This is a genomic window from Hyunsoonleella flava, from assembly GCF_004310325.1.
Classification (GTDB): Bacteria; Bacteroidota; Bacteroidia; order Flavobacteriales; family Flavobacteriaceae; genus Jejuia; species Jejuia flava.
Map to the genome: position 1 here is coordinate 230,685 of NZ_SIRT01000002.1, position 115,343 is coordinate 346,027.

Annotated in this window: 120 protein-coding genes, 1 tRNA gene and 1 pseudogene (2 of these 122 cut by a window edge); 42 read left to right on the forward strand and 80 right to left on the reverse strand. The window is 35.0% G+C overall.

Features of this window, described 5'->3' with window-relative positions; translation table 11 throughout:
- A protein-coding gene (locus EYD45_RS04160) for a T9SS type B sorting domain-containing protein (protein ID WP_165453886.1) crosses the window boundary here: on the reverse strand, nt 1–1,474 show its 5' portion. The gene continues 1,202 nt to the left of window position 1, outside the view; the window shows 1,474 of its 2,676 coding nt (coding positions 1–1,474); it begins with the start codon at nt 1,472–1,474; the stop codon falls past the left edge of the window.
- A gap of 273 nt (nt 1,475–1,747) precedes the next feature.
- On the opposite strand from EYD45_RS04160, the gene EYD45_RS04165 reads away from it, so the two are divergent.
- Complete coding sequence (locus EYD45_RS04165; protein WP_130963096.1) at nt 1,748–2,008, forward strand: hypothetical protein; 261 nt, start codon at nt 1,748–1,750, stop codon at nt 2,006–2,008.
- A 63-nt stretch (nt 2,009–2,071) separates the two neighbouring features.
- Nucleotides 2,072–2,281: a hypothetical protein gene (locus EYD45_RS04170; RefSeq protein ID WP_165453887.1), complete on the forward strand. Its 210-nt coding sequence runs from the start codon at nt 2,072–2,074 to the stop codon at nt 2,279–2,281.
- A 45-nt stretch (nt 2,282–2,326) separates the two neighbouring features.
- Here the strand turns inward: EYD45_RS04170 and EYD45_RS04175 are convergent, their stop codons facing one another.
- Both EYD45_RS04175 and EYD45_RS04180 read right to left on the reverse strand, forming a co-directional pair.
- On the reverse strand, nt 2,327–3,511 hold the full coding sequence (locus EYD45_RS04175) for a pyridoxal phosphate-dependent aminotransferase (RefSeq protein ID WP_130963098.1): 1,185 nt from the start codon (nt 3,509–3,511) through the stop codon (nt 2,327–2,329).
- A gap of 27 nt (nt 3,512–3,538) precedes the next feature.
- The gene (locus EYD45_RS04180; protein WP_130963099.1) at nt 3,539–4,633 is read right to left on the reverse strand and encodes a fatty acid desaturase family protein; all 1,095 of its coding nucleotides are present in this window, start codon (nt 4,631–4,633) and stop codon (nt 3,539–3,541) included.
- Between the two features lie 138 nt (nt 4,634–4,771).
- Between EYD45_RS04180 and rsmG the strand changes: the two genes are divergently transcribed.
- The gene (gene rsmG / locus EYD45_RS04185) at nt 4,772–5,401 is read left to right on the forward strand and encodes a 16S rRNA (guanine(527)-N(7))-methyltransferase RsmG (RefSeq protein WP_130963100.1); all 630 of its coding nucleotides are present in this window, start codon (nt 4,772–4,774) and stop codon (nt 5,399–5,401) included.
- A gap of 6 nt (nt 5,402–5,407) precedes the next feature.
- Here the strand turns inward: rsmG and EYD45_RS04190 are convergent, their stop codons facing one another.
- The 5 genes from EYD45_RS04190 to EYD45_RS04210 all read right to left on the reverse strand — a co-directional run bounded on the left by EYD45_RS04190 (nt 5,408) and on the right by EYD45_RS04210 (nt 10,470).
- Nucleotides 5,408–6,391: a tetratricopeptide repeat protein gene (locus tag EYD45_RS04190; RefSeq protein WP_130963101.1), complete on the reverse strand. Its 984-nt coding sequence runs from the start codon at nt 6,389–6,391 to the stop codon at nt 5,408–5,410.
- 157 nt (nt 6,392–6,548) lie between these two features.
- A complete protein-coding gene (locus EYD45_RS04195; protein ID WP_130963102.1) occupies nt 6,549–7,499 on the reverse strand; it encodes a tetratricopeptide repeat protein in 951 nt (316 codons plus the stop codon).
- A 110-nt stretch (nt 7,500–7,609) separates the two neighbouring features.
- Nucleotides 7,610–8,863 (reverse strand): RNA polymerase sigma factor, encoded by a 1,254-nt coding sequence (locus EYD45_RS04200; protein WP_130963103.1) that lies wholly within the window; start codon nt 8,861–8,863, stop codon nt 7,610–7,612.
- Entirely contained in the window at nt 8,863–9,210 is a 348-nt protein-coding gene (locus tag EYD45_RS04205) for a YciI family protein (protein WP_130963104.1), read from the reverse strand. Before EYD45_RS04205 ends, EYD45_RS04200 begins: the two co-directional genes overlap by 1 nt.
- Before the next feature lie 468 nt (nt 9,211–9,678).
- Nucleotides 9,679–10,470 carry a hypothetical protein gene (locus EYD45_RS04210; protein ID WP_130963105.1) on the reverse strand — a complete coding sequence of 264 codons (792 nt, stop codon included), beginning with the start codon at nt 10,468–10,470 and terminating at the stop codon, nt 9,679–9,681.
- A 206-nt stretch (nt 10,471–10,676) separates the two neighbouring features.
- Here EYD45_RS04210 and EYD45_RS04215 point away from each other — a divergent pair, with 206 nt between their 5' ends.
- Nucleotides 10,677–11,363, forward strand: a complete 687-nt coding sequence (locus EYD45_RS04215) for a GNAT family N-acetyltransferase (protein ID WP_130963106.1) — start codon at nt 10,677–10,679, stop codon at nt 11,361–11,363.
- A 41-nt stretch (nt 11,364–11,404) separates the two neighbouring features.
- Here the strand turns inward: EYD45_RS04215 and EYD45_RS04220 are convergent, their stop codons facing one another.
- Both EYD45_RS04220 and EYD45_RS04225 read right to left on the reverse strand, forming a co-directional pair.
- Nucleotides 11,405–11,803, reverse strand: a complete 399-nt coding sequence (locus tag EYD45_RS04220; protein WP_130963107.1) for an endonuclease domain-containing protein — start codon at nt 11,801–11,803, stop codon at nt 11,405–11,407.
- A 98-nt stretch (nt 11,804–11,901) separates the two neighbouring features.
- The gene (locus tag EYD45_RS04225) at nt 11,902–14,325 is read right to left on the reverse strand and encodes a CehA/McbA family metallohydrolase (protein WP_130963108.1); all 2,424 of its coding nucleotides are present in this window, start codon (nt 14,323–14,325) and stop codon (nt 11,902–11,904) included.
- Nucleotides 14,326–14,475: 150 nt separating this feature from the next.
- Between EYD45_RS04225 and EYD45_RS04230 the strand changes: the two genes are divergently transcribed.
- Nucleotides 14,476–15,285, forward strand: a complete 810-nt coding sequence (locus tag EYD45_RS04230) for a DUF481 domain-containing protein (protein ID WP_130963109.1) — start codon at nt 14,476–14,478, stop codon at nt 15,283–15,285.
- Here EYD45_RS04230 and EYD45_RS04235 read toward each other — a convergent pair.
- A complete protein-coding gene (locus EYD45_RS04235; protein ID WP_130963110.1) occupies nt 15,261–16,496 on the reverse strand; it encodes a carboxypeptidase-like regulatory domain-containing protein in 1,236 nt (411 codons plus the stop codon). The two genes, EYD45_RS04230 and EYD45_RS04235, sit on opposite strands and share 25 nt — an antisense overlap.
- A 76-nt stretch (nt 16,497–16,572) precedes the next feature.
- Nucleotides 16,573–18,201: an L-glutamate gamma-semialdehyde dehydrogenase gene (pruA, locus tag EYD45_RS04240; RefSeq protein ID WP_130963111.1), complete on the reverse strand. Its 1,629-nt coding sequence runs from the start codon at nt 18,199–18,201 to the stop codon at nt 16,573–16,575.
- A 207-nt stretch (nt 18,202–18,408) separates the two neighbouring features.
- Here pruA and EYD45_RS04245 point away from each other — a divergent pair, with 207 nt between their 5' ends.
- Together EYD45_RS04245 and EYD45_RS04250 are read left to right on the forward strand one after the other, a co-directional pair.
- The gene (locus tag EYD45_RS04245) at nt 18,409–19,134 is read left to right on the forward strand and encodes an NRDE family protein (RefSeq protein WP_130963112.1); all 726 of its coding nucleotides are present in this window, start codon (nt 18,409–18,411) and stop codon (nt 19,132–19,134) included.
- Nucleotides 19,127–20,119 carry a DUF6695 family protein gene (locus tag EYD45_RS04250; protein WP_130963113.1) on the forward strand — a complete coding sequence of 331 codons (993 nt, stop codon included), beginning with the start codon at nt 19,127–19,129 and terminating at the stop codon, nt 20,117–20,119. Before EYD45_RS04245 ends, EYD45_RS04250 begins: the two co-directional genes overlap by 8 nt.
- A gap of 1 nt (nt 20,120) precedes the next feature.
- Here EYD45_RS04250 and EYD45_RS04255 read toward each other — a convergent pair whose 3' ends face one another.
- The 3 genes from EYD45_RS04255 to EYD45_RS04265 form a co-directional block, all read right to left on the reverse strand.
- Nucleotides 20,121–20,615: a hypothetical protein gene (locus EYD45_RS04255; protein WP_130963114.1), complete on the reverse strand. Its 495-nt coding sequence runs from the start codon at nt 20,613–20,615 to the stop codon at nt 20,121–20,123.
- Nucleotides 20,616–20,820: 205 nt separating this feature from the next.
- The gene (gene apaG, locus EYD45_RS04260; protein WP_130963115.1) at nt 20,821–21,207 is read right to left on the reverse strand and encodes a Co2+/Mg2+ efflux protein ApaG; all 387 of its coding nucleotides are present in this window, start codon (nt 21,205–21,207) and stop codon (nt 20,821–20,823) included.
- Between the two features lie 84 nt (nt 21,208–21,291).
- The gene (locus EYD45_RS04265) at nt 21,292–22,542 is read right to left on the reverse strand and encodes a type IX secretion system plug protein (RefSeq protein ID WP_130963116.1); all 1,251 of its coding nucleotides are present in this window, start codon (nt 22,540–22,542) and stop codon (nt 21,292–21,294) included.
- 153 nt (nt 22,543–22,695) lie between these two features.
- Between EYD45_RS04265 and EYD45_RS04270 the strand changes: the two genes are divergently transcribed.
- The 6 genes from EYD45_RS04270 to nqrF are packed head-to-tail and all read left to right on the forward strand — an operon-like array spanning nt 22,696 to nt 28,779.
- The gene (locus tag EYD45_RS04270; protein WP_130963117.1) at nt 22,696–24,051 is read left to right on the forward strand and encodes a Na(+)-translocating NADH-quinone reductase subunit A; all 1,356 of its coding nucleotides are present in this window, start codon (nt 22,696–22,698) and stop codon (nt 24,049–24,051) included.
- Between the two features lie 48 nt (nt 24,052–24,099).
- Nucleotides 24,100–25,308, forward strand: a complete 1,209-nt coding sequence (locus EYD45_RS04275; protein ID WP_130963118.1) for an NADH:ubiquinone reductase (Na(+)-transporting) subunit B — start codon at nt 24,100–24,102, stop codon at nt 25,306–25,308.
- A 3-nt stretch (nt 25,309–25,311) separates the two neighbouring features.
- Nucleotides 25,312–26,055, forward strand: a complete 744-nt coding sequence (locus EYD45_RS04280) for a Na(+)-translocating NADH-quinone reductase subunit C (protein WP_130963119.1) — start codon at nt 25,312–25,314, stop codon at nt 26,053–26,055.
- A gap of 2 nt (nt 26,056–26,057) precedes the next feature.
- Entirely contained in the window at nt 26,058–26,702 is a 645-nt protein-coding gene (locus EYD45_RS04285) for an NADH:ubiquinone reductase (Na(+)-transporting) subunit D (RefSeq protein ID WP_130963120.1), read from the forward strand.
- A gap of 48 nt (nt 26,703–26,750) precedes the next feature.
- Nucleotides 26,751–27,470 carry an NADH:ubiquinone reductase (Na(+)-transporting) subunit E gene (nqrE, locus tag EYD45_RS04290; protein WP_130963121.1) on the forward strand — a complete coding sequence of 240 codons (720 nt, stop codon included), beginning with the start codon at nt 26,751–26,753 and terminating at the stop codon, nt 27,468–27,470.
- A gap of 1 nt (nt 27,471) precedes the next feature.
- Entirely contained in the window at nt 27,472–28,779 is a 1,308-nt protein-coding gene (nqrF, locus tag EYD45_RS04295; RefSeq protein ID WP_130963122.1) for an NADH:ubiquinone reductase (Na(+)-transporting) subunit F, read from the forward strand.
- Nucleotides 28,780–28,874: 95 nt separating this feature from the next.
- Here the strand turns inward: nqrF and EYD45_RS04300 are convergent, their stop codons facing one another.
- Nucleotides 28,875–29,324 carry a Na(+)-translocating NADH-quinone reductase subunit F gene (locus tag EYD45_RS04300; protein WP_130963123.1) on the reverse strand — a complete coding sequence of 150 codons (450 nt, stop codon included), beginning with the start codon at nt 29,322–29,324 and terminating at the stop codon, nt 28,875–28,877.
- Nucleotides 29,325–29,432: 108 nt separating this feature from the next.
- Between EYD45_RS04300 and EYD45_RS04305 the strand changes: the two genes are divergently transcribed.
- Nucleotides 29,433–30,305 (forward strand): DUF4846 domain-containing protein, encoded by an 873-nt coding sequence (locus EYD45_RS04305; RefSeq protein ID WP_130963124.1) that lies wholly within the window; start codon nt 29,433–29,435, stop codon nt 30,303–30,305.
- On the opposite strand, the gene EYD45_RS04310 is transcribed toward EYD45_RS04305, so the two are convergent.
- The 6 genes from EYD45_RS04310 to EYD45_RS04335 form a co-directional block, all read right to left on the reverse strand.
- Complete coding sequence (locus tag EYD45_RS04310) at nt 30,298–33,180, reverse strand: CHAT domain-containing protein (RefSeq protein ID WP_130963125.1); 2,883 nt, start codon at nt 33,178–33,180, stop codon at nt 30,298–30,300. The two genes, EYD45_RS04305 and EYD45_RS04310, sit on opposite strands and share 8 nt — an antisense overlap.
- A 12-nt stretch (nt 33,181–33,192) precedes the next feature.
- Nucleotides 33,193–33,936 (reverse strand): tetratricopeptide repeat protein, encoded by a 744-nt coding sequence (locus tag EYD45_RS04315; protein ID WP_130963126.1) that lies wholly within the window; start codon nt 33,934–33,936, stop codon nt 33,193–33,195.
- A gap of 6 nt (nt 33,937–33,942) precedes the next feature.
- The gene (locus EYD45_RS04320) at nt 33,943–34,509 is read right to left on the reverse strand and encodes an RNA polymerase sigma factor (RefSeq protein WP_130963127.1); all 567 of its coding nucleotides are present in this window, start codon (nt 34,507–34,509) and stop codon (nt 33,943–33,945) included.
- Between the two features lie 103 nt (nt 34,510–34,612).
- Entirely contained in the window at nt 34,613–35,062 is a 450-nt protein-coding gene (locus tag EYD45_RS04325; protein WP_130963128.1) for a hypothetical protein, read from the reverse strand.
- A gap of 12 nt (nt 35,063–35,074) precedes the next feature.
- Nucleotides 35,075–35,857 carry a hypothetical protein gene (locus EYD45_RS04330; protein ID WP_130963129.1) on the reverse strand — a complete coding sequence of 261 codons (783 nt, stop codon included), beginning with the start codon at nt 35,855–35,857 and terminating at the stop codon, nt 35,075–35,077.
- A gap of 67 nt (nt 35,858–35,924) precedes the next feature.
- Nucleotides 35,925–37,082: a hypothetical protein gene (locus EYD45_RS04335; protein ID WP_130963130.1), complete on the reverse strand. Its 1,158-nt coding sequence runs from the start codon at nt 37,080–37,082 to the stop codon at nt 35,925–35,927.
- 98 nt (nt 37,083–37,180) lie between these two features.
- On the opposite strand from EYD45_RS04335, the gene EYD45_RS04340 reads away from it, so the two are divergent.
- Nucleotides 37,181–37,558 carry a Na(+)-translocating NADH-quinone reductase subunit F gene (locus tag EYD45_RS04340; protein WP_130963131.1) on the forward strand — a complete coding sequence of 126 codons (378 nt, stop codon included), beginning with the start codon at nt 37,181–37,183 and terminating at the stop codon, nt 37,556–37,558.
- Nucleotides 37,559–38,551, forward strand: a complete 993-nt coding sequence (locus EYD45_RS04345; RefSeq protein ID WP_130963132.1) for an FAD:protein FMN transferase — start codon at nt 37,559–37,561, stop codon at nt 38,549–38,551.
- Nucleotide 38,552: 1 nt separating this feature from the next.
- Here EYD45_RS04345 and EYD45_RS04350 read toward each other — a convergent pair whose 3' ends face one another.
- From EYD45_RS04350 to map, 3 genes are read right to left on the reverse strand one after another with little or no spacing between them, the layout of a single operon-like run.
- On the reverse strand, nt 38,553–39,317 hold the full coding sequence (locus EYD45_RS04350; RefSeq protein WP_130963133.1) for a class I SAM-dependent methyltransferase: 765 nt from the start codon (nt 39,315–39,317) through the stop codon (nt 38,553–38,555).
- Nucleotides 39,318–39,323: 6 nt separating this feature from the next.
- A complete protein-coding gene (locus EYD45_RS04355; RefSeq protein WP_130963134.1) occupies nt 39,324–39,641 on the reverse strand; it encodes a cupin domain-containing protein in 318 nt (105 codons plus the stop codon).
- Nucleotides 39,642–39,643: 2 nt separating this feature from the next.
- Nucleotides 39,644–40,462, reverse strand: coding sequence for a type I methionyl aminopeptidase (gene map / locus EYD45_RS04360; protein WP_130963135.1), 819 nt, complete (start codon nt 40,460–40,462; stop codon nt 39,644–39,646).
- Between the two features lie 122 nt (nt 40,463–40,584).
- Between map and EYD45_RS04365 the strand changes: the two genes are divergently transcribed.
- Nucleotides 40,585–41,850 (forward strand): acetyl-CoA hydrolase/transferase family protein, encoded by a 1,266-nt coding sequence (locus EYD45_RS04365; protein ID WP_130963136.1) that lies wholly within the window; start codon nt 40,585–40,587, stop codon nt 41,848–41,850.
- A 7-nt stretch (nt 41,851–41,857) separates the two neighbouring features.
- On the opposite strand, the gene EYD45_RS04370 is transcribed toward EYD45_RS04365, so the two are convergent.
- Together EYD45_RS04370 and gpmI are read right to left on the reverse strand one after the other, a co-directional pair.
- Nucleotides 41,858–42,268: a BT0820 family HAD-type phosphatase gene (locus EYD45_RS04370; RefSeq protein WP_130963137.1), complete on the reverse strand. Its 411-nt coding sequence runs from the start codon at nt 42,266–42,268 to the stop codon at nt 41,858–41,860.
- A 49-nt stretch (nt 42,269–42,317) separates the two neighbouring features.
- Nucleotides 42,318–43,835, reverse strand: a complete 1,518-nt coding sequence (gene gpmI / locus EYD45_RS04375; protein ID WP_130963138.1) for a 2,3-bisphosphoglycerate-independent phosphoglycerate mutase — start codon at nt 43,833–43,835, stop codon at nt 42,318–42,320.
- Between the two features lie 248 nt (nt 43,836–44,083).
- On the opposite strand from gpmI, the gene EYD45_RS04380 reads away from it, so the two are divergent.
- Entirely contained in the window at nt 44,084–44,479 is a 396-nt protein-coding gene (locus EYD45_RS04380; RefSeq protein WP_130963139.1) for an ankyrin repeat domain-containing protein, read from the forward strand.
- Nucleotides 44,480–44,548: 69 nt separating this feature from the next.
- On the opposite strand, the gene EYD45_RS04385 is transcribed toward EYD45_RS04380, so the two are convergent.
- Nucleotides 44,549–45,319 carry a M48 family metalloprotease gene (locus EYD45_RS04385; protein ID WP_130963140.1) on the reverse strand — a complete coding sequence of 257 codons (771 nt, stop codon included), beginning with the start codon at nt 45,317–45,319 and terminating at the stop codon, nt 44,549–44,551.
- 84 nt (nt 45,320–45,403) lie between these two features.
- Nucleotides 45,404–45,859, reverse strand: coding sequence for a GNAT family N-acetyltransferase (locus EYD45_RS04390; RefSeq protein ID WP_130963141.1), 456 nt, complete (start codon nt 45,857–45,859; stop codon nt 45,404–45,406).
- A 66-nt stretch (nt 45,860–45,925) separates the two neighbouring features.
- On the opposite strand from EYD45_RS04390, the gene EYD45_RS04395 reads away from it, so the two are divergent.
- Entirely contained in the window at nt 45,926–46,351 is a 426-nt protein-coding gene (locus EYD45_RS04395) for a GNAT family N-acetyltransferase (protein ID WP_130963142.1), read from the forward strand.
- Nucleotides 46,352–46,398: 47 nt separating this feature from the next.
- Nucleotides 46,399–46,471, forward strand: a tRNA-Gly gene (locus tag EYD45_RS04400).
- A gap of 212 nt (nt 46,472–46,683) precedes the next feature.
- On the opposite strand, the gene pepE is transcribed toward EYD45_RS04400, so the two are convergent.
- Nucleotides 46,684–47,391 (reverse strand): dipeptidase PepE, encoded by a 708-nt coding sequence (gene pepE, locus EYD45_RS04405; RefSeq protein ID WP_130963288.1) that lies wholly within the window; start codon nt 47,389–47,391, stop codon nt 46,684–46,686.
- A 150-nt stretch (nt 47,392–47,541) separates the two neighbouring features.
- Between pepE and EYD45_RS04410 the strand changes: the two genes are divergently transcribed.
- The 5 genes from EYD45_RS04410 (at nt 47,542) to EYD45_RS04430 (ending at nt 52,640) form a co-directional block, all read left to right on the forward strand.
- Entirely contained in the window at nt 47,542–48,345 is an 804-nt protein-coding gene (locus EYD45_RS04410; protein ID WP_130963143.1) for a carboxypeptidase-like regulatory domain-containing protein, read from the forward strand.
- A 183-nt stretch (nt 48,346–48,528) separates the two neighbouring features.
- Entirely contained in the window at nt 48,529–49,218 is a 690-nt protein-coding gene (locus EYD45_RS04415) for a carboxypeptidase-like regulatory domain-containing protein (protein ID WP_233702518.1), read from the forward strand.
- Between the two features lie 60 nt (nt 49,219–49,278).
- On the forward strand, nt 49,279–49,779 hold the full coding sequence (locus EYD45_RS04420; protein WP_130963145.1) for a DUF6702 family protein: 501 nt from the start codon (nt 49,279–49,281) through the stop codon (nt 49,777–49,779).
- A gap of 110 nt (nt 49,780–49,889) precedes the next feature.
- Entirely contained in the window at nt 49,890–52,193 is a 2,304-nt protein-coding gene (locus EYD45_RS04425) for a M1 family metallopeptidase (protein ID WP_130963146.1), read from the forward strand.
- A 132-nt stretch (nt 52,194–52,325) separates the two neighbouring features.
- Nucleotides 52,326–52,640, forward strand: coding sequence for a Sec-independent protein translocase subunit TatA/TatB (locus EYD45_RS04430; RefSeq protein WP_233702520.1), 315 nt, complete (start codon nt 52,326–52,328; stop codon nt 52,638–52,640).
- 196 nt (nt 52,641–52,836) lie between these two features.
- On the opposite strand, the gene EYD45_RS04435 is transcribed toward EYD45_RS04430, so the two are convergent.
- The 9 genes from EYD45_RS04435 to kynU form a co-directional block, all read right to left on the reverse strand.
- Nucleotides 52,837–53,481, reverse strand: coding sequence for an O-methyltransferase (locus EYD45_RS04435; protein ID WP_130963147.1), 645 nt, complete (start codon nt 53,479–53,481; stop codon nt 52,837–52,839).
- Nucleotides 53,481–54,566, reverse strand: coding sequence for an amidohydrolase family protein (locus tag EYD45_RS04440; RefSeq protein ID WP_130963148.1), 1,086 nt, complete (start codon nt 54,564–54,566; stop codon nt 53,481–53,483). Before EYD45_RS04440 ends, EYD45_RS04435 begins: the two co-directional genes overlap by 1 nt.
- Before the next feature lie 93 nt (nt 54,567–54,659).
- The gene (locus EYD45_RS04445) at nt 54,660–55,193 is read right to left on the reverse strand and encodes a 3-hydroxyanthranilate 3,4-dioxygenase (RefSeq protein ID WP_130963149.1); all 534 of its coding nucleotides are present in this window, start codon (nt 55,191–55,193) and stop codon (nt 54,660–54,662) included.
- Between the two features lie 177 nt (nt 55,194–55,370).
- On the reverse strand, nt 55,371–56,153 hold the full coding sequence (locus EYD45_RS04450) for an SDR family oxidoreductase (RefSeq protein ID WP_130963150.1): 783 nt from the start codon (nt 56,151–56,153) through the stop codon (nt 55,371–55,373).
- A 3-nt stretch (nt 56,154–56,156) separates the two neighbouring features.
- Nucleotides 56,157–57,596, reverse strand: coding sequence for an aldehyde dehydrogenase (locus EYD45_RS04455; RefSeq protein ID WP_130963151.1), 1,440 nt, complete (start codon nt 57,594–57,596; stop codon nt 56,157–56,159).
- 1 nt (nt 57,597) lies between these two features.
- Complete coding sequence (locus tag EYD45_RS04460) at nt 57,598–57,996, reverse strand: RidA family protein (RefSeq protein WP_130963152.1); 399 nt, start codon at nt 57,994–57,996, stop codon at nt 57,598–57,600.
- Nucleotides 57,997–58,112: 116 nt separating this feature from the next.
- Entirely contained in the window at nt 58,113–59,507 is a 1,395-nt protein-coding gene (locus EYD45_RS04465; protein WP_130963153.1) for an FAD-dependent oxidoreductase, read from the reverse strand.
- 3 nt (nt 59,508–59,510) lie between these two features.
- Nucleotides 59,511–59,924 (reverse strand): hypothetical protein, encoded by a 414-nt coding sequence (locus EYD45_RS04470; protein ID WP_130963154.1) that lies wholly within the window; start codon nt 59,922–59,924, stop codon nt 59,511–59,513.
- Nucleotides 59,917–61,188, reverse strand: coding sequence for a kynureninase (gene kynU / locus EYD45_RS04475; RefSeq protein ID WP_130963290.1), 1,272 nt, complete (start codon nt 61,186–61,188; stop codon nt 59,917–59,919). The genes EYD45_RS04470 and kynU overlap by 8 nt, the downstream gene beginning before the upstream one ends.
- 117 nt (nt 61,189–61,305) lie before the next feature.
- Between kynU and EYD45_RS04480 the strand changes: the two genes are divergently transcribed.
- On the forward strand, nt 61,306–61,725 hold the full coding sequence (locus EYD45_RS04480) for a (4Fe-4S)-binding protein (RefSeq protein WP_130963155.1): 420 nt from the start codon (nt 61,306–61,308) through the stop codon (nt 61,723–61,725).
- Nucleotides 61,726–61,862: 137 nt separating this feature from the next.
- Nucleotides 61,863–62,663 (forward strand): class I SAM-dependent methyltransferase, encoded by an 801-nt coding sequence (locus EYD45_RS04485; protein ID WP_130963156.1) that lies wholly within the window; start codon nt 61,863–61,865, stop codon nt 62,661–62,663.
- 37 nt (nt 62,664–62,700) lie between these two features.
- Here the strand turns inward: EYD45_RS04485 and msrA are convergent, their stop codons facing one another.
- The 3 genes from msrA to EYD45_RS04500 all read right to left on the reverse strand — a co-directional run bounded on the left by msrA (nt 62,701) and on the right by EYD45_RS04500 (nt 65,373).
- Entirely contained in the window at nt 62,701–63,360 is a 660-nt protein-coding gene (gene msrA / locus EYD45_RS04490; protein WP_130963157.1) for a peptide-methionine (S)-S-oxide reductase MsrA, read from the reverse strand.
- A 135-nt stretch (nt 63,361–63,495) separates the two neighbouring features.
- The gene (locus EYD45_RS04495; RefSeq protein WP_130963158.1) at nt 63,496–64,275 is read right to left on the reverse strand and encodes a zinc ribbon domain-containing protein; all 780 of its coding nucleotides are present in this window, start codon (nt 64,273–64,275) and stop codon (nt 63,496–63,498) included.
- A gap of 3 nt (nt 64,276–64,278) precedes the next feature.
- A complete protein-coding gene (locus EYD45_RS04500; protein ID WP_130963159.1) occupies nt 64,279–65,373 on the reverse strand; it encodes a Nif3-like dinuclear metal center hexameric protein in 1,095 nt (364 codons plus the stop codon).
- Between the two features lie 45 nt (nt 65,374–65,418).
- Between EYD45_RS04500 and lpxK the strand changes: the two genes are divergently transcribed.
- Nucleotides 65,419–66,432 (forward strand): tetraacyldisaccharide 4'-kinase, encoded by a 1,014-nt coding sequence (gene lpxK / locus EYD45_RS04505; protein ID WP_130963160.1) that lies wholly within the window; start codon nt 65,419–65,421, stop codon nt 66,430–66,432.
- On the opposite strand, the gene EYD45_RS04510 is transcribed toward lpxK, so the two are convergent.
- From EYD45_RS04510 to EYD45_RS04535, 6 genes are all read right to left on the reverse strand, one after another.
- On the reverse strand, nt 66,422–68,653 hold the full coding sequence (locus EYD45_RS04510) for an ATP-binding protein (protein WP_130963161.1): 2,232 nt from the start codon (nt 68,651–68,653) through the stop codon (nt 66,422–66,424). The two genes, lpxK and EYD45_RS04510, sit on opposite strands and share 11 nt — an antisense overlap.
- 78 nt (nt 68,654–68,731) lie before the next feature.
- Nucleotides 68,732–69,610 carry a lipoyl synthase gene (gene lipA, locus EYD45_RS04515; protein ID WP_130963162.1) on the reverse strand — a complete coding sequence of 293 codons (879 nt, stop codon included), beginning with the start codon at nt 69,608–69,610 and terminating at the stop codon, nt 68,732–68,734.
- Between the two features lie 49 nt (nt 69,611–69,659).
- Nucleotides 69,660–70,904 (reverse strand): NRAMP family divalent metal transporter, encoded by a 1,245-nt coding sequence (locus EYD45_RS04520; RefSeq protein WP_130963163.1) that lies wholly within the window; start codon nt 70,902–70,904, stop codon nt 69,660–69,662.
- Nucleotides 70,897–71,448 carry an RNA polymerase sigma factor gene (locus EYD45_RS04525; RefSeq protein ID WP_130963164.1) on the reverse strand — a complete coding sequence of 184 codons (552 nt, stop codon included), beginning with the start codon at nt 71,446–71,448 and terminating at the stop codon, nt 70,897–70,899. The genes EYD45_RS04520 and EYD45_RS04525 overlap by 8 nt, the downstream gene beginning before the upstream one ends.
- Entirely contained in the window at nt 71,439–72,554 is a 1,116-nt protein-coding gene (locus tag EYD45_RS04530) for a glycosyltransferase (RefSeq protein WP_130963165.1), read from the reverse strand. Before EYD45_RS04530 ends, EYD45_RS04525 begins: the two co-directional genes overlap by 10 nt.
- Nucleotides 72,555–72,557: 3 nt before the next feature.
- The gene (locus EYD45_RS04535) at nt 72,558–72,764 is read right to left on the reverse strand and encodes a membrane or secreted protein (protein WP_130963166.1); all 207 of its coding nucleotides are present in this window, start codon (nt 72,762–72,764) and stop codon (nt 72,558–72,560) included.
- Between the two features lie 152 nt (nt 72,765–72,916).
- On the opposite strand from EYD45_RS04535, the gene aqpZ reads away from it, so the two are divergent.
- Nucleotides 72,917–73,603: an aquaporin Z gene (gene aqpZ, locus EYD45_RS04540; RefSeq protein ID WP_207303288.1), complete on the forward strand. Its 687-nt coding sequence runs from the start codon at nt 72,917–72,919 to the stop codon at nt 73,601–73,603.
- Between the two features lie 98 nt (nt 73,604–73,701).
- Here the strand turns inward: aqpZ and EYD45_RS04545 are convergent, their stop codons facing one another.
- From EYD45_RS04545 to EYD45_RS04560, 4 genes are all read right to left on the reverse strand, one after another.
- Nucleotides 73,702–74,490, reverse strand: a complete 789-nt coding sequence (locus EYD45_RS04545; RefSeq protein WP_130963168.1) for an anti-sigma factor — start codon at nt 74,488–74,490, stop codon at nt 73,702–73,704.
- Nucleotides 74,491–74,502: 12 nt separating this feature from the next.
- Nucleotides 74,503–75,033 carry an RNA polymerase sigma factor gene (locus tag EYD45_RS04550; RefSeq protein ID WP_130963169.1) on the reverse strand — a complete coding sequence of 177 codons (531 nt, stop codon included), beginning with the start codon at nt 75,031–75,033 and terminating at the stop codon, nt 74,503–74,505.
- A gap of 69 nt (nt 75,034–75,102) precedes the next feature.
- Complete coding sequence (murB, locus tag EYD45_RS04555) at nt 75,103–76,116, reverse strand: UDP-N-acetylmuramate dehydrogenase (protein WP_130963170.1); 1,014 nt, start codon at nt 76,114–76,116, stop codon at nt 75,103–75,105.
- Nucleotides 76,116–77,306: a pyridoxal phosphate-dependent aminotransferase gene (locus tag EYD45_RS04560; protein WP_130963171.1), complete on the reverse strand. Its 1,191-nt coding sequence runs from the start codon at nt 77,304–77,306 to the stop codon at nt 76,116–76,118. Before EYD45_RS04560 ends, murB begins: the two co-directional genes overlap by 1 nt.
- Nucleotides 77,307–77,491: 185 nt before the next feature.
- Here EYD45_RS04560 and EYD45_RS04565 point away from each other — a divergent pair, with 185 nt between their 5' ends.
- Nucleotides 77,492–78,760: an aspartyl protease family protein gene (locus tag EYD45_RS04565; protein ID WP_233702521.1), complete on the forward strand. Its 1,269-nt coding sequence runs from the start codon at nt 77,492–77,494 to the stop codon at nt 78,758–78,760.
- A gap of 43 nt (nt 78,761–78,803) precedes the next feature.
- Here EYD45_RS04565 and EYD45_RS04570 read toward each other — a convergent pair whose 3' ends face one another.
- Nucleotides 78,804–79,229, reverse strand: a complete 426-nt coding sequence (locus EYD45_RS04570; protein ID WP_130963173.1) for a DUF1573 domain-containing protein — start codon at nt 79,227–79,229, stop codon at nt 78,804–78,806.
- A gap of 183 nt (nt 79,230–79,412) precedes the next feature.
- Here EYD45_RS04570 and EYD45_RS04575 point away from each other — a divergent pair, with 183 nt between their 5' ends.
- Nucleotides 79,413–82,046 carry a valine--tRNA ligase gene (locus tag EYD45_RS04575; protein WP_130963174.1) on the forward strand — a complete coding sequence of 878 codons (2,634 nt, stop codon included), beginning with the start codon at nt 79,413–79,415 and terminating at the stop codon, nt 82,044–82,046.
- A 69-nt stretch (nt 82,047–82,115) separates the two neighbouring features.
- On the opposite strand, the gene EYD45_RS04580 is transcribed toward EYD45_RS04575, so the two are convergent.
- The 6 genes from EYD45_RS04580 to rsfS form a co-directional block, all read right to left on the reverse strand.
- Nucleotides 82,116–82,382, reverse strand: coding sequence for an acyl-CoA-binding protein (locus tag EYD45_RS04580; RefSeq protein ID WP_130963175.1), 267 nt, complete (start codon nt 82,380–82,382; stop codon nt 82,116–82,118).
- Nucleotides 82,375–83,031, reverse strand: a complete 657-nt coding sequence (locus tag EYD45_RS04585; RefSeq protein ID WP_130963176.1) for a phosphatidylserine decarboxylase family protein — start codon at nt 83,029–83,031, stop codon at nt 82,375–82,377. Before EYD45_RS04585 ends, EYD45_RS04580 begins: the two co-directional genes overlap by 8 nt.
- Entirely contained in the window at nt 83,021–83,839 is an 819-nt protein-coding gene (locus EYD45_RS04590; protein ID WP_130963177.1) for a phosphatidate cytidylyltransferase, read from the reverse strand. The genes EYD45_RS04585 and EYD45_RS04590 overlap by 11 nt, the downstream gene beginning before the upstream one ends.
- Before the next feature lie 18 nt (nt 83,840–83,857).
- On the reverse strand, nt 83,858–84,466 hold the full coding sequence (locus EYD45_RS04595; RefSeq protein WP_130963178.1) for an LUD domain-containing protein: 609 nt from the start codon (nt 84,464–84,466) through the stop codon (nt 83,858–83,860).
- A gap of 110 nt (nt 84,467–84,576) precedes the next feature.
- On the reverse strand, nt 84,577–86,514 hold the full coding sequence (gene ftsH / locus EYD45_RS04600) for an ATP-dependent zinc metalloprotease FtsH (protein WP_130963179.1): 1,938 nt from the start codon (nt 86,512–86,514) through the stop codon (nt 84,577–84,579).
- Nucleotides 86,515–86,523: 9 nt separating this feature from the next.
- Nucleotides 86,524–86,895 (reverse strand): ribosome silencing factor, encoded by a 372-nt coding sequence (gene rsfS / locus EYD45_RS04605; protein ID WP_130963180.1) that lies wholly within the window; start codon nt 86,893–86,895, stop codon nt 86,524–86,526.
- A gap of 93 nt (nt 86,896–86,988) precedes the next feature.
- Between rsfS and EYD45_RS04610 the strand changes: the two genes are divergently transcribed.
- Nucleotides 86,989–87,720: a biotin--[acetyl-CoA-carboxylase] ligase gene (locus EYD45_RS04610; protein ID WP_130963181.1), complete on the forward strand. Its 732-nt coding sequence runs from the start codon at nt 86,989–86,991 to the stop codon at nt 87,718–87,720.
- Here EYD45_RS04610 and EYD45_RS04615 read toward each other — a convergent pair.
- Together EYD45_RS04615 and pyrE are read right to left on the reverse strand one after the other, a co-directional pair.
- Nucleotides 87,717–88,112, reverse strand: coding sequence for an SRPBCC family protein (locus tag EYD45_RS04615; RefSeq protein WP_130963182.1), 396 nt, complete (start codon nt 88,110–88,112; stop codon nt 87,717–87,719). The genes EYD45_RS04610 and EYD45_RS04615 overlap by 4 nt on opposite strands.
- A gap of 31 nt (nt 88,113–88,143) precedes the next feature.
- Nucleotides 88,144–88,788, reverse strand: coding sequence for an orotate phosphoribosyltransferase (gene pyrE, locus EYD45_RS04620; protein ID WP_130963183.1), 645 nt, complete (start codon nt 88,786–88,788; stop codon nt 88,144–88,146).
- 131 nt (nt 88,789–88,919) lie between these two features.
- On the opposite strand from pyrE, the gene EYD45_RS04625 reads away from it, so the two are divergent.
- Entirely contained in the window at nt 88,920–89,504 is a 585-nt protein-coding gene (locus EYD45_RS04625; protein WP_130963184.1) for an NUDIX hydrolase, read from the forward strand.
- Nucleotides 89,505–89,506: 2 nt separating this feature from the next.
- On the opposite strand, the gene EYD45_RS04630 is transcribed toward EYD45_RS04625, so the two are convergent.
- Nucleotides 89,507–91,231, reverse strand: coding sequence for a M14 family metallopeptidase (locus tag EYD45_RS04630; RefSeq protein ID WP_130963185.1), 1,725 nt, complete (start codon nt 91,229–91,231; stop codon nt 89,507–89,509).
- A gap of 178 nt (nt 91,232–91,409) precedes the next feature.
- On the opposite strand from EYD45_RS04630, the gene EYD45_RS04635 reads away from it, so the two are divergent.
- Nucleotides 91,410–93,023, forward strand: coding sequence for a SulP family inorganic anion transporter (locus EYD45_RS04635; RefSeq protein ID WP_130963186.1), 1,614 nt, complete (start codon nt 91,410–91,412; stop codon nt 93,021–93,023).
- Nucleotides 93,024–93,329: 306 nt separating this feature from the next.
- Here EYD45_RS04635 and EYD45_RS04640 read toward each other — a convergent pair whose 3' ends face one another.
- The 4 genes from EYD45_RS04640 to EYD45_RS04655 all read right to left on the reverse strand — a co-directional run bounded on the left by EYD45_RS04640 (nt 93,330) and on the right by EYD45_RS04655 (nt 96,207).
- Nucleotides 93,330–93,914: a hypothetical protein gene (locus EYD45_RS04640; RefSeq protein ID WP_130963187.1), complete on the reverse strand. Its 585-nt coding sequence runs from the start codon at nt 93,912–93,914 to the stop codon at nt 93,330–93,332.
- A gap of 161 nt (nt 93,915–94,075) precedes the next feature.
- Complete coding sequence (locus EYD45_RS04645) at nt 94,076–94,522, reverse strand: HEAT repeat domain-containing protein (protein WP_233702523.1); 447 nt, start codon at nt 94,520–94,522, stop codon at nt 94,076–94,078.
- Nucleotides 94,523–94,671: 149 nt separating this feature from the next.
- Nucleotides 94,672–95,127 (reverse strand): pantetheine-phosphate adenylyltransferase, encoded by a 456-nt coding sequence (coaD, locus tag EYD45_RS04650; RefSeq protein ID WP_130963188.1) that lies wholly within the window; start codon nt 95,125–95,127, stop codon nt 94,672–94,674.
- Between the two features lie 90 nt (nt 95,128–95,217).
- Nucleotides 95,218–96,207, reverse strand: a complete 990-nt coding sequence (locus EYD45_RS04655) for a D-alanine--D-alanine ligase (RefSeq protein ID WP_130963189.1) — start codon at nt 96,205–96,207, stop codon at nt 95,218–95,220.
- Between the two features lie 120 nt (nt 96,208–96,327).
- Between EYD45_RS04655 and EYD45_RS04660 the strand changes: the two genes are divergently transcribed.
- Together EYD45_RS04660 and EYD45_RS04665 are read left to right on the forward strand one after the other, a co-directional pair.
- The gene (locus EYD45_RS04660) at nt 96,328–96,882 is read left to right on the forward strand and encodes a PASTA domain-containing protein (RefSeq protein ID WP_130963190.1); all 555 of its coding nucleotides are present in this window, start codon (nt 96,328–96,330) and stop codon (nt 96,880–96,882) included.
- A gap of 25 nt (nt 96,883–96,907) precedes the next feature.
- Complete coding sequence (locus tag EYD45_RS04665) at nt 96,908–97,933, forward strand: RluA family pseudouridine synthase (protein WP_130963191.1); 1,026 nt, start codon at nt 96,908–96,910, stop codon at nt 97,931–97,933.
- A 45-nt stretch (nt 97,934–97,978) separates the two neighbouring features.
- Here EYD45_RS04665 and EYD45_RS04670 read toward each other — a convergent pair whose 3' ends face one another.
- From EYD45_RS04670 to EYD45_RS04685, 3 genes are all read right to left on the reverse strand, one after another.
- On the reverse strand, nt 97,979–98,674 hold the full coding sequence (locus EYD45_RS04670) for a hypothetical protein (protein ID WP_130963192.1): 696 nt from the start codon (nt 98,672–98,674) through the stop codon (nt 97,979–97,981).
- Nucleotides 98,675–98,683: 9 nt separating this feature from the next.
- Nucleotides 98,684–100,552 (reverse strand): hypothetical protein, encoded by a 1,869-nt coding sequence (locus EYD45_RS04675; protein WP_130963193.1) that lies wholly within the window; start codon nt 100,550–100,552, stop codon nt 98,684–98,686.
- A gap of 484 nt (nt 100,553–101,036) precedes the next feature.
- Complete coding sequence (locus EYD45_RS04685) at nt 101,037–101,660, reverse strand: hypothetical protein (protein WP_130963194.1); 624 nt, start codon at nt 101,658–101,660, stop codon at nt 101,037–101,039.
- A gap of 164 nt (nt 101,661–101,824) precedes the next feature.
- Here EYD45_RS04685 and yaaA point away from each other — a divergent pair, with 164 nt between their 5' ends.
- Both yaaA and EYD45_RS04695 read left to right on the forward strand, forming a co-directional pair.
- Complete coding sequence (gene yaaA, locus EYD45_RS04690; protein ID WP_130963195.1) at nt 101,825–102,583, forward strand: peroxide stress protein YaaA; 759 nt, start codon at nt 101,825–101,827, stop codon at nt 102,581–102,583.
- A gap of 55 nt (nt 102,584–102,638) precedes the next feature.
- A complete protein-coding gene (locus EYD45_RS04695; protein WP_130963196.1) occupies nt 102,639–103,361 on the forward strand; it encodes a TRAFs-binding domain-containing protein in 723 nt (240 codons plus the stop codon).
- On the opposite strand, the gene EYD45_RS04700 is transcribed toward EYD45_RS04695, so the two are convergent.
- Nucleotides 103,362–103,496 (reverse strand): 30S ribosomal protein THX, encoded by a 135-nt coding sequence (locus EYD45_RS04700; RefSeq protein ID WP_130963197.1) that lies wholly within the window; start codon nt 103,494–103,496, stop codon nt 103,362–103,364.
- A gap of 167 nt (nt 103,497–103,663) precedes the next feature.
- Here EYD45_RS04700 and EYD45_RS04705 point away from each other — a divergent pair, with 167 nt between their 5' ends.
- Nucleotides 103,664–104,341 carry a uracil-DNA glycosylase family protein gene (locus EYD45_RS04705; protein WP_130963198.1) on the forward strand — a complete coding sequence of 226 codons (678 nt, stop codon included), beginning with the start codon at nt 103,664–103,666 and terminating at the stop codon, nt 104,339–104,341.
- Between the two features lie 29 nt (nt 104,342–104,370).
- Here EYD45_RS04705 and EYD45_RS04710 read toward each other — a convergent pair whose 3' ends face one another.
- On the reverse strand, nt 104,371–105,354 hold the full coding sequence (locus EYD45_RS04710) for an aldo/keto reductase (RefSeq protein ID WP_130963199.1): 984 nt from the start codon (nt 105,352–105,354) through the stop codon (nt 104,371–104,373).
- A gap of 144 nt (nt 105,355–105,498) precedes the next feature.
- Between EYD45_RS04710 and EYD45_RS04715 the strand changes: the two genes are divergently transcribed.
- From EYD45_RS04715 to EYD45_RS04725, 3 genes are all read left to right on the forward strand, one after another.
- Nucleotides 105,499–106,776 carry a DEAD/DEAH box helicase gene (locus EYD45_RS04715; RefSeq protein WP_130963200.1) on the forward strand — a complete coding sequence of 426 codons (1,278 nt, stop codon included), beginning with the start codon at nt 105,499–105,501 and terminating at the stop codon, nt 106,774–106,776.
- 148 nt (nt 106,777–106,924) lie between these two features.
- Nucleotides 106,925–107,140: a DUF6500 family protein gene (locus EYD45_RS04720; RefSeq protein ID WP_130963201.1), complete on the forward strand. Its 216-nt coding sequence runs from the start codon at nt 106,925–106,927 to the stop codon at nt 107,138–107,140.
- A complete protein-coding gene (locus EYD45_RS04725) occupies nt 107,140–107,367 on the forward strand; it encodes a VF530 family protein (protein ID WP_207303289.1) in 228 nt (75 codons plus the stop codon). The genes EYD45_RS04720 and EYD45_RS04725 overlap by 1 nt, the downstream gene beginning before the upstream one ends.
- On the opposite strand, the gene EYD45_RS04730 is transcribed toward EYD45_RS04725, so the two are convergent.
- The 9 genes and pseudogenes from EYD45_RS04730 to EYD45_RS04765 form a co-directional block, all read right to left on the reverse strand.
- Nucleotides 107,364–108,155, reverse strand: coding sequence for a 3-keto-disaccharide hydrolase (locus EYD45_RS04730; protein WP_130963203.1), 792 nt, complete (start codon nt 108,153–108,155; stop codon nt 107,364–107,366). The genes EYD45_RS04725 and EYD45_RS04730 overlap by 4 nt on opposite strands.
- 59 nt (nt 108,156–108,214) lie before the next feature.
- Nucleotides 108,215–108,652, reverse strand: coding sequence for a DUF805 domain-containing protein (locus tag EYD45_RS04735; protein WP_233702525.1), 438 nt, complete (start codon nt 108,650–108,652; stop codon nt 108,215–108,217).
- The gene (trpA, locus tag EYD45_RS04740) at nt 108,645–109,412 is read right to left on the reverse strand and encodes a tryptophan synthase subunit alpha (RefSeq protein WP_130963204.1); all 768 of its coding nucleotides are present in this window, start codon (nt 109,410–109,412) and stop codon (nt 108,645–108,647) included. Before trpA ends, EYD45_RS04735 begins: the two co-directional genes overlap by 8 nt.
- Before the next feature lie 118 nt (nt 109,413–109,530).
- Complete coding sequence (gene trpB, locus EYD45_RS17065; protein WP_317127927.1) at nt 109,531–110,712, reverse strand: tryptophan synthase subunit beta; 1,182 nt, start codon at nt 110,710–110,712, stop codon at nt 109,531–109,533.
- A 33-nt stretch (nt 110,713–110,745) separates the two neighbouring features.
- A pseudogene (locus EYD45_RS17070) lies at nt 110,746–111,354 on the reverse strand (phosphoribosylanthranilate isomerase); the annotation flags it as partial.
- Nucleotides 111,351–112,136, reverse strand: coding sequence for an indole-3-glycerol phosphate synthase TrpC (trpC, locus tag EYD45_RS04750; protein WP_130963205.1), 786 nt, complete (start codon nt 112,134–112,136; stop codon nt 111,351–111,353). The pseudogene EYD45_RS17070 and the gene trpC, both read right to left, overlap by 4 nt.
- Before the next feature lie 242 nt (nt 112,137–112,378).
- Entirely contained in the window at nt 112,379–113,374 is a 996-nt protein-coding gene (gene trpD, locus EYD45_RS04755) for an anthranilate phosphoribosyltransferase (RefSeq protein WP_130963206.1), read from the reverse strand.
- A gap of 12 nt (nt 113,375–113,386) precedes the next feature.
- On the reverse strand, nt 113,387–113,953 hold the full coding sequence (locus tag EYD45_RS04760) for an anthranilate synthase component II (protein ID WP_130963207.1): 567 nt from the start codon (nt 113,951–113,953) through the stop codon (nt 113,387–113,389).
- A 1-nt stretch (nt 113,954) separates the two neighbouring features.
- Nucleotides 113,955–115,343, reverse strand: partial view of an anthranilate synthase component I family protein gene (locus EYD45_RS04765; protein ID WP_130963208.1) — the 3' portion only. The gene runs 18 nt beyond the window's last position; the window shows 1,389 of its 1,407 coding nt (coding positions 19–1,407); its start codon lies beyond the right edge, outside the window — the gene reads right to left on this strand; it ends in the stop codon at nt 113,955–113,957.

Here is a 115,343-nt window from a genome sequence, read left to right on the forward strand (position 1 = left end):
TTTTATTTAATACTCTATCTCCAATATTTTCTAGGTTGAATAGCGAAACACCATCAAAATCAGTATCGCATTGTGATAAAACTTCATTTGGATTCAAAATTGGTTTTGGGAAAACTTCAACAATTTTTTGAATGCGATAAGGCGTATTTCTATATGTAATAGTTGCGTTTACAAGAAAGTTGCCACTGGTAATATATTGATGTGTTGGTGATATTTCGGTAGAGGTATTGCCATCCCCAAAGTCCCAAAAAATTGAATCTACAGGTATGTATGAATCTGTTGTAAAATCAAAAAACTCATCCACACATTTATCTTCCGTTATAATTCTGTTTCTAAGAAAAGAAACCACAAAGTTAGGTAAACCTTGTAGTGATGCATTGGAGCTTAAATCAATTGCCAAAGCTTGATATTCCGAATTGCCATCCCCATTTTTATCTTCAGGATCATTAATAACACCTATTGAACTTATGGGGTTTGGAGGAAGGTTTTGACCAAAATTACTAATATCCCATGGTATTTTTTGATAGGTTGCTACATATATCTTGCCATTGCTGGCCAGTTGTAAATCACCATAATTATGGCTAGAAGATACATCTAAAGGTATCTTTTCATTTATAGGATTATTATCATATATCAAATATTTGTATAGAAAACCTATGTTGCCAAAGTTAACACCGGTGAAATATAATATTTGAGAATCTTGTGAGAACTCTACGCCATAGGAATAAAGTGGATCAAAAAGTAAGCCTGCCTTGATGCCAAGATCATAATTTATTTCTGAAGTATTTGCGTTAAAATTAAAAACATGAATATTGTCTCCACCAGTATCAGCAAGCGCTATTTTTTTTCCGTCTGGTGAAATTTTCATGGCGCCCTGGTCTGAAAGAATTTGTACATCACTTTCTGGAATGGTAATCGTTTCTGGAAATCTATTCAATCCGGTGTTATCAATAGTAAAAATGTAAAACGTATCATTTTTACTGCCAGGATCATCATTTAGTTTTCCAAACGTAAGCACTTTCATGGTATCGCTTTGAATGTCATGAATTGCAGAAACTCGACCTGAATTCGCATTTGAAATTCTTGATAATCGGGTAGTGACTTCTCCCAAAGGGTTTTGGTTTGAAAACTGTACTTGACCGTAGTAGAAACCAGAATTTAATAAAGGAGTGATCGTGCCATTGGTTTTTGTACAAAAAATATAATACCTGTTATCGTCTCCAGGTACAGGCACTATAATTGTAGATTGTATATTCTCAATTTCTCCAGCTAAACCTTCACCATTTTCCATTATCTCATGATTTCTATTCCAAACAGTGTGTCCATTAGTGTAAAATAAAAGGTTTCCATTTCTATCAGAAATACTAGAGCATCCAGCAGGCGTGTCCATAGCCCCATTGTTTAGGACTGTAAGGCGCGCATCTCTAAAACTTACACCAGCATTTTGACCAAAATACCAGTTTCTTGTTTCCATTTGAGAAAAGCAAAGGAAAGACCATAGCAATAAAGCCACTGTTAATATGGTTTTTCTTTGGAACATAAAAAATAAGAGAGTCGTTTTTATTTGCAATTTACGGTTTAGAAGGCTAAGTAGCTAATTTAATAGTTGAATACACCAGAAATCAGGCGTTTCAACGATTGTTATGTTTTTGTAACAAAATGTTTTATCAGTCTACTAATAATTTACTGGCACTGCGAGATTGGATAGCTTAATCTGTGCCTTTTTGAAAAACTTTATTCGAATATCATGGGTGGCGAAGGTTCAATGGCAGGAGCAAATGTTTCCTTAAAAAACAACAGAAATCAGTTATCTAAGCGAAAGCACAGAAAAGCTTTGGGAGGCAGCTATGCGGATATTGAACTGAAAGAATTTCCAAAAGCATCCGAAAAACAACTCAAGGAGATAAAAGAAAAAATTCAAAAAGAAAATAGGCGAGCAAGACTATGGCAGTTGATGGTATTTATGCTATTAATTATAATTATAGGCTTGTTAATTTTTAACCTCTAATTTATTTGTGCTATGCCATTTGTAGAATCTTTTTTGAGCACCGTAAAAAGTAACAAAAGCATAATGCTTGATAAGTCAAAGCATTTTAGAAAAACTATGGGAGGTTATAAATGGTCGGGAAAGGATCAGTTTAATTTTTCAGAAGCGACTCCAGAACAACTAACTGAGGTTAGAGACAAGTTACTAAAAGAGCGTAAAAAACGAAATATTAAATTGGGTATAGTTCTTTTGGTAATAGTAATATCAATTTGGATTATCCTTTCATTAAAATAAAAAAAGCCACTACGTAGTGGCTTTATTATTATATAAACTTTCGTTTTAACTAACAGCAGTCTTAATGCGTTTGATAGCTTCAATAATTTGCTCCTGCGAAGCTGCATAAGAAATTCTAATGCAATCAGGGTTTCCGAAAGCATCACCTGTTACTGTTGCAACTAAGGCTTCTTCTAATAAGAACAAAGAGAAATCTGTTGCGTTGTTTATTTTATGTCCTTTCAACGTTTTTCCAAAGAAATGGGTAACATCTGGGAATACATAAAATGCACCATCAGGCGTGTTTGAATTAAAGCCTTCAATATCAGATAATAGATCTAATATCAAATCTCTACGTACTTTAAACTCATCTATCATGTATTTGACGGCAGACGGATCTTCATTTAAAGCTGTGATTACTGCGCGTTGCGCAATACAGTTAGCACCACTTGTCATTTGACCTTGTAACTTATTGCAAGCGCGTGCTATTTTTTCTGGTGCACCAATAAAACCTATACGCCATCCCGTCATTGCAAAGGCTTTAGATACGCCGTTTACAGTTATAGTTCTGTCGTACATTTCAGGAAACTCTGCAATACTTGTATAGTCTATACCATAGTTAATATGCTCATATATTTCATCTGAAACTACATAAATGTCTGGATACTTAGCAAGAACATTTACAAGCGACTGTAATTCTTCTTTACTGTAAACAGAACCGCTTGGGTTGCAAGGTGAACTAAACCACATCATTTTGGTTTTTGGTGTGATGGCAGCTTCCAGTTGCTCCGCAGTCATTTTGAAATCGGTATCAATTGAAGTCTTTACTTCAACAGGAACCCCTTCATAAAGTTTCACGATGTCAGCATAACTTACCCAATACGGGCATGGTAAAATAACTTCATCGCCAGGATTTAGCATAACACCAGCAACATTAGCTAAACATTGTTTAGCTCCAGTAGATACTACAATTTGAGAGGGTGTATATGCTAAGTTATTATCACGCTTAAACTTCTTTATTACAGCATCTTTTAACTCTCCATACCCATCTACAGGTGTGTAAGAGTTATAGCCGTCATTTATAGCTTGTATAGCGGCTTCACGAATAAAATCTGGAACCTTAAAATCTGGTTCCCCAAGGCTAAGGCCAATGATGTCTTTTCCTTCTCCTCTTAATTCTCTTGCTTTTGCTGCCATAGCTAGTGTGGCAGACGTAGACATGTTTAAAATTCTATCTGATAATACTTGCATTGTTTGGTTAGATTTGTTTATGCGTATTTAAGCTAAGCTAGGTTTTTGTCCTAAAGCTTTTAATTGATTGTAATGTTCTGCAACGGCTTCCCAAAAGGTGTTATATTCATTATAAGGCAAGCTGAATTCTTTTGCAGTCTCTCTTACGATTTTAGCTAATTTACTATAGTGAATGTGACTAATATGAGAGAATAAGTGATGTTCTACTTGTCTGTTTAAACCGCCAGTATAAAACTCAACAAACCAACTTTTAGGAGAAAAGTTTGATGTAGTGAATAGTTGGTGAATAGCCCAAGTGTTTTTCATATTGCCTTGCTCGTCAGGAAGTGGCATTTCAGTATTTGGCATAACGTGTGCCAATTGGAAAATTACACTTAAAATAATACCAGCCGTGTAGTGCATGATTAAAAACCCGATAAGTACTTCCCACCACTTAAAGCCTAGAGATAATGGCAGCACTACCCAAATAGAGTAATACACTATTTTTCCAATAATAAGTTTCGTCCATTGTGTTGCTGGGTTTGGCATTTTACCATAAGCCAGCTTTCTTTTTAAATAACGGTATGTTTGAGTGAAATCAGTGGTAATAGCCCAATTTGCCGTTAATAAGCCATATAAAAAGAAGGCATAAAACCTTTGGTATTTATGAAAACTATACCACTTGGCATGCTTAGAAAATCTGATAATTCTACCCGCATCAATATCTTCATCGTGTCCTTGAATGTTGGTATATGTATGGTGCAATACATTGTGTTGTACTTTCCAGTTATAATCATTCCCAGCTAAAATATATATACTGCTTCCCATTAATTTATTGACCCATTTTTTACTGGAAAAAGAGCCATGGTTGGCATCATGCATCACATTCATGCCAACACCTGCCATACCAACGCCAACGATTACCATGCCAAGTATTTGAGCCCAACCAGGTAGATCTATAGTTAGAATTAAAACAACAGGAACAATCAATAATGAAAACATCACAACAGCTTTGAGATATAATTTCCAATTGCCGGTACGTTTAAGGTTATTTTCCTTAAAATAATCGTTCACACGCTTGTTTAAGGTCTTAAAAAATTTTGCAGGATCTTTTCTTGAAAATGAAAGTGCTTGCTTATTCATAATTAAATTTAGTTTAATCTTATCTGTATAAAACTATTATACACTGCGCAAAGATATATATTAATCAATTCAACAAAGAACGTTTTAATGTAAAAAAATATATGTGAAACCTCTATTTTTGTTCAAAATTTAACATTAATGAAGTTAATTCTTAAATATTTCCCTAACCTTTCAGAAGACCAAATAATTAAATTTCAAAGACTTGAGGCACTATATAAAGATTGGAATTTGAAGATAAATGTGGTGTCAAGAAAGGATATAGATGAACTCTATTTGAGACATGTGTTGCACTCGTTGGCGATAGCGAAAGTAATTGCTTTTAAGAATGGCTCAAGCATCATGGATGTTGGTACTGGTGGTGGTTTTCCAGGGATTCCACTTGCAATTATGTTTCCAAACTGTCATTTTCATTTGGTGGATAGTATTGCTAAAAAGCTTAAAGTGGTTAATGAAGTAGTTGAAGGTTTAGGGTTAGAAAATGTACGCACAACGCATACAAGAGTTGAAGACATTGACGAAACTTACGATTTTATTGTTAGTCGCGCCGTAGCTGCAATGCCTACTTTTGTACGCTGGACAAAAGGTAAAATAGCTAAAAAGCAAAAAAACGACTTAAAAAATGGCATACTTTATCTTAAAGGAGGGGATTTAACAGAAGAGTTAAAAGACTATATAACAACTTCAATTTATAATTTGACCGATTTTTTTGAAGAGGATTTTTTTGAAACCAAAAAAGTGGTACACCTGCCTATGAAATTCTCTAAATAGCTTAGTTTATAAAGCACTTAACCTATCAACGTAAGTTTCAAAAATACGACCATCACCCATGCTCCAAGATGTTTCACTAAATAGTGCAATCTCATTTTTGTATTTAAATAATTCATTTTCAGCTGCCAAAATATTTCGTGCCTTCTTAAAGCACAATTTTGCCTTATCATAATTTTCAGAATGATAACTTGCAATGGCTAAGGCCATAAGCGCTTCAAGATCTACAGCATTGAAGCTTAAAGTGTCTTCAAAACTTTTTGCGGCTGCTTCATAATTTCTAGAAAAAAGTTGGGTAATACCTAGATAAAAATGAGCAGAGTCGTTAGTTTTATCCAAGCTAATTGCTTTTCTAAAATCTGCAGCGGCTTTCTTAAAGTCCCTTAAGTTTAGGTAAGCTATACCTCTATTGTGGTAAGTGTCGCTATTCGGTTCAAGGGCGATACTCTTGTTAAGAAATATAATGGCTAATTCTTTTTGCCTAAGCTCAGTAAAAGATAAACCTAGTTGAATGTTGGTATTTACATCATTAGGAAAGTGTTTAAGTAAAAACATAAAGGATCGCGAAGCTTGCTTATATTTTTTTAAATTAAATTGAGTCATTCCCAAATTATAATACGCTTGAAAAAAATCACGTTTATATCTAATGGCCATTAGATAGTCCTCATAAGCACCTTCAAAATCACCTAATGCATATTTCGCATTACCACGATTGTAATAAGTGTCGGCATCAGGCTTTGTAAAAATGATATTTGTATAGTCTAAAATAGCGCCCCAATAATTTTCCAGATCAAACCTAGCTAAACCACGATAAAAATAGGCGTCTAAGTTTTCCTTATCCAATGCAATGGCTTCTGTAAATACTATTTCTTGTTGTTTGGGGTCTGCTAACCTTTTTCCTTGTCGTACCAGTTTTTTTGATTGTCCAATAGAGAAGGTTGTAGATAGAAGAAAAAAAACAATAAGCGTTTTTGTAAAAATTTGTTTATTCATAGCAACAGGAATAATAAATTTTAAAAGATTGAAAACATAAAAACAATGCAAATCGTTGACTTGTAATCTGTTTACACTCTTAAAGATACAAAATAGCTACAGTTTAGAACTCTGTTTTAAGAGAAATTTAGGGATTTACCGGTGTTCTGAAGATTTGCTAAAGAGCACTTAGTTTTTTAAATAATTCTGAAAAAAGCTGTTTTTCGTTTACTTCCCAGTATGTATCCTTAAATACAGGAAGTACGTCGTTACCTCTAGCACCTAATAAGTTTTTTGCACGCTCAAACTTAGCTTTGGCTTTTTCTAAATCATTAATGTAGTAGTAGGCCATAGCTAAACCAAAGTGCGCATCATAGTCCATTTGATCTTTATTTGTAGCAAAGGTTAAGCTCTTTATAGACTCCTCAAATTCACCCAGTAAAAATTGACTCACACCTAAATAAAAATAAGCAGGTGTATTGTTTGGGTTAACTTTTATAGCTTTCAAAAAATCATCTTTAGCTTCTTTGTAATAATTAATCTCTAGTAAAGCATAGCCGCGGTTGTAGTAAGACTGACTATTTGGCCTTAACAAAATACATGCACCAAAATCTTTAAATGCCGCTTTGTAATTTTTCAATTCCATGTAAGCTGAAGCACGTTGACTGTAAGACTTATAGTCATTAGGAAAAGCATGAATAACTTTAGTATAGGCATCTACGGCACCTTTAAAATCTTCCAAGTTAAATTTGGTGTTGCCTAAATTAAAATAAGCACCAATTAAATCAGGGTCAAGTGCAATGGCTTTTTCATAATCGAATAAAGCACCTTCATAATCCAATAAATTGAATTTACAATTTCCCCGATTGTAGTAACTATCGGCATCAGGTTCAAAGAAAATTATCTTGGTGAAATCTAAAATAGCCCCGTCATAGTCTTCCAGATTATATTTGGCAATACCTCTGTAAAACAAGGCGTCCAGATGCTTGTTGTCTATTTCTAAGGCCTGATTCAATAACTCTATTTGTGCTCTGGGATCATTAAGTCTCAGGGCTTGCCTCACAAACTTGGTAGCCTGCCCAATACTTAATAATGGCACAAATAGCAAAATTAGTAATGTCTTTTTCATGCTATTTCTAAACGTCAATTCTTTAAGTGTATTGTTTTTAACGTATTTAAATATCAAAAACTATTCCACGATAATTGAAGTATAAAACTAATGAAATTTTAAAGACGATTTTATTGCTTTCCGTTTTTAGATTGTATTTTCTGCTTTTTCTTTTCTAAATAGGCCTTTTCCAAATCGTTGCCAACACACTCCAATGCCAAATTAATAAAGCGCAATGCCTTTTTGGGTTTAGAAGTAGCCGTATATAAATCTGCCAAAGCGCCGTAATACAGATACGCCCGCTGTACAAAATCCTCAGGTTTCAATTGGGATAAATAACTTTCGGCCAATGTAAAATCCTTGGTTTGCAAACAAATTACTGCCATAGTCAATACATGAGAGAGCATAGGCTGTAGTGTATGCAAGCACTGGTACCAGCGTAATATTTTTTTCCAATTGGTATCCTCAAAAGTTCTGGCTTTTAAATGTTCTGCGGCAATGGCGGCTTCATAATGATAAAAAGAAAATTCAGAGGTGTCTACAGCTTTATACATCATGGAATTCCCTAATTGTATCAATGGAAAATGCCACAAACTACGGTCCTGGTGTTTTAAGTCTAGCAACTCATTGTCAGCGTTGGTTTTACTTTCAATGCGCGACGCATGAAAACACATTAGCGCACAAAGGGCATACGCATCAGGTGTGCGTGTTAAGGTGTTTTTTAAAAGCATTTGTGCGAGCCTTAACGCTTCACTGCACAATTCTTGCCTAATCAAGGTTTCCTTTCTATTGGAGTGAAACCCTTCGTTAAAAATCAGATACAACACTTCCAATACACTATCCAATCGCAAAGCCAAAGATTTTCCTTGCGGAATTTTAAATTGTATATCAGCCTGTTGAATCGCCTTTCTAGCACGAGACAATCGCTTTTTAATTGTTTCTTCTTTGGTTAACAATGCCGAAGCTATTTCTTTAATACTAAACCCCGAAACTGTTTTTAAAGCAAACGAAATACGATCACGTGGATCTAATTTTGGGTGGCATGCTGTAAAAATCATCCGCAGTTGTGCATCTTCAATTTCAGTATCGAGAAACAGTTCGTTTATAGCAATAGCGTCCGTTCCTTGATTGATGTTCGGTAGGTGTTTCTGCTCCGTTTTCAGTTTTCTAAAAATATCTAGAACCCTATTTTTAGCAGCTGTAGTTAACCACGCTTCGGGGTTTTCAGGTTGCTGTTTTCGCCAGCTTAAACTCGCTTTAATAAAGGTGTCTTGTACTGCATCTTCAATAATATCAAGATGTTTTAGTCCAAAAATCCGAGTTAAAACAGAAACCATCTTTCCGCTATGGTGGCGAAAAAGATGGTCTATCAATTGGTGTTCCATTAACGGTCAAATACCATTACTTCTCTAATTTCTACAGTACCATCCAAATCGTAATCCGGGAAATCCTGTGCAATTTTTTCAACCGCATCAAAGTTCTCAGCCTCAACGGTGTAATACCCGCCAATAACCTCTTTCACTTCAGCCGAAGCTATATCAGTTACCGTTCTGTTTTTCCCAGAAACGCGTCTTATTTGTGGTGTTAAAGCCTCACCGCCTCTTAAAATTCCGGCATCTTTCATTTTGTTACCCCAAGCAAACCACTTGCCCATGCGCTCCTGTAATTCTTCAGGTGAAAGACCTAATGCCGCGTAATCGGCTCCCGTAAAAATCATCATAAATTGTTTCATAACTAAATGTTTAAAGTTTATATCAATAAGACGGTTGCCAAAACGGAAAAGGGGACAGCTTTTTCAAAAATAATTAATTCAAGCGTAGTTTTTTATGAAAATAATTTTGGCGTTCCCCTAAAGGGTCAGGCTTTCCGCTATATCTTTTTAAATAAGACGTCATTGCGAGGAGTTTACGATGTGGCAATCTCAAACATTTTGGTTCATTATAAACTTGTCTTTTTAAAATTTTAAAAAGGATGCCGCTGCAATCCTTAACGCGGGGTATGTTTGCTTTGGCAAGTGCATAAATCATTCTAAAAGTTTTTTAGGGAGGTTCGTTTAACGGTCTAGTATAAGAATAGTTGCGGGTTTGAGTGAGAGGATTTTCCGAAGGAAAATCAGCTGAAACAAACGCGCAGCTGCTTTTGGTTAAGCCCAAAATTGAGCAATTATTTTTATATGTTGTTTACTTTTAGTTATTTAATATTATTGCCTTGTTGCATACCAAGACCCAATGGTTTCAGTATTATTAGAATCGATACTCATTATTAAATCATTTATTTCATTACTATTAGTTGGAAGTGTTCCAATTAATTTGCCTACAGGATAATTATTATTACCATCATCTGCCTCTAAGTAGGCATTTATTGTCAAATTACCATTTGAAAGGTTGCCATAAATTTTATAATCATAAGGGAATACATTTGAAGTAGCTGAGCCACCAATATTTCCGTCAACTCCAAAACACATAATAAGAGACCCACTATCATTTTGTGGTGTCATAAACTGAGGTTTAACTGTAGCCGAGTATGTTCCTTCCCAACACCCAACATATGGAAATGGATTAGTCGTAGTTACAGCATCAGTGTATGAAGATGTTCTATTTCCATTTTCATCAACTGCTATAACTTTAATTACCCAAGACTTATTTTCTTCTAGATTAAGAAAACGATAAGAAAATTTGTAATCTTGAGTTAAATCGGCGTATGGGATATAATAATTATAATTACCTATTATAATATTCCCACTACTGGTATATCTACTTTCATCTATATTAGCATCATAAAGTTGAAAATTTAATTCATTACCGTTTTCACTTATGTAAACTTCATAATGAATATTCGAATTGTCTCTTGATTTAGATTCTGTCCATCGTATATTAAGACTATTGTGACTATCTCCATTAGATTCAGTAATAACAGCGACATCAAAATAAGTCAAGTTTGATTTATCATCATCTTGATTACATCCTAAGATTATTATAATTGTTAATATCATAAAAAAATATTTTTTCATAAGTTGTGTTTTTCTAATTAAAAGTAACTGGATTAGCGGATATGCGCCGTTGGTATGGTTTATATCCGCCGTTAAACGAATATAGAAGAAATTTTTTACAAAGTCAAGTAGATTGTATCAAAACCAATCGACTGTTTTTTAAAATATTTCAATATTTCAAATTACATTTGATACATCAGTTTTTTAAAATGAATCATTTTCAGCAAACATTAGAAAATCCAGTTTGGCACGCGTTAAACGAAACACACCAAAACTTTGCTTTGGTATATGATACTGTGCAATTTTACAACCCAGAAATTTGCCCGTTTGGAGCTTTTACTAATGCTTCAAAAACCAAAGATGCATTAACTGCTTATTCAAAATTAACTAATGATTTCTTTCTGGTTTCAGAAAACGGCATGCCAACATTCGATGAAAATTATGTGGTTTTAAACAAAAAAATGGAAGGTTGCCAGATGGTAATGAATGACTTAATAGAAGTTGAAATTACTGAAACAATAGTACCGCTTAACGAAACTCATATTCAAGAAATTTACAATTTAATATGGCTTGTAATGCCAGGGTATTACCAAAAACGCACCTTTGATATGGGTGATTACTTCGGTATTTTTAAAAACGGAAAACTGATAGCAATATCAGGGCAACGCATGCAAACCAATGATTTTATAGAAGTAAGTGGCGTAGTAACTCATCCAGATTTTACTAGACAAGGTTTTGCAAAACAACTTATTACGCATACAACAAAAGAGATTTTAAAAACTGGGAAGCATGCTATTTTACACACCACTAAAGGTAATCCAGCTATTAGTTTGTACGAAAGCCTTGGGTTTGAATTAACACGCGATATGAATTGGTGGTTTTTTAATAGAAAATAAACAGCGTTGAGTTGTTTAGTGGTTGCGTTTGAGTGTCCCTCCTAAGAAGGAGGGAGTAAGGGAGGTGTAAAATCGTTTTCTTCAAATTCAAAAATATATCCCTCAATAGTTCTTATTACATTGTCAATATCATTCATAATCTGATAATCAGAAAATCTTAATACCCGAATGTCTAATGCATTCAAACGTTTAGTTTTCTTAATATCTTTCTCAAAAACTTCAACTATTTCATGGGAGTATCCGTCACACTCGATGGCTAATTGGAGTTTGTTGCAAAAGAAATCGACAATGTAATTGTCTATCGGTTTTTGTCTATGAAAATCATATCCATGCATCTGTTTTCTTCTCAAATATGTCCAAAGTTTAATCTCTGACTTTGTTGAACTATTTCGAAGTTGTCTTGCTAGAGCTTTTAGTTTTGGGTTGTAATATATTTTCATGTTTTAAACACACCCCTAAATCCCCTCTTTTTAGAGGGGACAGGATCCGTCTTGTTTTTTAAATTTTATCTTAACTATTGATGTTTGGGTTTTCTAAATCAATTATCTTCAACGAGTTTCTCCAAATATTCCTTAGCCTCTTCAAAATGCGCTTCCAACTTAGGAATTGGGTTATCGCCATAACCTCGCTTTAAGCGTTTTTTAGAAACGTTAAGCAAACGCAACAATGTTTCAGCAGAGGATTTCGAGGCATTTACATCGGTGCTTCCAATGGTATTAAACCAGATAGGACTACTTTCTGCGAAGGGATAACTATCCATTAAAGGCCATTCTGCAACACCACCGGAAACCCTAGCTGTTACCCAACCGCCTGAAGGTATTTCAATCTTGCCTTTATAGGTTTTAGAGCCTGCTTTTTTATTGCCTTTTCCTGTCCAAACCACGGCGCCGTTCACAAAAATTTCTACCGTGTTATAAGGTGTTGGGGAATGCACATCAAGTGTCCACTTCACAGTTTTACTTTTGGTATTTATCACGTCACCCACTTCTTTTCCGTCCACTTCAAAAAGTATCTGAGGCCCGTTGGTTACAAAACTTTTACCTTCTTTCAAGGCCTTTAAATAACTTGGGATTGAAAGTTCGCCATCAGGTTTTACATAAACTCTAGTAACACCAATAGCCATGGTACGGTATAAATCGTTCATCACATCACTTCCTGCGGAAATAGCCAAAGGTTCACCAATATTTAAAATTTCATGCCATAGGTTAGCGGTTCCAATTTCATCAGACCATAAACACCCAACCTCAATTAAATCACTTTTGCCTAAAACACAATCGGCTATAAGTTCAATCGGGATACGCTGCGCTCCATTATCGCTAAATGGATTTCTTACACTCACAGGATGCACATAGCCGCCCAAAGCGTTTTGATTTCTAGCAAACTCCAATGCTTCTGCGTTTAAGCGGTCATCACGCCCGTAAACATCATAATACGGCCCCCAAACCCAAGGCCAAAACAAATCTTGTGTGCCCAATAAACCCAAATGGCCTAAAAAGTGAGAACGGACTTCCTGTCCAAACTGAATCAAAGGCGTGCCTTCATGTTTCCATTCCCAAATATCACGTTGTAAAAATCGATTTCCGAGATTAGCTAATAAAGGAAAGGCAACATCTACATTTTCAGCCTTTAAATCCATTACGATATCTTTTGGGTCTAATTGGTTAGTGCCGCCATAATTCAAATGAAAATGGTTGTCACCAGAATACCAACCATTAGCTTGTGCATTCCAAATGGTATTCAAATTTATTTCTATGGTTTTGCTGTCAGAATCCAAAGTTGTGCTTGTAACATTTTTTATGGTTGATAACCCATGAACAGCTGTAATTGTAAGCTCTCCTAGAGGTGCTTCAACTTGAGTGCTTCCATCAGCATAGAAAAATACCACACCATTTTGTCCTTCAGAATGTATAATCCCAGTGTTTGGAACTATTGGGTGTCCTGACGCATCAGTAATACTCATGCGAACTGGTGCCTTTTTGCCATCAACGTTACTAATGATATTTACTTTTCCAGTAGGTGTATTCCAATTCCAAGTTTTAATAGCCAGGGTTTCTGGTGAACCTCCGTTAATGCTAATGCGCTTTAATTCTGAATGTTCTTCGTTATTGGTTTCATTGTAATATACCCATGTTCTGTCGTTGCTAAATTTCGGATTTAATGGCAGCTTATTGCTTTTAGTCAGCAGTAAATTACTTTCGGGATGTACCACGTCCAACAATCGTAATTCGTAATCGTCATCCTGCGGCCATGTATATACCAAAGTGCGTTTATCTGAACTTAGTGAAAACGATGCTTGGGACATGAAATTTTCCTCGGCTAAGGCAGTAGATTTGTCCTCGTCGAGATTTACTAGCTCAATCGAGTCATAAGAAAAGCCCATTTTCTTTAAGTAAATCATGTATTCAGTATTTATCGGAATCGGGAGGCGTTCTAGATTTCCTGATGAGGTTAAAACTGTTTTGGTTTTACTTGTTAAGTCAATGTTCCAGATATCCAAAGAGCCTTTATCTGCAGATGCATAATACACCGATGTTCCGTCTGAAGAAAAAATAGGATCTAGGTCCAATGCTTTGGTGTCGACTAAAACCGTTTCTATGTTTTCAGCTAAATTTAGTAGCATAATCTTTGTGTCTAAACCAGTATCACGGACAAACACGATACTTTTACCATCTGGAGACCAATTGGGTTTAAAATCCATAGCTCCTGAAGATGTGATTCTAGTTGCTACTTTCGTATTTAAATCTAGCAGCCATAGCCATCCTTTTGCGGAAAACGCTACTTCGTTTTTAGTTGGTGAAGGTGCGGGGTCTGTTGCGCCTGAATTCATTACAGGTAATTCATAACCTTCGAGATATACGTGGTGACCAAAACCATCCACTTTGGGATATCTGTTGCTCCATTGTGCGCTAACGGAATGTAAACAAAATAGGGTAAGTGTGGCAAATAGTACAAGATGCTTCATGGTAAATTGGATTAAAAAACAGATTCACCAAGATAAGAAGATTTTTGTTGTGGTTTTGTATGGTATTTTCTTGATTATCATAAATGAATGAAGTTGAATTGCTAATTATATTTGCAATGATTGAAAAGAGAAATTATATCGTGTATTATAATGAGAACGTATCTTTATTTTTTTCTACTATTTCCTGTTTTTATCTCGGCTCAAATTAATGAGAGTGATACGCTTAAGTTAAAAGCCAATTTAGGCATAACAGGTTTTTTTCAAGGGGGCAATGTAGAAACAGTAATTTTTAGAACGACCTCTGAAGTGAGTTTTAAACCTTGGAAAAACTGGATTTTTAAGACCAGAAACTCGTATGTGTATCAAGAGTTTGGAAAGGAAAAAGCAGATGAAGATATATTAAGTTTAAACTTTTTATATATCAATCCAGAACGAAAATTCTATCCGCTATTTTTAGGTTTTGTAAGCACTAATTTTAGAAGGGAGATTGATTTACGCTACATTTATGGCGCAGGTGTTACTTATCAAGCGTGGCGTAAAAAAGACAACTGGCTTAAGTTCTCCATTTCTAGTGAATACGAACGTACTAATTTTTCAGAAACAGATTTTAACCGAAATAACTACGATGGTTTGCAAACCATAAGCACACTTCGCGGGACATTTTGGGTTAATGGAAAATATACGTTGTTTAAAAAGAAATTGATTTTAAATCATGTAAGCTATTTTCAACCTTCACTTGAGGAAAGCGATAATTTTAGATGGCAAGCAGATGTAGGTTTAGAGTTGCCCGTATGGGATTTTTTAAACTTTAAAATAAACTATCTTCACACTTATGAAAGTATAGTTATTGAAGGGCAGCAAAAGGAAGATCGGTTTTTAACCTTTGGTTTTACATTAAAAACCATAGATAACAAGAAGACAAAAAAAGCTGCGACTCAATCCAAGGCGACTGGTTCATAATCCAAAGGCAAAGTATTGGCAAATTTTTCAAATGACCAATAGCCCTCTAAGGTTACATCTAAAGGGTTTACCAAAATGCCGATTTTATCTAAAACAGCATCTTGTTTTAAAGGAATTATAGCTGAGGTCTGTGCAACAGGTGCTCTTGGTCTGCTAAATGCATCTCTTCGGATATATGCCAATTCCTCTTTCTCCCTGGTGTAAACCACCGAAATATTGTCCTTAAAACCGAGCACAGGTACACCATTTTTTGGAGATATGATGTCAGAAGCTTTCAATCCAGATTTGTAGAGGTAGTCTTTAAATTTGGGCAATCGCTGTTTTCGTATTACAACTAGGGCAGAATCCACAACCGTTTTTGGTGTGTCAATTTTTTTAGAATATGTTATGGTATTTCGAGATGCCTTTAACACTGCTCGGGCTTTCGCAATTTGTTCGTCAGTTGGTCGTTCTTCATTCGGCACTCTCCTAAATTGATTTACAATGAAACCGGCTTCATCCAATTCATCATTTAGGGCAGACTTATAAAAATGAATATTGGAGCCATTATAGGCTACTAATCTGTTTTCTGCCCATTGCTTTTGTTTGCGTTTCCCACCTTTAAGAGGTTTAAAAAACGCATAGCCCAAATAGGTTAAGTAGTTCTCTATGATTTCAAAATGAACTAATTCGTAACTAATTTCATAACCCAAAGCTTCATTTTTTATTTGCAAATTGCCTCGGGCATCTGCAGTAAAGGTATTGGTGGTATTATCATAATCAAAATGTAAAATTTTCGGGTTTTGAATGTCGCAGTTTTTGGAGAATTCTGTTTTCCCTAAAAAGGCATCCTTAAAGTATTTTAAATTATGATGCCAAATGTCATCATATACTGTTTTTTTGATAACCACTTCATCTAATTGACCGGGTTGTTCTTTCAGTTTAAAAATTAAACTATCGTTTACCGTTTCTGTATAAAAAGGATAATTCACCGTTTGATATCCCAGAAAAGAAATTATCAAATCGTAATGCCCAGATTCTACTTCTAAAGTGAATTCACCACGCGAGTTGGTGATGGTGCCAGTAGTAGTGTTATTTAGATAAACCGAAGCACCTTCAAGAGGTGATTCATTATCTAGTACCTTCCCTTTTATGGTGCGTTGTGCAAATATATTAAAGCATACAAGAAGCACAAGCATTGAGGCGAAAATATGTTGATTTAGGTGTTGCATGAGTGTTTAAGAAACAAAAAAAGGCAGTTTCAATATAAGAAAACTACCTTTTTAACATACCAAAATTTAAATAGTATTATTCCCCCAAAAACGGATAACGATAATCAGTAGGCGTTACGAAGGTTTCCTTTATCAATCTTGGGGATACCCAACGCAATAAGTTTTGTGCACTACCTGCTTTATCATTTGTACCTGATGCTCTTGCGCCTCCAAATGGTTGTTGGCCAACAACAGCACCAGTAGGTTTGTCATTGATGTAGAAATTACCTGCACTGTTTTGCAATGCTTCGGTTGCTTCTGTAATAGCATACCTGTCTTTTGCTAGTATGGCACCAGTTAAAGCATATTCACTTGTGTTGTCAACTAATTTCAAAGTTTCAGGATAAGCATCGTCTTCGTAAACATAAATTGTAATTACTGGACCAAAAAGTTCGGTACACATGGTTGTGTATTTTGGGTTTGTAGTAACTAGAACGGTAGGTTCAATAAAATACCCTTTGCTTTTATCGTAGTTGCCACCAATCAATACTTCTACATCAGTATCCGATTTTGCCTGGTCAATATAGTTTGCCAGTTTATCAAAGGATCCTTCATGAATTACAGCCGTGATAAAGTTGCTCATATCCTCGGGAGAACCCATTTTGAATGATTTGACGTCTTCTGCCAGAAAATCTTTTACCTCATTCCAAATGCTTTTTGCGATATAGGCTCTTGAGGCTGCACTACATTTTTGACCTTGAAACTCAAAAGCGCCACGAGAAATAACTGTTGCTACCTGTTTTGGGTTGGCTGATTTATGAGCAACAATAAAGTCCTTTCCGCCAGTTTCCCCGACAATTCTTGGATAGGTTTTGTAATTGTGAATGTTATTACCTATTTGTTTCCAAAGCTCTTTGAATACAAATGTTGAACCAGTAAAATGCAATCCTGAGAAATCTGGACTAGCCATTACGGTATTGGTAATCATTACAGGATCTCCAAACACCACATTAATAACACCTGGAGGTACACCGGCTTCTTCAAATACATCCATAATTACCTTAGCAGAATACACTTGACTGTCGCTAGGTTTCCAAACCACTACATTACCCATGAGCGCCATACAAGCTGGCAAATTTCCTGCAATTGCCGTAAAATTAAATGGTGTTACTGCATACGTAAAGCCTTCTAGCGGACGGTATTCCACGCGATTCCAAGCATCGCTTGTACTTTCTGGCTGTTCCATGTAAATATCCGCCATAAATTGCACGTTAAAACGTAAGAAATCTATCAACTCACAAGCCGCATCAATCTCTGCTTGATGAATCGTTTTAGATTGTGCAATCATGGTAGCGGCATTTATTTTTGCGCGATAAGGTCCAGCAATCAGTTCTGCCGCTTTTAAAAAGATACCTGCACGCTGTTCCCAAGGGATTTGGCTCCACGTTTTTCTGGCTTCTAAGGCAGTTACAATGGCATCATCAATATGTTTTTGATCCGCTAAATGGTAAGTGCCAACTACATGTTGGTGATCATGAGGCGGTGACATGGTTCTTGTGTTTCCTGTAGTAATGTTTTTGCCATTAATGTAAAGTGGGACATCAATTTTGCTATTAAACATCGCTTTGTAAGCCTCTAAAACGGCATTACGTTCTGGAGTTCCAGGAGCATAAGATTTTACAGGTTCATTAACTGCAATAGGTATATTAAAAAAGCCTTTTCCCATGATTTATTGGTTTTTGATAAAAATTTTTCAGTGAATTGGCTACAAATTTAGGAATTATTAAATTACAAAGTGTTACTTGTTTACCTTAAAATCGCGTTAAATTTTACAAACAGCAGTTCTTTTAATTATGATTTTATCTGGGATAGCTTGAATTAGATTTTATTTATTTTTTGTAAGTTGGCAGTTCCATAAGAGACTACTGTTTTTATGTGTACAGTTACAATTATCCCAAAGGGCAATAATGATTTTATTTTAACCTCAAATCGAGACGAAGCACCAAATCGTGTGTCTCTTGCTCCTGAGTTTTATACCATTGAAACTACCGAAGTGTTGTTTCCCAAAGACGAACTTTCTGGGGGTACTTGGATTGGGGTTAGTGAAAAAAAACGAGTAATTTGTGTGCTAAACGGGGCTTTTGAAATTCATGAGCGGAAAGCGTCCTACCGACTAAGTAGAGGTATTGTGGCCAAACATTTTATGACAGCCGATTCCCTTTTGGAATTAGTAGATTCTTATAATTTTGATGACATTGAGCCTTTTACCATTATTATAGCCGATTGGATAGAGAAGCTGAAATTCTACGAATTGGTATGGGACGGTATCAAGAAACATTTTAAGGAATTACCCTTAGAACCCAAAATCTGGTCTTCTTCTACATTGTATGATAGTGCCATGAGAGATGAACGCGAGCAGTGGTTTGAAGACTATAAAGCGGTACATGTTTTAGATTCTGATAGCATTTTGAGTTTTCACGAAACAGCCGGTGCAGGCAATTTGGATTATGGGGTTATCATGGACAGAGGTTTTGTGAAAACAACCAGTACCACTCAGATAGAGAAAAATGCAGATAGCTTAGAGATGCGTTATGAAAATTTCATAAGAAACGAAATAACGTCTAATACCTTTAAATTTCCTCAGGCGGTTAATGGATAATACAGGACTTATCATAACTATGGCATATCCTGAAACCATTGTGATGGTTGCTGATGAATGGTATTCTCCTTTTTTAAGGTATTTGGGTGTTGGTAAGAAAAACTATTTACGTGCAGGTCATGCAGCGTTGGTGTTGATAGATAAGTCAACAGGAATTTTAGAGTACCATGATTTTGGTCGGTATATTACACCAGAACCTAATGGTAGAGTCCGAGGAAAAGACACTGATAATGAGTTGGATTTCCCGTTAGTAGCTAAAATTGAAAATGAAACTATAACAAATCTCAATGAAATTCTAGAGTTTTTAGGTACACATCCAAAATTAACTCACGGTGAAGGAAAATTGGTAGCTTCAGTTTGTAATGCTGTGGATTATAAAAAAGCACGAACTCATATCACCGAAATGCAAAACAAGCATTTTATTCGCTACGCTGCGTTTATAAAAGATGCTTGCAATTGCGCACGTTTTGTAACCGATAGTTTGATTGCTTCGGTTACCGATGTTAAAATCAAGAAAGACTTGGTACAATCTAAATGGTTTACACCAAGTACTGTTGGAAATGTGTTACTTGCTGATACTGAAAATTACGTATATGAAGTCTCTGAAACGGGAGAAATTTCAGAATTTAAAGGTTCTCAAAAAAGTGAGAATGTACGGTACTTTTTAGATAAGCTAAATGGACATGAAGTAAATTTTGTAGGAACTTTAGAGCCAAAACCTAATGATGTTATAGAAGAACATGCGCAATGGTTATCGGGTATTGCTGCAGGTGCTTGGTTTGAACTACATAAAAATGGAAGTATTGAGGTTTACAGGTTTAGACGAATTTCGCCTTATGGAAACATCGATTGCGATGCTGTTTTTAGGGTTGATAATACTTCTTTTAATTATGACCTACCTTATGAGTTTGTGCATTACTCCAACTGCAAATTTTTTAATGTGAGGCAGCAAGAGCGGGTTTTTAGATTTGATAGATTGATTTGATTCAATAAGAATATGTCTTTAAAAAATCTAAAAACGCATCTGAGCGTGATACAAACCCATTGTCAATGACATAAAAAGACAGGAACAATAAGGCAAACCCAATAGCCATTCCTCTGTAATATGCTGAAAACCTAAAAAATAAAGTAGCTATTGCTACAATTGCCAATATTGGATATATACGCATTAGCAGTTTTCCAGCTTTGTTGTCATTGATATGCTTGGTCTCTTCTTTCACTATGCCGTCAGTTTTGGATTCTTGAAAAAGTGCAATACTCTCTTTTGCATGAGCGGATCTGCTATAAAGGATATAGCTTCCATAGCCTATTAGTATAAAAATTAGCAATCCTAAAGGGATTAATGCGCCTCTTAAGAATTCATTTTGGCTTTTGATAATACTTATAAAAACAACTAAAATGAGTACACCAAAAGCAATCATTATTTTGCCTTGTATCAGTTCGCTTTTTACCCATGTGTTTATGTATTCTATGAAGTCCATTTTTTCTTTTTGAATTACAGTTAACAATGCAAAATAGTACTACATAAAATTACACATAATCCATTAATTATATTGGGTTTATGGTGTTTTTGTTCTGAATAATCAACATGTTTTTCGAATGTTTCTTCTGCGTTAGGGATTGAACGGCATGTTTGAGCTCCTCGAAGAGAGCGAGTAGTGAAAGCCCGACCCTTGTGGTAACGCCCTAATTAATAGCGAAAGGTGCGCTTAACTTAAACGTTGGGATAGCTACTTGAAATTTTTTGGTGGTGGTAAAGTTTACCATATTGTAATGCCCTTGCATTGCTCCAAAAGGTGAGGTAAGCAAACAGCCAGAAGTGTAGGTGTGCGATTCTCCAGGTTTCAGCACTGGTTTTTTTCCAACAACGCCTTCGCCTGTTACGGTTTCTATGTTATTTAAAGCATCTAGAATTTCCCAATGGCGTGCGTATAGTTGCACAGAATCCTTACTTTGGTTCTCGATAGTAATGGTGTAACCAAAGGCGTACTGTATTTTATAGTTTTTATAAAACGTGCCCTCGAAAGTGGTTTCTACCGAAATTTTTATGCCTTTTGTTACCTGTTGAACCATGTTAAGGATTGATATACAATACTTTTGCGTGGCTAAAATAGGGATTTTTAAATTTTGAATGCCTAAAAAAGCGTTAAATACGGACTAATTGGTAATATTTGTCGATGAAACTTCATTAAAACCAATAATTCTGTCGTATCTGGCGCCTAAATCGCGGTAGTAGACCAATACTTTATAGTTGTTTTCGGTTTGCCAGAAGTTGCCGCTAATGCGCCCTTCATCCAGAGAGCCATCCGCATTTATAACTACATATTTATAATTGTAGAATCCTTGTTTGAGTTTAAAATGGCCTTTGTAGATTTTGCCTTCAGGGTAATATACCATTTTGTTATAATCGTCTAAAGCATAATTGTTATAGTTGCCATATACATAAATACTTTCGCCATTAAGCATTTCTGGGTATGCCAAGGAAAAATGTACTTCAACATAATCTGCCTCTACTGAAACATCATCACGATCTATAGCCGTTATTTTAAACTGTCCATTAATATCAGGGTTGTAGGTGTATGGCAATTCTGCTCTTGAGCGATTTGTAAACAAATAACTGTGATAAATATCATTAAGTTCAATGAATTGTACGCCCATAGAGGCGGCTCGTACATCCTTGGTTTCAAAAAACAAGTACTCGTTGCCTCCGGGAAATGCTGTTTCGTTAACATAGCGATAAATTAACTTATTGCCAATGGTGTATTGAGGTTTGATATCTTTTATAGCTGTATTTAAATTTCTGTTTTGAATGATTAGCGTATTAATAGTTTGAAGCGGATTGTTGATTTCTGATGTTGCAGAAATTTCAATATCTACCGTTTGCATATAGTCTATGGTTTGTACATCTCTTGATCGTTTTATACTGATCCCAGGGGTTACAATATCTTCGTAAATCATTAATTTTCTTGAGAACACTAAATTATCGTCTCTGTCAAAAATAGAAATGAGGTAGTTTCCCGAAACTGTTAGAGCTCGGGTTTGCTCATTAGGGATGGATAACCTGTAGTGCGAATATATTTGGAAGGTGTTGAAAGAGTTCCGATAGTCTTGAATCCTAAAGTTATCAACCCCTAAAAGAAATTCGGTTCGTACTAAAACGGACTCTGTCCAATCGTAGTCGTAGTGTTCAATTTTATAATAAAAATCGGGTTCATTGGTCACTAGGGCGTCAAATTCTAGATAAAATGTTTCGCCTAACTTTATAATGGGCAGTTCTCCTAAAGCACTGCTAGTGCTTTTGAAAGTAATGGATTTAATATAGTCGGGTGGGTTTACTTCTTCTACTTGAGCCTGAAGACTTAAGCAAAGTAAAAACATTCCAATGAGTACAGAAATTTTATAGCGCATGCAACACATTTTTGTAAATATAATCAAAATTGATGCCTAAAACTTCAGATAAGTTAATAGTAATAAAATTATACTAATTTTTTGTGGTAACTGCTTTTTAGTTCGTATTTTTGCACAGATTTTTTTTAGACAACTAATTTCAACAAAGAAAATATGTCAAACGACATTCGCATTAAGAAAGGTCTAGATATTAAACTTAAGGGTGAAGCTGAAAAAACTACTGATACAGCGGTTTTAAGCAACTTTTACGTTTTAAGACCTGAAGACTTCCACGGCGTTATTCCTAAATTAATTCACAAAGTTGGCACAAAAGTAAAAGCAGGAGAGCCTGTTTTTTATGACAAATCAAACGAAGATATAAAATTTGTTTCTCCAGTTTCTGGCGAAATTATTGAAATATCTCGTGGTGCTAAACGTAGAATTTTAGAAATAAAAATTCAAGCTGATAAAACACAAACGTATCAAGATAATGGAAAGTTTGATGTTGATGCTTCAACTGCAGAAGCGGTTAAAGCACATTTATTGGCTAGCGGATTATGGCCATTTATAAAGCAGAGACCTTATGATGTTATTGCTAGCCCTGAAAAAGCGCCAAAAGCGGTTTTTGTTTCAGGCTACGCAAGTGCACCATTAGCTGCAGACTTAGATTACACCTTACAAGGAAAAGAGGCTGAATTGCAAGCTGCAGTAGCGGCTTTAGGTAAGCTCACCGAAGGCGGAGTTCATGTTTCTGTTGGAAAAAACTCTAATTCACCTTTGGCTGGATTATCTGGTGTAACATTACACAAAGTTTCTGGGCCGCATCCAGCGGGTAATGTTGGTACTTTAATTAATAAGGTAGATCCTGTAAATAAGGGCGAAACAGTTTGGACGTTGAATGCTCAGGATTTGGTGATTATTGGAGAACTTTTGTTAACTGGAAAGTTTAATGCCGAACGTACTGTTGCGTTGGTAGGTTCTCAAGTGCAGTCTCCACGTTATTTCCTTACCAAAATTGGTGCTGAAGTTGCAACAATGATTTATGATAAGGGTGTTGAAAAAGACGCGAATGCACGTGTTATATCAGGAAATGTGTTATCTGGAAAAGAAATAAGACCTGATGGCTATTTAGATTTTTACAGTAACGTTATTTCCATCATTCCAGAAGGAGACGATTATGAATTCTTTGGGTGGAATAAACCTGTTTTTGATAAAGTTTCAACATCAAGAGCACTTACGTTCTCTTGGTTGAACCCAAATAAAAAATACGATCTTGATACAAATACCAATGGTGAGCATCGTGCATTTGTAATTACTGGTAATTACGAAGAGGTTTTTCCTTTGGATATTTACCCTATGCAGATTTTAAAAGCCTGTATGTACAAAGATTTAGACGAAATGGAAGCATTGGGTATGTATGAAGTGGCTCCAGAAGACTTTGCATTGACAGAGTTTGTTTGTGTGTCTAAACAACCACATCAAAAAATTATAAGAGAAGGTTTGGATTTAATGCTTAAAGAAATTGGATAAGCGGATATCTCATAATTTTAGATAGACAAGAAATAAAAATTTAGAAAAATGGGTTTAAAACAAAACTTACATAATTTTAAAGTAAAAAACCAAAACAAGAAGTGGTTGCCAGCATTTAATGCACTGTTTACATTCTTGTATACACCAAATGAAACCACACATAATGGTACACACATTAAGGCGGCTGATGACTTAAAGCGTACTATGAATACGGTTATTATAGCTTTAGTGCCATGTTTGATATTTGGTATGTTCAATGCAGGTTACCAACACTATTTGGCTTTAGGTGAGATTACGCAGGCTGAAGGTTTTCTTGGTGCATCATTTTGGACGCTTGATAACTTATTAGTTGGAGCAGCAACGGTATTGCCTTTAGTGGTTGTGTCTTATGGTGTTGGGTTAGCAGTGGAATTTGTTTTTGCTGTAATTAAGGGTCACGAAGTAGAAGAAGGCTATTTGGTAACAGGAATGTTAGTACCGCTTATAGTACCTGTTGATATTCCGTTATGGATGCTTGCCGTAGCTGTAATATTTGGAGTGGTAATTGGTAAAGAGGTATTTGGTGGTACTGGGATGAATATCCTAAACCCAGCATTAACCATTAGAGCTTTCTTGTTTTTTGCGTATCCAACTTGGATGTCTGGAGATAAGGTTTGGGTGCATGGTGCTGTAGAACGTGCTGGAACTCCCGATGCTATTTCAGGTGAAACACTACTTGGAGCGTATGCACAAAACACCTCATTAGCTGGTATTGATTATTGGGATATGTTCTGGGGATTAATTCCTGGTTCAGTTGGTGAAACTTCAAAATTCTTAATTATAATCGGGGCTTTATTCTTGATTTTTACCAAAGTGGGAAGCTGGAGAATTATCATTTCAACATTAATTGGCGCATTAGCAATGGGATTAATCTTCAATGGCGTTGTAGATGCGGGTTGGATAGGAGAGTCAAGTAAATTTTATGGATTAATGAGTGTTCCTTTCTGGCAACATTTAATTATAGGAAGTATTTTGTTCGGGGCAGTTTACATGGCGACAGACCCTGTTACTGCATCCCAAACCAACAAAGGTAAATGGATATATGGTTTCTTAATAGGTTTTATTTCTATTATGATTCGCGTATTTAATCCTGCCTACCCCGAAGGTGTATTTTTAGCCATTCTTTTAATGAATGTGTTTGCACCAACCATTGATCATTATGTGGTTCAAGGTAATGTTAAGAGAAGAATGAAACGTTTAAAAGCTAAAGTAGCATAAGTTATGAGTAATAAAACAGATTCTAACGTATATACGGTTTTGTTTGCCATCGGAATGGTGGTTGTAGTTGGGGCTTTGTTAGCATTTACAGCATCTTCCTTAAAAGAAAGGATTACTGAAAATAAGCGACTGGAAAAGCAACAGAATATCCTGTACGCTATGGGGGTTAACGAGAACGAAGGCAATAGTGCCAATTTTGTTTCTACTGAGAAAGCACCTGAATTATTTAACAAATACATCAAGAAGCAGTTGGTAATTACCGACGGTAATGTTGAAGAAAATGATAAGGCCTATTTAATTGATGTAAAAAAAGAGCAAGACAAAGCAAAGAGTGGTGGTGAAAGACAGTTGCCTTTATTTGTTGGTGAGAAAGACGGTAAAAATTTCTATATAGCTCCGATTTATGGAAAAGGACTTTGGGATGCTATTTGGGCCTATGTAGCCATGGATGAAAACATGGTAGTGCAAGGTGCTTATTTCGATCATAAAGGAGAAACACCCGGTTTAGGAGCTAATATTAAAGAACGTTTTTTTATGGACGATTTTTATGGTGAGCATCTACTAACAGAAGCTGGAGTGTTTAAAGGCATTAACGTTTCAAAGAGTAATGCTGATCCAACAAACGAAGATAAAACAGATCACGAAGTTGATGCTATAGCAGGAGCAACGATAACAGGAGATGGTGTTGCTGCCATGATAAAAAACGATTTAGCATTATACGTACCTTACTTTAAAACATTGAAATAATTATGGGCTTACTCTCAAAAAAAGACGCAGCATTAATTACAGATCCGTTAGCGGATAACAACCCAATTACTATTCAAGTACTTGGTATTTGTTCTGCATTGGCAATTACAGCACAGTTAAAAGCTTCTATTGTAATGGCAATTTCAGTATTGTTTGTAATGGGAGTTGGTAATGTGGTTATTTCGGCCATTAGAAATATCATTCCTTCAAAAATTAGAATTATTGTACAACTTACCGTGGTTGCAGCACTGGTAATTATAGTGGATCAAGTATTAAAGGCTTTCGCTTATGAGTTAAGTAAGGAGCTTTCGGTATTTGTTGGACTTATTATTACAAACTGTATCATCATGGGGCGTTTTGAGGCTTTTGCATTAGGTAACGGTTTATGGCGCTCTTTTTTAGACGGTATTGGTAATGCTCTAGGTTATGGTGTAATTCTTATAATTGTTGGATTTTTTAGAGAATTACTAGGTTCTGGAACTTTGTTAGGTTTCCCAGTACTGGGAGATCCTATTGCAAAAACAGGATTATACAGTATTGGATACGAAAACAATGGTTTTATGCTACTATCTCCAATGGCACTTATTGTGGTCGGAATCATTATATGGGTACAACGTACTAGAAACAAAGCATTAATAGAAGATTAAAACGAAGTGTTATCCTGAACTTGTTTTAGGATCTCAAACTCAAAACATATGGAACACGTAGAATTATTTTTCAAATCGATTTTTATAGATAACATGGTATTTGCCACATTCTTAGGAATGTGCTCATACCTTGCTGTTTCAAAAAAAGTAAGTACAGCTGTAGGTTTAGGAGCCGCAGTAATATTTGTATTGGCAATTACTGTACCCTTAAACTGGTTATTAGACCAATACATATTACAACCTGGCGCATTATCTTGGATAGGGCCAGAGTTTGCTGAATATGATTTAAGTTTCCTTTCATTCATTATGTTCATTGCAACTATAGCAACCATGGTGCAACTAGTGGAAATTGTAGTAGAGAAGTTTTCTCCTTCGCTATATAACTCTTTGGGTATTTTCTTGCCCTTAATTGCGGTTAACTGTGCAATTCTTGGTGGATCGCTCTTCATGCAGTCACGTGAAATTGCAACGCTCGGTTTAGCACTTAATTATGGAATTGGATCTGGAATTGGATGGTTCCTAGCTATATTGGCCATAGCCGCTATTCGTGAAAAAATTAGATATTCAAGTGTACCCCCTGCATTAAGAGGATTAGGAATTACGTTTATTATCACCGGTTTAATGGCAATTGGATTTATGAGTTTTGGAGGTATGCTAACTGGTGGTGATGAAGAGGCAGCTAAAGAGGAAAAAACGGTACAAATTGAGTCTGTTGAAGATTCTAAGGAAGATAAAATAGTAGCTAACAACATAAAAGTAAATGAGTAATATGATTTTAGCAATAGATTTTGGAGTTATAACTGCAACCGTAGTAGCGTTCTTGGTAGTTACGCTGTTGTTGGTAGCGCTATTATTGTTTGTAAAACAGAAACTGTCACCGTCTGGTCCTGTAAAGATTACAATTAATGGCGAAAAAGAAATTGAAGTAGATTCTGGAGGAACTCTATTGTCTACTTTAGGAGGTAATAAAATTTTCTTACCATCCGCTTGTGGTGGAGGTGGCACATGTATTCAGTGTGAATGTCATGTTTTAGAAGGAGGAGGAGAAGCGTTACCTACTGAAACACCTCACTTTTCAAGAAAAGAATTGCAAGAAGGAGCACGTTTAGCTTGCCAAGTTAAGGTAAAGCAGGATATGAACATTACCATTCCAGAGGAAGTGTTTGGTATTAAAAAATGGGAAGCTACTGTTGTACGTAATTATAACGTGGCATCCTTTATTAAGGAGTTTGTTGTTGAAATTCCTGAAGATATGGGATATAAAGCAGGTGGTTATATTCAAATTGAAATTCCGCCATGCGAGATAAAATATTCTGACATTGATATTACTGCACACCCTGAAGAGCACGAAACACCAGATAAATTTCAGGCAGAATGGGATAAGTTTGGACTTTGGCCTTTAGTGATGAAGAACAATGAAACTGTTGAAAGAGCATATTCTATGGCTTCATACCCTGCTGAAGGTCGTGAAATTATGCTAAATGTGCGTATTGCAACGCCACCATGGGATCGTGCTAAAAACGGTTGGATGGATGTAAATCCAGGTGTGGCATCATCTTATATTTTTGCTCAAAAGCCAGGTGATAAAGTAACAATTTCTGGGCCTTATGGCGAATTCTTTATTAACGAATCAGAGAGTGAAATGCTTTATGTAGGTGGTGGAGCAGGTATGGCGCCAATGCGTTCTCACTTATATCATTTATTCAAAACTGTAAAAACGGGAAGAAAAGTAACGTATTGGTATGGTGGACGTTCTAAGCGTGAATTGTTCTACATTGACCACTTTAAGTCATTAGAAAAAGATTTTCCGAATTTTAAGTTCTACATGGCACTTTCTGAACCATTGGAAGAAGATAACTGGAAAGTAAAAAAGGATATTAATGATGAGGAAGGTGATGGTTTTGTTGGTTTCATTCACAATTGTGTAATCGATAACTATTTAAATCATCATGAAGCACCAGAAGATATTGAATTGTACTTCTGTGGACCTCCGTTGATGAACAAAGCAGTTCAAAAAATGGGTGAAGATTTTGGTATTCCAGATGAACACATCAGATTTGATGACTTTGGAGGATAGATATTAATTTGTCATACTGAACATGTTTCAGTATTTTATAAAATGGAAAAACCAACTCAATTGAGTTGGTTTTTTTATATTTGAATCTTAAGTTTTTATGCTAAAGCATACTTCGGTTTATCATTTTCTACTTCAAACAACTTGGTATAATCCATAACGTTATTAATACCATCTAGTTCGCATAAAAAACGTATTACAGCGCATAAACCATTAAACAGTATGTCTTTATCCGTTGGGTTTTCAGGTTTTTTGTTTTGATGATGAAGTGGTGTTTGAAATCCACAAGCGTTTAAAAAGGTTTGCTCAATTTGAAGTAATTCCAATGGGGAATAGCCATTGAATTTTCGTCCCAAATTTTGGTGTACGCTACCAACATAATTCAATACTAAGCTACCATGACTATCTGAAAGATATTTCCAACTATCCTTATTATCCAAAATATTACCTACCGCACATTGTTGACAACATTCTGGGTTTAAGGTGTTGTTATGGAAAGCAGTGTATAATTTTTCTATAGCCGATTCTAGTCGTTGTGTGGTTTTCATAAGCTAAATTTTATTTTAAATTACTAAAATTATCAGTTTTATCTGTGAAATTACTCTTAAATTTTTACTCACGCCATACGAAGTTAAACAGGAAGACGTTTTCAAAGCATGAAGAAGGTATTACTATTTGCTCTTTTTGTGTTAGCCGTTATTTGTTTGGCTTGTTTTAAGATTAAGCCTGTCATGCGTGTATCAAATGCATTAATGTCCGAGGTAAAACCATCAGGACTTCTTAATAGGGATAGTCTAACGATTACTTCGAGAGTTAACGTTCCTAACGGGTACAAAAGGGTGGTATACCTAAAAAGGTCGTTTCAAGATTATCTACGAAATTATAAACTAAAACCCTTCGGCACAAAAATCATTAATTATGATGATACGGAATATTTCTGGCAAATGGGACATATTGGAGTTCTAGAAATTTCAGTGCCTAAAAACGGATTGCAACAGTGCGCAGATGCCTTAATACGAATAAGAAGTGAGTATCTATGGGACAATGATAGAAAAGAAGAGATAGGGTTTAATTTCACCAGTGGACATTATTGTTCATGGCAAAAATATGCAGAAGGTTACAGACCAAAAATTAAAGGAAACAAAGTCTCATTTCATAAAACATCAGCTGCAAATCATTCAAAAGAAAACTTCTATAAATATTTGAATTTAATTTACATGTATTCTGGTACATTGTCACTTTACAATGAACTTCCCAAAATAAATGACGCTAAAAATTTAAAGATTGGAGACATGCTGATAAAAGGAGGTTCACCTGGGCATATTGTAATGATTTGTGATGAGGCCGTAAATGCTCAGGGCGACAAAATATATTTACTTTTTCAAGGTAATACACCAGCTCAAAGCGTGCATTTGGTTAAAAACTTAGAGGATTCTAAACTATCACCCTGGTATCGCTTGGAAAAGGATGCAGTAATCCCCGTGTCTAATTACACATTTTTTGATTCTAAATTTGTTAGGTTTAAGTAATGCGTTTTGTTTTGCGTTTTCTCAAAATGAAATAAGCAGCTAAAACAATAAGAAATCCTACTATAAAGCACCAAATAATCCCGGAATTAGATTGTAGCTCTATAGGCGAGGTATCACCAATAAGTACTAAACCTGCCCAGTATTGTGGGGCTAGGGTTCTACCTTCAGCCTTTTCAATGTATTTTAATTTTGCTTTTTGAAGCGCCTCATCTTTAGGTAAACCTCTTTTTATATTCTGATAGAAGAATTCAATAATTTCAGAGCTGGATTTTTCATCTATTTTCCAAAGACTTGTTAATATGCTCTCGCTACCAGCATAATTAAAAGCATGCGCCAAAGAAATCATGCCTTCCCCAGCTTGATATGTTGGTTTCCCTGTTTCGCAAGCAGTTAAAATGGCAAGATTGGAGTTTAGGTTTTCATTGTAAATTTCATAGGTGTACAGTGAATTATCATCATCTGGACTGTTTTTTGCAAATATTAGACGAGAAAGCTCAGGAGACACATTATTGGATTCCGCATGTGTGCCAATGTGGATTATTTTATGCTCGTTCGCTTCATTCTTAAAAATTTGCTTGGAGGCATTTTGGTTTATAAAATAGTCTCCACCAAATAATCTGGAATATTCTTTTGCTAGGTCAACGCTAAATGGTTGGGGTAGTAGGCTCAAATAAGTTTTATCCAAGGATAGCGAGTCGGTTATACTTATACTATAATCCTGTTTCATTTTATTGCTAAACTCTGGTGCAAAGGCAATGAAGTCTTTGCTATAGTTAATGGTTTTGTCGTCACTACCGTAAAGCAAAAGGCTGTAATTATATGAAATATTATATTTTGCTAATAAACTGTTTGTTGACAAATCTTTGAGGTTGTTTATTTTAGAAGGTGTTAAGCTCTCAAAGCTTAAGTTGAATAATTCACCATCGGGAATTATCACCACATTTTTTGTTGTTATTTCGGGAGCAAAAGGTGCCCATATAGATTCGTAAAGCTTATATAGAGATTCTGATGTTTTTTTTACATCAGAATCATGATTGGATAGTATTGATATATATTCTTTTAGGCTTTTGGTTTTTAATTTGAACAGCTTTTTATCGGCTTTATGTATAACTGTTGTATATAAAGTATCACTAATATATAAGTAGCGTACGAAAGTGGTATGCTGCGGTATGTTTTTGTGAAGGCTATCCAAAGGTTCTTCAATAGTGGCGTACCGCATTTTATAATATTTAGGATACTTTTGTTTAAGGGAATCCAAAAACACACTCCATTGTGCATTAGCATTGAAAAATGTATCAATTGAGGCATTTGTACCATTTAGTGCAGAAGACATGTTATCCTTCAAAAGCTTTTCTCTATTAATAATAGTTTCTGGAACATCCGAAAATTTGATCTTTTTAAGGTTTAGCCTAGATCTTATTCTATTGTACAAACTAGATTCGTGAAGCCCAACGAGATTATCGAGATAAGTTTTATCTTTTGTTTTCCCATAAAGGTCAAGAAATAGTTGTTTTCTAAAATCTATTAATTTTTGATGATCGGTAAGTAGTGTTTCTAGGTCGGAAGGTGTTTTAATAATAGTTCTCTTTCGCCCCAAAATATCCAAAGCTTCTTTGGTTTGTTTCAATAAACTGTCTAGCCCAGATATGGTATGGTTTTGCTTTAAAAAATATTCAGATTTTGTTTTTATAAGTAGGGATATTGGTTTTCTAGTTTCGTTCTGAATAGAATCCAACAGATTGTTCATTTTTAGGTTTTTATTTTCAAAAAATTGCAATGCCTCATGACTGCGCTTTAGGGCATTTTTGTAGTCTCCAATAGTGAAATTTACTGATGCTAAGTTTTGTATTTGATAAAAACGAAGTAATTCATTTTTATATGATTTTTTTTTCGTGTAGTTATACCCCTCTTTGGCAAGAGATAAAGCCTTATTGTTCATGCCGATTTTGGCATAAAAATTAGACATTTCTACCAGTCCATCTAAGAATGTATTTGAGTATACGCCATTAAAGTTTTCCCTATACACGGCTTCACACATTTCATAATATATTTTGGCGTTTTCAAAATCTTCTATATTTTCATAAATTGAAGCTCTTACCAAATAAGCGTAACTCTTAGCGAATGGTATTTTATCAATATTCCCAATGCCCTTATCTGTTATTTTTCCTGCTTTGCCATAATTTCTAGCTATTAAGTGAAGGTGCCCAAGAATAAGTTGCGATATGGTGAGTGCGCTATCATCAGAGGGCAGTATTTTTTGTTTTTTTTCGTACGAATACGTTGCTAAACTTATGGCGCGCTCATTATCACCCACACCACGATAAAAACCAGCAAGATTATCAATACAGGCCAACCGTTTTTTTGTAGCTTTTAGTTTTTCGGCATCATCTTCAACCCTAGTGCTGTAGTTATGTATGTGCGTTATAGCCTCATGTAAAACCGTAATGGAATTTTGGGTTTTGCCAGTATTAAAATAGTTGAGAGCCATACTATTTTTAATAATTCCCTGCTTATATTCCTTTTTTAAATCAGATAAAGGTGACTTGTGTAAATATTTAAGAGACTTGTTAAAATAGTAATTTGAACTATCTAATTTTTGTAAGTTCTTTTGTGTTAATCCTAAAAGGTTAAAAGATTTATACTTTAATTCAGGTAGGTTGTTAGAATCCTTATCAAATTGCTTAATAATTTGATGAAGCGTTGATTCTGCGGCTTGTGTTTTTCTAGATTTGAAAAGACTATCAGCAAGATTGTATTTAATTTCTAAGGGGTTTTTATTGGACGAAATCGAATCATTTTGCGCATTAATTGTTGAAATACTTAATGTTAGAAGCACCAATAATACGCCTCTAATAATATGTAGTAATTTCATCATTTTAATTAATGTTTAATCGGTAAGCTTCAAAACAACTTCCTTTGCTTTGTCACTTTTACTTAGGCTAAGGTTCTTTTTAGCAAGTTCAAGGTTTCCAGCTTTTAAGTAAGCTAGCCCTAAATAGTAGTAAGCATCATCTAAAAATTTAAAATTATCAGGAGCTTCAACTGTACGCTCTAGAAAGGGAATGGCCTGGGCTTCTTTTCTGTTTGCCATATATGCAATACCTAAAAAATAATTTATGGTATCGTTTTCAGGTTTTTCTTCGGCTAAAACCGTCCATTTATCAATAGCATCTTGGTAATCACCATGTTTATAGTCAACCATAGCCTCATAAAAATCATAATTATTGGTACTGCTCATAGTTGTGGGTAGCCCTGGGTCTGGTTTAAAGTAATTGGCGTATAGTTTTTCATTTTGTGGCGTACTGAAAAACCAAATACTACCCACGGCAATAATGATGGCAGCAGCAGCAGCAATTCTACTATATCTTAGAAAACGAACTTTTTGTTCGGGAGAACGTTCTTTTGTTGTTGCTTTTGGGACATCTTCATGAAACTCATTTAACTGCTCCTTTAAAGATTGGGCTTCAATACCAAAAAGCATTGTTCGAACATCTTCAACCTGCGCTCTAAAGTCTTCGTCGAGATCTAACAGTCTATTAAAGTCTTTTAGCTCTGGAGTACTTAAAGTGCCGTTTAGGTAACGTTCTATTGTTTCTAATAATTCTTCTGATATGTTATCGTTCTCTTTCAATATGTGCTATTTTGAGGCTAAAACCATAGCCCTTAATTTCTGCATACATCTGTATTTTTTGTTGCGGGCTGTGTTTTCTTCTATATTTAATTCTTCTGAGATTTCTTTTAATGATTTCTTTTCGAAATAAAATGTTTTTAATAGTTGCTTGCAAGGTTGTCCTAAAATTTCAAAAGCGGTCATTGTCAACTTTAGTTTTTTATCTTCTACTTCATTATATGTGTCATCTGCTTTCACTGTTTTTAGGGTATCAGTATTTAATGGTTTAAAATCCTTAAATGATTTTGATCTTAAAACATCGGTCCATTTATTTTTGCAAATTCTGTATAAATAACCTTGTAAAGCGCTATCATTTTGTGGCGTAAACTTGTCTTGTTTTACGTGTGTCCAAACTGTAATAAATGCTTCTTGATAAATGTCTTTAGCATATACCGAAGAACCACTGTTTTTTAATACCAAAGCTTCAACTTTAGGGTAATTTGCTGTGTACAATTCTTTTAGTACCCCTGCGTCATTTGCTTTAATAGCCTCAATTAGTTGAGACTGACTTAATAAATGTATTGTTTTCCCCATGAATTAATAGCTAGAGGAAAGATACAATTATTTCATTTTTCTTCAAATACTACATTGCTAAATGGTTAATAATTTGGTTATACAGTATTCATAGCATTATGGTTTAATTCATTCTTTCATAATTTTCTGTTGCAACAATAGTACTTGTACTGTTATTTTCCAGAATGAGTGTGGTGCTATTTAAAGTTTTTATTTTTTGTGAAAATCCAGTTTTTTCTCCAAAATCATCATAGTAAAAAACAGTATTGTTTTCAACACTATAGCATGTTGGTATTACTGTAAGCTCGTTACAACCTGAGCCAGAATAGTTATCCCAGATGAATTGCGATTCAGTAACTGTTAATTTGGTTTTAAGGTCGCAATCTTCAATTAGTAATTGTCCATCTACAGAGGTTCCTGTGAATATCCAATCTCCTAGTATTTCAGGTACTGATGTATTGGTTTCTGGGCAGCTATTTTCTTCTTCCATAGTCTCATCATCACGTTTATTACAAGAATAATTTATTGTAATTGCAAAGATTAAAATGAGTGCAATAATTATCTGGCTTTTCATAATGATGATTTTTTACTTTACGTTAGGGTTATCTGGTTCTGGATCAAAAACATCGGGTGTGCCATCACCATCTCTATCCGAAAGTGAATCTCTATCTGGAAGCAATAGTTCAAAACTTATTGGGAAAAACACATTCATTGCTAAACTATCATATTCATTAATAGGACCAGCAGAAATAGAAACAGCAACTGAACTTCCAAAAGGCGTTGGAGAAACGGCTACTGTAATAATAGCCCTGGTATTCCCAAACCTGATGGCTCTAGCACTAAAAGTTCTTGTAATTCCACCAAAGTTTGCTGTTTGTGTTGGAGGAGCACAATCTACTACTGGTGTTCCGTTGAAGCCATATTCGTTCACCATTAAATCGTTTATAAAAAAGGCTCTAATATCATCTATGTTCGCAGTTCCAGAAAATGAAGTAATAGGGTAATACCTCCAAAAGACCTTGTTTTGTGGGTTATTATTTGACCTTCTCATGTCTACACCAAAAGCGGTATTTGGTATTGAAAGTGGAGTAACAGTGTAGTTTTGCGGTACTGTAAACCTTATATTTGTAAACACATCTGGATGATCAAAAGTGCCTTGTGGGTTTGGTACCATAGGGATACTTGTAAATGGTGCTGGAATTCCGTTGGCATAATCCCAATACACTGCTGTTGGCCCAGTAAGATTATTTGTAATACATTGTGTTTGTGGTGTTGCACCTGCAAAATTCACTGCGTCATTATCATTTGAATTACAGGATACTACTAGGATAATAATTGCTAAAAGGCTATATATCTTAAATGCTTTCATAATTCGTGCTTTTTTAAATTGATTCGTTTGTTTATAACATCGATTTGAGTTTAAAATGTCATCACTTTTAATTTTCAATAGTGTATTGTGTCCAATCTTGATTATTTATAGAATTGTCTACATTCGGATTATAGAGTGAATTGTCCGTGCCTATATATTCGTTGTTTTGGTTCATCCAGTAATAGTTGTTTTGCCCTTCAACATAATATTGTTGACCAGTATTAGGACTAGAAACGGTTGTGCGTTCCCAAATACCATTGTTTATAGATTTTGAATGACCCGCATCGTTCATATTATTTCTGCGTTTCCAACTTTCAAAACTGCTGTCTGAAATTGAGCTGTATGTATTACCAAGATTTCTACTGGCTTGCCCTTGGGCATTAGTTGCAGCCATTCGTTGTTGGTGTTGTGCAGCCCCTTGTCTGGATTTTTGCGAATAAAAGTTATTATTGGTTTGTACCCATTGTGGATTAATTTGAAAATTTACAAGTGAATTGATAAATGCTTTTTTAGCGCTTTCGTATTTGTGCTCAGGAGCTCCCATAGCATTTAGAGTATAGCCCCAATCCATTCCGCCAGCAGTTGGATAATGATTAGTAAAATAGCGGATAATACCAATAGATTTATCGCCATTTTTATCTACCCATTCTGTTGCGATACATTGAAATTGTTTATTTTCTGGGATGCCTTTAAACAAGTAACTATCAAAGCGCTTATCAAATTGAGCTAAGGCAGGCAGTGGAAATTGATTTACTAATTTTAGTCCTTGAGATTTCGCATGTGGTAAAATATCTTCTTGAATTACCCTACTTATGTTTTTTACTGGAGCAACTGGTCTGCCACTTTGTTGGTTCATGTAATTTAGTTGTTGGTTGTTGGAAAAAAAGTAAGAGATAAATCGTTCTCCATATACTTTCACACCATCTTCAGACTCAAATAAAATACCGTCTTTATTTTTTTGTTTCACCATCCAGTCTTTTGGAATAGGCATTACACCAACAGGCAAGTTAAATTGTTTGCTCATCACCTTATAGCCCTTTAAGCTGCGATTAGTGTTTTGTGACCTCTCAGGTTTGGGTTCATTAAATTCAGCTGAAATATCTTCTTCAAAAATATCTTCGGAATCATAGTCAAATTCAGCAAAGTTATCGTTGTGCTTCTGGGATTGTCCGCAGGAAAAGAATAGTAAAATTAACATACTTAAGCAATACATCAAAGGTTTCATAATAAGGGTATTTAATAAGGTTTAACAAACATTTATATCATTACATCGAAAGTGTTTAAAAATGTCATCACCCTATTAAGTTTTAGTATTTTTGCAGCATGAGTAAACCGCTTTCAAAACAGGAATTACATAATTTGGCAATGAATCATGTTGGTAAAGATTTAGAACAGCGTGGTTTCGAGTTTGTGGCTATAAATAGTAAGTTAAAAAGGCATCCTCAGTTTGTGTGTATTGACAAGAACAGTCAGTATTATTTTGTGGTGGTGCGAGCTGTTCTCTTGCCGGAAAACCCCAACAATTATGATATTGTTTGGATGGAATCTTTTAAAAAGCACGCTTTTGAAAAAGACGCTAAAGTACTTTATGCCGGAGTTGGTTTGGGTAATCCTGATGGAGAAGATTTACCAGTTTACCTTAACGAAGATTATTTAATAGAATACAATGGTATTCAGTACATCGAATCAAACTTAAATTAGATGAAAAACATTACTGTGCTTTTGGTTATTCTATTGGTGTTTTCTTGTAAAAAGAATCAAGAGAAGACTGCTGATGTATCTCAAAATACTAAACTTTCTGGAGCTGTTTTTGGCACAACGTACAGTATTATTTATGATGATAAGACAGATTACAAAATTCAGATTGATAGCTTGTTTACCGTGATTAATGCATCAATGTCAACATATATAAATGATTCTGATATCTCTAAATTGAATAGAAATGAACCAGTTGAAGTAGATCATCATTTTAAAAACGTGTTTTCTGCCTCAAAAGAAATATACGAAGCAACGGGTGGTATTTTTGATCCTACCATTGGCGATGTGGTAAATGCGTGGAGTTTTGGAGCTGAAACCAATAAGTTTTTAACCGATGCTCAAGTTATTGATAGTTTGATGCAATTTGTGGGGTTTAATAGAGTAAAGCTTGAAGGAGAAAACGTAATAAAACCTTTAAATACGTATTTGGAGTTTAATGCTATCGCTAAAGGTTATGGCGTAGATGTTGTTGGGGAGTTTTTGGAAAGTAAAGACATTAACAATTATTTAGTTGAAATTGGTGGAGAAATACGTGTTAGAGGAAAAAATATTGAGAAAGATGCGCTTTGGCTTGTGGGTTTAGATGAACCTAGATTTGATGGTGGACAATCAGTTTATAAAGCTATTAGTTTGATTGATGAGGCCATGGCTACTTCAGGGACTTATCGAAAGTTTAAGGTGGATGAAAACGGAAATAAATATGCCCATATCATCGACACAAAAACAGGTTATCCTACCAAAACCAATATTTTAAGTGTTTCGGTGATAGCTAAGGAATGTATGGTCGCTGATGCCTACGCCACCGCTTTTCAGGCTATGGGAATCGAAAATGTGTCACGATTTCTTCAATCGCATCCCGAACTAAAAGCGTTCTTGATTTTTGAAAATGACGATAAAGAGCTGGAAACCTTAAATTTAAATGGATTTCCAAAGTAAACTATTTAGTGACCTTTGGAATAATTTCTCCCTCTGCTAAACAAAATTTTTCAATGATATCTGCTGAAAGTGTTACCGTATAATCTACTTCATCTACTTTAAAACCTATCTTTCTTAACTTATCAAAATAATCCCTACCGTACACCCGAACATGGTCGTATTGCCCAAAGATTTTAGCACGTTCTTTTTTGTCCGTTATAGAATCATCTTCAAAAGTGTTAGCTCGTGTTAAGTCTTGCGGAATTTGAAAGATACCCCACCCTCCAGTTTTCATAACACGATACAATTCTTGCATGGCTTTAGTATCATCAGGTATATGCTCTAAAACGTGATTGCACAGAATGACGTCAAACTCATCATTCTTAAAAGGTAAGTTGCAAATATCAGCCTTCACGTCTGCCAATGGCGAATTCAAATCTGTGGTTACATAATCAATATTATTCAAGCGTTTGAAGCGTTTATAAAATGCCTGTTCAGGTGCAAAATGTAGTACTTTCAGTTTTTCTGAAAAGAAGTTAGTTTCATTCTTAAGATATAACCAAAGTAATCGATGACGTTCTAAAGAAAGGGTAGAGGGAGATAATACATTATTCCGTTGTGTTCCATAGCCATAGGGCAAAAATGTTTTAAAACTTTTACCATCAATGGGATCAGTAAATGTATTACCTCTTAAAAAAATGGCTAAAATTGGACGTATAAGGTAGCTTAACCGAATTAATAAGGGTCTTGGGACTATATTCAATATGATTTTGAAAAGTTTTTTCAATGGAGATTATTTGTAATCTTCCCGAACCGGACAGAAGGTGTCAATTACAGTGCAATCTGTTAAAGCCTTTGCACTATGCATGGCATTGGGCGGTATAATGGTAATACTTCCAGGGTTTAATACTTCAGTTTTCCCATCAATAGTCATTTCAAGTTCTCCCGAAATTACTTGTGAAGTTTGTTCATGAAAATGCGAATGTAAAGGCATGATAGCGCCTTTTTCAATACTAACATAGCCTACTGTAAATGAATTTGAGTGCACATACTTTCCTGATACGCCCTCCACTAATATTTTACTTGGTATGTTAGATAAATCTTTACTCATGCTTATAAAACAAGAACTTCCTGTCTAAACTCATCTTCTTCATCACTTTTTATACCCAAGGCATCATAGATGTAGGCAAATGTAGAGAGTAATTCAGGTTTACCGTCAACCAGTGCAACATTATGTTCAAAGTGAGCAGAAGGTAAATTATCTAATGTGGTAATTGTCCAACCATCCCTATGTTGTCTAATGCGTTGCGTACCCATGTTAATCATAGGCTCTATAGCTACCACCATACCTTCTATAAATTTTTTACCTCGACCACGGCGACCATAGTTTGGCATTTCAGGATCTTCATGCATTTTCTCCCCAAGTCCGTGACCAACCAATTCTCTTACCACGCCATAGCCATGGGCTTCACAGTATTGTTGAATGGCATAGCCAACATCGCCAACGCGATTATTTAATTTAAACTCTCTAATACCAACATAAAGAGATTCCTTAGTCACTTTTAAAAGTTTTTCAACTTCAGGAGAGATGTCTCCAACAGGGAATGTGTACGCATGGTCTCCATAAAAACCATTTTTAAGTGCACCACAATCAATGGATATGATATCCCCTTCAACCAAAGGGTCGTTATTAGGAATGCCATGAACTACCTGAGAGTTTGGGCTCATACACAGCGTATTTGGAAAATCATATAGCCCTAAAAAGCCAGGTACCGCACCTTGATCCCTTATACATTCTTCAGCAATTTTGTCAAGTTGCAACGTCGTAACTCCAGGTTTAATTGCTTTCGCAACTTCGCCCAACGTTTTAGATACTATCAGCGCACTTTCGCGCATTAGTTCTATCTCTTCTCTGGTTTTTACTTTAATCATGTGCTCGTAAATATTGGCAAAGATACTAATTTATAGCACTATAATTATTTGCACTTAACTGACTTTTGACAGTCTTTTTATGATAACAAATTCATAATTTTAGTCAACTAAATTTTATTGAGATGTTTAAAGTTGTAAGCGCCGACGAAGCTGTAAAAACTATAAAGAGTAACAGTAGGGTGTATATACAAGCTGCTGCTGCTGCGCCCCAATTGCTTATTAATGCAATGAGTGACAGACATGACGAGTTAAGAAACGTAGAAGTGTGTCATTTACATATCGAAGGTAAGACACCTTACGCCAATCCAGATTTAAAAGATAGCTTTCATGTGAATTCATTTTTTATTGGTAAAAATGTGAGACACACACTGGCTGCGGGAAACGGATCCTATACCCCGGTTTTTTTAAGTGAATTACCATTGCTGTTTAAAAGAAATATTTTACCATTAGATGTAGCTTTAATTCATGTTTCTGTTCCTGATAAGCATGGTTACTGTTCATTAGGCGTTTCGGTAGAAGCTACTTTGGCTGCCATCGATAATGCTAAAATCGTCATTGCACAAGTGAATCCGCAGATGCCAAGAACCCATGGGGATGGAATTATTCACTTTTCTGAAATTGATTTATTTGTTGAATGTGATGAACCCATACCAACATTTCACTTGGGAGAGCCTACAAATATTGAAAACAAAATAGGCGATTATGTAGCTGGATTAATCGACGATAAAAGCACATTGCAAATGGGAATTGGCACGATACCAAATGCGGTGCTATCACGCCTTTCAAATCATAAGGATTTAGGATTGCACACCGAAATGTTTTCAGATGGCGTTATTGATTTGATATTAAAAGATGTCATTAATGGTAACTATAAAGGTATTAGTCCTGGTAGGGCGCTTACTACTTTTTTAGGTGGTTCAAAACAACTTTATGATTATGTGGACGACAATCCTTTTGTTGAACTTCGGGAATCAGATTATGTAAATGATGTTTCCATTATTAAACAAAACCCAAGAATGGTTGCCATCAATTCTGCCATTGAAGTTGATGTTACCGGTCAGGTTTGTGCGGATTCTATTGGTTCAAAAATGTATTCTGGCGTTGGTGGTCAGATGGATTATATCAGAGGTGCTTCTTTAAGTGAAGGCGGTAAAGCAATTATAGCCTTACCGTCAACAACAAGAAAGGGTATTAGTAGAATTGTACCTTCTTTAAATCCCGGAGCAGGCGTTGTTACAACTAGAGCACATGTACACTATGTTGTAACGGAATATGGTATAGCTAATTTATATGGAAAAACTATCAAACAACGTGTAAAAGCATTGGTAAATATTGCGCACCCAGATCATAGAGAGGCAATCGACAAAGCGTATTTTGAACTAATTTAACGGAAGCTTATCTGAAAAAATCTAAAAAACTTTTTTTCTTTTTATACTCAAGAGGTTTGGCATCACTGTTGGTTAACAATTGGTAAATTTCTCCCCAACCATAAAAACCACCAATGTTTCTGTCGTCGATAAATAAATCGGCATTTATTTTTCTGCTAATATCATTTGTGTACTCTTCTTCGGGAAAACTTTTATTTACAGCATAGAAACGAATGCCGTTGGCTTCACAGAATTTTACAGCTTCATCTAGTTTATCACCACATCTATAGGTCCATAAAATTAACCTATGTCCTTCTTCCTGTAACTTCTTTAAAGTTTCAAAAGCAAACATTTGCGGCTTTCCAATTCTAGGGTAAGCATCTTCTACAATGGTGCCATCAAAATCAACTGCTATAAGGAGCGTATCTGCAAAATTCATTCGATTTAGGGTTTGTTTTCTGCAAAGTTAAGTCTTTTTCTTTATCTCATTAAACCAATGGGTGTTGTGTCATTGCTTCTGGTTGCTCAATGCCAATAAGTTTTAAAACTGTTGGTGCTAAATCTCCTAGAATACCATCCTTAATTTCTTTTAAATCCTTATCAATTAAAATGATAGGAACAGGATTTGTGGTATGCGCCGTATTTGGAGAACCATCAGGGTTTATCATGGTTTCACAATTTCCATGGTCTGCTATTAATAAGGTAGTGTAATCGTTGTCCAGAGCAGCGGTAACCACTTCTTTTACACATTCATCAACGGCTTCGCATGCTTTTATTGCTGCTTCCATTACTCCGGTGTGTCCAACCATATCACCATTTGCAAAGTTTAAGCACACAAAATCAACGTCTCCTTTTTGTAGTTCGGGCACAAGGGCATCTTTTAACTCATATGCACTCATTTCAGGTTTCAAGTCGTATGTAGCAACTTTTGGAGAATTTCTTAAGATACGCTGCTCACCCTCAAAAGGTTCTTCACGCCCGCCAGAGAAGAAAAATGTAACATGCGGGTATTTTTCCGTTTCGGCGATTCTAATTTGTTTTTTATTGTGCTTTTCTAAAACTTCACCTAAAGTTTCGCTAAGGTTTTCTTTGTTGAAGATAACTTTTATGTTTCTGTAATCGTCGTTATAATTAGTAAGAGTAACATAATGCAAATTCAATTTCTTCATATTGAATTCAGGGAAGTCTTGTTGCGATAAAACCTCAGTTAATTCGCGTCCTCTGTCTGTTCTAAAGTTGAAGAATATAATAACATCTCCGTCCTTAACTTTTGTTAAAGGTGCGTTGTTATCATCAACCGCAATAATTGGCTTAATAAATTCATCTGTAACATCATTGGTATAATTTGCTTGCATAGTAGCCACAATATCTTTTGAAGCTTCCCCTTCGGCATTTACCAATGCATCATAAACTAATTTGATGCGTTCCCAGCGTTTATCTCTATCCATAGCAAAATACCGACCAGAAATAGTTGCGATTTTGGTATTTGTATTTGCAGTATGTTCTTGTAAATCTTTTATAAAACCAGCACCAGATTTTGGATCTACATCCCGTCCGTCGGTAAACCCATGAACATAAGAATTTTTAACTCCAGCCTCCTGCGCAGCATCTATTAAGCCCTTTAGGTGATTAATATGTGAGTGTACGCCACCGTCACTTAGCAATCCTAAAAAGTGAACATCCTTATTTTGTGTTTTTGCGTAGTTGAACGCATCAACCAAAACCTGTTCTTTATTTAAGCTTTTATTTTCTACTGCAAGGTTAACTTTTACCAAATCTTGATATACGATTCTTCCAGCACCAAGATTCATGTGTCCAACTTCACTATTACCCATTTGTCCTTCAGGTAAACCAACATGTAAGCCATCGGTTCTAAGAGAGGCGCTTGGGTATTTAGTATATAAACTATCTATAAAAGGTGTATTTGCGTTATCAATTGCAGAAACTTTTGGGTCGGGAGATTTGCCCCAACCATCAAGTATCATAAGGATGACTTTTTTGTTCATTGTATTGGTTTGATTTAAGGCGCAAATATAAGGATTTTAAAGGGATTAAAGGAGAAATTCATTTGCAAAAAACCATAAATTTTGACATCGGGTTTTACCTTAAATTTCTATCCATAAATCTTAAATTCTAGTGAAATAAACGTTAAAAAAATGTTATTTAAGAATTTCTAGTGTAACAAATTAAAATTTTAGTCGTCTCTTTAATATAATCAAAAAACAAATCATTAATCAAATTAAATTCTTTCATCATGAAAAAAACAATCATTATTTCTGCAATCGCATTATGCTTTTCAATTGTTAGCGTTAATGCCAAAACTTCATTTGAACCAACTAAAGTATTCAAAACTCAGGCTATTACAAATGTAAATCCGTTTTGTGTTTCTATCGCTAAAGGAGATATAGAAACTGTAAAAAAATTGATTGAGCTTGGAACGAATGTAAATGAAAAGTCCAATGGAATGACACCTGCAATGTATGCGGCGAAATTTAACCGATGCGACATTTTAAAACTATTAATTGCAAATGGTGCTAAACTAAAAGTAAAATCTACCAAAGGCATGACGGCAATGAAATATGCAAAATTGCACAAAGCTGTTGATGCTGAAAAGGTTTTAGAAGAAGCACTTGCAAAAAAGAAAAAATAATTATTAAAAGCTATTATAATTATTTTGATTTAGTCACGACAAAAAGCCCTCATATGAGGGCTTTTTTAATTATAACTGTGTACGGTATTTTTCTATAGCTTCTTGTATTTTTTCTATCCTGTTATCAGGATCAGGATGTGTACTTTGAAACTCTGGAACACGATTGGGGCCTGCCGCTTCTTTTAAAATTTTCATGACGCCAATCATCTCTTGTGGATTATATCCTGCTCTCATCATAAATCTTACTCCTAAGTCATCACTTTCTAACTCATCGTCTCTACCATTGGTAAGCAAGGTTTGTTGCCCTATACCACTTACCAAACCACCCATATCCGCACCTACAGATCCTGCGGTTGCTAAACCTTGCCAATATTCGCTTTCCGCAATTCGCTCCGCACTATGTCTGCCTAAAACATGACCTATTTCATGGCCTAAAACACCAGCTAATTGATCTTCGTTTTGCAACTTAGAGAACAGTGCATAAGTGATAAATACTTGTCCACCTGGTAATGCGAAGGCATTTATGGTTCTTGGATCATTCAATAAATGAAATTCGTATCTGTAAGGTGTCTCCCTAGCAATGCTGCTGTTTACAAGTTTGTTGCCCACATTATCCACCAATGCTTGATATTCGTTATTTGGGTGCAAACCTCCGTGTTGCTGTGCCATTTGAGGTGCACTTTGTAAACCGATTGCAATTTCCTTATCTGGTGTCATTGATATGGTCTGCATTCTTCCAGTATATGGGTTTTCTTCGCGTTGACTACAACGTTTCAAAACAAAAAATATGGCAATGGCAGCACCAATAAGTAGTCTTATTTTAAAATTTCTTCCTCTCATGTTTGATGGTTTTAGGGTAGTAAATTACAAAATTTTGGCGTACATGTTTAAGACACCTTTTGCAATAAAATGTCACATTAAAATTTATGTTAAAACTTTATACATTATATAATGCTGTCCAATATTAGGAATATCAAATGGAGTACCTTTTGTTTTATAACCTCTTCTTTTATAGAAATTTACTGCTATTATCCTTGCATTGCACCAAATTAAGTCAATACTTTGTTCCTTTAATAGGGTTTCCCCATGAGACAATATAATTTCTCCCAACCCTTTGCCTTGGAAGGGTTTTAGTATAGCCATTCCTCTTAATTGATATTGCGATTTTTCAGAGAATAGTTCATGTTTAGATTGCATAAAAGACGCTACGCCTATTATATTATCTTCGTTAAACAACCCAAGATGAATGGTAGATGATAAATCGTCCCCGCCAAAGGCACACGTTGCTACTGGCCTTCCTGACCGTAATACAGGATGCCTAACTGGGTAAGTATCCTTGGTTAATATTTGTTTAACTTGATATTCTTTTTTTAAATCCATTTTGCGAGTTGATAAGCGTATTCAAACTTATTAAATTTACTTATTATCTTCACGCTAAAATTAAAAATGAACTTTAGTTTCGATATTTTAGACGAATCCGACATTCTAAAAATAGTACCACTAGTTGAAAAATTAAACGATTTTAAAGTATCAAAGGCTGTTTTGGAGGAACGTTTTCTGGAAATGGCAACGCAAAATTATGAGTGCACTGTAATTTATGATGGCGATATTATTGTTGGGGTTTGCGGATTATGGTATTGTACACGACATTACACAGGTAAAAGTGTTGAGGTAGATCATGTTTATATTGAAGAAGCCTACAGGAGTAAGGGGCTTGGGAAACAGTTTTTTAAGTGGATTTATGATTATGTAGGTAAAAAAGGCTGTAAAACGGTGGAGTTGAATACTTATGTGAGTAACTATCCTTCGCATAAATTTTATTACAATGAGGGCTTTGAAATTTTGGGCTATCATTTTTTAAAGAAGCTTTAATTTTTTTTGGTGTTTTTGGGAAGTATTATATATTTGCCATCGCTAATGCGGGAGTAGCTCAGTTGGTAGAGCGTCAGCCTTCCAAGCTGAATGTCGCCAGTTCGAACCTGGTCTCCCGCTCTAGAAGCTTCGTTGTAAAACGAGGCTTTTTTTATAGGTGCATTTTAGCAAAAATGATATGGCATTTAGTTAGTCTTGGCATTAGCATATGTGTGCATGAGGGATTGAATACTTCTGCTACGCTCAGAAAAGACTCCATATTTGAAATCTCCGACCCTGATAGCTATCGGGAAGTGGCACATGCCGGCAGGCAGACGCCCAAAATTATTATTTTAATTTAAATGGTTGAGGTTTGTACCAGGATTGACCTCGTAAGGTGGTTTATTATGCTCAAAAATTCTTGCAGTAAGTGCTCCTCGTATTGTGATGTCGTCGTTTTGTACACTGAGCCAGCTTCCTTCGCGAAGCCCAATTACAGGTTGGGTGTTGTAATGGTGGAATTCTTTTATCCGCGTTTCGCGGGTTTCTCCCATGTGCTTACTGTTTTTATCAGGATCTAAATAATGTGGATTAATGTTAAATGGTACCGCGCCCAGGGCATTAAAACTTGGCGGGTAAACAATGGGCATATCGTTGGTGGTTTTTATGGTTAGCCCGCAAATATTGCTGCCGGCACTTGTGCCTAAATATGGTGTTCCGGTATTTATAGCTGCCTTAAGCGGTACTATTAAATCATTTTTATATAGTTGATCTACCAAAACAAATGTATTTCCACCTCCTGTAAATATGCCCTCAGCATTTTCGATAGCCTCTTTTGGGTTTTCAAAGGTGTGCAAGCCCACTGCGGTTTTACCTATTTTAGAAAAGGCATTATTGGCAATTTTGGTATAATCATCATGAGAAATACCACTTGGTCTTGCGTATGGTACAAAAAGAATTGTATTTGTGTTTTTAAAAAGATTGGACAGTTCCTCTAAAATATAGTCTAAATATCCACTTCCATGAACGGTGGAGGTGCTCGCGATGATAAGTTGTCGCATCATAAAAATGTTTTATGATAAAGCTAAACATTTTTTAATGATAATTGAATCCAGATGTTTTAAAAAATTCAGTTTTAAGTCGTATTTTTAAGAAAAAGAAAGAATTGCTTGCTTGAAAAAAGTAATGATTTTTGTAAAAGACCATACCTAATGAAAAAGATTATATGCTTATTACTAATTTTTGCTGCCTATAGCATCAATGCTCAAAACATTAAAAGAATCGATGTAAAGGGTAAGATTGTTGTAGAGCATAACGATGTCTCTGGAATTACCATTTTTAATTCATCATCAAATAAAGGTACTATTACTGATGATAAAGGAACGTTTACCATTGCCGTTGCAGAAAATGACGTAATAGAGGTTAGCGCACTACAATTTCAAAATTTAAATTTTAGAGTGAATGCGGATATCCTCAAGTCGAAAAGCATGAAGATATTCTTAATTGAAGAGATTAATAAGCTAGATGAAATTATAGTGAAATCTAAAGGGTTAACAGGAGATTTGATTGCGGATATTGACGGTTCTAAAACCTTTAACCCGAAGCTGGATGCGCTTTATTTCGCCGTAAAACATAGTAGTGAATATAATTTTGAAACCGATTATAAAACTGAAGTAAAAAATATAGGGGATGATATTCAGCGCAACAGGTTGTATAATGGCTTAAATGTAGTTAATGTAGTGGACCAACTTTTACTTCCAATCTTCAGGTCTGAAGCCAAACGTAAAAAAACTTCAGATATACCTGAAGTGCCTACAAGCGCTATCAAGTATTATTTTGCTTCAGAGTTTTTGGTGGATAATTTTAAAATCCCAGAGCATCGTGTGGAAGATTTCATTGCTTATGTTGAAAGTGGTGATTTTGACTTTACTTTGCTTAACTACGGGAGAGAGTTGGAGTTTCTGGATATTTTAAATCAAAAAAGTGTAGAATTCTTGAAGAAAGAGAAGAAATAACACTTTTTATTTAACAAAACTTTACAAGCGTTTTTCAATTTGTTTAAGACATTACTTCCGTTATTTATGACTTAAAACGGAAAGCTTTTGAAGTCAGTAATTGGTTTTATTGTGTTGTTTTCATTTCAATTTGCCTATACGCAATCCGTTAAAATTACGGGTAAAATTAAAAGTGGTACAAATGTGGAGAATATTCATGTTATTAATAAAACTGCTCAAAAATTTACGATTACTAATGCATCGGGTGAGTTTATAATTCCAGCGCGCTTAAATGATACCTTACGTTTTTCTTCAGTTCAGCATAAGCTAAAGGATGTTTTAATAACTCAAGAAATTATCACTTCAAAAACGGTTACCGTTATTTTAGAGGAAAAAATAAATGCTTTAAACCAAGTTACAGTAGGTAAAATTCTAACCGGGGATTTAAGTTCCGACATTGGTACTGTAAAAGGTGAGACACCAATTAATTTTTACGATGTTGGCATACCTGGTTATACAGGGAAAATTGCAACACAAAGCGAACGCAGGTTGGCAGAAGCTGGCGAATTTAAACCAAAGATGTTATTGGGCGCTTTAACGGGTAGCATTCCCCTAAATCCGATTTTAAACGGAATTTCAGGGAGAACAAAAATGCTGAAAAAACGAGTCAAACATGAACGTAATGAAGCCTTAATTACAAAATTACGACAAGAATTTTCAGAGAGTTTGTTTAGTATATATCCGCTCAGTGAGGAATTTAGGGCGGATTTTTTTTATTTCTGTGAGATGGATGAAAATTTTTACCAAACCTGTAATGGCAAATCAGATTTAGAGGTGTTAGAATTTTTAAAACATAAGCTAAAACAATACAAAGCCAACCAACAAGAAGATTAATTTTGGAATGCTTTTTGAAACTTTGAAAATAATTACTTTAGCAGCAATTTTATAACTGTTATGAAATTATTGAAAACAATTATTGTATTACTTGTTGTATTAGCAGCATCTTCGCATACTTTGGAGCATAAGTATTATATTAGTAATACACAGATTGAATATGTTGAGGAGAAGGCGTCGGTTCAAATTATTTCCCGCATATTTATCGATGATTTTGAGAACGTACTCAAAGAGCGATACGACGAAGATTTAACCTTTGATGGAGAAGATGATTTGATAGATTTGTATATAAAAAGATACCTTGGAGAAAAGCTAAGGATCAATATAAATGGAGAATCCAAACAATTATTATTCATAGGCAGAGAAGTAGAGATGGGTATTGTAAAATGTTATTTAGAAATAGAAAACGTTGCCAGTATTGACACTTTTGAAGTTGTAAACCAAACGCTTTTTGATTTGTTTTCAGAGCAGCAAAACATTATTAAGCTAGATATTAACTCTAAAAAGAAGAGTTTCGTACTTACCAAGCAAAACGACAAAGCAGTGTTAAATTTTAATTAAATTAAACTTTAAACCTTAGTTAAAGTCTTATTTTTGGTCGCGTTATGCGGCAAAAATTAAAGATTTGTTAGCATTTTTAACAGTTTTTTAAAAAAATTATAAGATTTATAATGAAACATTTATTGTACTATGTTCTATCTGTTGTTTTCATTTCTTCAGGTATTTATGCACAGGATCAAGAGGATTCTGCTTCTAAAAAAGGTCACACAAATAACAATAAGTTTAAGCAGCTTTACGATGAGTTTTCTACGCCCAATGCCTACAGGGCTGCGTCTGGGGCTCCAGGACATGCCTACTATCAACAACAGGCCGACTATAAGATGGACATTGTATTAGATGATAAAAATGCCAAACTTTCAGGGTTTGAAACCATTACTTATACCAATAATTCACCTGACGTTTTAAAATATTTATGGGTGCAATTAGATCAGAATAAAAGAGCTAGGGATTCTAAAAGTCCTTTAATCGAAGGAAGTGAGGTAAGTCTGGTAATGTACCCAAGCCAGTTTACAAAAGAATATCTCAAAGAGCCTTTTGACGGTGGTTTTAACATTGAAGCTGTAATAGATGCTAAAGGAGCTAAATTACCTTATATGATTAACCGCACCATGATGCGTATAGAGTTGCCAAAACCAATGGCAACAGGAGACAAGTTTTCTTTTTCAGTGAAGTGGTGGTACAATATAAACGACCATGTGAAGCATGATGGTCGTTCTGGATATGAGTTTTTCCCAAAGGATGGTAATAGAGCCTATGTGATAGCTCAGTTTTTCCCAAGAATGGCAGTGTATAGTGATGTTGAAGGATGGCAAAACTCACAATTTTGGGGACGTGATGAGTTTGCATTGACATTCGGGGATTACGAAGTAAATATCACAGTGCCTGCAGACCATATTTTAGATGGAACAGGGGTCTTGACCAATCGAAAGGAAGTATATACGAAAACCATGTTACAGCGTTACGAAAAAGCTAAAAAGTCTTATAATAAACCTGTTATTATCGTAACACAGGAAGAAGCAGAATCTGCTGAAAAGGGTTTTTCTGATAAAACAAAAACCTGGAAACTTAAGGCAGAAAACGTTCGTGATTTTGGATTTGCCACGTCTAGAAAGTTTATTTTGGACATGATGGCAGTAAAAATAGGAGGTAAGGATGTTATGGCCGTTTCAATGTACCCTAAGGAAGGTAATCCACTTTGGGAAGAATGGTCAACAAAAGCTGTTGCGAGTACATTAAAATCTTATTCAAGAATGACATTTGATTATCCATATCATAAAGCTATTTCTGTACATGCAAAGAGCCAAGGGATGGAGTACCCTATGATTTGTTGGAACTACGGGCGACCAAAAGAGGATGGAACGTATAGCGACCGTGTAAAATACGGTATGATGGGCGTAATTATACATGAAGTAGGGCATAACTTTTTCCCAATGATTGTAAATAGTGACGAACGCCAATGGACATGGATGGATGAAGGTTTAAACACGTTTATGCAGTATGTTGCTGAACAAGATTTTGGTGAAGCGTATCCTGACGCATTGTCTGAAGCAGATGAACATTTTCCTTCCGATAGAGGACCAGCGCACATGATAGTGCCATACATGAGCGGTAATCAAGACTATATTGCGCCAATAATGACTAAAGGACTAAATACCTATCAATTTGGAAATAATGCATATGGAAAACCTGCAACAGCCTTAAACATTTTAAGGGAAACCGTTATGGGTCGCGAATTATTTGATTACGCCTTTAAAGAATACGCAAACAGATGGATGTTTAAGCACCCTACGCCAGAAGATTTCTTTAGGTCCATGGAAGATGCATCAGCATTTGATTTAGATTGGTTCTGGAGAGGATGGTTCTACACCACCGATTGGGTAGATATTGGAATTAAGGATGTAAAAAAATATTATGTATCATCAGAACCTAATGCCTACATGAGAGATGTTATGGAAAAGCGAGGTATTAAGAGAGAGCAACTAAGACCACTAGTATTTATGGTGGAAGAAGGAAGTGAGGATGTCACAGAGTCTATGAAAAGCCAAAGCTCTACTGATGTTAAAACCGTAAAAGAGTATATGATGGATAATTTTTCTGAAGCAGAGAGACAAAACATCAAATCACCAAAGTATTTTTACAATATTACTTTTGAAAAACCAGGAGGTTTGGTAATGCCAATTATCGTGGAATATACTTATGCAGATGGTTCTAAGAAAAAAGAAACCTATCCAGCCCAGATCTGGAGGTTTAATGATAATGAAGTTAGTAAAGCTATAGCGAGCGATAAGGAAATTGTGAACATCACTGTTGACCCAAACAGGGAAACAGCCGATATTGATACAGAAAATAACGCATGGCCTAATAAAGAAACCAAAGGTGAGTTTGAAAACTTTAAACAAAAAATACAAGGGTAATACGCTTTAATTAAAAAAAGCCGATTGTTTAAATCGGCTTTTTTTGCTCGTAAAACAACTTTAAATAGTTTTTACGCCAGCAGATTGTTCCATTCATATATCATTTTTTCATTTGGATTATGAAGTTTACAAATGAAAAAAATCATGTATTTTTGTACCGTGATACAGCACTCTACATTTTTATTTATCAGTGGCACCGAGATTGCGTTTATTCTTTTTATCGCTATCATGGTTTTTGGAGCTGATAAACTACCTGAAATAGCCCGCGGCTTGGGTAAAGGCATGCGTACGCTAAAAGACGCTACAAACGATATAAAGCATGAGATCACTAAAACCGCCGAAAGTCACGGCGTAGATACAAGTATCACAAAAGATGTAAAAGAGGAAATCGATAAGGTAAAAGACGATTTGGAGGATTTTACAGGTTCTGTTAAGCGTAAATTTTAGTTAATTACACTCATTTACCACAATCTAATTATTTTTTATTTGGGTGTTACCCTAAAGAGGACAGGCTTTCCACTATATTTTTTTCTCGTGCCTAAAAAAGGATGCCGCTGCAAGCGTTAACGCGTTTATCCGTTAAGTTCAGTATTTAGCCCGTCTTATCTCTTTGCGTCTTAGTACCATTATGAGAAAAGTTCAATTATAACTTTCTACTGATCGTCAACCCATCCCGAATAGGCAAAACAACTGTTTCCACGCGCTTATCTTTTTTTAGTAGTTTGTTGTATTCAATAAGTGCAGGCGTAGAAGTATCCTCTTTTTTAAATTTAGTTTCCAAAACTTTTCCACTCCAAAGCACATTATCTGATAAAATAATGCCGCCTGAATTTAATTTGTCAATCACAGCTTCAAAATACCTGGCATAATTTTCTTTATCTGCATCAATAAAAACCAAATCGAAAGTTTTATCAAGCGTTGGAATGATATCTAAAGCATTACCTACATGTTGTATAATGTATTGACCATATCCCGATTTATCAAAATATTTTCGTTGGAAGTCGTACAATTCTTCATTGATATCTATGGTGTGAAGTTGTCCGTTAGGTTGCATGCCTTCCGCTAAACATATCGCTGAATAACCCGTATAAGTACCGATTTCCAGAATATATTTAGGATTAACCAATTTAGAGATCATACTTAAAATCCTGCCTTGGTAATGCCCACTAAGCATTCGTGGTTGCAAAATTTTTTGATTGGTTTCTCTATTTAATTCTTGTAACAATTCTGGTTCATCCTCAGAATGTACAACAACATAATCGTCTAATTCTTCTGGTATAAAATGCATCAAGCTAAAATTTTATGTACCAAATCTTTTTTACCATTATCATCATCTCCAAATAGCCATTGTAAAACATTATCTTCCCAAATGGCATCGTATTCTTCTTCATTGATAATATTTCGTTCAATAGCCAAGTCCAATAGTTTTCCAGGATACGAAGATTGTGGCTCACTTTCCATTTCTCCAAGAGGATAAGGGTCATCGAGTCCCATTAAAACCTGTTTCGCTCCATGGTTTCGTATTAATAAATCGAGACCACCAGTATCATGAACCAAAGTATCAAAGAAAATGTTTTTATGACCAACAGCTTTTCTTGGGTGGTGTTTGCCTTCAAATAAATCTGGTCTGCCATCAAATCCTTGAATCCGTCTCCCTAGATTAATTTGTGCCAGCTGTCCGCCATGAGCAAAACAAGTCCTCATATTTGGAAACTTTTCCTGATACCCATTTAAGGTTAAAAAGTGATAGGCGTCTGCACATTGTGCAAGCATCCAAATAAGGTGAAATCTCCATGCGGTATTTTCAAGATTAATAAACTTTTCACCATCATAGGGATGAATTTCAACAGCAAGATTATACTTATCGGCTAGTTCAAATAGAGGTTCATTTTCTTCATCAAAGATACAGCGCCAAGTACCGATGGTATCCATGTAGTGTGTGGGCAAGCACAAAAGACGCATCCCTAAAGTTTCCACACAGCGTTCTATTTCCCATCCAGCACTTCGAATAAAACCAGGGTGCACCACAAAACCACAAGTAAATTTATCTGGATGCTCGTATTGAATGCGTGCATTAAAATCATTCTGAAAGCGTAAAGCTTTTTTCATCTCTTCAACACGTAAACCGTTGCCGTAAAGTTGAGACAAATTTAGCACTACAGCATGATCCAGTTTATTGCGTTCCATCCATTCTAGCTTTTCGTTTAAAAAAAAACTAGAATCCGTCACAGGACGTTTCCATCCTTTTTGCAACATAAACTTACGGTCTTTGTCTACCCAAAAAATCCCTTTTTCACGCATGAATTCAGGTATTTCCTCTGGATAGGGAAGCAGGTGAGAATGACCGTTAATTCTTAGTTTACGTTTTTCCATTTTGCGTCATTGCGAGGCTTAAGCCGTGGCAATCTTTTTCATTTAATAATTGACTTCGTCATACTTGTTCGTATTCGGGCAATCATTGGATAATTACTCGATTTTAACCTTTTTAGGTGGTTGCATTACTTCACCGCAATTTGGACAGCTGCGTTTGTCCATATCACCGTAATACTTATCAAAAATTTTAGGCATATCGGTTTCAATATTATCCAAAGTAAAATCCTCTTCATAGAGTTTAGTAACACAATTTTCGCAAAACCAAAGTAGTGCATCCTTGGTGCCCTTTGGGCGCTTATATTCAATTACCAACCCAACAGTATTCGCCCCTCGTTGAGGAGAATGTGGCACTTTTGGAGGCAATAAATAAATATCACCTTCCTTAATGTGCACATCTTTTGGTGTGCCTTTATCAATAATTTTTAGAACAATATCGCCTTCAACCTGATAGAAAAACTCGGGTGTCTCATTATAATGATAATCCTTCCTGCTATTGGGCCCACCAACAACCATCACTATAAAATCACCATCTTTCCACACCACTTTATTACCCACAGGAGGTTTTAGTAAATGCCTATTTTCTTCAATCCAAGCTTTAAAATTTATGGGAGATGTTAAATTGCTCATGTTATTATAATGTTTTGGGCGTTACCCACACCCTTCGAGTCCCTCAGGGCAAGTGGGTCAGGCTTTCGGCAGTGGCTCTCTGCGAGGAGCTTCAACAAATGCCTCAATCCTTAACGCAGAATTCGTACTAAAGATACAAATACCTGTTTTCTTGAGGTAAATTTGGCTTGTTAAAAATTACAAAGATTTTGTCCTGCCACCATCCACAGGAACATTTATACCATTTATATACCCAGCAGCTTCACTTGCTAAAAAGGTGATTGCATTAGCGGTTTCCTCAGGTTGGGCAAAACGTTTCGCCGGTGTATAATTTTTCATAATTTCGGTCATTTCCTCCATAGAGGTGTTCTCTAACTTCGCTTTTATTTTAATAATCTCGGTTAAGCGCTCAGTATCAGTAAACCCAGGAAGCACATTGTTTACCGTTATACCAAATTCAGCAACTTCAATAGATAGTGTTTTACTCCAATTACCAACCGCACCTCTTATGGTGTTACTTACTCCAAGTCTTGGAATAGGCTCTTTTACCGAAGTTGAAATTACATTTATAATTCTTCCAAAACCTTCTTTTTTCATAAAGGGAATTGTAGCTTGCGCCAATAGATGATTGCATTTTACGTGCATTGTAAATGCGTTTTCAAAAGCTTCTAAACTAGCATTTACAATTTCACCGCTTGCCGGCCCACCCGTATTATTCACCAAAATATGAAACCCATGTTCTCTTTCTATAAATTTAATGACTTGTTCCTGTAGGTCTCTAGGATTTAAGAAATCGGCAACAATATAGCTATGGTTTCTATGCTTAGGTAGTGCTTCTAAGACTTCTTTTAGCTTTTCTCTATTTCTGGCAACAAGTGTTACGTTAACACCTTCTTCAGCAAGCGCAATGGCCGTAGCTTTTCCTATGCCTTGTGTGCTTCCGCAGACTAAAGCGTTTTTATTGTTTAAGTTAAGATTCATTGATTAATATTTTATACAAACATTTTTTGGTTCAGTAAAAAATCGAAGTGCTTCAAAGCCACCTTCACGTCCAACACCCGAAGCCTTCATGCCACCAAACGGTGTTCTTAAATCGCGCAGCATCCAAGTATTTACCCAAATGATACCTGTCTGCAATTGGTTGCTCATTCGCATAGTGCGTTTTAGGTTGTTTGTCCATAGTGTTGAAGATAGTCCATATTTTACACTATTGGCCATTTCTAGGACTTCTTTTTCGGTTTTAAATGGCATAATGGTAACCACTGGCCCAAATACTTCTTCTTGGTTGATGCGACAATCGTTATTTGAAACTTCAATAACTGTTGGTTCTAAATAATAGCCGTTTTCATAACCTTCAACAATAACTTTGTTACCTCCATACAATATTTTTCCACCTTCACTTTTTGCAATATCAATGTGTTTCAAAACTTTTTCTAAGTGTGGTTTTGAAACTAAAGCTCCAATATCAGTGTGAATTTCTGATGGATGTCCAACGTTTAGTTGCTTTACCTTTTCAACAAAATCATTTTTAAAGCGATTAAATATCGAGCTTTCAACAAAAATACGACTTCCGCATAAACAAATCTGGCCTTGATTAGTAAACGAAGAGCGTACCGTGGTTTGCAGCATATTATCATAATCGCAATCGGCAAAAATGATGTTTGGATTTTTACCACCAAGTTCCAAAGAAAGTTTTTTGAACATGGGTGCAGCAACTTCGGCAATATGCGCTCCAGTTTGTGTGCCTCCGGTAAACGAAATTGCTTTTATTTCTGGATGCTCTACAATGGCTTGTCCTGTGGTTGCTCCTAAACCATGAACAATATTTAAAACGCCTTTTGGGAGGCCAGCTTCATTTAGTATTTCACTTAAAAGATAGGCTGTCATAGGTGTAACTTCACTGGGTTTAGCTACAACGCAATTTCCTGCTGCTATTGCTGGTGCAATTTTCCAGGTAAATAAATATAGTGGCAGATTCCAAGGCGAAATACAGCCCACCACACCGATAGGTTGACGCAAGGTATAATTAATGGCATTTTGACCTACACTTTCATGACTCTCACTTGCAAACTGGGTTATGGCATGCCCGAAAAAACGAAAGTTGCTGGCAGCTCTAGGAATATCTATGGTTTTGGCCATGGAAACAGGTTTGCCATTATCCTTACTTTCCGCTTCAGCGAAACGCTCTAAGTTGGCTTCGAGTAATTCTGCAATTCTAAGGAGAATTTCGCTCCGTTCTTCAAAACTTGTTTGAGACCAATATTTAAACGCAGATTTAGCACTTTGATATGCTTTTTCCACATCTTCCTTTGATGAGTTGGGTACTTGACCATAAACTTCACCAGTAGCAGGGCAATAATTATCTATCCAATTGTTTGATAATGGATTAATAAATTTGCCGTTGATGTAGTTTTGGATTTGCAATTTATAACTTTTTATAAGCCACAACCTTAATCTCCACAACCAAATCTGGATGAGGCAACTGATGCACTGCGACTGTTGTTCGCGTAGGGCCAGTGGCGACATCAAAAAATTCTGCATATGCCTTGTTATAATCTGCAAAGTCATTCATGTTTACTAAAAACGAAGTGACATCAACGATATCTTTTAAAGAGGCACCAACTTGAGATAAATTCTTATCTATGTTTTTTAAGACTTCTTGGGTTTGAGTGTATGCGTTTAGTTTTTTAGTCCCCATGTCGTCAATAATGTCAACCCCGGCAATAGTATTGTCTGGTCGCCTAGAACTTGTACCTGAAACAAAAATAAAATCGCCTACACGTTTTATATGCGGATAAGCGCCTCTTGGTGTAACTGTGTCCATAATAAAAGCCCTAATTAATCTCCCTTCTAAGGAGTCTTACTCGGGTGAAGTAAGAATTTAGTTGTTTGTTTTTTCAGCCTTTTAAGTTTTCTTCCTTTGGAAGGGTTTCGTAGGCTTTATTTTAGTCCAGCAATTCTATCATCTTCAAGAATGGCTTCAGTTTCTGTTTTTACTTTTTCCAAAATGATGTTCATATCATCATTGGGTGAAATAACACCTCCAGCCAGCATGTTTAAAATAGCTTTGTCCTGTGCACGTCCCTTTAACATTGCTTCACGGTAACCAATATGTTCATTAAAGGTAACTAAACTATATTTTGACGAGTACTCATTTGGAAATTCCTGTTCCAGAGCCATTTCTATTTTTCGTTTCTCTTGAAAAATAGGATTTGCCACATGGTCTTTCATTTCATGAAAATTATCAATGGCTAAATCAGCAATGGCATCGGTGTCCTTTTTCCTAGTTTTTTCATATTCAGAGAAAACAGTTTTCCAGTTGCCTTTGTGTTTATCTAAAATCTTATCAAATTCTACGACGTCTTCAAAAGAGGCATTCATCCCTTGTCCATAAAACGGAACTATAGCATGAGCTGCATCTCCCATTAAAAGCGTATTGCCTTTATAGTGCCAAGGCGAACATTTTATAGTTCCTAAAGGCGCAGTAGGATTTGTAAAGAAATCGTCCAATAAATTTGGCATTACAGCTAAAGCATCAGGAAATTCTTTTTGGAAAAACCTAAGTACCCTATCCTCGCTAGTTAAATTATTGAAATTGTGTTGGCCTTCATCGTAACTTAAAAAAAGTGTTACCGTAAAGCTTCCATCTAAATTTGGTAGAGCAATTAGCATAAAATTACCTCGGGGCCAGATATGTAATGCGTGTTTATGGATTTTATAATCGCCATTGGCCTTAGGAAGAATGGTTAATTCCTTATACCCGTGCGTTAAATATTCTTGCGAAAAACTGAACAAGAACTTTTTGCCCAAATAATAGCTTTTTCGTAAGATAGAACCAGCGCCGTCTGTAGCTATAATGATATCCGCATCTTCAATAAATTCTTCTTTACTATTATAGTCTTTAAACAGTGCAGTAGTTTTTTCAAAATTGACAGATTTACATTTTTTATTGAAATATATGCTGACGTTTTTATGTTTCTCAGCTTCATCTAAAAGTAAAGCGTTTAAACCGCCACGGGAAATAGAGTTGATATATTCATGATCTCTACCACTGTAATTGGATTGAAATGTATTCCCGTGGTTATCATGAATCATTCGCCCATGCATGGGGATACAAAGTTGTTTAACTTTTTCCTCAAGTCCTACCATTTTCATGCCCTTATTGCCACGATCTGAAAACGCTAGATTAATGGAACGACCAGCACTGATATCGACTTTTCTTAAATCAGGACGTTTTTCGTAAACCGAAACATTATAACCTCTTTGTCCTAGCCTGAGGGCGAGAAGTGAACCACAAAGGCCTGCGCCTATGATTAATATGTTTTGTTGTTTCATAAATTAAAGCTGTAATGCATACAAAAACATTAGGTTTGATGATTTGTCAATCAATAAGTTCATATTGTTAGTATCACTTTGCCATACATCATATGCTTCAAACCTTTTAGGAACAAACCATTTAGGTTTTTCTTCATCATAATTTAGGTCAAATTTTGGTGCTTTTGTAGGCTTGAATCTAAATTTCTTAATAAAAAAAGAATCAGCAAAACTTTGGCTTGATTTAAACTCCATAAATAGTTCGTATTCATATGTGAAGTGAGCAGACTTCCAAAATCTTGAATTTAATATTTCTATTTCGTTTGGTGCCTCTCCACCGAATACTTTATTCCATGTTTTTGGGTCGTTCTTGAAAGTTCCTGAATCACAACTTAAACAGGAAATAGAAATAAGTATAATCTTTAATATTCTACTCATTCAAAATAACTTTCAATTTCTCAACTAATCGATACACATCCTCAAACGAATTATACAAAGGCACAGGCGCACAACGAATCACATCTGGCTCACGCCAATCGCTAATAACTCCATATGCGGTTAATTTGTCATGTAGAGATTTATCGGCATTTTTAACTTGAATTGACAATTGACATCCGCGTTCTTCTGGATTACTTGGAGTTATGATCCTAATGACATCTTCACCCAAATCTTTCAGCAGAAATTCAAAATAACCTGTCAGCTTTCTAGATTTTTCAACTAATTTATCCATACCAACTTCTGCAAATACATCAAGGGACGATCTTATGGCTGCCATCGATAAAATTGGTGGATTGCTCAGTTGCCAACCTTCTGCTCCGGGTAACTGGTCAAAGTCGTCGCGCATCTTAAAACGTGTTTGTTTGTTGTGGCTCCACCAGCCTGCGAATCGGTTTAAATCCTTTCTGTAAGCATGTCTTTCGTGTACAAAGCAACCTGCTAAACTTCCTGGGCCAGAATTTAAGTATTTGTATGTGCACCATGCTGCGAAATCTGCTCCAGAATCGTGTAAATTCAACTGTACATTGCCAGCACCGTGTGCACAATCAAAACCGACTATACAACCATATTTATGCCCTAATTTAGTAATGCGTTTTAAATCAAAAAACTGACCAGTATAATAATTCACGCCACCAATTAGTAGTAATGCAATTGCTTCACCATGCTCTTCTAAAATGCTTTCTAAATCCTCATAATTGAGTAATTCCTCGTTTTTTCTCGGTTTCCATAATATGAGACCTTCTTTATCATTAAAACCATGGTGTCTTAATTGCGATTCTACGGCATATTTATCTGAAGGAAATGCATCGCTTTCAATCACTATTTTATAACGGTTTGAAGTGGGTTGGTAAAACGAAGCCATCATAAAATGAAGATTAGCGGTAAGGGTGTTCATTACCACCACTTCAATAGGTTTAGCGCCAACAACATCTGCCATAGTTTCGGTTAAAAACTCATGATACCCTAACCACGGGTTTTTAGCCTCAAAGTGCCCTTCAACCCCTAAATTTGCCCAATCTTCAAGCTCTTGATTTACATAAGCCTTAGTTTGTTTTGGTTGTAATCCAAGAGAATTTCCTGTCATATAAACCAAATCATTTCCAAGGTTGTCTTTTGGAATATGAAATTGATTTCGGTACAATTTTAACGCATCATTTTGATCTTGTTCTAAAGCATATTCAAGACCTAATCTGTAATTGGACAATGTATTTTGATTTTCGAGTTCTAACAAAAATAAACAATATTAACTTAGGAAGGAAGCCTAAAACTATAGGTTTATCATACATTGATTTTTTTGTATCTTTAGTAAAAACTTAAAGTTATGGGGAAAATAAAGGAATATACAAATGGCGAAACTACAGTAGTTTGGGAAGCTAATAAATGTATTCATTCTGCGATTTGCGCTAAGGGTTTACCAAGAGTTTTCAGACCGAGATTAAGACCTTGGATAAAAATGGATGAGGCCGAAACCGAAGCTATAATAAACCAAGTAAAGCAATGTCCATCAGGTGCGTTGCGTTATTATATGAATGATGAAGGAGATGAAACTACCGAAACGGTGGAAACAAAAGTTGAGATTTTGGAAAATGGTCCCTTACTAGTGTATGGCACTTTGAACGTCGTAGATAAAGATGGAAACGAGGAAGTAAAAAACAAAACCACAGCATTTTGTAGATGTGGAAAATCAGATAACAAACCATATTGTGATGGAGCTCACGTAAAAACTGAATTTAAAGGATAGTTTAAGAAACTATATAAAAAGATAAAGCGCTTCAATTTATAATTGAGGCGCTTTGGATATATATAGACGCGTATGCGGAAAAAACGTTATACTTTATTTACGATATTGGTCGCCATTTAGATGTTAAACTTACAGAAATGAAATCAAACCATTCTTTTTTTGAAACCAATAAAGCAACTTGGAATACTAAGGTCAAAGTTCATGCCAAAAGTGAGATGTACAACATGGAAGCTTTTAAGAAAGGAAATTCGTCCCTTATGCCTTATGAATTAGAGGCTTTGGGCGATGTAAAGGGAAAATCGCTATTGCATTTACAATGCCATTTTGGGCAAGATACCTTAAGTTGGAGTAGGCTAGGAGCCAAATGCATAGGGGTAGATTTAAGTGATGAGGGCATAAAATTAGCCAAAGCATTGAATACTGAGTTGAAGTTGGATGCAGAATTTGTATGCTGTAATGTTCTAGATACATCAAAGTATATAAAAGATGTGTTTGATGTTGTGTTCACCAGTTATGGCGTAATTGGATGGTTGCCCGATTTAAAACCTTGGGGTAAAATGATTGCGGAACGCTTAAAGAAAGGCGGTACTTTTTTTATGGTAGAATTCCACCCTATAGTTTGGATGTTTGATTATCTAGAAGAGAAACCTGTGATGAAATACGGTTATATGCAAGACGATGTAATTTATGAAGAATACGAAGGTACTTATGCCAACGAAAACTCTAAAATGATAAGTAAGGAGTATGGCTGGAACCACGGTTTAGGCGAGGTAGTTACAGCACTAACCGAAGCGGGTTTGCATATTGAGTATTTAAAAGAATACGATGAAAGCCCTTATGACGTGTTACCAAATTTGGAAAAGCAAGATTCTGGAATGTTTGTGACTAAGGATAGGTTATATCCTTTGGTTTTTTGTTTGAAGGCTGTAAAAATATAGGCTAAGTAGTTTCCCAAAAAAGAAGGACTGTGCTAAATTAATGACTCTCCTTCAACAATTCCTTTGGAAACTTAGCTTGAAAACGCTTTAATCTTGGGATAGACACATTGCGGATATAACTATTATTAGGGTGTAAACGCTCATAGTTTTGGTGGTAATCCTCAGCTACCCAAAACTTTTGGAATGGATATACCTCGGCCGCAATTTTAGCGTCTAGTTTTTTAGCCAAAGCGTCTTTTTTTTCTAATATAATTTTCTTTTGAGCTTCATTTTGATAAAAAATAATAGAACGGTATTGTGAACCTCTGTCTGGGCCTTGTCCATTTACCTGCGTTGGATTTTGTGATGCGAAATAAGCATCTACCAAAATTTCAAAACTTACCACTTTTGGGTCATAAATTACTTCAACAGCTTCGGCATGTCCTGTTCGTCCTGTATTACTCGCCTCGTAGGTTGGGTTTTTGGTATAGCCTCCGGCATAGCCATTAATAACTTCGTCTACACCTTTTATACTCTCGTAAACCGCTTCTACGCACCAAAAACAGCCACTTGCAAAATAGGCTTTTGCTTTGCCATTTTTAATAGGGACTTCAACCGGTTCTGCATTTATAACGGCTTGCTGTTTTTTATTGTTTTGTGCTGAGTTTTGACAACTGAATGTTAATGCTACAACTAAAAGGGTGATTAAATTTCTCATGTTTTTTCTTTTTCTAATAGACGTTTAAAAATACTAAACCTTAAATAATTAAGTGTGAAAGTTGTTTTAAAATTATTTTCAATAAAAAAAGCCTTCAGAAAACTGAAGGCTCTTGAATATGTAGTTGAAAAGCGTTTACAGTTTAGCAAACAATTTCTCCATTTTTGCTTTTTGTTCTTCAGCTAAAACAGCGTCGACTAGGATTCTGCCACTGTGCTCGTCAGTTATTACTTTTTGTCTAGAAGCAATTTCTACCTGAACCTGAGGCGGAATAGTAAAGAAAGAACCACCTGAAGCACCTCTTTCAATCGGTACCACTGCTAGTCCGTTTTTTACATTTTTACGAATTCTGTCATAGGCAGCAACCAAACGGTCTTCTATTTGTTTTTTATACTCTTCTGATTTGCTTAATAAGGCTTGCTCTTCTTTTTCGGTTTCGGCTAAAATAGCGTCTAACTCTCCTTTTTTGTGTTTAAGGTGTGTTTCACGTTCTTTTAACTGATCTTTTGTACCAGCAATAACCTCCTTTTTCTGCTCAATTTGAACTTTAAATTCCTTGATGTGCTTTTCGGCTAATTGAATTTCTAATTCTTGAAACTCGATTTCTTTAGAAAGAGAATTGAATTCTCTGTTGTTTCTAACATTTTTTTGCTGCTCACCGTATTTTTTTATTAGTGCTTTAGACTCTTCAATTAAGTTTTTTCTAGATGAAATATCGTTATCAATTACAGCTAGGTCGTTTACTAATTTCTCAAGTCTGGTGTTTAATCCAGCAACTTCATCTTCTAAATCTCTTACTTCTAAAGGCAATTCTCCACGTACGTTTCTTATTTCGTCAATGCGAGAATCTATAAGTTGTAAATCGTAAAGGGCTCTTAAACGCTCTTCTACACTAACTTCTTTCTTTTTAGCCATACTTTAAAAATACTTAACAGGATTGGTATTTGTGTTTGATAAAATGATTGCAAAATTAGTAATTTTTTTCGTAAGATGCTCTACTAAAAGCGTTTTTGTGAATTGTTCGCTTTCGTAATGCCCAATGTCTGCCAAAAGAATGGAATTTTCAGAAGAGAAGAAGTCATGATATTTCAAATCGGCCGTAACAAATGCATCAGCTCCTGCCGATTTAGCGGCATTGATAGCAAAGCTTCCAGAACCTCCTAAGACCGCTACTTTTTTGATATCCTTATTCAGAAAATCGGAGTGACGAATACATCCCGTTTTCATTTTTGTTTTAAGATGAGTTAGAAAGTCTTTTTCTGAAAGTGGCGTTGTAAGCTCGCCAATCATACCCATACCTATATGTTGATTTTTGTTTTCAATGGTAATTACTTCGTAAGCCACTTCTTCATACGAATGGGTTTCAAAAAGTGTCTTTAACACTCTTGATTCTAAATGTTTTGCAAATGTTACCGTTATTTTTGTTTCATGCTCAGTATGCGTTTCTCCTTTTTCTCCAATTGTGGGAGATGACATGTCGTTGCCTTTGAATGTGCCATAACCTTCTACATTGAAACTGCAATTATCATAATTACCAATACTGCCTGCGCCAACACTAAATAAAGCCCTCCTTAACACCTCGGCTTCATGTTTAGGAACGTAAGTAGTCAATTTTTTTATGGTGCCATGTTGTGGTATCAAGATTTTTTTGTTCTCCAACCCCAGCTGATTACAAATCATATCATTTACACCTTGATACGAATTATCTAAAGCAGTGTGTATGCTGTAAATAGCAATATTATGTTTAATGGCTTTTATCACTACACGCTCCACGTAATTTTTACCAGTTAACTTTTTTAAACCTTTAAAAATGATGGGGTGAAAACTTACTATAAGGTTGCAGTTTTTCGCTATAGCTTCATCTACGACGGTTTCTAGCGTGTCCAGTGTCACTAAAACGCCAGATACTTTTGCGGTTTTGTCGCCAACTAAGAGGCCTACGTTATCAAAATCTTCGGCATAGGCCGACGGTGCAAGGCTTTCTAAATGATCTATAACGTCTTGTACAATCATAAGGTTTGTATTTAGTATCAAAGATAAAATAATTACATTCGTGTTGTGAAGCTCATCAGAAAAATATTATTTCCAATAGTGCCGATATATTTCCTGATTACTTGGTTACGCAATAAGGCGTATGATTTAGGAATAAAATCATCAACTGCATTTAATGTACCCGTAATTTGTGTAGGCAATTTAAGTGTTGGCGGTACAGGAAAAACGCCAATGATTGAGTATTTGATACAAATTTTAAAGGAGGATTATGACATAGCAACGTTGAGTAGGGGCTACAAAAGGAAGACTGTAGGATTTCAAATGGCAAATAAAAATTCTAATGCTGCGGATTTAGGTGATGAACCTTATCAGTTTCATAATAAATTTGGTAAAATAATTCGTGTAGCCGTGGATAGTAATCGTGTAAGAGGCATATCACGGTTGATGCAACTGGATGATCCGCCACAAGTTATATTGCTTGATGATGCCTTTCAACATAGAAAAGTAAAAGCTGGATTAAATGTTTTATTGACAACCTTTGATAATCCCTATTTTAAGGATATTGTTCTGCCTACTGGAGATTTAAGAGAGCCTAGAAGTGGTGCAAATCGTGCCAATATCATTGTAGTTACTAAATGTCCGTTAGGTTTAACCAATCACGATAAATCCGAATTTTTAAAGCGTATAAATCCAAAAGATGGACAGCATGTGTGTTTTAGTTCAATTTCATATGCTGAAAACATATTATCAAAGTCTTCTAAAATCAATTTAGAAAATTTGGGAGATTTCACTCTAGTGACAGGGATTGCGAATGCAACACCGCTTGTGAGCTTTCTAAAATCTAAAAATTTAAGTTTTGAACATTTAAATTTTAAAGACCATCATGAATTTTCTTCGCAAGATATTTCTAATTTAGAAGCAAAAACAAGGATACTAACTACGGAAAAAGATTTTATGCGTTTGAAGCAATATAAATCTCTTGATAATAAACTGTTTTACTTGCCAATAAAGGCCACGATTGACGAAAACGAGAAATTTGATGCTATGGTAAGACGCTTTGTAACCTCATTTAAGCAGTAGCCGATTTTTTATCGGACAGCGCATTAAATAATTTTTTCTCAAATTCTTCTTGCTTGAATGGCTTAGGAATAATATCGGTAAATCCTGCTTCTTCAAACTCGTGCATCTTATCTTCAATGGTTACCGCAGTAAGCGCAAAAATGGTTAATTCCTTATCAAAAGTACGCACAATTTTTGTCGCTTCAATACCGCTTATACCTGGCATATGAATATCCATTAAAATAATGTCGTACTTATTGGTTTTTATCATATCCACCGCAGCCTCGCCATTATCCACAACATCGCAGGCAAGTTCCATTTTGGTTAAAATCTTTTTAGTAATCATTTGGTTGATTTTATTGTCTTCAACCACTAATATTTTAACCGAACTTAAATCAATATCAGGTTTTTTATCGAGCTTTTTAACTTCTTTCTTAGCTGCTTTTTCCTTTGCTTCGTTATATTCTAAAGGTACTTCAAAAAAGAACGTTGTCCCTTTACCTAATTCACTTTGTAGGTAGATAGTTCCCTTTAAAATTTCGATTAAACCTTTTACTATGGAAAGTCCTAATCCTGTTCCACCGTACTTACGGTTAATTTGTATAGAGCCTTGGGAGAAACTTTCAAACATGTTGTCTTGTTTCTCTTTGGTTATACCGATACCATTATCTTCTACTTCAAAACGAAGTTGGTACATATCGTTTTCTTGTCCTATTTTGTATACTCTAATCCAAATATCTCCATCTTTTGTGAATTTGATGGAGTTACCAATAAGGTTTATCAATATCTGAGAAATCTTCAATTGGTCGGCTACAAAGTTTTCTGGTAAATCTTTATCATATTCAAAATGAATAGTGATGTTATTGTCCAATGCAGAATTGTTTAGCGCCAAAATAATGTTGTTAATCTTCTTTTTAAGATTAAAAGGTTCTGGCTCAATTTCTACTTTATTTGCTTCAATTTTGTTAATTTGAAGTATATCGTTTATAAAAGTTAGTAGGTAGTCTCCTGAAAATTTTAAAGATTTTAAGTGCTGAATCTGCTCTGGTTTTGGGTCTTCATCCAATAACATATTACTTAAGCCCGTAACAGCATAAAGTGGCGTTCTTAACTCATGGGTTACTGTAGACAAGAAATTGGCTTTCGTTTTAGATGCCAATTCTGCTTTTTCTTTAGCAACAATAAGCTCATTATTTTTTTTATGGAGCATGTTGTTGGTCTTTAACCTTATGTTGTTGTTCTTATACAAAGAAAGTGTGAGTAACGACAGAATGGTAATTAAAGCAACACTTAGTATTGATATTAAAGTACTCAGATCGTTTTTACTATTAGCCTCTTCCAGTTCTGCTTGCTGTTTTTTGTTGCTTTCAATTTGATCGTTAATTAAAAACTCAATTCGTTTTTCAGGCGATAAATTTGCTCGTTTTACAGCTCTTAAGGAGTCAGACAATTTGATATGCTCTTTTAAATAAGTAGTTGCAAGTTCAAAGTTGTTGGTGTTTTCATAAATATTGCTTAGTACCAAAAGACCAGAGTTCTGGATAGGTTTTAATCCTTCAGACTTTGCTATTTCTAAACCTTCTTTAGTGAAGTTTAAAGCTTTTTCGTGTTCATTTAGGATATTGTGTATTTTTCCATGATTCACCAGCGCACTGCTTAAAGTAACATTTAGTTCTTCTTTTCTGGCCAGTGCTACAGCTTGTTCTGTAAGTTCTCTCGCTTTCCTATAATTTTTAAGCTCTATATAGGCATTACCTTCAGCCAATAATGTCTCTGCAAGTTCCTTATCTAGTTTTTCTTCTTGAAATTTAGATTTTGCAGCGCGATAGGAATCCAACGCTTGGTAGATGTTTTTTTTCGCCATGTAAACATCTCCAAATGTTTTGTATGAACGACCTAGGTTTTTGTTGTCGTCAATAATGCGTTGCATTTCAACAGCAGTAGTAAGTGCCTTAATAGCTGCATCTTCCTCTTCAATAATTAAGTGAAGTCGCCCTTTTATAGATTGAATTAATCCTATACTTTTTTTGTTGTCGGAGTTTTGGGCAAGTTCTAGAGCTTCATCGAGTGTTTTTTGAGCTTCGAAATAATTGAAGTTTTCAATATCTTTTTCAGATTGCTCAATGTGATAGTTGATATTATTTTGAATAATCTCTGGATCCTCCTCAAAAGCATTTTGAGAGAACAAACAGCTTGATAATAACATCAAAACAATAAATATGTATTGTTTTATTTGGGACATTTTAGTTTCAAATAGGTCGACAAATATAAATATTTATTCGACAAAATACACTTTTTTCTCGACAAATTGCATATTTATTTAATTTATATGCTTTTGGGCTTTATACGAAGAGCGTACCAAAGCACTACTCTCAACATGTCTAAAACCTAAATCAAGACCTATTTCTTTGTATTCATCAAATTCGTCAGGATTAATAAAACGCCTTACAGGAAGGTGTTTTTTACTGGGTTGTAGGTATTGACCGATAGTAACAACATCAACATCATTTTCTCTTAAATCATGGAGTGTAGCTATAACTTCTTCCCTCGTTTCTCCTAAACCGAGCATAATACCAGACTTTGTACGTCGCTGTCCTTGTTGTTTTAAATATTTTAAAACGCCCATGCTTCTATCATACTTTGCTTGAATGCGCACCTCGCGAGTTAACCTTCTTACGGTTTCAATATTATGGGATACTACTTCAGGAGCCACATTGATGATGCGGTCAATATGTCTTTCGATACCCTGAAAATCAGGGATGAGCGTTTCTAAAGTGGTTTCAGGGTTCATTCTACGAACAGCATTTACGGTTTCAGCCCACATAATGCTTCCCATATCCTTCAAGTCGTCTCTATCAACACTGGTTAAAACAGCATGTTTTATTTTCATTATTTTTATGGAACGGGCTACTTTTTCAGGTTCGTCCCAATCTACCGTTTCCGGTCTACCTGTTTTTACGCCGCAAAATCCACAAGAACGTGTACAAATATTTCCCAGTATCATAAAAGTAGCTGTACCTTCTCCCCAGCATTCACCCATATTAGGGCAACTCCCTGAGGTGCAGATAGTATTCAGCTTGTATTTATCTACTAAGCCTCTTAATTCGGTATATTTTTTTCCAGTAGGCAGCTTAACGCGTAACCATTTTGGTTTCGCTTGTCGCTCTGGCAGTATATTCGAAATTATCTCCTTTTCCATCAATTAAAATTGAACTGCAAAGATACGAAGTATTCCATTAAATACTATGCTACAATGTGGTAAGGTACCAAATACTAAAACCGATTAAGAAAAGAATTCCAAGCCAGCTTAAAACATGCAGTATAGTTGAAGGCCTCCATGCTGCAGGTGTATGTTTCCCTGAGATAAGCGCATAATTGATAATAGCGAAGAATGGTGCGGTAATAAAGGATAATATGGTAGCTATTTTGATAAGTAATCCCATTTCAGATGCCAAAAACAAAAAGATGTAGATGGTGCCCAAAGCCAGCATAACTATCCAGAATAAATAGCCATATTTAAAGCTTTTGTCCATAAGTAACTCCGAAGTTCTGTCCATTGAGCGAGGGGAAGCGTCAAGTGTAGTAAGTGTGGTACTAAACATGGTGGTAAATGCCGCAATGCCAATAATAATATATGCCCAATTGCCAAGGCTTGTAGTGTACATGTCAATAAGCTGGCCTGCAAAAACCCCTGCAGAACCACTAAACGTTTCGCCACTATTAAACATCGCTAAAGCACCTAAAAGCACAAAGCCAATGCCCAGAATGATAGTTCCAATATAGCCCACGTTAAAATCAAAAAGAGCACCTTTGATAGAAAAGCTGGATTGATTTTTCTTTTTTTCCAACGTCCAGAGCGAATGCCATACTGATATGTCCAATGGTCCAGGCATCCAACCCATAAAGGCTATCAAAAATGCAACTTCTAGACTGTTTTCTGGTAAAACCTGAGCAATTGATAGTGCTGATGTATTGTTAAACAATGCCATAAATACTGCAGCAACAGTACTAATGGATAGTGTAATGATGATGACTTTAATAAGGTTGTCTAATAATTTGTATTTACCCAAAAGCAATAAGGACAAACAAATTACCAAAATTATAATAGACCATATTTGCACACTATTCATTGAAGTTCCACCTATTTCAAATGGTTTGAATTCGTAAAATAAAGAGGATGCTATACCGGCCGTTACTATAGTAACGGCCATTTGTACCACAAACATGGTTCCCAAGGTTAAAACATAGTAAGCTATTAATGTGCCTTTTCCTAGTTTTTTATATCCGTCTAAAAGGCTTTCTCCTGTTGCGGCAGCATATCTAGGGCCATATTGAAAAAATGGATACTTAAAAAGTGTTACTAAGATTAATGCCCAAATTAAGCCTAAACTAAAATCAGCTCCTGCTCTTGTAGACTGTACCAAATGAGACACACCAATTGCAGCGCCTGCAAACAATAGTCCAGGGCCAAGGTTTTTTAGTTTGTTAATCATTTTTATTATTAATTACTTCGGCAAGTAATTTTTTAGCTCTCAGCAGTTTTACCTTTACATTGTTTATAGGTTCGTCCAATTCTGCAGAAATCTCCTTATAACTTAACTCTTGAAAGTACCTTAAATTGATAACTTTTTGGTAATGGGGTTTTAACTTTTTAATATCACGAAGCAGGTTAGCTAGGTTTTGTTCCGTAATAAGTTTGTCTTCAACAGTAGGGGATTTATCTAAAATTTGATAGGCACTATTATCATCTTTTGAAATGATATGCTTAATAGATTGTTTTTGCTTTCGAACTAAATCGATATGAATATTCTTTGAAATGGTAATCAACCATGTTTTGAACTTGTACTGTTCATCAAATGTTTCAATTCTATCAAAAGCTCTGGAGAATGTTTGTATGGTGATATCTTCGGCGTCATTTTCATTCTGTACGCGTTTCAACTGAAAGCCATATACATCATCCCAATATAAATCCAATAAAAAATTAAAGGCCTTTTGGTCATTGTTTTTAGCGCGAGAGATTGCTTCTTCTATTTCCAATGTTTGGGTTTTGAGATGATATTATTTATAAAGATAGCCATTTGGGAAATAATTAAAAAGATTTCTAGAAAGGGTAAAAACAGAATAAGGTCCTTTTCATTGAGTTTTTTTGCTGAAAATCCATATGTAACAAAGGTGATTATAAATCTTATCACGATTAATGCGATAACATAAATAGGGAAATGCCAAAATGTTAATAATGTAATAGACAACACCCAAAATAAGAAGCTGGATGTGTAAAAGAAAGCTAAGGTTATCTTGTGGTTTAGCTTATAGTGTTTTGCGGTTGAAACATGCCTACGTTTTTGCTTGAACCAACTTTTAAATGAAGTTTTAGGCAGCGAAGTGGTAAAACTATCAGTGGAAACACAAATACGTGTATTCGAGTTAGTCGCTGCTTCATTTACAAACAAATCGTCGTCACCCGAGCGAATATGCATATGCTTCATAAAACCATTTACCTTGAAGAATTGTGCCTTTGTATATGCTAAATTCCTGCCAACTCCCATATATGGCATTCCTAATTTGGCTAGTGAGAGATAACTAATTGCTGTATGCAATGTTTCAAACCTAATTAGTTTATTTAGAAACGAGTTTTTCACTTTGGAATAGGCACCATAACCCAAAACAATGGAGGTTTGGGAGTTAAAGTTTGAAACCATATCCTTAATCCAATATTTTGAAACTGGTTTACAATCGGCATCTATAAACAGTAAAACATTGTGTTTTGCCGCTTTTATACCAAGAGTTAAAGGGTATTTTTTATTGCCCCAAAAGGTTTCTACAGGTTCTACATTAACTATTTTAATATGTTGATTCACTTTGGAAAAACTTTCCATGACTTCTAAGGTATCATCATGAGAAGCATCATTAATTAAAACAACTTCAAAATTTTTATAGTCCTGTTGAATTACTGAGGGCAAAAACGTTTTGAGGTTTTCTGCTTCATTCTTGGCACAAATGATAACTGAAACAGGTGTAGTAGGGTTTTTAACTGCTTTTTTCGAATTGCGAAATGCAAATTTCCCGAAGATGTGTAAGTAAAAGAAAGCTTGAATTAAGACAACTACAATGAGAGTGTAGATTGCAATGTCCAGAATAATCATGAATTATTTCGAATGTTGCGGTTCATTACATTCGCTAAACTGGTCTGGAGTTTTTCCACAAAAACCACAAGCTTCTCCATCTTTATTCAACATAGGATTTTGGCTAGCGCATGTGCCAGCAAATTTTCCATCTTTTTTAGCCCAAATTTTAATGGCTATTCCAGCTACACCAAGACCTAACAAAAGTAGTGTAATCAGTAGAAGTTTCATGTAAATGATTTTGTGCAAAGATACAGTTTTTAGCAAAAAACAATGGTATTTGGTTGTTCATAATTAGTAGGATGTGACCTAAGTGTTTTTTAGGTGTCTCATTACTAATATATTACAATTTCATTATTAACCAATTAAAACTAGATAACATTATGAAAAAACTATTAGCTGAATTTTTTGGAACTTTCTGGCTGGTTTTTGGAGGTTGTGGTAGTGCCATTTATGCTGCTGCTTTTCCAGAAGTTGGTATTGGTCTTTTAGGCGTTTCATTAGCCTTTGGTTTAACTGTTTTAACCATGGCTTATGCTGTAGGACATGTATCTGGAGCACATTTTAATCCCGCTGTATCTTTAGGGTTATGGGCTGGTGGAAAATTTGAAGGGAAACACCTTTTAGGTTACATTATTGCACAAATTATTGGAGCTGTAGCGGCAGCAGGAGTTTTGTATCTCATCGTTTCAGGTAAATCTGATTTTACTGATATTGGCGGTTTTGCGGCTAACGGTTATGGAGAATTATCACCTGGAGGCTATAGTATGGTTTCTGTGTTAGTAGCAGAATTTGTACTAACTATGTTTTTCCTTTTAATCATTTTAGGAAGTACTTATCCAAAAGCACCAAAAGGATTTGCAGGAATTGCTATAGGTTTAGCATTAACCCTTATTCATCTAATAAGTATTCCAATTTCAAATACATCTGTAAACCCTGCAAGATCTACAAGTCAAGCTTTATTTGCTGGAGGCGATTTTACAGCACAGTTATGGTTGTTTTGGTTGGCACCAATAGCAGGAGCTATAGTGGCTGGCTTTATACATAAAGCATTTTTCGATAAGGAATAAAGAGAATAACCTGTAATAAGAGTTATTAATAGCAAGTAAAAAGCCTCTTCCAAATTATGGAAAGAGGCTTTTTCAATAATTAAAGCTATATTAATTCACTACTGCAAGCTTATTTTAGCTACAGAGTTTTCTAAAGACGCTACGGCGTTACCACCTTTAGGTTCAATTGTAATGTTTAAACCTGTTGCGTTTTCAGTAAAAGGAATTCTTTTAAGTTGTCTATCAGTTTCACTCAATATACCTAAACTTACCATTTTACCTTGTAAATCTGCCCAAATTTGATAACACTGTTCCTCCGGCAACTGTGGTAAGGATACCACATCTATCATTGATGTTTTTTCCCTTGGGTTAATATAGGCTACAGTTTTTAAATCTCTAGCACGCTCATTACCTTGAATAATATATTTATAAGTCTCAGGATCATTTAAGCGTTTAAACTGTTCCATTACAGCATCCAATTTTTTATTATTCATTTCAATATCGCCTCTTAAATCAAATATTTCATCAACAACCACCTGATTTTCTTCAGTTAGTTTTTGATTTTGATTGTAGAATAAATATGAAGTAGCTGCAAAGGCAATAGCTGCAATACTAGCTGCAATACTTAATTTATACCACTTTTTATATTTTACTTTTCGTGGTAAAGCAACAACCGGTGTATCATCAAGTTCCTCTAAAATATTGTTTAGTGTTTGTTTAGGAGCTTCAATGGCATTGCTTTTAGCAACAATCTCTAAATTATGCTGCAGTGTGTTATATGCATTTTCTACCTCTGGATATCTTGCAATGTAGGTTTCCACCTGTTCCGTTTCGGAAACAGTTGTTGTACCCATTAGATATTTATCTAAAAGGCCTGAATTTAAAAAAGTAGTTATTTTCTCATTCATGACTAGGTTTTATTAAGGATTGTAAATTTTTTTCAATTCTCTCAATCCAATTTTTAATCTCGATTTTATAGTCCCCAACGGAATATCAAGCTCGTCGCTCGCTTCCTGTTGTGTCATACCTTCAAAAAATAGCGCGTTTATCACTATTTGATACTTCTCATCCAAGGTGCCTAAATGGGTTTTAATATCTAAAACATCTTGGTTCAAAGAGTTCGTTGTAATTTTATATACGCTAGAATTATCGATTTGGACTTCTTTTTCGATTTTATTTTTTAAAGACCGGGTTTTATCAATGGCCGTATTGTATGCAATTCTGTAAAGCCAAGTGAACAGTTTTGCCTTGGATGCGTCATACTTTTTAGCATAGCGCCATATTTTTACAAATGTTTCTTGCAGAACATCTTGAGCGGTATCTTCATCAGTAATTACCTTTCGGATAACACCATAAAGGGCATCGGCATAATTTTCATAGAGTAAGGAAATAGCTCTTTTGTCGCTATTTTTCAATAAGTTAACTATTTCTTTTTCTATGTTTGAAATCAATGTAAGTTGGTTTAATCAGTTGTTCTGTAATAGAAACAGATAAACGTCAAAGTTAGAAATTTATTTAAACTATAAGATATTTACTTCAGTTTCAATTGAAATGTCAAATAATCTAAACACGGTTTTTTGAATCAATTTTGATAGCTCAAAAATATCAGAACCCTCAGCGCCTCCGTAGTTTACAAGAACTAATGCTTGATTTTTGTGTACACCGTAATTTCCAAAACGTTTACCCTTAAAACCCGCTGTTTCAATAAGCCATCCCGCAGGCACTTTTACCTCGCTGTTGGAAATTGGGTAACTTGGTATCTTCTTGAAATTACTTTGTAGTTTTTTAAATTTCTTTTTGGAGATTACAGGATTTTTAAAGAAACTACCGCTATTTCCTATCTCTTTTGGATTAGGGAGTTTGCTTTCTCTTATAGCTATTACAGCTTTCGAAATAGCTTGAATTGTTGGGTTTTTAACGTTTTGGGCATTTAACTCTGATATAATTGCACCATAATCCATATGAAGTTTATGATTGATTTTTGATAAACGAAAAACAACGGATGTAATGATGTATTTGTCCTTTGCTTCATTTTTAAAGATAGAATTTCTGTAACCAAAATTACAATCGTTTTTGGTAAAAGTGGTTTCTTCTAGTGTATCAATATTTAAGGCATTACAAGAGACAAAAGTATCTTTTAATTCTACACCATAAGCACCAATGTTTTGTATAGGTGCCGTACCTACGTTTCCTGGAATCAGGGACAGATTCTCCAAACCACCAAAGTCATTATCTAAACACCAAAGTACAAACTCATGCCAGTTTTCGCCGGCATTGGCCTCTACATAAACAAAATTGTCATCTTCATTTTTAATAGAAATACCTTTGATGTTAACATGAATAACCAATTTATCTTGATCTTGGGTTAATAGCATATTGCTGCCGCCACCCAAAACAAGTTTGTCAGGATAATTTTTATTGGCTAAAAGCTTAGTTAATTGATTAGTATTTGTAACAGAGGCAAAATATTTCGCTTTAACATCGATACCAAACGTATTGAAGTTTTTAAGAGATATGTTTTGCTGTATTTGCATTAATCTTTATACACTTTAAGTGCTTCTTTTATAATGTTAACCGCCTTAATTAAATCTTGTTTATTAAGCACGTAAGCAATTCTAATTTGGTTTGTGCCAATACCTTTAGTAGAGTAAAAGCCTTCTGCCGGAGCTACCATAACAGTTTCATTGTCAATACTAAAAGATTCCAATAGCCACCGTGCGAAATGGTCAGCATTTTTAACAGGAAGTTCTACGATGCAGTAAAAAGCACCTTTAGGTATTCCAATTTTAATACCTTCAATCTGTTGTAGTTCGGAAATTAAGGTATCTCTTCGCTCTATATATTCTTTTTTTACATCTTCAAAATAGCTTTGAGGCGTGCTTAAGGCAGCTTCACTAGCTATTTGCGCATACGTTGGTGGGCTTAACCGTGCTTGGGCAAATTTTAAAACGGTATATCTTATAGTTTCATTTCTGGTAACTAAACACCCAATCCTTGCACCACACATACTATATCGTTTAGAAACGGAGTCTATCACTATAGTATGTTCATCAAGTCCTTCTAATTCTAGAATTGAATAATGGGAATGTCCGTCATACGTGAACTCTCTATAAACTTCATCAGATATCAAAAATAAGTCGTGTCGCTTTGCTATATCCGCTAATTGTTCAATTTCTTCTTTGGAATACAAGTAGCCAGTTGGGTTTCCAGGGTTGCAAATCATAATTGCCTTTGTGCGGGAGCTAATCAATTTCTCAAATTCTGCAATGGATGGGAGTGCAAAATTATCCTCAATACTCGAAATTATGGGTCTTACTTTTATGCTATTAGCCGTGGCAAAAGCAATATAATTTGCATAAAATGGCTCACAAATAATCACTTCGTCATCAGGATCCATAATACTTCCAAAAATAAATGAAATAGCCTCACTTGCACCTGTGGTAACTATAATATCGGTATGTGAAACTTTTATATTATGATAAGCGTAGTAATCTGCAATTTTTTTTCTATAAGTGTCTGACCCTTCTGAACGAGAATAAGATAAAACCTCAATATTATTCTCTTTAACGGCTTTTAAGGCAACTTCTGGTGTTTTTATATCTGGCTGGCCAATATTTAGGTAATAAATGGACTTTCCTTTAGCTTCAGCTTTTTCAGCATAAGGGACAAGCTTACGTATTGGCGATTCGGGCATATTACGCCCTTTTTGAGATATTGAAGGCATTAAATAACTGTTAGAGGGCAAAGTTGCAAAAATTATCTTAAAAAATGCCCCTAAATTACAGGTGCTTTACAAAGATTTGTAACTTGATTTTCAATTTTAGTGAGTTTTAGGTAATGGTGAGATTTTTATACATCCTATGTTTTAGTTTGTTTTCCTTTACTGGAGCAATAGCACAAAGTCAATTTATGCTTCATAGCAAAAAGACTAATGAGAAAATTAAGTTCAAGTTAATTAACAATCTTATCGTTTTTCCAGTTGAGGTAAATGGAGTGGAACTTTCGTTTCTGCTGGATACTGGCGTGAGCAAACCTATAATTTTTAATATTCTTAATGTTTCAGATAGTTTAAAGATAAAAAATACAGAAACTATTTTTCTGCGGGGTTTAGGTGAGGGCGCCTCCATCGAGGCTTTGAAGTCTAAAAATAATGTTTTAAAAATTGGAGATGCCATTAAGATCGACCAAGATTTATACGCCATTTATGACAAGGCCTTAGATTTTACACCTAAATTAGGTGTTCCAATACATGGCATCATAGGATTTGATATTTTGAAGGATTTTATTGTTGAAATAAACTATTCCAAACAGTTTTTGAAATTACACAAACCTTACACTTTCATTTATAAAGAATGTAAAACCTGTGAGATTTTTAATTTGGAGTTTCATAATAATAAACCGTACATGTATGGGATGCTGCATAACAATGGAAAAAACACTCCTGTAAAATTACTTATTGATACAGGTGGTAGTGATGCTTTGTGGCTATTTGAAGATGAAGAGAAGGGAATAACGCCAGGGGAATATTATTTTGACGATTTTTTAGGACACGGACTCAATGGAAGTGTGTATGGTAAACGCTCAAAAGTAGACGCATTTTCCCTAAAGCATTTTAATTTGAAGCACGTAAATGTAGCATATCCTAATGCTGAGTCTATAGTTTTTAATAATATGATGCAAGATAGAAATGGAAGTATCTCAGGAAATATATTGAGGCGTTTTAATCTTATTATTGATTATGGAAGAGCAAAAATTACATTAAAAAGAAACAGCAACTTTAAAAAACGATTTAGCTATAATAAATCTGGTATTATTGTAGAGTACAGTGGTTATCGTTTTGTGAAAACCGAAAGTAAAGATGTTGAAATAAAAGGTAAAGGTTTTGATAATTCGGTAGCTCCAAGCTATGTAGCTTCAAACAACTTTGAGATAAGTCTGAAACCTGCGTATGCGATTGTGGAGTTGAGGGAAGGCTCTCCTGCTGAAGAAGCTGGATTACAAAAGGGAGATATTATTCTCAATATAAATGGAAAATCAACTCATAATTTTTCGTTACAGCAAATCACGCAGTTTTTTCATGGAGAAACCGGTAAGACGATAAAACTTGCTGTAGATAGAAAAGGCGTTAAACGTACTTTTAGTTTTAGGCTAGCAAATCCATTCAATAAAAAAACCTAGACAGAAGCCTAGGTTTTAAATACTTTTTAAAGTAAGGAAAGCACTATTGTTCAACCATACTTTTGCTTTTCTTTTCTAAAACGTTGTTTTTAGAAGGGTCTACCACCAAACCTTTAATCTTAAGGGCAACAGTAGGCGTTTCCGCGTTAGACATCACCGTAATGGTTTTTCTAATAGGATTTACTCTATTGGTGTCATATTTTACTTCTATTTGTCCAGTTTTACCAGGCATTATAGGTGCATCTGGTTTTTTGGGGATAGTACATCCGCAACTAGAACTTACTTTAGATATAATTAAAGGAGCGTCTCCAGTATTTGTAAATTCAAAAACTCTAACGCCATCAGCACCTTTCTCGATAGTGCCATAATCTATAGTAGTTTCCTTAAACTCAATTTTAGCAACTTTTTCTTGCGCGTTAAGCGAAAAACTAATTAACCCTACAAATAAAAGCGTAAATAAATGTTTCATTTTTTTGTATTTAATGGTTATTATTTAATTCAAACATAGGTACTTTTTCCACAACCTGCAAAAATAATAGACGAATTACTTAAAACTTAACATATTATTGTTCTTAATAACATGTCGTCTGTTTTCACAGAAAAAGAAATATAAGTACTTTTGCACATCAAAAGTCAAAAACTGTTCCAAAGTATGCAAATTCCATCAAAATATGATGCTAGTAAGGTAGAAGGCAAGTGGTACGATTACTGGATGAAACACAATTATTTTCATTCAGAACCAGATGAAAGAGAGCCTTATACAATTGTAATTCCTCCGCCTAACGTAACTGGGATATTGCATATGGGGCATATGCTGAACAATACGATTCAGGATGTGCTTATTCGTCGCGCCCGCTTACAAGGTAAAAATGCTTGTTGGGTACCAGGAACAGATCATGCTTCAATTGCTACTGAGGCCAAAGTCGTTGCAAAATTAAAGGAGCGAGGTATTGATAAAAATGACCTTTCGCGCGAAGAATTTTTAAAACATGCCTGGGATTGGACACATGAATATGGAGGTGTGATTTTAGATCAACTTAAGAAATTAGGCTGTTCCTGCGATTGGGATCGCACAAAATTTACTATGGATGACGATATGTCAGAGGCAGTAATTAAGGTTTTTGTGGATTTATACAACAAGGGCTTGATTTATCGTGGTTATCGTATGGTAAATTGGGATCCTGAGGCAAAAACCACGTTGTCTGACGAAGAAGTAATCTATGAAGAGCGTCAAGGAAATCTATATTACATCAACTATCAAATTGAAGGAAGTGATGATGTTTTAACCATTGCCACCACCAGACCTGAAACCATCTTTGGGGATACTGCCATCTGTATTAATCCTAATGATGAACGTTTTTCCCATTTAAAAGGTAAAAAGGCTATTGTACCTATTTGCAATCGTATAGTACCTATAATTGAAGATGAATATGTTGATTTAGAGTTTGGTACGGGCTGTCTTAAAGTTACCCCAGCGCATGATGAAAACGATAAGGTTTTGGGTGATAAACACAATTTAGAAGTTATCGATATTTTTTATGAAGATGCTTCTTTAAATAGTTATGGCTTGCAATTTGAAGGTCAAGACCGATTTATAGCTAGAAAAGCCGTAGCCAAAGAACTTGAAACTTTAGGAGTTTTAGTCAAAACTGAAACTCACGTTAATAAAGTTGGTACTTCTGAGCGCACTAAAGCTGTTATTGAGCCAAGATTAAGTGATCAATGGTTTTTGAAAATGGAAGATTTGGTAAAACCAGCAATCAAAGCGGTTTTACATGAAGATGATATAAAGCTATTTCCAAAGAAATTTGAAAATACCTATCGCCATTGGATGGAGAATATTCGCGATTGGAATATTTCGCGTCAATTATTATGGGGGCAACAAATTCCAGCTTACTATTATGGAGACGGAAAAGATGATTTTGTAGTTGCTGAAACGCTAGAAAACGCCTTGGAATTAGCAAAACAAAAGGCTAAGAACCCTCAATTAAAGGTTGACGGTTTGCGTCAGGACACTGACGCCTTGGATACTTGGTTTTCGTCATGGTTATGGCCAATGTCTGTATTTGATGGCATTCGAAACCCTGATAATGAGGACATAAAATATTATTATCCCACTAACGATTTGGTAACTGGTCCCGATATCTTATTCTTCTGGGTAGCGAGAATGATTATTGCTGGTTACGAATTTAGAGATGAAAAACCTTTTGAAAATGTGTATCTCACCGGTTTGGTTCGGGATAAGCAACGTAGAAAGATGAGTAAATCCTTAGGGAATTCTCCAGACGCTTTAAAACTTATAGAGGAATATGGTGCTGATGGTGTTCGTGTAGGACTCCTATTAAGTTCTGCTGCAGGTAATGATTTACTATTTGATGAGGCATTGTGTCAGCAAGGTAAAGGTTTCGGAAATAAAATATGGAATGCCTTTAGACTTGTTCAAGGCTGGGAAATCGACGATAGTTTAGATCAACCAGAAACTGCAAAAATAGGTTTGGAGTGGTACCATGCTAAATTTCAAAAAGTATTAGCTGAAATTGAAGATCATTTTAGCAAATATAGATTAAGTGATGCACTAATGACGCTCTATAAATTGATCATGGACGATTTTTCGTCATGGCTTTTGGAGATTATAAAACCTGCTTATCAGCAACCAATTGATATAAAAACATACAATGCAGTTATAACTGCTTTTGAGAATAATTTAAAGGTTTTGCATCCATTTATGCCTTTTCTAACAGAGGAGATTTGGCAATTTATTTCAGAAAGAACTCCAGAGGAAGCCTTAATCGTTGCAAAATGGCCAGAGTCTACAACCGTTAATACCACTCTAATTTCAGAATTTGAGTTTGCTTCAGAAGTTATATCTGGCATTCGAAATATTAGAAAACAAAAAAATATAGCATTTAAAGACGCCATCCCTTTTTCTGTAATCAATAATGAAAAGATAACGAATACATTTGATGCTGTGATTGCTAAATTGGGTAATTTAGATGCTATTGCCTATGTTGAAAGTGCTGTTGAGGAGGCGCTTACATATCGTGTAAAATCTAATGAGTATTTTATTCCAATGTCTGGAGCCGTTGATGTTGAAGCAGAAATTAAGAAATTAACAGATGAGCTAAACTATACCGAGGGCTTCTTGAAATCTGTTCAGAAAAAATTATCAAACGAACGTTTTGTAACTAATGCGCCAGAGCAGGTAGTGGCCAGCGAAAAGAAGAAAGAAGCTGATGCCTTGGCTAAGATTGAAACTATAAAGACAAGTTTGGCTAATTTAGAGTAGATGGATTTATAAACCAACTTTGTTTAACTATTGATAGATTTTTATCTAAATAAAATTTTAGGGTAATACTTATTTTCGATATAAGAAATATTGATTTACTAAATCAATGTACGCTTGTTTCGCTTCATCTTCAGAAACATCTTTAACCTGAAATAGTGCATTTGTTTTAAATGCGTTGATTATAGATTTTTTACTGCTGGGTTTACCATAATTATTAGTAGCTTTTTTATAGTAAGCATAAAGCTTTAGGAGTGTGTCGGCTGGAAATGGGTCAGTATGTGCATTAACTCGCGCAACTGCTTCTTCAAATACTTTATCTAAAGATTCATTACTCATTAATTTCAGCTATAATACTCTCCCCGCCACGAACCTTTTCGTTTAACTTTACTTTTATATTCGTATCCAAGGGTAAAAATAGATCCACTCTAGATCCAAATTTAATAAATCCAGAATCGGCACCTTGTATGGCGTTATCATCTACTTTGGCATAGTTTACTATTCGTTTTGCTAAAGCTCCCGCAATTTGACGATATAATACTTTACCGTATGTTTTGTTCTCTACAACTACGGTGGTACGTTCGTTTTCTTCACTAGCTTTGGGATGCCATGCTACTAAGTATTTTCCAGGATGATACTTGCTAAAGACAACTTTTCCATCAATTGGGTAGCGAGTTACATGCACGTTTATAGGAGACATAAACACACTTACCTGCAAACGCTTTTCTTTAAAATATTCTTTTTCAAAAACCTCTTCAATAACAACAACCTTTCCATCTACTGGCGATACTACATTTTTATCATTTTGTTTGGTGTGACGTTTAGGATTTCTAAAAAACTGTAAGATGAGAATTAGAAATATCAACAGCACTATGAGAATTAGAGTTCTTAACCAAAACACAGAGATAAAACTATCTACCAGCAAAAAACAGCCAACAACTATAATTAGAGTGAAGAGGATTATTTTATGGCCTTCTTTATGAAACATAATGTATAATATTTAAAAATGAGTAAATAAATGGGGAAGCAAAAATAATACTATCTAAACGATCTAGCAGTCCACCATGTCCAGGCATAATTGTACCACTGTCTTTTACATTAGCTTGCCTCTTAAATTTTGATTCAATTAAATCTCCCAACGTGCCAAAAACCGTTATGACAATAGCAAGTAATAACCAGTTGGTAAAGTTTAAAGTTGTTGTCATAGTTGAAATAAAGTAACTGGCAATACAAGAAAATAAAAGTCCTCCTAAGAAGCCTTCAACCGTTTTCTTTGGAGAAATTTTTTCAAACAGTTTTTGTTTTCCAAAATTCTTACCTACAAAATAAGCAAAAGAATCGTTTACCCAAACCAAAATGAAAGCTCCGAGTAAAATTTTTGGACTAAAGACACTGGCTATAAGCACAAGAAATACAAACCCACTAGAAAGATAAAATGTAGTAATAATAAAGCGTTTCGTAATAAATAGTGGAATTACTTTTCGGGAGAACAAATCCTTGATTAAGAACAAGTTTACGAAAATTGTAAGCACCATTAATATTTGAGTTGCTTCATTTAAGCCTTTATCAGAGTTTAACATGTTTTGCCAATATCCAAAAACTGCATAGAGAATTACAAAGATGATATAGGGAACAATACTTTTCAACTGGATTAACTTATTAAACTCAAACAAAGAGAGTAATCCTAGAATAAAAAATAAAATGATGAAACCGTGAGGCGAGTTCAAATTTAAAACAATAATTAGTGCCGCTACATAGAATAAACCAGATAGTGAGCGCAATAACATGTCTTTCATTTCCTAAATTTGCTTAAATTATAAATCTTCTAAAAGCAGCAAATATAAGTTTTTTGCACTACTACCATAGCTTAAAAAATCTTTTTCATCTCCAGATTTAAAATGTTTGATTGTAGTAATGTTTGTGGGGATATGTCGTTTGTTCTTTGATTTAATACCACGGAGGCCTTCGCCAATATTGTCCACAATCTGACTGGTAGTGGCGAAAACAATAACATTAAAAGGTAATTCAGGTAACTTTTTTGTCGCTATTTGATTTGAACTTATGAGTAGAGAACCATCAGTAGCAATTAAGTTTTCACAGGTGGTTAAAAAATAAGTGGCTTGACCTGAATTTTTAATAGCATCAATATTACACGATTTAAACTTCTCTAAAAGATTGTTATCTATGACCAATGCAGGTTTATCTTCCCAAGAATTTTCTTGAATGATCTTAGTGAAGTTAAGAAATACCTCGTTTAAGTCATCGCAATATAAGAACTTACCACCATTAGCTTTAAAATTTATAGTGAACTTTTCATCTATTGGCAATTTAAGTTCGGGCATGTATTTGCCTCGGTCATCAGACTTTATTTCCTTTTCGGATTGTTTTGATTTTGATCCGAAAATTTTCTTAAAAAGATTCATTCAGGTACTTGCTATTAACCTTTTTTGTTGAGAGTTTTCCAAATATAAAAAATCTTAAACTATTCCTTAGATTAATTTAAGATTTTTACCAAAAGCTTAACTATAATGAGCTATTTGTCAAGATTTTCACGTTCTTCTTTTTCAAAAGGACGTTTACCAAATATTTTTTCCAGATTATCCTTAAAAATAACTTCTTTTTCCAGAAGTACTTCTGCAAGTTCTGTAAGTTTGTCTTTATTGGCCTCTAACAACTTTACGGCACGCTCATATTGCTTCTCTATTATATCTGAGATTTCCTTGTCTATAAGTTCAGCTGTTTTTTCACTGTAGGGTTTTGTAAACCCATATTCGTTTTGGCCAGAGTCGTAATAGGTCAGGTTTCCTACTTTATCACTTAACCCATAAATAGTTACCATGGCTCGGGCCTGCTTAGTAACTTTTTCCAAATCACTTAAAGCTCCAGTTGATATTTTATTGAAAATCACTTGTTCTGCTGCACGACCACCTAAAGCGGCGCACATTTCATCAAGCATCTGTTCTGGTCTAACAATTAATCGTTCTTCTGGCAAATACCATGCAGCTCCCAAAGAGCGTCCTCGTGGAACAATAGTTACCTTTACTAAAGGCGCTGCATGCTCCAACATCCAACTTACGGTTGCATGACCAGCTTCGTGATAGGCAACAGCTTGTTTTTCACTAGGAGTTATAATTTTATTCTTCTTTTCCAGACCACCAATAATTCTATCAACTGCATCAAGAAAATCTTGCTTATCTACTGCTTTTTTACCGTTTCTTGCTGCTATTAAAGCTGCTTCATTACAAACATTTGCAATATCAGCTCCAGAGAAACCAGGGGTTTGTTTTGATAAGAAATCTGTATCCAGATCTTTTGTTTTCTTCAAAGGTCTTAAGTGTACTTCAAATATTTCTTTACGCTCACGAACATCCGGTAAATCCACAAAAATCTGTCTATCAAAACGTCCAGCACGCATTAAAGCCTTATCTAAAATATCAGCCCTATTTGTTGCGGCCATAACAATAACGTTGGTGTTTGTGCCAAACCCATCCATTTCTGTTAATAACTGATTTAGGGTGTTTTCACGCTCGTCATTACTTCCAGACATGGCATTTTTTCCACGAGCTCTACCTATGGCATCAATTTCGTCAATAAAGATGATGGAAGGCGATTTTTCCTTGGCTTGCTTAAATAAATCACGAACACGAGAAGCTCCAACGCCTACAAACATCTCCACGAAATCAGATCCCGATAATGAAAAGAAAGGCACTTTAGCTTCGCCAGCAACAGCTTTTGCTAACAAGGTTTTACCAGTTCCCGGAGGGCCTACAAGCAATGCACCCTTAGGTATTTTACCACCAAGAGTTGTGTATTTTTCAGGATATTTCAGGAAATCTACAATTTCTTGAACTTCTTCTTTTGCACCCTCTAAACCAGCTACATCTTTAAAAGATGTTTTCACTTCAGTATTTTGGTCAAATAATTTTGCCTTAGATTTTCCAATATTAAAAATCTGTCCACCAGCACCGCCGCCAGCACCACCAGACATGCGTCTCATGATAAAAATCCAAACACCAATTAGTAATACGAATGGTAAGATTCCAATCAGAAAATCTGCTAAATGATTCTCCTCTGTAAGATATACGGGTTCTAATTCTAGATTTTCTTCTTCAATAATTTTGTTCAACTCATTTTGAAAAATTTCTAATTCTCCAAATTCAAATCTATAATTCGGAATTTGAGCAGCTGATAAGCTAAAACTTGTAGGTTTAGATTTTCTGTGAATCTCTTTTTGCGACGCTTCCTTGGTCAGATAAACTTTTGCAAGCCGTCTATTTACTATTTCAACCTTTTCTACTTCTCCATCCTTTACAAAATTGAAGAACTGCGTTGGATTTGTGGTATTTCCGCTATCTAGTCCACTATTATTGAATAGGGTAAACACCAAAAAGAGGGATAGTATAATCCCATAAATCCAATACGGACTAAATTTTGGTTTTTTTTCTTTTATATTTTTATTGTCTTTTGCCATGTTTTGTTTTTAGTAACTTGTTTCTATTACTGTTGTTTTTGCATCTCCCCAAAGGCTTTCAATGTCATAATACTCCCTAATATGCTTTTGAAACACATGTACAGCAATATTTACATAATCTAATAAAACCCATTCAGCATTGTCAGCACCTTCAACGTGCCATGGGTTATCCTTAAGTTCTTTACTTACCTTTTTCTGAATGGAATTAACGATGGCGTTAACTTGAGTGTTTGAAGTCCCTTCACAAATTATAAAATAATCGCAAACTGTATTTTCAATTTCCCTAAGGTCTAAAATACTTATTTCTTTACCTTTTACATCTTCAATTCCACTAATTATAACTGATATTAACTGATCTGCGCTTATTTTTTCTTTCGCCATTAATTTTAATTAATTTGTGCAAAGTTATTATTTTTTTAGTTCTTTAGCCTTTAAAATTTTCACAAGATTTTAAACAACAAAAATAACCTGTAAATGCCTATAATCAAACTTGATGCCATTGATTCTACTAATACTTTTTTAAAAGATATGGTTAGTGCCGAAAAGGTAGAGGATTTTACTGTGGTTACCGCGAAATATCAAACCGAGGGTAAGGGGCAGATGGGCGCTGTTTGGACATCAGAAGCGTCGAAGAACTTGATGTTTAGTGTGTTTGTTGATATTTCAAAATTTAAACTGGAACACCCATTTTACATTAGTATGGTTACAGCTTTAGCATTGAGGCATAGTTTAAAAACGTTTTTAATTCCGCAATTGCACATAAAATGGCCTAACGACATTTTGTCACAAAATAAAAAGATTTGTGGTATTTTGGTTGAAAATGTCATAAAACAAAATCATTTAAATGCAACAATCATTGGTGTTGGCTTGAACGTTAACCAAACGGATTTTGATAACTTACCGTATGCATCATCTCTAAAACAGATTACAGGGCGATTTTTTGAAACAGATGAGCTTTTAAGCATTATTATAAACAGTTTGAAAATGTATTTTTCAAAACTAAAAGAAGGCCATTACAAAGAATTGAAAGCCGAGTATGAATCTTTTTTATTCAGAAAAAATAAACCCTCAACATTCAAGGATGCCAAGGGTAATTTGTTTTCAGGTTATATTTTAAATGTGTTAGATTCTGGAGATTTACAGATTCTGATGGAAGATAATATCATCAAATCTTTCGCATTGAAAGATGTCACATTAATGTACTAAACAGCTTTTGGTAAATTAGTAGCCAGCGTTTCTATAAATTTGCTAATTGGCCCTTTCACCATCATTGCCATCATAGGGTTAAAGTCTCCGCTAAACTCAAGTTTTACATTACTTTCATCATTTTCACCTTCAGAAATAATAGCAGTTAAAGAAAAATCTATTTTACCACCAGCGGCACCAAAAACAATTTTATTTGGTGGTATTTCCTCTTTCTTCTTCAGAATAATTTCTGGCATGCCTTTTAAGGCAAATAAAAATTTGTCTTCACCTAAAACTTCAAACTTACTGATGTTCTCAGGCATTAAGGCTTCAAAATTTTCAATATTCGATATAAAGTTAAATGTGGCTTCTGGTGTTTTGGACACACTTACTTCTGGAGATTCTAAATTCATAAATTAATAATTTGTGTTTAGCTGTTAATTATCAAATAGCGTTCCATTCGCTAGGGTTAGAATTCCATTCGGTAAGCAATTCTAATTCTTTTTTAGTAATGTAATTGGTCTGTAAGGCTTGCTCCAAGAGGTTTTCGTAATTTCCTAAAGTATGAAGTGTAACATCTTCTTTTTCAAAATTTTCTTTTGAAACTTCAAATCCGTAAGTGAAAATGGCTATCATACCTTTTACGTTGATACCACCTTCACGAAGGGCTTTAACAGCATTTAAACTGCTTTTGCCTGTACTGATTAAATCTTCTACAACCACTACGTTCTGTCCTTTTTCTATAAAACCTTCAATTTGGTTTTTTCTCCCATGACCTTTGGCATCTGGCCTAACATAAATAAAGGGTAGATTTAAATATTCGGCCACCAACATACCTATCCCTATGGCGCCTGTAGCAACTCCGGCAATAGCGTCTGGTTTCCCATATTGACGCTCAATATGTTTTGCCATAGTTTCTCTAACATAGTTACGAATGGGAGGGAATGACAAAATGATACGGTTATCACAATAAATGGGCGATTTCCATCCAGAAGCCCATGTAAAAGGCGTTTTCGGACTTAATTTTATAGCATTTACCTGCAATAAAACTTCTGCTGTTTTTTTGGCGATATCTTTGTTAAAAATCATAGCACAAAATTAAGCATATATTGCAGTATTACATAACCTGTTTTAACAGAATAAAATATTTTTTTCAACAATAGTTGGTTTGTATTTAAAAATGATATTTTTACCACCAAGAAACAGCTAATAATCTCTTTATGCACAAAATATTTGTTGGTGACAAGCCTATAATTTTATCTACAAAACCTAAAGACAAAAAAGGGGTTAAAAACTATGATCTTAAAAAGGTTGTTTTAAGAAATGTTATTAGAAAGTTAAACACATCTTCAACCAAGGAAGCGTATTTGGTTCATAAGAATGAAAAAAAACTGCTAAATAAATTTTTAAAAAAGGCCCCAGTGGTTATTGCTGGCGGCGGTAAGGTATACAATAAAGAGGGTAAGGTGCTTTTTATTTTTAGAAATGGAAAATGGGATTTACCAAAAGGCAAGACGGAGAAAAAGGAGAGTATAGAGGAAACAGCAATGAGAGAGGTTGAGGAGGAAACAGGCGTTACCAAATTAAAAATTGTGAAACCGCTGGAAACAACCTACCATATTTTTAAACGGAGAGGACGGTATCGTATAAAAATCACCTATTGGTTTGAAATGAAAACATCTTTTAAAGGAAAACTATATCCAGAAGAAAAAGAGGGTATCACTAAAGTAAAGTGGCTAGGAAAAAAGAAAATAAAAAAAGCCATGGAGAACTCTTATGCCAATATTAAGCTGCTAATTGATTAATACTATTTTATTCTGAATACGGGATATAATAAATGTGCTTCTTCATAATGCTTACTTTGTTTGTGCAACCAATCTAGCTGTGCATACCAATTATCTTTAAACTCAGATATATCTTGTTTTCGGTGCTCAAATTCCTGTTTTAATTGAGGGTTGTTTTGAAGTAGTTCAAGTGCTTTGTCTTCCCAAACGTAGGGTGAAAATCCTTCTTTTTGCTGTAGAATGGTATCGAAAAAATTCCAATTAAAAAAGGAATCTGGAGCCTGTGGTTCTAGGGTAGCCATTAGATATCTAAAAGTGTTTTGATTGGTGTTTATAAAATAATCACCTTTTGAGAATTGCCTATCTTCTTCAGATATACTTATTTTTACGTCATAGTGCGGATAATGTCCCTCGTAGGGCGACTTACGGGTTTTATAACCCTTAATACGATAGCTTTCTACTGTAATTATGCTGTCGTTTTTAAGCGGTATCATCTCCACTTCATTTAGTTTTAATAACGCAATAACATTATGCCAGCCTTGGGGAATAATGTATGCAGACGGAATTTCAACTTTCAATTTAGGTTCGTAGTAATTTTGGTAGTTCACTTCTTTTACAAAAGGTTTTGTCCTGTTATATTTTAATCTTTTAAAACCAGTAACCTCACTTGTAATTACATCGGCTTCATAACCTTTAAAATTTAATATTGAAGCTTTTGTGGTGTCTACTGCCCAATCCAAGGTATAGTACTTGTTTTTGTGCATCAATAAGGGCATTTCTTCTCTAATGGACTTGATTTTATCAGAATCAGAATCCGTAATTTTAATCATGCTTTTCAATATTTCATAAGTGCCTTCAACACGTTGTTTGTAGGGTTTGAGCATGTGCGTTTCTATCATCATACCTAATGTGTTGAAAAGTGTAGTGTAGCCTGTGGAATACCTAGGGTAGTCCATAAATTGCGAAAACCCTTGTTCAGGAGTACGGTTAAAAACATTTACATATGGTGTGATGTCCAAGTCCTTTTCGTTTAGTTTTTTTTCTAATTTGGGCATCATTTCAGTATGTAAATAAATACCCAGTTTATCACCCAATTTATTATGTTGCGTAAACAAATGTGTGAGCGTGTATTGGTAGTCCGCACCATTGCTTACATGCGTATCGATAAATACATCAGGTTTCAATAAGTGAAAAATTTCAGCAAAGGTCTTAGCATTTTTCGTATCGCATTTAATAAAGTCCCTATTCAAATCATAGTTTCTTGCGTTACCTCGAAAACCATAGGCTTTTGGACCATTTTGATTAGTACGCGTGTTTGAATTTCTATTGAGACTGCCACCAATATTGTAAATAGGAATACTCGCAATTACAACATTTTCTGGTATTTTGATATTGCCTTGTGCTAGGTCTCTAAATAACAGCATTGTTGCATCGATGCCATCAGGTTCTCCTGGGTGAATACCATTATTTATGAGTAAGATCCGTTTGTCTTCCCTGATAGTTTCATAATTGAATTCTGCATCTGGATTAAAAGTTACCAAATGTAAAGGCTTTCCAGCATCAGTTTCCCCGATAGCCTCCAGAGAAATTTCATTGTAAACTTCAGCGAGTTGAGAATAAAATGTGATAATCTCCTCGTAAGTTACCGTTTCTAGACCATTGGATGTCTCAAAACGGGTGCTAAAATCATAGTTCGGTGAGTTCTTACAAGCAAAACACAAAACAAGTATCAATAAAAATTTTCTCATGATTTCAACTTTGATGGCTAAAACTACAATATTTTTAAATGAGTACTTCATAAGAAAGTGGCAGAAATACTGGCAATTTTGTAACTCATCCAATTTTAATTGCTTAATCTGCAAATTCTTAGGGCATTACTTGTACGTCCTGTTTTAAACTGTAAATTTGCAGCTTCAAAAACAAACCATGACTGCATTTTTTAGAAAGCGCGCTAAAAACGCCAAAAACGATATTTTAAGTGGACTAACTGTGGCATTGGCATTGGTGCCAGAAGCTGTTGCGTTTGCATTTGTTGCAGGTGTAGACCCATTAGTAGGGTTATATGCGGCATTTATGATAGGATTAATCACCTCAGTTTTTGGAGGCCGTCCAGGAATGATAAGTGGTGCCACAGGCGCCTTAGCAGTAGTGATGGTGAGCTTAGTTGCCGAAGGAAATGCTATGGGAGAACCTTCAGAACAGTTGGGTTTATATTACTTGTTTGCTACCGTAATTCTTATGGGAATTATTCAAATTTTAGCAGGTGTTTTTAAACTTGGAAAATTTGTAAGATTGATTCCACATCCTGTGATGATGGGGTTTGTAAATGGACTAGCTATCGTAATTTTCCTATCACAACTTAATCTTTTTAAAGATGCAAATGGAGACTGGTTTACAGGCTCAAAAATGTGGATTATGTTAGGTTTGGTGGCATTAACCATGGGAATTATGTTTGGATTACCAAAACTAACAAAGAAATTGCCAGAAGCATTAATTGCCATTTTAGTGGTATCCGCCATTGTGATCTTTGGAAATCTAGATGTCGCCACAGTGGGAAGTTTTATTCGTGATGGAGGTGGCGAAGGCTTAAAAGGTGGTTTACCACAATTCCAGACAGAGATATTTAATAAAGTGCCATTTAATTGGCAAACCATAAAGTTTATTGGGCCATACGCCTTAATTCTAGCGGCCATCGGCTTGATAGAATCATTGATGACCTTAAACTTAGTTGATGAGATTACAGAAACTAGAGGAAATGCCAACCGCGAATGTATGGCACAAGGAGGCGCAAACATTGTCACAGGATTTTTTGGTGGAATGGGTGGTTGCGCCATGATTGGACAATCATTGATAAATATAAAGGGAGGTGGAAGAGGCAGGCTTTCCGGTATTGTTGCTGCTGTGGCCTTATTAATCTTTATTTTGTTTGCATCCGGACTCATTGAGCAAGTACCTATTGCTGCCTTAGTTGGCGTCATGTTCATGGTGGTTATTGGCACATTTGCATGGAGTAGCTTTAGAATTTTACGAAAAATACCGCTAACCGATGCTATTGTTCTTATAGCCGTATCGCTTATCACCGTTTGGAAAGATTTAGCCATAGCCGTAATCGCCGGTGTCATTATCAGTGCCTTGGTTTTCTCTTGGGAAAACGCAAAACGTATTCGTGCCAGAAAACGCATGAGGGAAGATGGTACTAAGGTTTACGAAATTTGGGGGCCACTTTTCTTCGGTTCTATAAAAGCCTTCAACGAAAAGTTTGATGTGAAGAACGACCCAGACAACGTAGAGATAGATTTTGTAGAGTCGCGCGTAAGCGACCATTCCGCTTTCGAAGCCATATACAATTTGGTAGAAAAGTACGAAGCCGCAGGAAAATCCATAAAACTAAAGCACCTTAGTGAAGACTGTAAAATACTGCTCCATAAGGCAAGCCCAAAGTTTAAGGAAGTTATCGTAGAGGATATTGACGATCCTCGCTATCACCTCGCTGAAAATCCAGAAGCGTTTACAAAACCACTGTCGGAGTATAAACTTTAGGATTTAAGAATTTTTTATTTGGGCGTTACCACGCCACAGGCGCGGTCGGGCTTTCGGCAGTCGCTCTCTGCGAGGAGCTTCAACAAATGCCTCAATCCCTAACGCGGGCGTGTTTGCTGGCTTGTTTTTTAACCTAAAGTGATGTTGTTTTTTAGAGAGGTTCGTTTACCGGCTACGTATATGGAAAGTTGCGTGTTTGTGTGCGAGGATTTTCCGAAGGAAAATCAGATGCAAGCAAACAAAGCAACTCACATTGGTTAAGCACAAAATAGCAATTTTTTATATACAATGTTGCCAACAGTATTTTTAATTCAGTTGCGTATATGTCACATATATTAAATCCAAAAATAATTTCCGATATATAATTAATTGAAATTTTTCTTCTGGAATTTTATTCAAGGCGTCAATCAAATACTTGCTATCACTTTTTAAATCTCCATAAGCTTCAAATTTGTTATATGCTAATACGAAATCATATTGCCAATTTGATTTGTCTAAAATTTTTAAAGGGTCAAATAGAAAGCCGTAACAAGATAAATAAGAGTTTATTGGAAATAACATATAAGGGTCAAATTCCAAATCTGACTTAAATTTTTCAAAAAATTCAGGACTTATTTCTTTTCGCCCTGCTTTTTGCAACAATTCCGAATAACCATTTTTACTTATTTTGGTCAAGTATTTTTCTTGTATCAATGCGTTTTCAAGTAAACTATGAATATTCTGCTTGTAAATTAATTTCCCTTCTATTGGCGTAAACTCTGTTATCAGTCGATTATATTTGATTTCAGAGCATAATTCAAATTTTTCGTCCGCAATTCGGTCGTCAGCATATTTGGTTGAACCACAAGCTGTGATTAAAAGCAGAATTATTATTTGAAGCAGTCTTTTCAATATTGTTGGCAACGAGACTTCGGATATGCGCCGTTGGTAATGGCTTATATCCGCCGGTAAACGAAGGTAGCTGAATTTTTTTACAATATCAAGTGTTAGAAAGTGTGGAATTTGTCATTAAGCATCTAAAAAGACTTGTGAATTAAAGCGCATAATTACCTTTAGCGTATCGGTCGTTTTAGGCGCTCCTTAACTATTTCAAAAGACTTTTTACTGGCGCGTTCCCAACGGTAAATATTATGTTTTTTGTCTTTGTTGGCTTCTTGTTTAGCTGCTCTGTCTCTAACTTCCTTTACCCAATTAAAACGTTTTCTGGTAATGGTAACAACTAAATCATCATTACATCCCAAAGCTTCCAAAGTATTTAAAGCTGCAATAGATACGTTTTGTACTTTATCATTCATAGCTTTTAATAATACGGGTACGGAAGAACATTGTCCAGCATGCGCCAAAGCTTCTGCAGCTAGTTTTCTGGTATTGTAGTTACCATGTTTTAAGGCATACTCCAGTTTAGGTACATCTTTGATGTCCATCCAAAAAACAATAGTGCTTTCAGACGGCTGAATGATATTCAACTTGAAAAATAAGTATGTAATGTGGTGTAACATGGTGTGATGACAATTAGCTATTTATATGTAGCAAAATCAATCAAGACGTTACATGCTCCCTCACAAAGTCGTGGAGACGTAAAGAAAAACGTGACTTTTTATTTTTTAGAAAATAATGAGAAATTCAACAATTTACACTGCGACTGCGACTATTTCACCCTAACGCTATCTGGTACCAACTTCGTATAGTCCCCATTATTTCTAATCACATCGCGAACAATAGAAGATGCAATATAGGAGGTGTCTGCAGATGTCAATAAAAAAATAGTTTCAATAGGAGCAAGGTCTCTGTTGGTGTGGGCAATAGCTTTTTCGAACTCGAAATCTGCTGGGTTTCTTAGGCCTCTTAGAATAAATTCTACATCATTTTTAAGACAGAAATCCACGGTTAAACCTTCGTAGGTTACTACCTTTACCTTAGGCTCATCTTTAAAGGCGTCGATGATGAATTGCTGACGCTCCTCAAGCGAAAACATGTATTTTTTTGATGAATTAACACCAATGGCGACGATTATTTCATCAAACAGACGTACACCACGTTTTATGATGTCGAAATGTCCTAAAGTTAATGGATCAAAAGACCCTGGGAAAATTGCACGTTTCATAAGCCCCTCTTAATCTCCCCTAAGGGGAGAAACGAATGCTCAAATATACAAATCTTTAACTAGGTTTTGAGTTCCTCTCCTTGGGAGGGGTTAGGCGAGGCTTTTAAGGCTTTCCTGTATCGCATTGTCAAACAAATCAGATAATGAAATACCAGCCGCTGCCGCCTGTTGAGGTAAAATACTTTCCTTGGTTAACCCAGGAACAGTATTCATTTCAAGTAAATGAGGTTCTCCGTCCTTAAAAATATATTCGCTTCTGGAAAAGCCTTTCATTTTTAATACCTCATATACTTTTTTAGCCAAAGCATTTACTTTTTCTTCTTGTTCAGGAGTTAGTCGCGCTGGTGTTATTTCTTGCGATTTTCCAAGGTATTTTGCCTCATAGTCAAAAAAATCGTTTTCAGAAACTATTTCAGTAATCGGTAAAACTTTAGTTTCTCCTTTATAAGTAATCACACCTACCGAAACTTCTGTGCCATCTAAAAAAGACTCAATTATAATTTCATCATCTTCCTTAAATGCAGTATCAATTGCTGGTAGTAAGTTCTCCTTTTTATGAACTTTGGTTACACCAAAACTACTTCCAGCTTTATTGGCCTTTACAAAACAGGGTAAACCTACTTTTTTAACGATGGCATCTTCGTTTATAGCATCGCCAAGATTTACAAAATAAGATTCTGCAGTTTTTATGCCGTAAGGCTTTAGAACACTTAAACAGTCACGTTTATTAAAGGTAATTTGTGCTTGATACATCGGGCAACTGGTATGTGGAATGCCCAATAACTCAAAATATCCCTGCATGTAGCCATCCTCTCCGGGAGAACCGTGAATAGCGTTAAACACACAATCAAACGTAATTTTGAAACTATCCACATTAATAGAAAAATCATTTTTGTCTATGGGAAACTCCATATCTTCTTCATCAACATATACCCATTTATCTTTAAAAATATGAATGCGATAAGGATTGTACTTTTCTCTATCTAAAGTTTCAAATACCACGTTGCCACTGGTTAATGATATTTTGTATTCACTGGAATAGCCACCCATGATGATGGCGATGTTCTTTTTATCAGTCATATATTTGTGTGCTCTTCATCTAAAAACTACAATAATTCGTATCTATTATAGTTAAGCTAAAATAATGATATAAACAGCAAAACAAAATATTATATATTTGTCTCACCGAAAAATCTTCAAATGAGTTTCTTTAAGTTTCTGTTCAGCAAAACATTTTTAAAACAATTAGGTTTAGCCATTGTTGCCATTATTGTTTTATGCTTTATAATGTTAAAAGTGCTAAAATCAATGACCAATCATGGCGAATTTGAAACGGTGCCAGAACTTAAAGGCAAATCTATTAGTGTGGCAGAGATAGAATTAAACGAAAATAATTTGGTTATGCAAATTCAGGATTCAGCTAATTTTAATCCAGATTATCCAAAGTTTTCGGTAATCGATCAAGAACCGGCTGCGGGCACAAAAGTAAAAGAAGACCGAAAGATATACCTAACACTTAATCCGTCCGGCTATAGAAAAGTTGAAGTGCCAGATTTAAGAGAGCGTACCTTTAGACAAGCCGAACCTAATCTGGAAGCTTTAGGCTTTAAAGTGGGCAATATTACTTACGTGGATAACTTAGGAAAAGATATTGTACTGCAATTAAAATACAAGGGCAAGACATTAAATCCAGGCGAAAAGCTACCAAAAACATCTAAGATTGATTTGGTTTTGGGTAATGGAAATCGCCCTTAGCATTAGCACAAACTAGTGCAACATTATGGAAGAATACACGCCGCAATTACCCGAGGGAGATAATCTTCACGAGCACCACACATTTACTGTAGACAAGGGACAAGCACCACTACGTATTGATAAATATGTGATGAATTACATCGAAAATATCACACGTAGTAAAATTCAAAATGCAGCAAAAAATGGCGGTATTTTGGTAAATGGCGTACCCGTAAAATCCAATTATAAAGTAAGACCTAACGATCATATAAAAGTATTGTTTCCTCATCCAACTTATGAAGCACTTTTAATAGGAGAGGATATACCACTAGATATTTTGTATGAAGACGATGAACTGCTGGTGGTTAACAAACCTGCGGGATTGGTAGTGCACCCAGGCCATGGCAACTATTCGGGTACCTTGATTAACGGACTCATTTATCGCTTTGAAAATCTGCCAAATAATTCTAGCGAGCGTCCAGGATTGGTACATCGCATAGATAAAGACACGAGCGGTTTGTTGGTAGTTGCCAAAACCGAAAAAGCGATGGCACATTTATCTTTGCAATTTGCGGAAAAAACGAGCGAACGTGAATATGTGGCTTTAGTTTGGGGCAATGTGGAAGCGGATGAAGGCGTCATTGAAGGCAATATTGGACGTCACCCTAAAAACCGACTCCAAAACACTGTGTTTTTAGACGAAGAAGCCGAAAAAGGCAAACCCGCTGTGACGCATTATAAAGTGTTAGAGCGTTTGGGCTATGTTACTCTAGTGTCTTGCAAGTTAGAAACTGGGCGCACGCACCAAATACGTGTGCACATGAAACACATTGGGCATACCCTATTTAACGACGAACGTTACGGTGGTAACGCCATTCTAAAAGGCACCACATTTACAAAATACAAGCAATTTGTAGATAACTGTTTTAAAATTTTGCCAAGGCAAGCATTACATGCCAAAACTTTGGGTTTCAAGCATCCTAAAACCGGAGAATTTATGCGTTTTGAAACTCCTGTTCCTGAGGATATAGAGGCTTGTGTAGAGAAGTGGCGTGGGTATTCTAAGTTTTAGCGTGTTTGGTTTATGCCATTTGTCTGCATATTTCTTAGATTTTGATTAGTTTGCTAAAGGAATCGCAATACCAATTCCTAAGTTTAATCCAGACCAGCCCGTAGTTACTTTATTTCCATCACTATCCAATAAATGCGCCTCTTTCATATCTTCAAATTTTAATTTTCCACCGATGTAAAAATCGGCACCTAAAGTTGCTCGTAAAGTAATCACTTTTAAGGGGTATCTATATATCATTATAGCACCAGAACCAAAGTCAATAGATCTAAAATTCAACACATCATTATCAAAAGAATTAGCAATATTACTTTCACTTTTTACTATGAGCTTTGAACTGGTAATTAAACCTTTTACACCAAAAGATAGAGATCCTTTTTTGAATTGTTGAATATCAAATTCATAAATACCTCCAAAAGTATATCCTCTTAGCTCATCAGTAAGTCTAATATATCCAGAGAAATCAGCAACAGACGATTTTGCTCCTGCTACTTTATTCTGAAAGAAAAAAGAGGTTTTTATGCTGTTAATTTTAAATCCAATTGAGAATCCATAATTTATACCATAATTATCGGTAGTTTCGAACCCTTCAATTGTTAATTGTTCTGATAGGTCTTCATGGAATGTTTTTAGAGGTTGATGAGATAGTAAGCCGATACCAAAATCAGTAAAAATCTCAGAGTTTTGGGCGCTTACATTTAACGAGAACACTAGAAATATTACTAAACTAAAAATATATTTCATAAATATTTTTTAAAAATTATCGATGTAAATCCCTTTTGTGTGAAAAAGACGCTCATTCTGTAAGTACACAAAATGATCGCCACCTCCATTAATATGTTCATAATGAAAAGTTTCAAGGATATCTGAATTTATATCGAATATGCCGGCACCACCATTATTGATCAATAAAAGTTTTTCCGACACAGGATCATATTGCATTGATTTTTGGTAAGTTCCAAATTCAAAAGTTTTTTTAGTATTTGTGTTCAGGTCTGCAATTGAAAATTTACCTGAAAATTCTCCGCTATAGTGTGAATAAATAAGCCGATTCCCAACAACAATTAGCTTTGAAACGTAATCGTCTTCAATTATGTCTATTATCTTTGATAATTGATTCCCGTCAATCTCATAAATACCTCTGCCGTTTTCATCTGCTATAAAAATATATTTGGCATCGTCCGAAAGAACACTGCCGATTGAATTTCCAGAACGTATTATGGTATTGGTCTGTATGTTCTCAATGGTTGTATGGGTAGGAAAATATCCAGTACGGGTAATTACTATATTACCTCTAAAAACTTTTCTTATATCATTAGCACTACCCGTAACTTGTTTTATGATAGAGAGGTCGTCTTTATCAATCAAGTATGAACTATTAAAAGTGTCTACATAAAAATTCTGAGTTAATGGGTCTATATAAATGGATAAATGCCGCCCTAATGCTTCACTATTAGAAATATAATTTCTTCTAATAAATTCCATGTCTTTGGAATATTCATAAATATATAACTCATAGCCCTCAATATTTGATATACGGGCACCATTAACTAATATGTAATATTTTTCATTAGTTGTGTGATATACAATTCCTTTATAGTTTGGTACTCCAAAATTGAAAGAGCCAAATGTGTCTTCGTCTAATTTTGCGTTACGAAAAGAATAAATTTCATAACCACCCAAATTAACTTTGGGTTTAAAATTAATTGTATAATCAGAGCCAAAAATAAAAGGACGATCTACAACCATTTCGCCACCTGCACTTGAACCTAGAAAGCCTGATATTTGAAGATTTTCAAAATTTCCATATAATGGATGTGATGGCCATTTGATAATATAATCATTGAAACCATTGAACACAATTTTTGGTTCAAACCATTCAATATTATATTCTATTTCCTTACTTGATCCATAGTTGTCAGTATACTGATTTGTTAATAAAATTGAATATTCTGCTTTAGAGTAATAGTCATAAAATGGAGTGTTCCGATTACCCGTATGAAGCACTGTAGTTTTATCAATAAATTTTTTTTGGGAGAGAATTTCTGGGCTTAAGGGCACTTTTTGCTCTGATTCTTTAAATTTTATGCTTAAATATGCTTTTTCATAGTCATTACCATTCATTTCTCCCCATTTAACAGTAATACTCCCGTTTTCTATTTTAACTTCGGTAATTGGAGGAGGTGTTGAGGTTTTTCTGCGAACAACAAAATTAAACTCTTCGATTTTAGTTAAAACTTCTTGACCAAGTTGGTCGGCAATACTACCAGAACCAGAAAAAAAGGAATGTTCAAATCTAAGTTTATGAATGCCATCTTTATACCTAGCAGGATATAGGCTAAACCTGCCTGTTTCAGTTTCTGCATTCCATTCAGCTCCTATTTTTTCTCCATCTAAATATACAATAGATTCTGCTCTAAATGGATTAGAAGGCCCCTCAAAAGTATACGTCATTACTCTTTGAGAATTTATTGTATCACCATTTTTGAAGTTGCTAATAAGTATTGAGTTGTTTTTTGTTGAAGGCCTATCAATTTCATTAAGATTATCCTCAGAAAAATTATAGGAACAATTAAAACAAATTATGGTTAAAATTGAAAATAGTAAGACACTCTTTTTCATTCTGAAATTGTAGATTTTAAAATAATACAAGTTAAAACTACTCATACGTTTCTTACCAACCAACTCTTTTCTATTAAATAAACAATTATTAAGTTTTATGGTATGCTGTGGCATATAATATAATAAATAAGAACATTGTAAAATCTTATTAATACTGTAGTTAATAAATTTAAGCATTGATTTTAATCCTTCTTAAGTACCTGTAACTTTAAAAAATAAACACATGAAACTCTTATATCCCCAGCAAAATTTTTAGACTTTGTAACAAAATTGCCAACATCAAGACATACAGAACCTTAGTTTTTAAAACAGTCAGAGTATTTGAATAAATTACTTAAAAGAAATAAGTCAAAATTTTAGGATTTGAGCACCCTAAAACATTAGCGTTTATGCGTTTTGAAACACCTGTTCCTGAGGATATAGAGGCTTGTGTAGAGAAGTGGCGTAATTACTCTAAACATTCAGGATAACAACTATTCAATATTTATAGTTTTAAATGTTTAAGCAATTCTTTTATACCAAACTCAGGACTAGTAAATACCTCTTTATCTAAGTTTTGTAAATGGTTTTTTGCGCCAGCCATTGATGCTTGTGCTAGGAAAAATACATCAACTTCAGATGCTTTTTCAATAGTCTTTTTTGCAATGCCTTTGTTGTAGCTGTCTATATCGTCTTTTTCAAAAAGTTGCCATAACTCAGAACAATCAACGTCCACTATTTCAATAGCTTTTTTTGTTTCATGGGCTATCTTAAGCATCAAGTTTTCGCTTACTGTTTTTGTAGAGTTAGCAGTGTATACCAATCCTATTTTGGCATAATTATTTACCAAATAAGCTATGACAGGATAATCTATTCTGTAAACATCAGGATATTTATCACTTTCCGCGCCATACGTGGAACAGGTGCAAATAATAAGAGAAGGATTATCTTTTCTAATAGCTTCAATTTCTTTTTCAAACTGAACAGAATCTGTTACTCCAGTTTCTAAAGCACTATCCAATATGTTTTTGTTGACATAATGTTGTATGCCAATTTCAATATTTTGAGTTCTCACTAATGCTTCAAAAGTATCAATATGTGCTTTATTTGTGTGTAGAAATGCAATCATTTTACTGTGGTATTTTTGGATAAGTATATCTAATGTAAATTTAAATAGTTATAAGTTTAGATTATGACTTCATCACAAATAATAGTTAGCTTACACTACAATTGCTAAAAATGAATTGTAAATTTGAACTATTATAGAATGAACGTAAATAAATAAAATATAAAATGAAGTTAGTCATTTCTCCAGCAAAATCTTTGGACTTTGAAACAGAATTACCAACCTCAAAATATACTGAGCCTCAGTTTTTGAAACAATCGGAGCGTTTGAATAAACTACTCAAAAAGAAATCAGCTAAAAGTTTGTCAAAGCTTATGAGCATTTCGGATGCATTGGGTCAACTCAATTACGAGCGCAACCAATCTTGGGAGCTACCTTTTACAACTGATAATTCTCGGCCAGCAGTTTATGCATTTAATGGTGATGTATATCGTGGACTAGATGCCTACACTATTCCAGAAGAAAAATTAGATACATTACAAAATACAGTGCGTATTCTTTCTGGATTGTATGGTGTTTTAAAACCAACAGATTTAATTCAACCTTATCGCTTAGAAATGGGGACGAAATTACCTGTAGGTTCAAAAAAGAATTTATATGAATTTTGGAAAAAAGATATCACTAAGGCTTTAAATGAAGAGCTGGAAGACGATGAGCTATTTCTAAATTTGGCAAGTAACGAATACTTTAAAGCCATTGATAAAAAAGCGTTGAAAGTTCCTGTAATAACAGCTAATTTCAAGGACTTTAAGAACGGTACATATAAGGTTATTTCATTTTTTGCAAAAGAAGCGCGGGGCGCCATGGCTAGATATATTATCGATACAAATGCCCAAACCATAGAAGACTTAAAAGGTTTTAATTATATGGATTATGGTTTCAGCGAAGATATGTCTACCAATACCGATTTGGTTTTTATAAGGTAGGTTAGTTTCAGTTTTTTCGTTAAGTTTAAAACCTCAACCCATTCCAATTTAATACATGTGGTATTACCTAATAATTGCACTTCAGGGATTTTGTATTTATCATGCCATAAAGAATAGACGTCCGTATTATTGGATATTCATCATTTTCTTTTTGTCGCTTTTGGGTTGTATTATTTATATCATAACTCAAGTTTATAGTAAGCGCGACGCCGAAAAAATCAGTTCGGAGATTACCAATATTATCAATCCCACTAAGAAGATTAGAGACTTAGAGAAGCAAGTGGAGTTTTCAGATACGTATCAAAACAGGGTGAATCTGGCTGACGCACATTTGGAGAATAAAGATTACCAAAATGCCTTAAAACATTATCAAAATGCTTTGGATGGTAATTTTCAAAATGACTTTTATGTGATTAAAAATATGATTGAAGCCTATCATCATATCGAAGATTATAAAAGTGTGGTGTCTTATGGAGAACAAATAAAATCGCATCCAGAATTCAAAAAATCCAGAACACAGTTTTTGTATGGATTGGCGCTTGAAAAGGAAGGTGAGATTGCTAAGGCTGAAGAAAATTTAAAAGCGATAGATATCCGGTTTTCATTCTACAATGAACGTTTAGTTTATGCCAACTTTCTATTAAATATTAATAAGAAAGATGAAGCCAAAGAGATTTTAGAGTCCTTAATTTCTGAAGGACAACACATGACAAAACCGAATAAAAAGCTATATGGCACAACAATTTCCGAAGCTAAAAAGCTGTTGGAAGTTTTGTAGTTATTTGGCTTTAGCTTTTTTTTCTACACTTATTTTTTGCTCAACACTTGGTTTCTTTTTAATGCGAGGTCGTCTTGCACCAAAAGTACCTCTATTAATTTTACCGCGTTTTGTTTTTTTATCGCCTTTTCCCATTCAATTGTAATATTTGTCATTCCCACGGCTTGAGCTGAACTTGTTTCAGTAAGGCGGGAATCTTTATTAATTTTAATTTCAAGTTTAATCTACAAAAAATTAATCCCGAGAGCAAAAGATTAACACCTGATTAACGGTTAAATTTGTTATATCAGGAAAGACATAAAATGTTCAAACTTAAACATCCATATCCACCATTTATTCAAAATAATACCACAAAACTGATTGTTGGTACATTACCGCCACCTCGCTTTTCAACAGGAGCGCTTTTAGAAAAGGATGTTGATTTCTGTTACGGTAGTTATTACAATTCACTGTGGTTATTCATAGATAAAATTCATAATTTAAATTTACGATACGATAATTCAAATGAGGCTATTGCCCAACGCAAAGATTTTCTTATTGAAAATAAAATAGGTGTTTGTGATATTGTAGAAAGTGCAGAACGCGATAAAATTGATGCTTCAGATTTAGGTATGAAAAATATCAAACTCCGAGATATTATTGGCTATTTAAAGCAATATCCAAATATTGATACCTTACTATTTACAGGTGGAAATAGTAAAAACGGACCTGAATATTTCTTTAGAAAACATCTTAAAGATTATAATTTGAAGTTGGAGTTGATGAATAATGAAGTGCCGAGAATCCATCAATTCACGATACGTCACACTGAGCGCAGTCGAAGTGTCTCAAGAACGATAAAAACCGTTTCCCTTACCTCAGGTTCTGGTGCTGCAAATATTTCAATAAGTAGAATGCCACTTTACAAACAACTAAAGGCCAAAAACCCAGATTTTAATACGTTTGATTTTAGAGTGATGCAGTATCGGGAGTTCTTTTAGTACATTTAAAAAAAACCAACAGCTTCAAATTAATAAACACCTCTTATATGCTCATGCACTTTTTCGTCATAAAAATGTTTTAAATCTTGCATCAATTTTTCAGAAAGTTGCGGTAGGCTACTTGTTTTCGAATTTTGAATGACATGTTTTGTATTACTAGCTCCTGGAATAATGGTAGTAACCGCTTTATGGTCTAAAATCCATCTAAGCGATAAGTCTGCTAACGACATTTCATCAGGACATAAGCCTTTTAATTCCTCAGACAGTGTAACACCTGTTTTAAAGGGTAAACCCGCAAAGGTTTCACCAACGTTAAAGGCTTCGCCATTTTTGTTGTAATTTCTATGGTCGTTTTCTGGAAATTCTGTGTCCACATTAAATTTGCCACTAAGCAAACCACTAGCCAAAGGAAGCCTCACTATAATACCAACCTCTTTTTTAGCTGCTTGTGGTAATAACTCGGTAACCAATTTTTGTCTAAAAATATTAAAGATGACTTGTAGTGATTGCAAACCTTCTTGTTCTAAACATATGAGTCCTTGTGCTACACTTTCTACACTGGCACCAAAATGAGCTATTTTACCTTCTTGCTGTAATAATCTTAGCCAATTAAAAATAGCGCCATTTTCTAAAATTTCAGTGGGTATACAGTGCAACTGCAAGAGATCTATACAATCTACACCCAATCTTTTAAGTGATTTTTCAACACAGTTTCTTAAGGTTTGTTCTGTATAATTATTAGGATATACATCGGCAGTTCGTCCAAATTTGGTAGCCACTTTTATGTTATGAGATGATATTTTTAGAAACTCACCAATTAAAGTTTCGCTTCTTCCATCGCCATACACATCGGCAGTGTCAAAGAAATTTATTCCATTATTTACGGCTTCATTTAAAATATCAAATGCTTTTGTTTTGTCTATTTCGTTGCCCCAATCTGCACCTAATTGCCAGCATCCCAATCCAACTTCACTAACTTTAAATCCGTTATGCCCTAATTGTCTTTGTTTCATAATAAATTTTTGATTTACAAATTTAAGTATTTATAAATAGTCTTAAAATTAGATGTACCTTCGTGCCCTAATAGAAGAAGGAGGTAAAATGCATAATGTTTTGTTATCTCAAATGCTCGTTTGGAGTCTTCATAAACAAAATATATGTCATTTCAATCTTTAGGCTTATCCGAAGCCTTGCTAAAAGCAATTAGCAAAAAAGGATACACTACCCCTAGTCCCATTCAACAAAAAGCCATTCCACCAGTTTTAGAAGGCAAAGATGTATTAGCATCGGCACAAACAGGAACAGGAAAAACAGCAGGGTTTACGCTGCCACTTTTACACATACTTTCTGAAAACCCAAAGCAAAAATATAGACCCATTCGCGCTTTGATTTTAACGCCAACACGAGAACTAGCAGCACAAGTTTATGCTAATGTTAGAGAATATAGTGAGTTTTTAAACTTACGAAGTGCTGTAATTTTTGGCGGTGTTAATCAAAAGCCACAGGTTGCAACCATTCGTCAAGGTGTTGATGTTTTGGTTGCAACTCCTGGTCGTTTATTAGATTTACAAAACCAAGGTTTATTATCACTAAAGCGTGTTGAAATTTTTGTTTTAGATGAAGCCGATAGAATGTTAGATATGGGCTTTTTAAGAGATATTCAAAAGGTGATTAATTTGATGCCCGATAAACGTCAGAATTTGATGTTTTCGGCAACCTTTTCAAAAGATATCAAAAAATTAGCACATGGTATTTTAAATAATCCTATTCAAGTTGAAGCCACTCCTGAAAACACAACTGTTGAAGTAATTTCACAAAAAGTATATCGCGTAGCGAAAGCAAAAAAAACAGATTTAATTATAAAGTTAATCTCAGAAGGTAATTGGAAACAAGTTTTAGTGTTTACAAGAACGAAGCATGGTGCTAATCGTTTATGCGAAAAGATGGTAAAATCCGGAATTACTGCTGCAGCCATTCATGGGAATAAAAGCCAAGGTGCTAGAACAAAAGCCTTATCTGGTTTTAAAAGCGGACGTGTTCGTGTTTTAGTAGCAACAGATATTGCGGCGCGTGGATTAGATATTCCGTTATTGCCACATGTTATTAATTTTGAATTGCCTAATATTTCTGAAGACTATGTACACCGAATAGGTAGAACTGGTAGAGCAGGAGCTAACGGACAAGCATTATCTTTAGTAAGTGCAGATGAAACCTCTTTTTTAAAAGGTATTGAAAAATTAATAGGAGAAAAAATTGAGGTAGAAATTATAGAAGGCTTTGAGCCCGACCCTAATGCCTCTACTGAACCCATTAAGCAAGGCCAAAACAGGCAACACAGAAATAGACCAAGAAATTCTAATTCAAATAATTCTGGAAGACAAAGAAATAGAAATAATAAAAACAACGCTAAACGTCGTAATAATAGGAGAAATTAAGGTAAGTTGATATTGTCATTCCGAACGAAGCATGAGGAGGAATCTCATTGCTTTTGAGATTTCTCGTCGTTCGTGCCTCACTCTTTCGAAATGACAAGTCTCTATTATTTATAATATTATATTTAAAAATATATTGTATTAAAATCTAATGCAGCAGGTTCTAAAAGATAAAATTATTGAAGTTTGTAATACAAAGATAGCCGCCAAAGGCGAAAATGTAGGCTTATCGTTTTATGCGTTTTTCAAAAACAAAAATGATAACCCAGAGCTGTTAATGGAAGCAGTAATATGGTGGATAGAAACCCATAAGCTAGATCATTTTGAAAAGGCTGAAAAAATTAAGAATCTAGTTGAAAATTTATAGTGGCATCACAACCCAATAACCCATTACACGGCATAAAGCTAGAACAAATCATTAATGATTTAGTGGCGCATTATGGTTGGGAATATATGGGGTATCAAATAAAGATCAGGTGCTTTACACATGATCCTTCGGTAAAATCCAGTTTAAAATTTTTAAGACGAACACCATGGGCAAGAGCCAAAGTAGAGCAGTTGTATTTAAAAATGCTTCAAAACAAGAGGCACTAATCTAAAACCTTAATTTCAATATCCTTAAAGTTGATGCCTTGTCCTTCAGCTTGTAATCCAATATAGCCTTCGTTAAGAAGTGTGCCATCAATTTTAATACTTGGGTCAAAATCGCGTAATAATATATTACCGCCTATTTGTGGTTTACTATATTCTAGAACCTTTTTGCCATTTACAAAATGTTGTACTAAAGAGTCTTTGTAAACAATAAGTTCGCCATTAACCCACTCATCCCATTTATAATTTTTAGAAGATGATCTAACGCAATGCGAGTCGCTTATTTTATTATTAATCACAACATCAGTACCAGGAGAGCACATGTTTCCTGTTGGCCTTGGTTCATTTTCTTTAGCTTCAGCGAGTATTTGATATTCTACCGAGATAGGCCAATTTTGATCCTTAAGAATGGTTTTAGGGTCTTGAGTATGAAACATAACACCACTATTTCTATACGTAAAATGAGGGGCATCTTCCATCCACTGACTCGTAAATTGATATTTGAATTTTAAATGATAAGAAGAAAACGGTATTTTATAAAATAAGTGTCCATAACGCTCATCAAAATGTGTATAATTACCGTAATTTACCTGAATAGCACCTTCTGAAACTCTAAAGGTGTTTAAGTAGTTTACACCAGTTTCTTCTTTATAGAATTTAGGAACCCAACCATCTAGATTTTTACCATTAAATAAGGGCGTCCAACTATTTTCAGCTTGTGGGTTTTTATTTTTACAGTTAAAAAAAACTGTTGTTACGATAATGAGAGAAATAAATTTTAAATGCTTCATTCGTAAAAAATAGTAATTTAATTTTTTTGATAAAAATATATAATCTTAACTGAGAGTTATCAATCTAAAAGCGGTTTGCCAATATCATCAATCTCATCATTAATTTCGGGATTCTTCGGGTCTGGACCATATCGGTTTGCTCCATATTCTCCATCTGTACACATCAATACCAAATACCAAATACGACCAACTATTGGAATGAAGTTTATGAAAAAATAACCTCCACTTTTCCCTTGATCATGTAGGCGTCTTACATTTACTGCTAGCCATGGTATTAGAGTAGCTAGGGCAAAAACACCAATAATCATTGGGAACCATCCAATATCAATAAAATCCGATAGCACATAAGATAGCAGATTAATCGCAAAAACAGTGAGAAACCAAAATAGTACATACATCCAATACTCTTCTCGTCTTGCCCTACCTGAAAAGTTAGCATAATTATCAATTAAAACGGTTAAGTACCATTTCAAAACTCCTTTTCTTTTGTTATGCATTTAAGATACTATTTGTAAAAGTATCAATACTATCAACCCCATGTTTGGTAACATGCTTCACAAATGCACTACCAATAATAGCACCTTTAGCATATTTAGTAGCCTGGGTAAATGTTTCATTATTGCTAATACCAAAACCAATGACTTGTGGGTTGTTTAAATTCATATTACCAATGCGCTCAAAATACGCCGTTTGTTCTTCTCCAAATCCAGATTTAGCGCCAGTAGTACTCGCGCTACTTACCATATAAATAAAACCGTTTGATATAGAATCGATATAACGAATACGCTCATCGCTGGTTTGTGGTGTAATTAAAAACACATTAATCAACCCGTATTTTTCAAAAATAGCTTGGTATTTTTCATGATACACATCTACTGGTAAATCGGGGATAATCAACCCATCAATCCCTAATTCTTGGCATTTTTTACAAAACGCTTCCACACCATATTGAAACATTGGGTTAAAATAACCCATAATTATTAGTGGAATAGAAACCATCTCACGAATACCTTCCAACTGCTTAAAAAGCACCTCGGTAGTCATACCATTTTTTAAAGCAGCTGTAGAACTATCTTGTATCGTAGGGCCATCGGCCAATGGGTCGCTAAAAGGTAGTCCAATCTCAATCATATCCACACCATTTTTCTCTAAATCTTGGATTATGGAAACAGTATCGTTAATTTCTGGATAACCTGCTGTAAAATATATTGACAATAATTTTTTGTCTTCTTGTAGTTTTTGATTTATTCTGTTCATTTTCCTTTCTATGAATTTTAATCAATGTTCAAAACCCGCGTTAGGGATTGAGCGATTGTTGGAGCTCCTCGCAGAGAGCGACTCGTGAAAGCCCGACCCTTGTGGTAACGCCCAAATTTTAAATTTTAAAATAATCTATATAATTCTGTAAGTCTTTATCACCTCTACCCGATAAACTCATAACCACAACATCGTCTGGTTTAAAGGTTTTATGTTTGAAAATAGCAAATGCATGCGAGGTTTCTATAGCTGGAATAATACCTTCTAATTTGGATAATTCTAAGCCAGCTTCCATGGCATCACTATCGGTTATAGATAAAAATTCGGCACGCCCCGTTTTGGATAAATGCGCATGCATTGGGCCAACACCAGGGTAATCCAAACCTGCAGAAATAGAGTAAGGCTCTGTAATTTGTCCGTCTTTGGTTTGCATCAATAAGGTTTTACAACCGTGAATGATACCTTCTTTTCCTAAAACAGAAGTTGCAGCACTTTCGCCAGAATCAATACCTAAACCAGCAGCTTCTACGGCAATAATGCCAACATCGGGTTCATGTAAATAATGGTAATAGGTGCCAGCGGCGTTACTACCACCACCAATACAGGCTACCACATAATCGGGGTTTTCTCGTCCTTCTTGCTCACGTAGTTGCCATTTTATTTCCTCCGAAATTACGGCTTGAAAACGCGTTACCATATCTGGATACGGGTGTGGCCCAATAGCAGAACCAATAATGTAGTGTGTGTTTACGGGATTATTAATCCAATCGCGAATCGCTTCGTTAGTGGCATCTTTAAGTGTACGACTTCCAGATAGTGCTGGCACAACCTTGGCGCCTAACATTTTCATTCTGGCTACGTTTGGTGCTTGTCTTGCAATGTCTATTTCACCCATGTAAACAATACACTCCATACCCATTAATGCACAAACAGTGGCAGTGGCAACGCCGTGTTGTCCTGCTCCTGTTTCGGCAATAATTCTAGTTTTGCCTAAACGTTTAGCCATTAAAATCTGGCCGATGGTATTATTTATTTTGTGAGCTCCTGTGTGGTTTAAATCCTCACGTTTTAAATAGATTTTAGTATTATATTTTTCTGAAAGGCGTTTAGCAAAATATAGGGGAGAAGGGCGACCAACATAATCTTTTAAAAGCTTATCAAATTCCTTTTGAAACTCTGGTTCTGCCATTACTTTTAAATAGTTTTGGCGTAACTCTTCTACATTTGGGTATAGCATTTCTGGTATAAATGCTCCCCCAAATTCGCCATAATAACCTTTGTCGTCTACATTATAATTCATTGTTTTTTTATTGTGCAATTTGTTAATGAATTCTCTTAATATTGAACTGTTTTTTAATCCTGGTTCGGTTTCAAATTTACTATTTACATCAATAGCATAACAGTATTTTGAAGCATCGCTTTTTTGAAACGTCTTTATTGCTTCTATTTGATCAATCCCAATACCACCACTTAAAAAGAAGGGTTTTGTTGATGGGTAATCGTTTAGCAAGCTCCAATCAAAAGTATAGCCATTGCCACCAGGAAGTTTTCCTTTGGTATCGAACAAATAATAGTCACATACATTTTCGTAAGGTTCTAAAACTTCAAAGTTAAAGCCTTCTTTAACTGAAAATACTTTAATAATCTCAATGGGTCTAGATAACAAACTTGTAGAACGTAATATACTACAGAAATATGGCGATTCTTCGCCATGGAGTTGCACCGCATCAAGTTTAAATTCGTTAACTTTTTCAACAATGGTGCCTATTTCTGCATTTACAAAAACACCTGTTTTTTTAATATTGTCTGAAATATCGGGGATTTTAGTATCGAAATGGCGCGGTGTTTTTTCGTAAAATATAAATCCAAGATAATCTGGTTTTAAAGCCGCAATGCTTTCAATATTATCTTGGTATTTCATACCGCAAACTTTTAGTTTCATAGCTCTAAATTTTTTATAAATTGTGAAGCACTTTCTCCTGGATTATCTGTTTTCATAAAGTTTTCGCCAATTAAAAAGCCTTGATAACCGTATGGTTGTAGTTCTTTTATGGCTTCAATATTACTAATGCCACTTTCGGAAACTTTTACGAAATCATCTGGAATAATGGTGCTTAACGTTTTACTGGTTTCTAAACTTACCTCAAAGGTTTTTAGGTTTCTGTTATTCACTCCAAGCATGTCTAAACTTGGCATTACCGATTTATGTAATTCTTCTTCATTATGAACTTCTAAAAGCACATCGAGATTTAAGTTTTTAGCAAACTCTGAAAATTGTTTTATTTCATCTCTAGATAGTATTGCTGCAATTAAAAGAATGACATCAGCTCCGTAGGCTTTGGCTTCTAATAATTGGTATCGGTCTATGATGAACTCTTTACGTAATAAAGGTAAATTACAGCTGGCTCTTGCCGTTAATAAATCATCAAGTGAGCCTCCAAAATATTTGCCATCGGTTAATACTGACATACCGCAAACGCCTGCATCTTCATAACCTTTGGCTACATCTTGGACGTTTAGATTATTGTTGATGACTGATTTTGATGGTGAACGCCTTTTGTGTTCTGCAATAATGCCCGATGTACTGTTGCGTAAGTTATTCGCTAAAGATACAGTTGCTCTTTCAAATAAAACAGATTGTTCTAACTGTGAAACTGGAATTAAACCTTTTCTAAGCTCAACTTCTTTGCGTTTATCTAGTGTTATTTTATCTAGTATATTCATTTTTTCTACTTTACGTTCATTTTTTCTTGATAAAAAACGAACCAAAAAATTATATCAATCTGAGGAAATTGCTAAAGCACCATTCGCTTTCGGAATTACGCGCTTGATGCTGCGCATCGCGACTCCATTCCTTCTCTCTTTATTTCTGCAGATTGATGATTCGGACGTTGTCCGAACTCGGGTGTTGACTTTTTGTTATTTTCTTTTATGTTTCTCAAATTATTTTCTAATCTTTCTAGTTTCTAACCCTTGCTCAACTCAATCAATCTATCCAAACTCGCTTTTGCCTTACCAGAAAACAACGATTCCTTAGCCATTTCAAAACCTTCTTGATGCGATATTTGTTTGCTAGTTGCAATGGCTAATCCTGCATTGGCACATACTACATTGTTTTGGGCTTCGGTACCGTTTCCACTAATGATGTCTATAAATATTTTGGCTGCATCTTCAACCGTATCGCCTCCGTAAATGGAGTCTTGTTTTATTTTTGAAAGTCCTAAATCTTCTGGTGCAAACAATTTTTCAGAATGATTGGATATTATTTTAGCTTTTCCTGTTAATGAAATTTCATCATAGCCATCTAAGGCATAAACTATACTATAATTATGTCCTGAGTTTTGGTGCATAAAACTGTACAGTCTCAACACTTCTAAATTAAATACTCCAAGGACATGATTTTTTGGAAATGAAGGGTTTACTAATGGACCTAACATATTAAAAAAAGTTTTCACACCTAACTCTCTTCTAATAGGTGCAACGTTTTTCATAGCAGGATGAAACAATGGTGCGTGTAATATGCAAATTCCAGCTTGCTCTAAACAACGTTTTAAAAAGGCTTCATCGTTTGAAAATTTTACACCTAGATTTTCCATAACATTGGATGAACCCGATGTTGATGATACACCATAATTTCCATGCTTAGACACATGTACACCAGCACCTGCTGTAATAAAAGATGATAGTGTAGAAATGTTAAATGTGTTTTTACCATCACCGCCTGTACCAACAATATCGATAGCATTAAAGTCGCTTAAATCTATAGCAAGACAAAGCTCTAAGAGTGCATTTCTAAATCCAGTTAGTTCTTCAATAGTAATGCTACGCATCATAAATACTGAGAGAAAACATGCTATTTGGCTAGGGTTGTACATATCGTTGGATATGTTAACAATAACTTGTTTAGCCTCTTCTGTAGAGATAGTTTCGTGATTAATTAATCTGTTAAGTATGTCTTTCATTTTTACTATTGACTAATTATTAACCCAATTTTCTAAAATCTTTTTACCATCTGGTGTTAAAACAGATTCAGGGTGGTATTGTACACCTCTAACATCATATACTTTGTGTCTTAGTGACATGACCTGTCCGTTTGCATCAAAAGAGGTAGCTTCTAAACTGTCTGGTAATTCTGAATTTACAACCCAAGAATGGTAACGACCAACTTCTATGTTTTTGTCTAAATCGTTAAAAATATATTCATCATGTACACATATAGTTACATTGGTTGCAACGCCATGATATACATCATCTAAATTTACTAACGAACCGCCAAATACTTCGCCAATGGCTTGCTGGCCTAAGCATACCCCAAAAATACTTTTGGTGGCAGCGTATTTTTCAATAATAGCTTTTAGTAAACCTGCTTCATCTGGAATTCCTGGACCAGGCGATAACACAATCTTATCAAAAGGTTCAACATCCTCTAAAGCTAATTTGTCGTTTCTTACTACGGTGACGTCACAGTTTAAATCTTCTAAATAATGAACAAGATTGTATGTGAAACTGTCGTAATTATCTATAACTAATACTTTTTTCATCTTAAATATCTTCTGCTAATTGAATAGCTTTTGTTAAGGCGCCTAGTTTATTATATACTTCTTGCAATTCGTTTTCTTGGTTTGATTTTGATACCAAACCTGCGCCGGCTTGCCAGAACAATTTGTAATCTTTACTTAAAAATGTACGTATCATGATGGCGTGGTTAAAATTCCCTTCGAAATCCATGAAGCCAATGGCGCCGCCGTAAAAGGCGCGACTTGTTTTTTCGTAATCTTCTATAAGTTGCATGGCCCTGTGTTTTGGCGCGCCACTTAATGTGCCTGCTGGAAAGGTGTCTGCCACAACCTGCATGGTTGAGGTAGTATTATGCTTTTGCCCTGTAACTTTACTTACCAAATGGATAACATGCGAGAAGAACTGCACCTTGCGATAGGTTTCTACTTTTACTTGGCTGCCGTGGCGACTTAAATCGTTTCTGGCCAAATCGACAAGCATAACGTGTTCTGCATTTTCCTTATCGTCGTTTTTTAAATTTTCGGCTAAAATCTCGTCTTTTTCGTAATCGCCTGTTCTTTTATATGTTCCGGCAATGGGATGAATTTCTGCTAAACCATCTTCTACGATTAATTGTGCTTCGGGCGAGCTGCCAAAGATTTTAAAATCACCATAATCAAAATAAAATAGGTATGGCGATGGGTTTATGCTTCTAAGGGCGCGGTAAATATTAAATTCGTCGCCTGTAAATTCTTGAGAAAAACGTCTGGATAATACGAGTTGAAATACGTCTCCACGTTGGCAATGTTTTCTGGCTACTTCTACGTTTGCTCTAAATTCGTCGTCGGTTAAATTAGATTTTATATCGCCTTTTGCATTAAACTTATATGACGCAAAATTTTGCACATTAATGAGTTTATCAATTTCATCAATATTATTTTCAACACCTTCATAACAATGCGCAAAAATATAGGCTTCGTTTTTAAAATGGTTTATGGCGATGATGTTTTGATACACTGCATAATATATGTCTGGAATGACTACAGAATCGTCTTTTTTACTGATTTGAACATCTTCAAAATAGCGTACCGCATCATAAGCGGTGTAACCGAATATACCATTGTTGATGAATTTGAAATTTTCTTCAGATTTTGTGTCAAACTTTTTTGTGAAATTATAAATTTCATCAACTACATTTATATCATCTGTAATTTCAATAGACTTAGAACTTCCATCAGGAAATGTTTCTGAAATCACTTCATTTTCAACCTTAATTGTAGCAATGGGGTTGAAACAGATATATGAAAAGTTTTTTTGACTTTTATGATAATCGCCACTTTCTAATAAAATACTATTGGGGTATTTGTCACGAATTTTATAATATACTGTAACGGGTGTAATAGTATCTGTAAGGATACGTTTGTGGTGTGTATA

Bases quoted from the DNA above. Each gene is read 5' to 3' on its own strand.
- EYD45_RS04275 (WP_130963118.1), top strand. From the start codon at position 24,100: ATGGGTTTAAAACAAAACTTACATAATTTTAAAGTAAAAAACCAAAAC.
- EYD45_RS04385 (WP_130963140.1), bottom strand. From the start codon at position 45,319: ATGAGAGGAAGAAATTTTAAAATAAGACTACTTATTGGTGCTGCCATT.
- EYD45_RS04210 (WP_130963105.1), bottom strand. From the start codon at position 10,470: ATGATATTAACAATTATAATAATCTTAGGATGTAATCAAGATGATGAT.
- EYD45_RS04635 (WP_130963186.1), top strand. From the start codon at position 91,410: ATGACTGCATTTTTTAGAAAGCGCGCTAAAAACGCCAAAAACGATATT.
- EYD45_RS04595 (WP_130963178.1), bottom strand. From the start codon at position 84,466: ATGAATCTTTTTAAGAAAATTTTCGGATCAAAATCAAAACAATCCGAA.
- EYD45_RS04420 (WP_130963145.1), top strand. From the start codon at position 49,279: ATGAAATTATTGAAAACAATTATTGTATTACTTGTTGTATTAGCAGCA.
- EYD45_RS04645 (WP_233702523.1), bottom strand. From the start codon at position 94,522: ATGTTACACCACATTACATACTTATTTTTCAAGTTGAATATCATTCAG.
- EYD45_RS04285 (WP_130963120.1), top strand. From the start codon at position 26,058: ATGGGCTTACTCTCAAAAAAAGACGCAGCATTAATTACAGATCCGTTA.
- EYD45_RS04230 (WP_130963109.1), top strand. From the start codon at position 14,476: ATGAGAACGTATCTTTATTTTTTTCTACTATTTCCTGTTTTTATCTCG.
- EYD45_RS04305 (WP_130963124.1), top strand. From the start codon at position 29,433: ATGAAGAAGGTATTACTATTTGCTCTTTTTGTGTTAGCCGTTATTTGT.
- murB (WP_130963170.1), bottom strand. From the start codon at position 76,116: ATGCAAATACAGCAAAACATATCTCTTAAAAACTTCAATACGTTTGGT.
- EYD45_RS04585 (WP_130963176.1), bottom strand. From the start codon at position 83,031: ATGTTTCATAAAGAAGGCCATAAAATAATCCTCTTCACTCTAATTATA.
- EYD45_RS04320 (WP_130963127.1), bottom strand. From the start codon at position 34,509: ATGGGGAAAACAATACATTTATTAAGTCAGTCTCAACTAATTGAGGCT.
- EYD45_RS04365 (WP_130963136.1), top strand. From the start codon at position 40,585: ATGTTTAAAGTTGTAAGCGCCGACGAAGCTGTAAAAACTATAAAGAGT.
- EYD45_RS04735 (WP_233702525.1), bottom strand. From the start codon at position 108,652: ATGCATAACAAAAGAAAAGGAGTTTTGAAATGGTACTTAACCGTTTTA.
- EYD45_RS04470 (WP_130963154.1), bottom strand. From the start codon at position 59,924: ATGAGTAGAATATTAAAGATTATACTTATTTCTATTTCCTGTTTAAGT.
- EYD45_RS04175 (WP_130963098.1), bottom strand. From the start codon at position 3,511: ATGCAAGTATTATCAGATAGAATTTTAAACATGTCTACGTCTGCCACA.
- EYD45_RS04340 (WP_130963131.1), top strand. From the start codon at position 37,181: ATGAGTAAACCGCTTTCAAAACAGGAATTACATAATTTGGCAATGAAT.
- EYD45_RS04480 (WP_130963155.1), top strand. From the start codon at position 61,306: ATGGGGAAAATAAAGGAATATACAAATGGCGAAACTACAGTAGTTTGG.
- EYD45_RS04390 (WP_130963141.1), bottom strand. From the start codon at position 45,859: ATGGATTTAAAAAAAGAATATCAAGTTAAACAAATATTAACCAAGGAT.
- yaaA (WP_130963195.1), top strand. From the start codon at position 101,825: ATGAAGTTAGTCATTTCTCCAGCAAAATCTTTGGACTTTGAAACAGAA.
- EYD45_RS04530 (WP_130963165.1), bottom strand. From the start codon at position 72,554: ATGATTATTCTGGACATTGCAATCTACACTCTCATTGTAGTTGTCTTA.
- EYD45_RS04730 (WP_130963203.1), bottom strand. From the start codon at position 108,155: ATGAAGCATTTAAAATTTATTTCTCTCATTATCGTAACAACAGTTTTT.
- nqrF (WP_130963122.1), top strand. From the start codon at position 27,472: ATGATTTTAGCAATAGATTTTGGAGTTATAACTGCAACCGTAGTAGCG.
- EYD45_RS04195 (WP_130963102.1), bottom strand. From the start codon at position 7,499: ATGAAAAAGACATTACTAATTTTGCTATTTGTGCCATTATTAAGTATT.
- EYD45_RS04410 (WP_130963143.1), top strand. From the start codon at position 47,542: ATGAAAAAGATTATATGCTTATTACTAATTTTTGCTGCCTATAGCATC.
- EYD45_RS04190 (WP_130963101.1), bottom strand. From the start codon at position 6,391: ATGAATAAACAAATTTTTACAAAAACGCTTATTGTTTTTTTTCTTCTA.
- EYD45_RS04425 (WP_130963146.1), top strand. From the start codon at position 49,890: ATGAAACATTTATTGTACTATGTTCTATCTGTTGTTTTCATTTCTTCA.
- EYD45_RS04450 (WP_130963150.1), bottom strand. From the start codon at position 56,153: ATGAATCTTAACTTAAACAATAAAAACGCTTTAGTCTGCGGAAGCACA.
- EYD45_RS04655 (WP_130963189.1), bottom strand. From the start codon at position 96,207: ATGACTGATAAAAAGAACATCGCCATCATCATGGGTGGCTATTCCAGT.
- EYD45_RS04335 (WP_130963130.1), bottom strand. From the start codon at position 37,082: ATGAAACCTTTGATGTATTGCTTAAGTATGTTAATTTTACTATTCTTT.
- pruA (WP_130963111.1), bottom strand. From the start codon at position 18,201: ATGGGAAAAGGCTTTTTTAATATACCTATTGCAGTTAATGAACCTGTA.
- map (WP_130963135.1), bottom strand. From the start codon at position 40,462: ATGATTAAAGTAAAAACCAGAGAAGAGATAGAACTAATGCGCGAAAGT.
- EYD45_RS04225 (WP_130963108.1), bottom strand. From the start codon at position 14,325: ATGAAGCATCTTGTACTATTTGCCACACTTACCCTATTTTGTTTACAT.
- EYD45_RS04355 (WP_130963134.1), bottom strand. From the start codon at position 39,641: ATGAGTAAAGATTTATCTAACATACCAAGTAAAATATTAGTGGAGGGC.
- EYD45_RS04520 (WP_130963163.1), bottom strand. From the start codon at position 70,904: ATGATTAACAAACTAAAAAACCTTGGCCCTGGACTATTGTTTGCAGGC.
- EYD45_RS04460 (WP_130963152.1), bottom strand. From the start codon at position 57,996: ATGGACACAGTTACACCAAGAGGCGCTTATCCGCATATAAAACGTGTA.
- EYD45_RS04215 (WP_130963106.1), top strand. From the start codon at position 10,677: ATGAATCATTTTCAGCAAACATTAGAAAATCCAGTTTGGCACGCGTTA.
- EYD45_RS04615 (WP_130963182.1), bottom strand. From the start codon at position 88,112: ATGAATTTAGAATCTCCAGAAGTAAGTGTGTCCAAAACACCAGAAGCC.
- EYD45_RS04665 (WP_130963191.1), top strand. From the start codon at position 96,908: ATGGAAGAATACACGCCGCAATTACCCGAGGGAGATAATCTTCACGAG.
- trpA (WP_130963204.1), bottom strand. From the start codon at position 109,412: ATGAACAGAATAAATCAAAAACTACAAGAAGACAAAAAATTATTGTCA.
- pepE (WP_130963288.1), bottom strand. From the start codon at position 47,391: ATGCGACAACTTATCATCGCGAGCACCTCCACCGTTCATGGAAGTGGA.
- EYD45_RS04265 (WP_130963116.1), bottom strand. From the start codon at position 22,542: ATGCGCTATAAAATTTCTGTACTCATTGGAATGTTTTTACTTTGCTTA.
- EYD45_RS04705 (WP_130963198.1), top strand. From the start codon at position 103,664: ATGTTCAAACTTAAACATCCATATCCACCATTTATTCAAAATAATACC.
- lipA (WP_130963162.1), bottom strand. From the start codon at position 69,610: ATGGAAAAGGAGATAATTTCGAATATACTGCCAGAGCGACAAGCGAAA.
- trpD (WP_130963206.1), bottom strand. From the start codon at position 113,374: ATGAAAGACATACTTAACAGATTAATTAATCACGAAACTATCTCTACA.
- msrA (WP_130963157.1), bottom strand. From the start codon at position 63,360: ATGAGAAATTTAATCACCCTTTTAGTTGTAGCATTAACATTCAGTTGT.
- EYD45_RS04510 (WP_130963161.1), bottom strand. From the start codon at position 68,653: ATGTCCCAAATAAAACAATACATATTTATTGTTTTGATGTTATTATCA.
- ftsH (WP_130963179.1), bottom strand. From the start codon at position 86,514: ATGGCAAAAGACAATAAAAATATAAAAGAAAAAAAACCAAAATTTAGT.
- rsmG (WP_130963100.1), top strand. From the start codon at position 4,772: ATGAAGTTAATTCTTAAATATTTCCCTAACCTTTCAGAAGACCAAATA.
- trpC (WP_130963205.1), bottom strand. From the start codon at position 112,136: ATGAATATACTAGATAAAATAACACTAGATAAACGCAAAGAAGTTGAG.
- EYD45_RS04565 (WP_233702521.1), top strand. From the start codon at position 77,492: ATGCTTCATAGCAAAAAGACTAATGAGAAAATTAAGTTCAAGTTAATT.
- EYD45_RS04545 (WP_130963168.1), bottom strand. From the start codon at position 74,490: ATGAATGAGAAAATAACTACTTTTTTAAATTCAGGCCTTTTAGATAAA.
- EYD45_RS04235 (WP_130963110.1), bottom strand. From the start codon at position 16,496: ATGCAACACCTAAATCAACATATTTTCGCCTCAATGCTTGTGCTTCTT.
- EYD45_RS04485 (WP_130963156.1), top strand. From the start codon at position 61,863: ATGAAATCAAACCATTCTTTTTTTGAAACCAATAAAGCAACTTGGAAT.
- EYD45_RS04220 (WP_130963107.1), bottom strand. From the start codon at position 11,803: ATGAAAATATATTACAACCCAAAACTAAAAGCTCTAGCAAGACAACTT.
- EYD45_RS04440 (WP_130963148.1), bottom strand. From the start codon at position 54,566: ATGGAAAAACGTAAACTAAGAATTAACGGTCATTCTCACCTGCTTCCC.
- EYD45_RS04660 (WP_130963190.1), top strand. From the start codon at position 96,328: ATGAGTTTCTTTAAGTTTCTGTTCAGCAAAACATTTTTAAAACAATTA.
- EYD45_RS04255 (WP_130963114.1), bottom strand. From the start codon at position 20,615: ATGGACTTCATAGAATACATAAACACATGGGTAAAAAGCGAACTGATA.
- EYD45_RS04575 (WP_130963174.1), top strand. From the start codon at position 79,413: ATGCAAATTCCATCAAAATATGATGCTAGTAAGGTAGAAGGCAAGTGG.
- EYD45_RS04205 (WP_130963104.1), bottom strand. From the start codon at position 9,210: ATGAAACAATTTATGATGATTTTTACGGGAGCCGATTACGCGGCATTA.
- EYD45_RS04325 (WP_130963128.1), bottom strand. From the start codon at position 35,062: ATGAAAAGCCAGATAATTATTGCACTCATTTTAATCTTTGCAATTACA.
- EYD45_RS04685 (WP_130963194.1), bottom strand. From the start codon at position 101,660: ATGATTGCATTTCTACACACAAATAAAGCACATATTGATACTTTTGAA.
- EYD45_RS04465 (WP_130963153.1), bottom strand. From the start codon at position 59,507: ATGAAACAACAAAACATATTAATCATAGGCGCAGGCCTTTGTGGTTCA.
- EYD45_RS04280 (WP_130963119.1), top strand. From the start codon at position 25,312: ATGAGTAATAAAACAGATTCTAACGTATATACGGTTTTGTTTGCCATC.
- EYD45_RS04610 (WP_130963181.1), top strand. From the start codon at position 86,989: ATGCCTATAATCAAACTTGATGCCATTGATTCTACTAATACTTTTTTA.
- EYD45_RS04695 (WP_130963196.1), top strand. From the start codon at position 102,639: ATGTGGTATTACCTAATAATTGCACTTCAGGGATTTTGTATTTATCAT.
- EYD45_RS04560 (WP_130963171.1), bottom strand. From the start codon at position 77,306: ATGCCTTCAATATCTCAAAAAGGGCGTAATATGCCCGAATCGCCAATA.
- EYD45_RS04380 (WP_130963139.1), top strand. From the start codon at position 44,084: ATGAAAAAAACAATCATTATTTCTGCAATCGCATTATGCTTTTCAATT.
- rsfS (WP_130963180.1), bottom strand. From the start codon at position 86,895: ATGGCGAAAGAAAAAATAAGCGCAGATCAGTTAATATCAGTTATAATT.
- EYD45_RS04430 (WP_233702520.1), top strand. From the start codon at position 52,326: ATGAAAAAAATCATGTATTTTTGTACCGTGATACAGCACTCTACATTT.
- aqpZ (WP_207303288.1), top strand. From the start codon at position 72,917: ATGAAAAAACTATTAGCTGAATTTTTTGGAACTTTCTGGCTGGTTTTT.
- EYD45_RS04670 (WP_130963192.1), bottom strand. From the start codon at position 98,674: ATGAAATATATTTTTAGTTTAGTAATATTTCTAGTGTTCTCGTTAAAT.
- EYD45_RS04200 (WP_130963103.1), bottom strand. From the start codon at position 8,863: ATGGAACACCAATTGATAGACCATCTTTTTCGCCACCATAGCGGAAAG.
- EYD45_RS04720 (WP_130963201.1), top strand. From the start codon at position 106,925: ATGCAGCAGGTTCTAAAAGATAAAATTATTGAAGTTTGTAATACAAAG.
- EYD45_RS04625 (WP_130963184.1), top strand. From the start codon at position 88,920: ATGCACAAAATATTTGTTGGTGACAAGCCTATAATTTTATCTACAAAA.
- EYD45_RS04165 (WP_130963096.1), top strand. From the start codon at position 1,748: ATGGGTGGCGAAGGTTCAATGGCAGGAGCAAATGTTTCCTTAAAAAAC.
- EYD45_RS04345 (WP_130963132.1), top strand. From the start codon at position 37,559: ATGAAAAACATTACTGTGCTTTTGGTTATTCTATTGGTGTTTTCTTGT.
- EYD45_RS04675 (WP_130963193.1), bottom strand. From the start codon at position 100,552: ATGAAAAAGAGTGTCTTACTATTTTCAATTTTAACCATAATTTGTTTT.
- EYD45_RS04250 (WP_130963113.1), top strand. From the start codon at position 19,127: ATGGATAATACAGGACTTATCATAACTATGGCATATCCTGAAACCATT.
- EYD45_RS04570 (WP_130963173.1), bottom strand. From the start codon at position 79,229: ATGAAACATTTATTTACGCTTTTATTTGTAGGGTTAATTAGTTTTTCG.
- EYD45_RS04535 (WP_130963166.1), bottom strand. From the start codon at position 72,764: ATGAAACTTCTACTGATTACACTACTTTTGTTAGGTCTTGGTGTAGCT.
- trpB (WP_317127927.1), bottom strand. From the start codon at position 110,712: ATGAATTATAATGTAGACGACAAAGGTTATTATGGCGAATTTGGGGGA.
- coaD (WP_130963188.1), bottom strand. From the start codon at position 95,127: ATGAAACGTGCAATTTTCCCAGGGTCTTTTGATCCATTAACTTTAGGA.
- EYD45_RS04170 (WP_165453887.1), top strand. From the start codon at position 2,072: ATGCTTGATAAGTCAAAGCATTTTAGAAAAACTATGGGAGGTTATAAA.
- EYD45_RS04700 (WP_130963197.1), bottom strand. From the start codon at position 103,496: ATGGGAAAAGGCGATAAAAAAACAAAACGCGGTAAAATTAATAGAGGT.
- pyrE (WP_130963183.1), bottom strand. From the start codon at position 88,788: ATGATTTTTAACAAAGATATCGCCAAAAAAACAGCAGAAGTTTTATTG.
- EYD45_RS04330 (WP_130963129.1), bottom strand. From the start codon at position 35,857: ATGAAAGCATTTAAGATATATAGCCTTTTAGCAATTATTATCCTAGTA.
- EYD45_RS04180 (WP_130963099.1), bottom strand. From the start codon at position 4,633: ATGAATAAGCAAGCACTTTCATTTTCAAGAAAAGATCCTGCAAAATTT.
- EYD45_RS04715 (WP_130963200.1), top strand. From the start codon at position 105,499: ATGTCATTTCAATCTTTAGGCTTATCCGAAGCCTTGCTAAAAGCAATT.
- EYD45_RS04245 (WP_130963112.1), top strand. From the start codon at position 18,409: ATGTGTACAGTTACAATTATCCCAAAGGGCAATAATGATTTTATTTTA.
- EYD45_RS04300 (WP_130963123.1), bottom strand. From the start codon at position 29,324: ATGAAAACCACACAACGACTAGAATCGGCTATAGAAAAATTATACACT.
- EYD45_RS04495 (WP_130963158.1), bottom strand. From the start codon at position 64,275: ATGGCTAAAAAGAAAGAAGTTAGTGTAGAAGAGCGTTTAAGAGCCCTT.
- EYD45_RS04580 (WP_130963175.1), bottom strand. From the start codon at position 82,382: ATGAGTAATGAATCTTTAGATAAAGTATTTGAAGAAGCAGTTGCGCGA.
- EYD45_RS04590 (WP_130963177.1), bottom strand. From the start codon at position 83,839: ATGAAAGACATGTTATTGCGCTCACTATCTGGTTTATTCTATGTAGCG.
- EYD45_RS04310 (WP_130963125.1), bottom strand. From the start codon at position 33,180: ATGATGAAATTACTACATATTATTAGAGGCGTATTATTGGTGCTTCTA.
- EYD45_RS04760 (WP_130963207.1), bottom strand. From the start codon at position 113,953: ATGAAAAAAGTATTAGTTATAGATAATTACGACAGTTTCACATACAAT.
- gpmI (WP_130963138.1), bottom strand. From the start codon at position 43,835: ATGAACAAAAAAGTCATCCTTATGATACTTGATGGTTGGGGCAAATCT.
- EYD45_RS04710 (WP_130963199.1), bottom strand. From the start codon at position 105,354: ATGAAACAAAGACAATTAGGGCATAACGGATTTAAAGTTAGTGAAGTT.
- apaG (WP_130963115.1), bottom strand. From the start codon at position 21,207: ATGGTTCAACAGGTAACAAAAGGCATAAAAATTTCGGTAGAAACCACT.
- nqrE (WP_130963121.1), top strand. From the start codon at position 26,751: ATGGAACACGTAGAATTATTTTTCAAATCGATTTTTATAGATAACATG.
- EYD45_RS04500 (WP_130963159.1), bottom strand. From the start codon at position 65,373: ATGATTGTACAAGACGTTATAGATCATTTAGAAAGCCTTGCACCGTCG.
- EYD45_RS04270 (WP_130963117.1), top strand. From the start codon at position 22,696: ATGTCAAACGACATTCGCATTAAGAAAGGTCTAGATATTAAACTTAAG.
- EYD45_RS04630 (WP_130963185.1), bottom strand. From the start codon at position 91,231: ATGAGAAAATTTTTATTGATACTTGTTTTGTGTTTTGCTTGTAAGAAC.
- EYD45_RS04370 (WP_130963137.1), bottom strand. From the start codon at position 42,268: ATGAATTTTGCAGATACGCTCCTTATAGCAGTTGATTTTGATGGCACC.
- EYD45_RS04395 (WP_130963142.1), top strand. From the start codon at position 45,926: ATGAACTTTAGTTTCGATATTTTAGACGAATCCGACATTCTAAAAATA.
- EYD45_RS04445 (WP_130963149.1), bottom strand. From the start codon at position 55,193: ATGAGCAATTTAACATCTCCCATAAATTTTAAAGCTTGGATTGAAGAA.
- EYD45_RS04435 (WP_130963147.1), bottom strand. From the start codon at position 53,481: ATGCATTTTATACCAGAAGAATTAGACGATTATGTTGTTGTACATTCT.